Origin of the sequence: Flavobacterium sp., from assembly GCF_029945805.1 — a bacterium.
GTDB lineage: Bacteria > Bacteroidota > Bacteroidia > Flavobacteriales > Flavobacteriaceae > Flavobacterium.
Window position 1 is genome coordinate 1 of the sequence record NZ_JAQSDH010000035.1, and the last position, 115,343, is coordinate 115,343.

The window sequence follows — 115,343 nt, forward strand, 5'->3', positions numbered from 1 at the left end:
GTCCAGGGAAAAACTATAATGTTTCTGTAGCTATTAAATTGAACGGTGTGTTTGGAGATTATGATACACCTTGTGATTTGTTCACCGCTGCAGCGCCAAGAACAATTAAACCGGAGTTCAAAGCTACCGCTTATCCAAATCCATTTGCAAATAACTTTATGGTTGATGTTAAAACGTCAAGCGAATCAGTTGTTACAATGAAGGTTTACGATATGGTTGGAAGATTGATTGAACAAAGAGAGGTTCGTGTATTAGACTTAGAAACAACAACCATTGGAGATCGTTATCCGAGTGGTGTTTACAACGTAGTTGTATCACAAGAAGATAGCGTTGAGACGGTTCGAGTGGTTAAGAGATAAGACACTGATTTTTAATAAAAGAAAGAGCCCTCGAGAAATCGAGGGCTTTTTGTTTTTATTCCGAATCTGTATTTAATTCAAGATCGTCCAAATCTCTTCTGTCTTTTTTTGTAGGTCGACCTGTTCCTGTCTTTCTGTAATGTTCTTTAGATAATTTGAGTAATTCTAAATGTGCAAAAGTCTCTGGCGGCGTATCATCTTTTCTATAGATGTCAACTAATTTAGCACCTACTCGATTTTGCGGAATATCTAAAACGGTAATTTGATAAATAATCTGATCTTTTCTAAAAGTAACTTTATCCGTTGCAAAAACCTCTTTGGATGGCTTCGCAACCTGACCGTTAACGGTAATATGATTTTTTTTGCAAGCTTCAGTTACCATGTTTCTAGTTTTGTAATATCGAACACACCATAAAAATTTATCTACTCTCATTTTTTTTCCAAAATCAACGTTAAATTGTTTACAAAAATAAATCAATATTGTATCTTGCGCGCTTAAAATTCAAACAAAAATGAATAACTTTTTGAAAATTGTACTACTTTTTATTTTAGGAATTTCAATCACTTCTTGCACAAAAGACAAAAGCACCGTAGAACCCTTACGCGAATATGCTGCACAATATGCCACAGATTTAGCGAATATTGAAACTTTTATGCAAACACATTATATGACTGTTGCCAATAGCCCGGGGAATACTGAAGATATGGATGTTACCTACACTTTAATTACCGATCCAGGAACACAAACTTCAATTTGGAATCAAACAACATATCCTATTCAAACACGATTAGTTACAGTTAAACAAGATAATGCTGATATTACTTATAAATTATACTATTTGAAACTAAGAGAAGGTTCAGGTACTACAAGTAAATCGCCGTGTAATGTTGATCGTGTGTTAACTTCATATAGAGGAGAATATATTTTCCCTAGTGTAGAAACGGTTGCAAGCGCAGATGTTACTACAATAAAAGGATTTGAATTTGAAGAATCCATTAATCCGGAAACTTTTTTCACTTTGACTTCAGTAATTAGAGGTTGGAGTGAGATATTCCCGCAATTTAAAACAGGAACTTACACAGGAAATCTTGATGGAACAGTTTCTTATGATAATTTTGGAGCAGGAGTAATGTTTATTCCTTCTGGTTTAGCCTATTTTGGACTTGCAAGAAGCGGTATTCCAGCTTATTCGCCACTTATATTTAACTTCAAATTATATGAAATCCAAAGAGTAGATAATGATGGAGATGGTATTGATTCTTATTTGGAAGATATTGGAAGCATTGATAATCCTAGTACTCCTGATGGATATGTAGTAACGTTGCCTACAGGAGTTTTAAACCCTGATGATACAGATGGTGATGGTATTCCAAATTTTCTTGATGTAGATGACGATAACGATTTCTTTACAACAGCAAGTGAAATTAAGGATCCTATAACTGGCATTGCTTATCCTTTTGCTACCATTCCAACTTGTGGAGGAACAGGAAATGGAAAGAAGAAGCATTTAGATCCATCATGCCATTAAGCTGTAAGCAACAAAATAATAAAATCCCGTTCAATCTAGACTGAACGGGATTTTTTTTTGATACTAAATTGAGTATTATTTTCTCTTAATTACTCTTTCTACAGCTTCAACAATCGCTTGGTTATTTAATTTGTATTTTTCCATCAATTGTTCTGGAGTGCCACTTTCGCCAAAACTATCGTTGACAGCAACAAATTCTTGTGGTTTCGGATTGTTTAATGCCAATACTCGTGAGACGCTTTCTCCTAATCCGCCAAGGAAATTATGCTCTTCTGCCGTAACTACGCAACCTGTTTTTGCAACCGATTTCAAAATAGCTTCGTCATCCAAAGGTTTAATCGTGTGAATATTGATAACTTCTGCCGAAATTCCTTTTGCTTCTAATGCTTCTGCAGCAATCAGCGCTTCCCAAACTAAATGTCCGGTAGCAATGATAGTAACATCAGTTCCTTCGCTTAACATAATTGCTTTTCCAATTACGAAAGGCTCGTCAGCTGGAGTAAAATTTGGTACAACCGGGCGCCCAAAACGCAAGTAAGCTGGACCATGATGATCCGCTAAAGCCAAAGTTGCCGCTTTAGTTTGATTGTAATCGCAAGTGTTGATCACAGTCATTCCAGGCAACATTTTCATCAAACCGATATCTTCCAGAATTTGGTGTGTTGCTCCATCTTCACCTAAAGTTAATCCAGCATGAGAAGCACAAATCTTCACATTTTTATCTGAATAAGCCACCGATTGACGAATTTGATCATAAACTCTTCCCGTAGAAAAGTTAGCAAATGTTCCTGTAAACGGAATTTTACCGCCAATAGTTAATCCCGCAGCAATTCCGATCATATTTGCTTCGGCAATTCCAATCTGGAAAAAACGTTCTGGATGATTTTTCTTGAAATCATCAAACTTTAACGAACCAATTAAATCAGCACAAAGCGCCACGACATTTTCATTTTTTTGTCCCAATTCGGTCATTCCTCCACCAAAACCTGAACGGGTATCTTTACTTCCTGTATTTGTATATTTTTTCATATTTTGTATACTATTTGTTCCGCACTAATTATAAGTGAGGTATTTATTTTTAATTTTTTCTTTAATTTAATTATATCAATAATTCCGTTGTTATAATCGAAAGTAACTTTTGTCGGTAATTTGTTTTCAATAAATGAAAGTTCTCTATGATCCAAGAAATGGTGTCCAAAATAGACTAATAATTTTGCGGGAAATAAACCTCCATCATTATCATACTCTAATTCAATTTTTCCTCTAAACTTCTTTTTTCCTTTCTTATTTACTTGATTTTTTGTTACAATAGCTTTGGTTTTAATTGAATCAATATCTTCTGTAATAGCATCATATTGCATGTTTTTTTCAAAGTAGGAATAATCAGAAAGCTTAATTTTGTTTGAAGATAAATAGTTAAACTGTAATGAGTTTTCAAAATTTAGCACTTCAAAATTATGTCTTACCATTCTTTTATTGTCATACAAATAACCCCAAATAGCTTCGTTATCTCTTCTGCATGTAAAATAATAATTATCATCATTTGAATTTATCATAACGGCAACAGTATTATTGTTGTCAAATTCATAATAGTAATCAAAAGTATATTCTTGACAGAATAGATTTTGACAAATAAAAAGAACTACTATTGATAAAATCTTTTTCAATGATTAATAATCTCCCAAAGTTGCAGGATTCTGCTCCAATGCATTGGTCAATTGTTCATCATTTGGAGCTTTGCCATGCCACGCATGAGTGTGCATCATAAAATCAACACCGTTCCCCATTTCGGTATGTAGTAAAACACAAACGGGTTTTCCTTTTCCCGTTCTGGATTTAGCCTCGTTCATTCCAGCAATTATGGCCTCAACATCATTTCCTTTTTGGATTTCTAAAACATCCCAATCGAAAGCTTCAAATTTGGCGCGAATGCTTCCCATTGGTAAAACTTCATCAGTAGAACCATCAATCTGTTTTCCGTTCAGGTCGATGGTCGAAATTAAATTGTCCACTTTTTTGGCAGACGCGTACATTATCGCTTCCCAATTTTGACCTTCTTGTAATTCGCCATCACCATGCAACGAGTAAATTAAATGGGTGTCACCATTCAGCTTTTTAGCCTGAGCAGCTCCAATGGCAACTGACATTCCTTGCCCTAATGAACCCGAAGCAATTCGTACTCCTGGCAAACCTTCATGCGTTGTTGGATGTCCTTGCAAACGCGTGTTTAATTTTCTAAATGTAGCTAATTCTGCTACCGGAAAATAACCACTTCTAGCCAAAACGCTGTAGAAAACAGGTGAAATGTGACCGTTAGAAAGGAAGAAAAGATCTTCGCCAATTCCATCCATGTCAAATCCAGGCTTTCTGTCCATCAGCTGTTGGTAAAGCACGGTTAAAAATTCGGTACAACCCAATGAACCGCCAGGATGCCCTGAGTTCACAGCATGCACCATTCGAAGAATATCTCTTCGAACTTGTGTAGAAAAATCTTGTAATTGTTGTGTGTTAGACATTTTTTGTAGTTAAAATTAAATGTGTTCAAAAGTAATTCTATTTTTTGCACGCCGCAAAAGTTTTTATAAATTAGTTATAAAGGTATTAGTAATATAAAATTCCAAGTTAATTTTAGTTTATAAAATTGAAGGTTTGTTTGGTAAATGAATTGAAATTATATAATTAAGGTAGGAAATCTTGTAATTCATTCAGCTTCTACATTAGTTAAATTGCAGATCTAAATCTACTACTATGAAAAAGGCTAAAACAATTTATTATTTGGACGATGACCATGACGACTTAGATTTTTTTAAAGAAATAGCTGAAGAGTTAGGACATTTCGTAAAAGTGTTTACTGATGGAAGAAAAATGTTATTGGTTCTGGATATTCAACCGGAAAAGCCTGATGTTATCTTTTTAGATATTCACATGCCTGTGCTAAACGGTGAAGAAATTTTGGAAATAATTAAAAAGTCAGATGATATGAAAGATATTCCTGTTGTAATGGTATCTGGCGCGTATCCCAAAAAATTACTTCAGTATTGTGCAGCTATGGGAGTATCCTGCTTAGTAAAAAGACATAATTTTCAAGAATTTAAGCAGAATATTGACAAAGTGATGAGCGCAATCCATCCTAAGCAAAAAGCCACTGGGTAATACAATTTGAAGGCTTATAAATTCATCTTATTTACGATAATTCTTTATGTTAAATAAATTCATATTTACCAATTCACATTTGACAATTCTTTTATCTTTGCCATCCCAAAGTATTGGGAACTAAAAGAAGAAAATGAAATTTGAATTAATACAAAAAGATCCAAATTCAAAAGCGCGTGCCGGAAGTATCACAACCGACCATGGCGTGATTGAAACTCCCATATTTATGCCTGTTGGTACTGTTGCATCGGTTAAAGGGGTGCACCAACGCGAATTGAAAGAAGAGATTAATCCCGATATTATACTTGGGAATACCTATCACCTATACCTCAGACCACAAACTGAAATCCTTGAAAAAGCGGGTGGTTTACATAAATTTATGAATTGGGACAGAAATATATTGACCGATTCTGGAGGGTATCAAGTGTATTCACTTTCGGCAAATAGAAAAATTAAGGAAGAAGGTGTAAAATTTAAATCACACATCGACGGTTCAATGCATTTTTTTACACCCGAAAATGTGATGGAAATCCAGCGTACTATTGGTGCCGATATCATCATGGCGTTTGACGAATGCACGCCATATCCTTGCGATTACCGTTATGCACAACGCTCTATGAAAATGACACACCGTTGGTTAGACCGATGCATCAATCATTTAGAAACCTTGCCTTTTAAATACGGTTACGAACAAACATTTTTTCCGATAGTTCAAGGAAGTACTTATAAAGATTTACGTCAGCAATCTGCCGAATATATTGCAAATTCAGGACAACAAGGAAATGCCATAGGTGGACTTTCCGTAGGTGAACCAGCCGAGGAAATGTATGCTATGACAGAAATTGTCTGCGAAATTCTTCCAGAAGACAAACCCCGTTATTTGATGGGTGTTGGAACTCCAATTAACATTTTAGAAAATATTGCATTAGGAATTGATATGTTCGATTGTGTAATGCCAACCCGAAACGCTCGTAACGGAATGCTATTTACTGCAAACGGAACCATAAACATCAAAAACAAAAAATGGGAAGACGATTTTTCTCCTGTTGATGAAATGGGCTACACTTTTGTCGATACCGAATATACGAAAGCTTATTTACGTCACTTGTTTGCAGCTAATGAATATTTGGGAAAACAAATTGCCACAATTCACAATTTAGGTTTCTATATGTGGTTGGTTCGTGAGGCAAGAAAACATATCTTAGCCGGAGATTTCAGAACATGGAAAGACATGATGGTGAAGAATATGAGCCAACGATTATAGGTTATTCGCGGATTTTCTAATCAAATGGCCGCAGTAACAACCAAACACTACAAGATGCTAAAAATAATTGACAAATACATACTCAAACGCTATTTAGGAACATTTTCGGTAATGTTACTAATGTTTATTCCCATAGGAATAGTGATTGACGTATCGGAGAAAGTCAATAAAATGATTGAAAATCAAGTGCCTTTTCTCGCTATTGCTAGGTACTATCTTGATTTCACCATCTATTTTGCCAATTTATTGTTTCCTATATTTTTATTCCTTTCTGTAATCTGGTTTACTTCTAAGTTGGCTAACAATACCGAAATTATTGCTTTACTAAGTTCAGGGATTTCCTTCTCAAGATTTTTACGACCTTATATTATTGGAGCTTCAATTGTATCCCTTTTTGCTTTGATAATGACTGTTTTTTTAGTCCCAAATGCTAGTGCAGGATTTAAAAGTTTTAGATATACTTATTTAACAACTGATGGTCTTCAAGGCTTGCGCGATGATTCCAATGTTTTTAGACAAGTGAGCAATGACGAATATATTTTTGTAAGTAACTATCAGGAAGTTTCCAAAATGGCATTCCATTTTTCGATGGAGAAATTCGAAGGCGATAAACTGAAATATAAGTTGATTGCAAGCAGAATTAAATGGAATCCAAAAGAAAAGAATTATACGTTATTCAATTATACTAAAAGAAAAGTTGGTGCTTTTAGCGATATCATCGAAACGGGTGAAAAAAAAGATACCATTTTCAAATTTGATATAGAAGATTTAACGCCGGTAGTTTACATTGCCGAAACTTTGCCATTAAATGAATTGACGAAGTTTATTGAAAAAGAAAAGGCCCGAGGATCTTCCAATATAAATGTGTACTTGGTAGTTCTTTATAAAAAATACAGTATTCCAGCTTCGGCCTTTATTCTCACTATTATTGCAGTAGCGGTCTCGTCAATGAAACGACGTGGCGGAATGGGAAGCAATCTCGCTATCGGAATTATACTCGCGTTTGCCTTTGTTTTTCTCGATAAGGTTTTTGGAGTTATGGCCGAAAAGTCCTCAGCTCCACCTTTATTAGCAGTATGGACTCCAAATATTGTCTTCGGAATTTTAGCGGTTTATCTCCTTCGAAATGCCAAACGATAGAATCAAAAGTTATTTGCATCTCCATTTTATTGTATTTATTTGGGGATTTACAGCCATTTTAGGAGCGCTGATTTCACTTGATGCCTTGCCATTAGTTTGGTTCCGAATGCTTTTCGCAGTAGGTTTTATTGGAATTTATATTTATTTCAAAAAAATTCCGATAAGAATCAGTAAAAAAGCGCTATTACAATTTACTTTTGCCGGACTTATAATCGCTTTGCATTGGTTTACTTTCTTCAGAGCTATAAAAATATCTAATGTTTCTATAACGCTGGCCTGTCTCTCTACAGGTGCATTTTTTGCTTCGGTACTAGAACCCATTCTGTATGGAAAAAAGATAGTCTATTATGAAGTTTTCTTCGGATTGATTGTTGTCGCGGGACTTTATATTATTTTTAATGTGGAAGTTAATTATTTTTGGGGAATGGTGACGGCGCTCACCTCTGCCTTTCTTTCAGCATTGTTTGCGGTTATCAATAGTAAATATGTTCAAACCCATGATGCAACCGTGATTTCATTTTACGAACTAAGTGGTGGAGTAGTATTCTTTACTATTTTTTTGTTAGCTACTCATAGTTTTTCTGCAGAGTTTTTCATGCTTTCTTCAAAAGATTTTATGTATCTAATGATTTTAAGTTCATTTTGTACCGCGTACGCCTTTATTGCTTCAACAGCCGTTATGAAATTCTTGAGTCCTTATACTGTGATGCTTACGATCAACCTCGAACCTATTTATGGGATTATTTTAGCCGTTTTAATTTTTGAAGAAAAAGAAAAAATGAGCTTTGAGTTTTATGTTGGAGCCTTGATTATTTTAATGACTGTTTTGCTAAATGCCATAATAAAATCTCGTAAAAAATTGAGCTAAAGATGTTTACAACTAATCCGTAAAAAGTGCTTTTTTTCACCATTTAAAATTTTATCTTTGCTATTCGTTTATTAAAAAAACTACCTTATGGAATATTTAGATTTTGAACTTCCCATTAAAGAATTAGAAGATCAACTCGATAAATGCCAAATAATTGGTACCGAATCTAATGTAGATGTTACGGATACCTGCAAACAAATCGAAAAGAAATTAGAAGAAACTAAAAAACAAATCTATAAGAATCTTACAGCATGGCAGCGTGTGCAATTGTCAAGACATCCAAACAGACCTTATACTTTAGAACATATTGCCAACTTAACTAAAGGAACTTTTTTAGAGCTTTTTGGAGACAGAAATTTCAAAGATGACAAAGCGATGGTCGGTGGTTTGGGTCAAATAAATGGTCAGTCGTTCATGCTGATTGGACAGCAAAAAGGAATTAATACCAAAATGCGACAGTTGCGAAATTTTGGTATGGCAAGTCCAGAAGGCTACCGCAAAGCTTTACGTTTGATGAAAATGGCGGAGAAATTCAACATTCCCGTAATCACTTTAATTGACACTCCAGGAGCTTTTCCAGGATTAGAAGCTGAAGAGCGCGGACAAGGCGAAGCAATAGCAAGAAATATTATCGAAATGGTTCGCCTAAAAGTGCCAATCATCACTGTTATCATTGGTGAAGGTGCATCTGGTGGCGCTTTAGGAATTGGAGTGGGTGACCGAGTTTTAATGATGGAAAACACGTGGTATTCGGTAATTTCACCAGAATCGTGTTCGTCAATTTTATGGAAAAGTTGGGAGTACAAGGAACAAGCGGCTGAAGCTCTAAAACTGACTTCAACCGACATGAAAAAAATGAAATTGGTTGATGAAATTATCCCAGAACCTCTTGGTGGAGCACATTACGACAAAGAAACTGCATTCAAAACGGTTGAACAATATATTTTGAAAGCTTATAAAGAACTAAAAGATTTATCAACAGAGAAACTTATCGCTCAAAGGATGGACAAATACAGTAAAATGGGCGAATATAAAGAGTAATTTCGTATAAAAACACTTTAAATCCGAAGCCCTATGGTTTCGGATTTTTTTTTGGTTATTAACAAAAAAAAGAAACTTATAAACAATAGTTTTGCATAACTCAGCGCTAATATTCATATCAAAATAGTTACTTTCGCTTCATGGAAAATCTCAAAAATATTAACCCTATACGAGTTGATAAAACTACGATCATAAATCTAGAAAAGGGCAAGCTACCGCCGCAAGTACTCGAGCTTGAGGAAGCAGTGCTTGGTGCCATGATGATTGATAAAAAAGGAGTTGACGAGGTAATCGATATTTTACAGCCCGATGCTTTTTATAAAGAAGGACACAAGCATATTTTTGAAGCTATTTTTCAGTTATTCACCGATTCTCAACCTATTGACTTATTAACAGTTTCAGCCCAGTTAAAAAAGAGCGGAAAATTGGAATTAGCTGGAGGTGATTTTTACCTTATTCAGCTCACACAAAAGATTTCTTCCTCGGCTCACATCGAGTTTCATTCTAGAATTATACTTCAGAAATACATTCAGAGAAGTTTAATTAAAATCTCTTCCGAAATCATTGAAGAATCTTACGATGAAAGTACCGATGTATTTGATTTATTGGACAAAGCCGAATCAAAATTATATGAAGTAACTCAGGGAAATATCAAACGTAGCTCTGAAACAGCTCAAAGTTTAGTGATCCAAGCTAAAAAACGAATTGAGGAAATTGCGAACAAAGAAGGTTTGAGCGGAATCGCTACTGGATTTGCAAAACTAGACAAAGTAACTTCAGGATGGCAACCTTCTGATTTGATTATTATTGCGGCTCGTCCAGGTATGGGAAAAACGGCCTTTGTTCTTTCGATGGCACGAAATATTGCTATTGATTTTGGACATCCAGTGGCTCTTTTCTCTCTTGAGATGTCATCAGTTCAGTTGATTACACGTTTGATCTCTTCGGAAACTGGTCTTTCTTCTGAAAAACTTCGAACAGGAAAATTAGAAAAACACGAATGGGAACAGCTTTCTACCAAAGTTAAAGATTTGGAAAAAGCACCTTTATATATTGACGATACGCCATCACTTTCGATTTTTGACTTAAGAGCCAAAGCCCGCCGATTGTCTTCACAACACGGCATCAAAATGATTATTGTAGATTACCTTCAATTAATGACGGCTGGTGGAAGCAATGGAAAAGGTGTGGGAAATCGTGAACAAGAAATCTCAACAATTTCACGAAATCTAAAGGCATTAGCCAAAGAATTGGAAGTACCAGTAATAGCACTTTCTCAATTATCACGTGCTGTTGAAACGCGAGGCTCCAGCAAAAGACCTTTGCTTTCTGACCTTCGTGAATCGGGAGCGATTGAGCAAGATGCCGATATTGTGTCGTTTATTTACCGTCCGGAATATTATAAAATTGATGAATGGGATGATGAAGAGCAATCGCCCACAGCCGGTCAAGCCGAATTTATCATTGCAAAACACAGAAATGGTTCTCTTGAAAGTGTGCGTTTGAAATTTATCGGAAATCTGGGTAAGTTTGATAATCTCGAAGAATACGGGAGTAGTTTCGACGATTTGCCTTCCAAAATGAATCACGATGACAATCCGTTTATGACTAAAAATCTACCATCTGCTAATGATGCTTTTGGAAGCAATATCAATTCCAATGACGATGATAGCGACGTTCCTTTCTAAAAACACAATCCCGAGCATTCGGGATTTTTTTATGATTATCTTCACAGTAAATCTAGTATCTTTGGGATAAATAATTTTCAAAAATGCTTTTCAAAAAGTCTCTCTATATTTTTATTTTATTGATTTCCTTCTCGGTTAAGGCAAATTTTATATTGCTGCCGATGGATGAAACTACGCAAAAAAATCATCTTAAAGCTTACGGAATTACCTATTGGGCATTAGACAAACAATACAAAGCGAGTTGGTTGTTAAATTATCGCGGTGGTTCTTTCCTGCTTCCTGATATTCCTGAAATTCGAAAAGAATGCCAAATTAGAGGCGTAAGTTTTGAAGTTCTGTCGGATGCTGAAACGCAATCTATTTTGAATGACATTTCGAGTCCGTCCCAAAATATGGAAACCGTAGTTTTAGAAAAAGCTCCAAAAATTGCCGTCTATTCGCCACCAGGAAAACAACCTTGGGATGATGCCGTAACTATGGTTTTGACTTATGCTGAAATTCCGTTTAAGGTTGTGTATGATGAAGAAGTTTTGAGCGATCAATTGCTTTTATACGATTGGTTGCATTTGCATCATGAAGATTTTACAGGCCAATACGGAAAGTTTTACGGAGCTTATAGAAATGCGCCTTGGTATATCGATCAGAAGAAAGATGCGGAAGCTTTGGCGGCCAAATTAGGATATGCTAAAGTTTCACAGGATAAATTGGCTGTAGCCAAAAAGATAAAAGATTTCGTAATTGGCGGTGGATTTATGTTTGCCATGTGCTCAGCGACGGATAGTTTTGATATAGCATTGTCTGCGGAAGGCATTGATATTTGCGAACCCATGTTTGATGGCGATGATAGCGAAGCAAATTATCAATCCAAAGTTGATTACACCAGAACTTTTGCTTTCAAAAATTTTATTTTGGATAGAAAGCCTGAACATTATGAATTTTCAGATATTGATATGACTGAAAAACGACGTATTCCGTTTGAAAAAGATTACTTCACTTTAATGGAATTCTCAGCAAAATGGGATGTGATTCCAACGATGTTGTGTCAAAATCATACGCAATTAGTAAAAGGGTTTATGGGACAAACCACCGCTTTTGATAGTGAACTTATAAAATCCAATGTGTTGATTTTAGGAAAAAATGAACTCAACGACGAAGCGCGGTACATTCATGGTCAAAAAGGAAAAGGCTTCTTTACTTTTTATGGCGGACACGATCCAGAAGATTATCAACATAGAGTAGGTGATGAGCCAACGGTTTTAGATTTGCATCCAAACTCTCCAGGATTCCGATTGATTTTGAATAATGTATTGTTTCCGGCTGCGAGAAAGAAACCTCAGAAAACGTAATCAAGAAATTCTTAAAATATCTTCGATAATCTTGAGATGGTGTTTGGTGTGTAATTCTAAAAAATCAACGGTAGTTTTTAGATTTAAATAGCCCATAAACGGATGTACAAAGTAGTTTTTTGCTTCAAGGGTTTCTAGCTCTGCTATATTATTTCGTGTAATTTCCAATTGTCTTCTTAAATATTCCAATGTGATTTCTTCGAAAGATTGAACACCTTTAGGCGCTCTGACTTTTCCTCTCGGAATTTTTCTAAGAAGTGTTTGTACCAGAAAACGATTTTTATTAAACTTCCATTTGTATTCTTTTGGATTGGATTTTTTAATATGAATTACCACTTCATTGATAACCAAAAACGAATGATCAATTTGCCAACCAATTGTAGCAGTAGAAACTATTGGATTTGTTTCCTCAAAATCTTCTAAGTGAGATTCTAATTGGTCTAAGAGTAAGTTGAGTTTTTGGATCATTTATTTTGAAATTAAAAGTCCCAAAACTTAGTAGTATTGGGACTTTTTAGTATTTATAATTTATTAAGATTCTTCACTTTCTTTGTCCAAATACTCCTGAACAATATTGATGGCATTGGTGACTACATCGCTTAAAGCTGTGATAAAACTTCCTTCTTGCGCATTGTTTATCGCGTGTTTAATGGCTTCCACTTCCTTAGGTATAATTTCGTGAGTAACATCTCTGCCACTGTCCGCAATACCTTCCATAATCAAGCCGATGATTTCTTCTTCTGTTCTTCCACGTAAGTATTTCTCCTGGCGGATTATAATATGATCGAACATTCGGGCGGCAATTGTTGCACATTCTTTAATATCTTCATCACGTCGATCTCCAACACCGGCAATGATTCCGATTTTTTTCGTGGCATCTACGGAACTTAAATATTCTTCAACACCGCGATATCCTGAGGCATTATGTGCAAAATCTATAAGCACTTTGAATTTTTTAAACTCAAAAATATTCATACGCCCAGGAGTTTGAGCTGCACTAGGAATAAAAGTTTGCAATGATAAACTGATGTCGTCGGTTTTGAAACCTTGTAAATATGCAGCCAAAGTTGCCGCAAGTACATTGGAAATCATGAATCGTGCTTTTCCACCCATTGTTAACGGAACATGAGTAGCACGTTCCACTCTCATTTTCCATTCTCCTTTTTTAATGGTAATGAATCCATTTTCATAAACCGCCACAATTTTTCCTTCTTTAGAAAATTGTTTTACCGTTGGATTATTTTCGTCTAATGAAAAGTAGGCTACATTACAACTTAAATCTTTTCCTATTTTCAGACATTGTTCATCTTCAGCATTCAAAATTGCCCAGCCATCTTTTTTGATACTTTTAACAACCGTACTTTTTACTCGAGCCAAATCATCTAAGGTATGAATGTCACTCAATCCTAAATGGTCTTCCTGAATATTCGTAATTATTCCGATATCACAACGACTGAAACCTAAACCAGAACGAAGAATTCCGCCACGAGCGGTTTCTAATACTGCGAATTCCACTGTTGGATCTTTTAAAATATATTCGGCAGAAATAGGTCCAGTAGTATCGCCTTTTTCCATCATGTGGTTTTGAACATAAATTCCGTCTGATGTGGTGAAACCTACTTTATAGCCGTTGTTTTTTACAATGTGAGCCATTAATCGGGTAGTAGTTGTTTTTCCATTGGTTCCAGTAATTGCAATAATCGGAATACGACTTGGTTTTCCCGGAGGATAAAGCATATCAATAACGGGAGCAGCAACGTTTCTAGGCAATCCTTCAGAAGGTGCTAAGTGCATACGGAAACCTGGTGCAGCATTCACTTCCAAAATACAACCGCCATTTTCTTTTAGAGGTTGTGTTAGATTTTCTGCCATAATATCAACACCACAAATATCAAGTCCTATTACGCGAGAAATTCTTTCGCAAAGAAAAATATTTTCAGGGTGCATCATATCCGTTACATCAATAGAAGTTCCTCCAGTGCTAAGGTTCGCTGTTGATTTTAAATACACCACTTCGCCTTTGTTTGGTACGGTTTCTAAAGTGTAATTTAATTTTTCTAATAAATCGGTCGTGTCTCTGTCTACATCAATTTGAGTTAACACATTTTCGTGCCCGTAACCACGAAGCGGATCTCTGTTGGTTTCTTCAATTAACTGTTGTATTGTTTGGATTCCGTCCCCTTTTACGTGTGCCGGTTCGCGTTTCGCAGCAGCAACCAATTTGTTGTCGATTATTAGAACTCTGAAATCATATCCTGTAATGAATTTTTCAACTATAATTCTATGGCTGTATTGTTTCGCATACGCTAAGCCTTGAACGGCTTCTTCTCTTGTTTTTACATTAATTGACGCGCCTTTTCCATGATTTCCGTCTAATGGTTTTAGTACAATTGGATACCCAATTTTCTGGATTACTTCGTCCAAATCTTCTTCATTAACGCATATTCCACCATTCGCAACTGGAATGGAAGCGGCATCGAGCATTTTCTTTGTTTGCTCTTTGTTGCAGGCGATATCAACAGCAATGCTACTCGTTTTACAAGTAATTGTAGCCTGAAAGCGCATTTGATTAATACCGTAACCTAATTGTACTAATGAATTTGTTCCCAAACGAATCCAGGGAATATCTCTCGCTACAGCTTCTTCCACAATGCTTCCTGTTGATGGTCCAAGGCGAACGCGTTCTCTAATTTCACGCATTTTTTGAATGTCGGCTTCCAAATCATAAGTTGTTCCTGCAATCAATGCTTCGGCAATGGCAACTGAACTTTCGGCAGCAAACATTCCTACATTTTCTTCAGTGTAACTAAAAACTACATTATAAACACCTGGAGTTTTGGTTTCGCGGGTTCTACCAAAACCAGTTTCCATTCCGGCCAAGGTTTGTATTTCTAAAGCGATGTGTTCAATTACGTGTCCCATCCAAGTTCCGCGTTCAATGCGGTGAAAGAAACCACCACGAGTACCTTCAGAACAACGGTGTTCAATCATTGTGGGAAACATAGCTTCTATTCTTTCACGAAACCCATCAATTTTATTAGTGGGAAATTGTTCCATTTCTTCCAAATCCAAACGCATTTGGATTAATTTCTTACGTTGAACACTCCAAATATTTGGACCGCGAAGTGCTTGAATCTTATCTATTTTCATGATTAGGAATAATTAGTAAAAGTAATTAGTAATGATTTTGTTAAAAATAGGAAATTTTTGTTGTTGCTATGTATTTTTTTTGAAGAAATGGGAAAAAAATATAAGGAACGCTACATTGGTTTATTCTGATTATTGATTTTCAGAAATTTAACTTTTATGAATGAAAAATGTGTCTTTAAAAAAACACTAACATCCTGATAACTATAAACGTTCTCGCTAGCCCCGATGGGAGCAAGCTACCGTGTAGCGCGGACAGCGGGAAAATGGGTACTGAATAATGGGAATTTCCGCTACTTCAATTGAATAAAAGTTGCAATTTTTTGATATAAATTGGCGTCGTGCATGCTGTGTCCCAAGCCAATTGTTTCGATATAAATGGCATTTTTCCAAGTTTTGGAATACTTTCTGCCTTCGTCTATTAGCACGACTTTATCTTCAGTATCATGAGCGATGAAAGCTTTTTGAGTAAAGTTTTCAGCAAATTTATGGCCCGAAAAGGCATCAATGTGAATGTTAAATTTTTGAAGATAATAATCCTCTAATTGTCTTTTTATTTTTTTGTTTAAACTTAAAAGCGTTACAAAATTATCACTCAAAATTTTAAAATCCGAAGGTGCGCCAAGTAGAATTACTTTATCGATGCTAGTATTTTTGTATTTGTTCAGATAAAAAGCAATAGCAGCGCCACCTATAGAATGACCAATGACAGTTTTGGGTTGGTATTTTTGAATTAATACATTGAGGTATTCGGCGTATTTTGGGGCATTGAATTCTTTGCCGTCGCTCAATCCGTGCGCTGGTCCATCGATTGCAATAATGGTTTTACCTAAAGGTTTTATATACTGCAATAATTTTTTCCATCGCGAAGCATTACTTTCCCAGCCGTGAACTAACAGGATTATATCGTCATTACCAGGCCAAATGTAGGTTTGGAACTTTTCAGTTTGGTATTCAAAGGTTTCATAGGTTAGGTTCTCCAATGTTTTTGGCAATGCTTCTTTTTTGATTCTACCTTTTCTGGGTTGGCTGAAAAGTTGGTAAGCCTTGCTTTTTGCCTTTTCCAAATCGACATAGCTCAATGCATTGAGATAAAGCCCAAGTAATTTTGTGATGATAAGGAATTGAATTTTTCTCATAAAAAAATCCCGAGCGTGTCGGGATTAGTTCTGTTATAGGTGCGCAAATAATTTTTGCATTTTCTCTCTTTCTTCTTCTGCTAAAGAAGCATCGACTAAGATTCTTCCTGAGTGTTCATCAGTGATGATTTTTTTTCTGGCAGCGATTTCCACTTGTGTTTGTGGTGGAATTGTAAAGAAGGAACCGGCAGAAGCGCCACGCTCAATAGATACAACGGCTAAACCATTACGAACGCTTGAACGGATTCTTTTATAAGCGGCTAGTAATCGTTCTTCAATTTGTGCTTCGTATTCTGCTGATTTTTCCGTTAAGAAGCTTTCTTCTTTTTGAGTTTCAGACATAATATCGCTTAGTTCTGCTTTTTTATGTTTTAAGTGAGTAGATTTCTGATCTAACTTTTCTTTAGAGTTAGAAATCACTTCTTTTTTGTGATCGATAGAAGCTTTAAGTTCTTTGATTTGTTTTTCAGCCAATTGGATTTCCAATTCTTGGAATTCTACTTCTTTAGTTAAAGAGTTAAATTCTCTATTGTTACGAACATCTTTTTGTTGAACAGTATATTTTTTAATTGCTGTTTGATGCTCATCAATATTGTTTTTCTTGGTCTTGATTTGCTCTTCAATAGAAACTAAATCCGCTTTTAATTTATCTAAACGAGTGCTCAAACCAGTAACTTCATCTTCTAAATCTTCTACTTCCAAAGGCAATTCACCTCTTACATTTCTGATTTCATCAATTCGTGTATCTATGATTTGTAGGTCGTAGATCGCTCTTAATTTGTCCTCAACACTTAGTTCTTTTGTAGTCGCCATATTTTATAAGTACTTAACTGGATTTGTATTTTCTTCCGAAAAATTGACTGCAAAATTAGGCATTTTTTTCTTAAGAAAATCAACAATATAATTTTTTGTAAATCTTTCACTTTCAAAGTGACCAATATCGGCTAAAAGAACCTGATTTTCAGCTTCGTAAAAGTTGTGGTACTTTAAATCTGCGGTCAGAAAAACATCGGCTTTTACGCGAATGGCATTGCTAATTGCGAAGCTGCCTGAACCGCCAAGAACAGCAACCTTAGTAACAGTTTTTCCGGTTAAAGTACTGTGACGAATGCCACCGCATTGCATTTTGCCTTTCACGAAAGTTAAAAATTCGGTTTCAGACATTGGATTTTCGAGTTCACCAATCATTCCGAGTCCAATATTCTGATGAGAATTCTGCAAATCGTAAATTTCATAAGCTACTTCTTCATAAACATGATTGGTAAACAACGCTTTTAGGATTTTGGATTGTAAATGTTTTTCAAAAGTCACTTCAATTTTAATTTCTTCGTTTTCTACAAATTCGAAACGATTCCCAATTTCGGGATTACTATTTTCATTTCCCATGTACGTTCCAATTCCTTTAGAATTAAAACTGCAATCCTCATAATTGCCTATTTTTCCAGCACCAGCATCAAACAGAGCATTGCGAAGCTGTTCGCTATTTTCAGGAATAGTATAGGTTACTAGTTTCTGAATGAAATTTTGTTTTGGAACTAAAATTTTAGTGTTAATTAAGCCCAAAGCATCGCTGAAGATTTTGTTCACGCCGTCTTTATGATTGTCTAAAGCGGTGTGAACGGCATAAATGGCAATGTCATTTTTAATCGCTTTTATTACCGAACGCTCCACATAATTTTTACCGGTGAGTTTCTTCAAGCCCGAAAAGATAATGGGATGGAAGCACACCACGAGATTACACTTTTTGGTAATGGCTTCGTCAATCACACGCTCTAACGCATCGTGGCATACTAGAATTCCAGTAGCTTCGTCTTCCTGATTTCCGACGAGAAGTCCAACATTATCAAAGTCTTCAGCGTAAGCCAAAGGCGCCATTTCTTCAAGTATAGAGAGTATATCTTTTATTTTCATATGTTATTAAATTTCAGCCCACTTTTTTCTGATTACTTAATTCTGCCATTTGCCAACTGATACTGAAAATCGCTTACAAATTAAGTAGCCCATTCATTCAAGTATTGAATAATGGTCCACTGATCGTTTACTTTTTGCAGAAGTAAATAACTGCCGCTATTGTGTTCGATGTTTCTGTAGAATGCGACTTTAACCAAAGCATAATTATTTTTTGCAAAATAAATCGGTTTGCTTACAATCATCAAACGCTGGTTGTTTTGGTTTAGTCTGTCGGAAGCCACTTTATAGTCTTCAAACGACATACAGGCATTTACTTTACTTTTGAGATACTGATTTTGATTGTAGAATAAGATATCGTAGGCAGCGGACCAATTTTCGTTGACTGTAATATCAATTTGTTTTTTGACTTCAGCTGCATTTTTCTTAAGTAATTCACTTTTTGAGATTACTTCAAGCACTTCTTCATTGTTGGGGGCTTTTTGGCAATAAAAACTTAATAACTGCAATCTTCCTTTAGCGATCACTTTTTCGTTTTTATAATATTTGCTAAAAATTATTTTCAGAATAGCCGCATTATCCGCTTCTTGAGCGAAAGCTATTGGCGAAATCAGTAGAAACGCAATAAGTATTTTTAAATAATAATGTTTCATTTGCTTGCGATGACTAGATTATTTCATTCAAAGATAAAAAATCGTTACTTTCGTGCTATGATTTTGTTGCGAAAATTACTCTTTCCTTTTGCCATATTGTATGGTTTTATCACTTCGTTAAGAAATTATCTTTATGATAAAGGTATACTAAAATCCTATTCGTTCGATATTCCCGTTATTGCTGTCGGTAATTTGACTGTTGGCGGAACGGGAAAAACACCCCAAATTGAATATTTAATCCGATTGCTTTCGCCTAAATATAAGGTTGCTACATTAAGTCGCGGTTATAAAAGAAAGTCGGAAGGTTTTGTTTTGGCTACTGCCGATGCTACTGCGGAAATTCTTGGCGATGAACCTTTTCAGTATTATAAAAAGTTTCCGAATGTTCAAGTTTCCGTTGACGCCGATCGAAAAAACGGAATTGAACACTTATTGAATCAGAACGTTCAGCCTGAAATTATATTGTTGGATGATGCTTACCAACACCGAAAAGTAAAAGCCGGATTTTATATTTTGTTGACATCGTATGGCGATTTGTTTTCAGATGATTTTATGCTTCCAACCGGAAATCTTCGTGAAAGCAGCAATGGCGCCAAAAGAGCGAATGTTATTATAGTTACAAAATGTCATTCTGATATCAGTAAAGAGGAACAAGATTATATTAAGAAGAAAATCGGACTTGATTTACCCCTCTTTTTTAGCACCGTTGCTTACGATGATAAAGTGTACAACGATTCGGAAAATCTGAGTGTAATCGAAGTGAAATCGACTCCAAAACTCCTGTTGGCTGGAATTGCAAAACCAAAACCGTTTTTTGATTATTTACAATCGGATTCCGATGAAATTCTAAGCTTTCCAGATCATCATCATTTCAGCGAAAGTGAAATCAGTAGCATTAAAAATAAAGCAAACGATAAAATCATTGTTACAACTGAAAAAGATTTTGTACGTTTGAATGCCAAAATTTTGACAGAGCAATTATTCTATTTACCAATAAAAAGCGAATTTGTTGACAATAAAGAAGCTTTTGACCAAACAATTATAAACTATGTGGGAACTTGTACAAGAAACCGTTAATTATATAAAGAATAAAACCAATTTCACTCCGGAATACGGAATTATTTTAGGTTCAGGATTAGGAAGTTTTACGGATGATATTAACATCGAATTCACTTTGCCTTACACTGAGATTCCGAATTTCCCAGTCTCAACGGTTCAAGGGCATAAAGGCGCTTTGGTTTTCGGAACTATTGGCGATAAAAAAGTGATGGCGATGCAAGGACGCTTTCATTTTTATGAAGGCTATGACATGAAACAAGTTACTTTTCCGGTTCGCGTGATGAAATACCTTGGTATAAATAAATTAGTAGTTTCTAATGCATCTGGTGGTGTAAATTCAAATTATCAAGTAGGATCAGTCGTAATTATCAAAGATCATGTCAACATGTTTCCTGAACATCCATTGCATGGAAAAAATGACGAGCGTTTTGGCCCCCGATTTTTGAATATGAATGAAGCATATAATAAAGCTATGATTGCAAAAGCTAAAACAATCGCGACTGAAAATGATATAGTTGTTCACGACGGCGTTTACCTTGGTTTGCAAGGCCCAACGTTCGAAACGTTTGCTGAATACAAGATGGTAAAAATATTAGGTGCCGACTGCGTTGGAATGTCAACCGTTCCAGAAGTTATTGTGGCGCGACACATGGGCATGGAATGCTTCGGATTATCTGTAATTACGGATATGGGCGATTTTGAATCGAGCATGGAAGATGTAAGTCACGAAGAGGTATTGAAAGCTGCTTCCAAAGCAGAACCACATGTTAGAAAATTGATCAAGGAGTTGATTCTCCAGTTCTAAATTAAGTTCGAAGCAATTACTCTATAAAAGTTTTCTGGTTCAAAGGGTTTGGTAATTACGTCGGTCATTCCAAACGACAAAAGCATATCTCGATTCTCGTTTAATGATATGGCAGTTAATGCTATAATTGCTTTTTTAGTATCAAATTCACGAACTTTTTGGGTAGCGATTGTTCCGTTTATTCCGGGTAAATGTACATCCATTAATACTAAATCATAGTGATTTTCTTTGCTGAGTATTTCAACCGCTTCTTCACCATTGTCGATAATAAAACAGTGGATTTCTTTTTTCTCGAGCATTTTTTTGGTGATCATTTGGTTGATTTTGTTATCTTCAACCACAAGAATGTTTTTTCCTTTCAAGACATCATCAGAATATAATTTTGGTTTCTCGACGATAATTTCTTGAGTTCCATTGAAGAGATTTAGTTCAAAATCAAAAGTAGTCCCAACCCCAACTTCACTTTTTAAATTGATTTCGCCACCGAGTAAATCCACAATTTTCTTAACAATCGTTAAGCCCAGTCCGGTTCCTCCATATTTACGATTAATTTCGATAGAACCTTGCGAAAAGCTTTCGAAGATGGTTTCCTGCTTGTTTTCGGGGATTCCGATTCCATTGTCTTTGATGGCAAAATTAATTCTGGAATAATCAGCACCACTTTCGATTAATCGCGCAACAACGGTTACTTCACCATTTTTTGTAAACTTCAAGGCATTATTAATAAGATTAATAAATATCTGCGATAATTTGGTTGGATCACCAAGCAGTATATCAGGGATCGTATCATCAATCTCTAATTCAAATTTATTTTTGTTATTGGATGCAATCTCGGCCATCGAATTCTTGATGTCTAGTAATAACTGTTTGATGTTAAAATTGATGTATTCAATTTCGATGGTGTTAGAGTCAATACGGTTTATCTCAAGTATTTCATTGATGAAAGTCAGTAAGTAGTTTCCTGAAAACTTTAAGGAGTTTAGATAATTTATTTGATTCTCTTTTGGATTGTCTTCAATTAATAAATGCGTAATTCCATTGATAGCATTCAGTGGTGTTCGGAGTTCGTGGCTAACGGTTGACAAGAATTCAGCCCGTGCTTTTGAAGCTTTTTCAGCATTATCTTTTGCAATTTGTAGCTCAAAGTTTTTCTCTTTTAACGTGTTGTTTGATTGCGTTCTGATGATGTTGTTCTTGTATAATGATAAACTTAGTAGTGATAAAATCGTAATCAACGCAATTGCTAAAATACTGATAAGCTTTGCAAATTTATTCGTTTTTTGTTGTGCTATATTTTCTTTTGCCATTTGGTCAATCGCTTTCATTCGCTCGCCTTCTTTAAAATTAACATAGTCGTTCACATCTAGTTTTTTATTGTTAAGATGCCGAATACTGTCTTTTAAATCTAGATGTGCTTTGAGATAGTTATATGATTTTTTGGTATCAAGAAGATGTTCGTAGGTTCTGCTTAAATCCAATAAAATTTTAGCTTTTTGGTCTAAATTTTCATCATCCACGCTTAATTTCAATGCTCTAGTCAAATAATTTGCCGCTAAATTATGGTGCTTTAATTCTTCTTCAATAGACCCCAGTTGATACAAGGCTTCTGCTTTGGTTTTAAAAAGATCGTTCGAATTGTCCTTTGAAATAATTTCACTAAATAATTTAGAAGCTAATTCTGTTTTACCTTTATTCTTGTATAAGATCCCTTTTTGTAAATTCAAAAATTGTGAACTATCAATTTTTAGTAAATCATAGATAGATTGCGCCTTATCAAAATTATCCTCTGCTTTTTCGAAATTTTCCAAATTCATATAACAAAGTCCCATATTATAATAACACAAAGCGTAATCGGTAGAAGGAGGAAGTAAGCTGTAAGAATCTGCACTTTTAGAAAAACTTTCTAGCGCATCATTCGTCATTTTCAAATCAAAATAAATTTTACCTAATGAAAATAGTGCGTTTCCTTTTCCGTTATTGTCATTTTTGGTTTTAGCATAATTATAAGCTTTTTGAGAATTAGCTAATGATGCTTTGTAGTTGTTTGTTTTTTTATTGAATTCAGCCAGTTGAATATAATAAGCAGTGCTATCAACTTTTTGCGCTGATTTTTTTTGTCCGAATAAGACAAATGGCAATAAGATGAAAATCCAAATCCATTTCATTTTAACATATCAAATAAAAAATTACGGATGCTAAAAGTAGTTAAATTATTTTTTAAGCAATACAATTAGGTCAATTATTCGGGAGGAATATCCAATTTCGTTGTCATACCAGCCAACAACTTTTACCATTTTCCCAATGACAGAAGTCAGTTGCGCATCAAAAAGGCACGAATTTCTATTTCCCAGAATATCAACAGAAACGATTGGATCTTCCGTATAATCCAAAATTCCTTTCAAATTGGTTTGAGAAGCTTTTTTGAAAGCCGTATTGATTTCTTCAATCGTAACTTCTTTTTTTACGTAGCAGGTAATATCAGTCAAAGAACCATCTGGAACAGGAACTCGGATACCGCTTCCACCAATTTTACCTTCCATTTCAGGAAAGATTTTAGTCAATGCTTTTGCGGCTCCAGTTGTTGTTGGAACGATCGATTGGCTAGCACCACGAGCTCTGCGTAAGTCTTTGTGAGGTTGATCGTGTAGGCTTTGGTCTGTTGTATAAGAGTGAACGGTGGTAATGTAAGCTTGTTCAATACCGCAAAGCTCGTTGATGACTTTAATCATTGGCGCGGCATTATTTGTGGTGCAACTTGCGTTAGAAACTATGGTTTCTGTTCCGTCTAAAATACCTTCATTTACACCAAGAACCACCGTTTTAATTTCGGCAACTTCAGAAGGAGCAGAAAGAATTACTTTTTTAGCTCCAGCCAAAATGTGTTGGTTGATTTCTTCAAAGGTTTTGTATTTGCCCGTGCTTTCCACTACAAAATCAATAGATGAAGCATCCCATTTAAGATTTAAAATTTCTTTTTCGTGAAAAAATAAATAGGATTTTCCGTCAACGATTAGTGATGTATCATTAAAGGAGACATCGTAAGGCAAAATTCCGTGTATGCTATCATATTTTGTCAAATGTGCCATCGTTTTGGTATCAGCAATATCGTTGATAGCAACGACTTCAATGGACGGATGACTGAGCAGCAACCGGAAAAGATTTCTTCCTATGCGTCCAAAACCATTTATAGCAACACGTGTTTTTTTCATTTAAAATTTAAAATTCATAATTTAAAATAATTAAAGAATATGCTTTTCAGCATGATAAGAAGAACGAACCAATGCGCCGCTTTCTACATGGCGAAAGCCCATTTCTTTACCTAACTTTCCGTATTTCTCAAACTGCTCAGGCGTGATGTATTCTTTAACGGGTAAGTGTTTTTTGCTGGGTTGAAGGTATTGTCCAATAGTTACAATATCTACGTTTTGATCGCGCAAGTCTTTCATCGTCTGAATAACTTCTTCTTCGGTTTCGCCAAGACCTAGCATAATGCCCGATTTCGTTCTGCGGATTCCTTGATCTTTTAGGTATTTCAAAACGGCTAAACTTCGATCGTATTTTGCTTGAATACGAACTTCACGTGTCAAACGACGAACGGTTTCCACATTGTGTGACACTACTTCTGGATTCGCTTCAACAATTCTATCTATGATTTTTTCTACACCTTGAAAGTCTGGAATAAGCGTTTCTAAAGTCGTTGTTGGATTCATACGACGGATGGCTTGAACGGTTTCTAACCAAATGATAGAACCCATATCTTTTAAATCGTCACGATCCACGCTGGTTACAACGGCGTGCTTGATTTTCATTAATTTGATTGAACGCGCCACTTTTTCAGGTTCGTCCCAATCTACCGTTTCTGGACGACCCGTTTTTACACCACAAAAGCCGCACGAACGGGTACAAATATTACCTAGAATCATAAAGGTTGCAGTTCCTTCGCCCCAGCATTCGCCCATATTCGGACAACTCCCTGAGGTACAAATCGTATTAAGCTTATATTTGTCAACAAGGCTACGAAGTTCAGTGTATTTTTGACCAATGGGTAATTTTACTTTCAACCATTTTGGTTTTCCAACAGGTAAATTAGTATCTAATAGGGTTTCCATAATTGCAATTTTCGAAAAGCAAAGATACAAAGGTTACGGATAGAATTTAGCTATTGGAATTTAGTTTTTTTATCTAATAATAGAATTTGAAGATGATAAAAATTCATTTAGTTACTCCTTATAATTCTGTCTTTTCTCTTGTTCTGCAATTATTTTAGAAAGTAAAGGTGTAACTTCTTTTTCAATATCGGCTACAGATATATCTAATGCTTTCGGATTTGAGACTAATTGCAACCAAGGTTTTGGTGCACCAAAGTCATAACTTCCAAAAACTACTATTGGCGTTCCTTTGATTTTTACCGTATTTTCATCTGCAAGAACCCATTGGCTAGCCCACTCATAAAGATATTTGGCGTCTCTTTCTTGTAGGCGCAAACACGAGTGTGAAGCTGGATAACCAGGCAACTCATATTGATGCCATCCCACGCCAAGTTTGTTGGCAATATTAAAATTCCACTTCAAATCCCATTCATCATTAACCGTACTTGTTGACTTTTCGGCTTTCCAGTTGGAGAAAAATAATCCAGTTGGTGTTTTAGCATTTCTGCGTCCCATATTGGTTGGGCCTGTTCGCACCAATTCACCATATTCATAAGCCGCAAAGGTTTGCGAAGCATAGGAGAAAAATATAATTTTATCAATATCATTCAAAATTGGAACTTCCAATGGAAAAGGCATGTAATACGCCATATCGCCACTAACATCTTTAGGAATTACGATAGAATCCATTTTGACGATGTTGTTTTTATCGGTTCTGTTGACTGCAAGAACAGGCCAGATTTTAGAACTATCTGCATCTTTTACCGTTTCGAGCCAAGCTTTTGTTTTCTGGAAAGTATAGCCTACTTCTTTTGGCTGAACTCTAGTTGGCGCTGCTTTTTTCGGTTTATTGCTAGTCTTTTGAGATTCCTGCTTGCACGAAGCTAGAATCATAAAGGCGCTGAGGATAAGGATATACTTTTTCATATGGACAAAATTGCTTAATCTGAGGAATAATGCTGTTACATGATTTCGTTGATTTGTTATACTTTTTGATAAAATGATAGAGAGTAAAACAAATAAAAAATCGATTTCAGTATAATGATTTACTATTTCTTTTAGTAGTTAAGTTTAAAAAATGCTTTATTTTTACGCTAAAATAAAGGGATTTATTTTTTTAGATTTTAATTACACAAATTATAGAGTTACATGAATTCAATTAATTGGAAGACAGTTAAAGAGTTTGAAGATATTACATATAAAAAATGCAATGGTGTTGCGAGAATAGCTTTCAATCGTCCTGATATTCGCAATGCCTTTCGTCCCAAAACCACTTCAGAGTTATTACAAGCATTTCACGATGCGCAAGAAGACACGTCAATTGGCGTCGTTTTACTTTCCGCTGAAGGTCCAAGTTCTAAAGATGGAATTTGGTCTTTTTGTTCAGGTGGCGACCAAAAAGCCCGTGGAAGTCAAGGTTATGTAGGTGAAGATGGGTATCATCGTTTGAATATTTTAGATGTGCAACGGATGATTCGCTTTATGCCAAAAGCCGTTATTTGCGTGGTTCCGGGATGGGCTGTTGGTGGCGGACACAGTTTGCATGTGGTTTGCGATCTAACATTAGCAAGTAAAGAACACGCTATATTTAAGCAGACCGATGCGGATGTTACGAGTTTTGATGGAGGCTATGGTTCTGCCTATTTGGCTAAGATGGTGGGTCAGAAAAAAGCACGTGAAATTTTCTTTTTAGGCCGCAATTATTCAGCTCAAGAAGCCATGGATATGGGAATGGTTAATGCAGTTATTCCACATGATGAGCTTGAAAATACAGCTTACGAATGGGCTCAAGAAATTTTAGCAAAATCACCAACATCCATAAAAATGTTAAAATTCGCCATGAACTTAACGGATGACGGTATGGTTGGACAACAGGTTTTTGCAGGAGAAGCTACGCGATTAGCCTACATGACCGAAGAAGCCAAAGAAGGAAGAGATGCTTTTTTAGAGAAAAGAAAACCCAACTTTGATAAAAAGTGGTTGCCGTAGGAATAAGTATTCAGTAGTAGTAGGCAGTTGTTCTAAATAATCTCAGAAGTCTAAATAATCTAAATAATCTAAGCAGTCTAAAATATGAAACACTGGATTGAAGCCGCAAGAGTGCGTACCTTACCACTATCGGTATCTGGAATAATTGTCGGTAGTTTTTATGCCATGTCGCAAGCAATGTTCAATTGGAATATTGTAATTTTTGCTTTATTAACCACTTTAGGATTGCAGATACTTTCCAATTTTGCTAACGATTATGGTGACGGAATTAAAGGAACCGATAATGAGGATCGAGTTGGTCCAAAACGTGCCATTCAGAAAGGTATAATAACACCTGCCCAAATGAAGAGCGCAATGATTGTTACTTCTTTTATTACACTTTGTTTCGCGGTATTACTGATCTATTATGCGTTCAAGGATAGTTATTTACTGTATTCTTTTATCTTTTTGTTTTTGGGAATTTTGGCTATTGCTTCGGCGATTCGATATACGGTTGGGAAAAGCGCTTATGGTTATCGAGGCTATGGTGATATATTTGTGTTCATTTTCTTTGGATTGGTAAGTACTTTTGGAGTTTATTTTATGTTTTCTAAAGAGATTGATCTGTTACTTTTATTACCGGCTACTGCCATTGGTTTTCTAAGTGTTGGCGTTTTGAATTTGAACAATATGCGAGATGAAGAAAGTGACAGAAAAGCAGGTAAGAATACTATTGTAGTTAAGAATGGCGGCGCTTGGGCAAAGAAATATCATTATTTTTTGATCATTTCAGCACTGGTTTTAGTAGTTGCTTTCGCCATACTATTTGACTTTAGCGACAGAGATCCAGCAAATCCTGATAAGTTCAATTTTGATCTTTATCTATTTTTAATCGCCTTTTTTCCAATTATTGCGCATTTGAAACGAGTGGCGAAAAACAAAAATCCTAAACTATTGGATCCCGAACTAAAGAAGTTGGCGTTAAGTACTTTTTTGCTTTCTATATTACTTTCTTTGAGCGTTTTATACTTTTTATCCGATATCATTGTAAATACTTTTTTGGGCGGAAGATAAAAGGATAAGATAATTACGAGTTAATTTTAATCGAATTTAAATTTCTTAAAAATATAAAATATGAAAGTCACTTTTTACGGACACGCTTGTATTGGAATTGAAGTTAGTGGAAAACACATCTTAGTGGATCCGTTTATTTCAGGAAATGAAAAGGCATCACATATTGATATCACTACCTTAAAAGCAGATTATATTCTGATAACTCATGCTCATTTTGATCATATTGCTGATGTTGAGGTTGTAGCGAAAAACAACGATTCGGTTATTGTGTCTAATTGGGAAATAGCGAATTTTTTTGGAAACAAAGGCTTTAAATTTCACCCAATGAATCACGGCGGAAGTTGGACCTTTGATTTTGGTAAAGTAAAATACGTAGCAGCCATACATTCTAGTTCATTCCCGGATGGAACTTATGCCGGAAATCCTGGCGGTTTTGTAATCGAAGGAGAACATAAAAACATCTACATTGCGGGCGATACTGCACTCACAATGGACATGAAGCTTATTCCAATGCGAACAAAGCTCGACTTGGCCATTTTACCGATTGGAAACTGCTTTACTATGGATGTTGAAGATGCCATTATGGCTGCGGATTTTGTGGATTGTGATAAGATTCTAGGTTGTCACTTTGATACGTTTGGTTTTATTGTGGTAGATCACGATGTCGCCAAAAAGAAGTTCTTCGATGCGGGTAAAGATTTGATGCTGTTAGACATTGGAAGTAGCATTTCGCTGTAATAAAATGTAATAAACGAAAACTAAGAGTGTCATTTTTTGGCACTCTTCTTGTTTTAGAAACGAAAAAATAAAATGAAATATCTAGTATTAACTTTATTATTGTCTTACATTTCAGTCTCTTTTGCGCAAGATAAACAAGGGTTTTGGGATAATTCTAGAAGTACAAATGAAATTATTGCTCTGAATGCGGGGAAGCGAAAAGTGGTCAAAACGTATGATTTTCCGGTTGGAACCTCCGAAGTAGTTTACCGAATCTCACTATTGGATGACAATCAAAAAATGACTTCAAGTCTGGTTTCTCTTTTAAAAGCCATTCCAGATCCTACTGGAATTAGTCAAGGCACAGCAGGCGCTGTGTTTTTAGCTTCAACTATTACGGGTGATGACAAATGTAAGTTTGTGGTTTTTACCACTGAAAAAGATGCTTTGAACTATGAAAAAACAGGTGTAGTAAAGAATGCCTGTATAGTTCAAGATGAACCCGTGAACAAAGCGACTAATCTGCTTTCTGAAAAATCAAAGTGCATGCTGCAGACTTCGGGTTCGCTTTGGTTTGGGTTTCAAAGTGACAATTGGGTTATGAAGCAAAAGATCGTTTTAGAAGTAGTTCCTTGGATTAATAATACCCTGCAAAGCGGCTGGACAACTGATAAGAAGAAGGAAATTCTAGCGCTAGGCGAAAAGTCTGAAATTGCTCAAAAAGTAGCTAATAAAGATTTGTTTTTGGGTAATTTCATCAACGTATTCGTTACAAAATATTCCTATGATGCGTATAAAAAATTGCTAACAGTAGAGAAGACTACGGCTGTTGCTGACTTAGCTGAAGAAAGTCTAATTAAATCGGGTCAATTGGGCAGTTATCTTGCTACTGTGCGAAATGAAGCAACTCAATTCGATTTAAGCAATAAATCTACCGAAGGCATCACTTTAATTCAAAAAGAAATTATTGATAAAAACAGGGCTGTTGCAGACGACTATTTTCTTCTTGGATGCTTCTATTTGTCATCAAAACAGTTCGTAAAAGCGGAAGAAGCGCTATTGAAAGCGATTGAAATGAATAAATCGGACGTGGAATATCAGCTTAAATTGGCGCATGTTTATTTATTTACAGACCAACTATCCAAAGCAAAAGCAATTCACAAACAATACAAAAGTAATAGTTTATCCAACTCCAAAACATGGACAGAACAGACCAAAATTGATTTTGAAAAGTTCCAAAAAAACGGATTTAACACCGAAAATTTTAAAAAGATTTTACGCATTTTAGACTAAAAAATGAAAGCAACTTATCACAAATACATCCTCAATTTTAAGCAAGCTTCTGGAACTTCTCGAGGCATTTTAACCGACAAAGAAACCTGGTTTATTATCTTGGAAAAAGACGGAAAAAAGGGAATTGGCGAGTGCGGAATTCTACGTGGATTATCGGCAGATGACCGTCCAGATTATGAAGAAAAATTAAAATGGACTTGTGAAAATATTCATCTTGGAGAACAAAAACTCTATGAAGAATTAATAGAATTTCCATCCATTCAGTTCGGAATTGAGATGGCTTTTTTGTCTTTTCAAAGTAAAAATTCATTTGTTTTATTTCCTTCAGATTTTACAAAATCAGTAAAAAGTATTCCGATAAATGGACTCGTTTGGATGGGGGACGAAGCCTTTATGAAAAGCCAAATTCAGACCAAAATTGATGAAGGATTTAGCTGCGTAAAATTGAAAATTGGTGCCATAGATTTTGATACAGAAATTGCTTTATTACGCTTTATTCGAGCAAATTTTGATGAAAATCAAATCGAAATTCGAGTTGATGCTAACGGTGCTTTTAGTGTAAATGAAGCTTTAAATAAAATAAATCAAATTACTGGTTTTAAGATTCATAGTATAGAACAACCAATAAAAATAAATAACACTGACACGATGTCAGTACTGTGTAAAAATAGCCAAATTCCTATAGCTTTAGATGAAGAGTTAATCGGTGTTTTTTTGAAACAAAAAAAGGAAGAATTACTCTTGAAAATCAGGCCGCAATTCATTGTTTTGAAGCCTAGTTTTGTCGGTGGAATTCGGGGAACTTTGGAGTGGATTTCGTTAGCCGAAAAATTAAATATTGGTTGGTGGATTACCTCAGCTTTGGAAAGTAATATTGGTTTAAATGCGATTGCGCAATTTACTTTTCTACAAAATAATTTACTGCCTCAAGGTTTAGGAACAGGTAGTTTGTATACCAATAATTTTGATTCGCCGTTGACGGTTTCTGAAGGACAACTTTGGTACGATACAAACAAAGAATGGGAAATTAATTTCGATGATTTTAAATAAAAAAACCCGTTCAGATTGAACAGGTTTTAGTAGCGCAAATTCATTTATGTTTTCACATCTAAGTCGTTTATTTGGTTTTTATATTCCGATGGTAATAAGATGTTTTTTAGGTATTTTTCCATCTTGAGAAATCGACTGATTTTATACATCGGAAGCAATATTACGAGTAAAGAAAAATTACTAAAATGTAGCAACTTTTTCACTTGTTCAGGAACTACTAATTTTTGACTTTCAATTAGAATTGTAAATCTTGCTGTCCCAAGATGTTTTTTATATTGCTTATAAAGATCAGCAGTAAAATTACTTTTTTGCAGATTTTCAATCAAATGGGATGCGCGAACAGGAAGCCATTCGATATACGTTTCCGGCAATGCTATCAATCCCATTCTTTTACCAAGACGATAAAAAACATCATAGACTTCTTCTTTTTCAGCAACAGTTAATTTTCGTTCCAATAGTTCATAAGATGCTATTGAGTAGTGTATCAGCATGAACAGCACATCGCGATATGCCCAATCGGGAATTACAGTGGCGCGATTTTGTTCGACAGCACCGTGTATTTTTGGTAGACTATCAATCGAATTATTGGCTTCGTCTAGTGGTGAAAAAACTATAAGTTTAGCATAAGCAACGGTTGAAAACAATCTGCCTAAAGGATCTGAAGGTAACTTTCCCGTAAAGTAAATCCAATCTACCGCTTTATTTAGCGCAAATTCAGCCGATGCGCCTGCGAAGATGAAAAGTACAGTATCGCTGGTTCCCCAGATTTTTCTAACTACCGATTCTTCTTGAACAAATAACTCCATAACTGCTAAATTATAGTTGCAATTTTACTTACTCCAATCAATTTTTCGAGAGAAATACATTACTGCGCCAAGAATCAGGAACAATCCAATGCTTCCGACAAGTAATGCATAATCTTCCATTTGGATAATTACATAAATAAAGGAATAAAGGACAGTCAATGAAATTCCGATAAACATAGGGAATTTTTTATTCTTCAGTATTGAAATCGAATACAGTGTAATCATCGCAATAACTGCAATTCCAGCCAGGGTGTAAGCAAAACTAAACGTACTGTGTTCCGTTATTGAGATCAAAAGCGTATAGAACATAATGAGCGCAATTCCGATCATCGAATATTGAAAAATATGAATGTTCACTTTGCTGATGGATTGTATAAGGAAAAAAATCAGGAATGTAAGGCCTATGACCAGGAATCCGTATTTTGAAGCGCGTTCATTTTGTTGGTACTCGTCCACCGTTTTAATTAATTTTACACCAAATGAATATTCATCTAAATCGGGAGCTTCTTGGGCGTATTGCTGTGTGAACGTTCTGTTAATGTCTAATATTTTCCAATCGGCATGAAACCCATTTTTGCTGATGGTTTTTGTAGTATCGCTTGCCGCAAATGAACCTTCGAAACTCGGTGATTCCCAATCAGAATCAACGCTTACTGTTGTTACTTTTCCAACTGGAATAAATTTTACGCTGTTACTTCCGTTGTAAGTGATTCCGAAATTGAAATTTAATTTTTCATTGGAAATCAATGCTTTATAGTCGAAATTTTCTGTTGCTAAAGTGCTGTAATTACTTTTATCACTGTTTTGAGGTTCGAAAGAAAATTTTTCAGTATTGAGCTGTATTTTTAGTTCGCTTTTGATGCTTTTTAGATTGGTAGTTTTTACGATTAGCGCTGCTTTATTCCATTGGATATTTTCATCGGGGATTCCGAGTTTAGTAAAGTTTGGATTGGAAAAATTCCCAGTGAAATTCATGTCTGCGGTGAAGACTACCGTATTAAAAATGCCGCGTTTCAACGATTCGTTTTTCTTAATGGTAGAAGTGTTTTTCAGTTCATTTGGAAAAAAATAGGCATAATTCGTTACCAATTCCTTTTCTACAGTCACTACACCTGTTTTTGAATTGGTTATATTGGATTCTTCGTATGTTGTGTATGGAATGCGAAGCATTGGACCATAAAATAAAACATCTTTTCCCCATAATTTAGTGACTTTGTCAACGACTTGGTTTTTTCGCTGTGAACGTTCTCGAATCAAATCCTGAACGAAGAATAGTGGAATTAATAAAACTAAGGTTAGAAACCCGACCATTAGCATTTTGGCGGTTGTAGATTGAAAGAATGTTTTTTCTTCTTCAATGTGCTCATTTTCTTGATTTTCCATGATTTAATTGTTTTTATTTTGAATTAATTGTTATGAATTACGATGTTTAAATAGAGTAGTGCTATTGGAATATTTGCCAGCAGAATCAAGATCTTGATGGCTACAGTTTCGCGATGGAACCGATACAGAGCAAATAGGTATATGAGATATAAAAGCGTGCAGCAATTAATTAGGATTGCCAATAAAACATAGATGTATCCCGCAATGATGATTTGAACAACTTTTGGGAACAGTAAATGAAGGAATAAGAAAATAGTGCCAGTTGCAAAAGAAACGAGCGCTAAAAGGCTTGAAAAGCGTCCGGGCGCGAATTGAGAAGTAGTTACCATGATTTAAGGATTATTTTTTTATTTAAAATGCCATAGATGAAACCGTAGATAAGCAGAATTAAAGTGCCCATTACAATCGTAAAGACATACGCTTCGAAACGGAGCAAGCTTTTGAAAATGTTATCAAGAAGGTTAACTGGATTGCTAAGAATATCCCAACTATTAAATCGTAAAATTCGACCCAAATAGATCCCAAAACTGATGAGATAACAAAGAATAATGATCAGATAGCTACATTTTTTTCGGCTAAATTTCATTTCACCAAGCGTGTGAATCTGTAATAGTGAAGCAATTCCAGCATAAAATCCGGCAACGGTAAAACAAGTTAAAATCACAGCGTCAAAAAGAAATTGCAGGCTATTGCTGTGGTGTAAATGAACAAAATCGGTTATTAGATAAAAGGAATTGGGTATAAATAACAACCATCCAAATAGGAAAAAATAAAAAGTAAATGTACCAGGCATCGTACTTTTAATTTTGGAAGAAAGCATATACGGAAGGTATGCCAGAATCAAATTCCAAAGCAAGAAAAGTAAATAGATGTCATGAGTGATTTTTACTCGCAAGAGAATAAGGAGTAACGAAAGAAAAGCAAGAAGAATTAAATTTGAATTTTGCTTTTTGTTGAAGAAGTAAATGGTCAGGATTTGGTTCATAATAAGTATTTAAAAGTACTTTGAATTTCAAAGTAAATGAATAAAAAAAAGGTTTAGGTTTTCGATAGTAATTTTTCGAGTGCTTCGATATGATCTCTGAACGCTTTTTTTCCAATTGCTGTTGCGATGTAGCGTGTGTTTGGTTTTTTCCCAATAAATTGTTTTTCAATCATAATATAATTTTCAGACTCTAAGGCTTTGGTATGACTGGCCAAATTGCCATCCGTAACGCCTAGAAGTTCTTTCAACATATTGAAATCGGCACTTTCGTTGACCATCAATACCGACATGATCCCAAGACGAATCCTGTGATCAAAAGCTTTGTTGATATTTTGGATGAGGCTTTTCAAAATTAGTTTCTATCGTATTTAAAATACATCAAACTTCCGTATATGATATGACAAACACCAAATCCAAGCGCCCAAAACACTAATCCAAAACCCAAAAACCAAGTGGAAAGTAATCCTAAAATGATCATTGAAATCCCTAAATAACGCACGTCGCCAAGGGTATATTTACTAGCATTTACACAAGCTAATCCGTAAAATAACAAACTTAACGGAGCAACCAATCCCAGCATTTCTTTTTCTATTAAAAATAGTATAAAAAAACCGCCAGAAACCAACGGAATCATAAAATTAATGACCAATCGTTTTGAAGCAGCATTCCAAATAGTATCGTTACTTTTTCGTGCTTTTCGAATGCTTAAAAGGATACCGGTTAGAATAGAGAACACTAAAACTGCCGTCGCTATGATCAATAATCGTACTACTGCATCCCAAGAAATTACCAAATTTTTATAACTTCCAAGACTAGAATTGTCAAAATAAATCGTTCTGTACGCAAACCACGCACCAATCAGTGCGTATATTCCGGCCAGTATTCCAGACAGTCCACTCAAGGATATAAATCGAGAGGATTTGTCCATGATGTTTCTAATTTCTGAAATGTCTTTAAGGTATTTTTCGTTTTCCATTTTAAAGTACTTTGAACGGCAAAGTAAAATAATAATAATGTTGTAACCAAATGTTTTTTGATTTATTTTTGAAAAAAAATCCAAATGAAAAAAGTCGCTTTAATTTGTTTCCTTTTCACTTCCTATGTTTATTCGCAAGGCAACGACCAGCAAATGCTGAAGGATATTTATACGTATTCATTGACCAATTCCAAATGTTATTCTTGGCTGGACGATTTGTCTAATAAAATTGGATCGCGATTATCGGGTTCGGCTGGAGCAGAAAAAGCTGTGATTTATACCAAACAACAATTGGAAACACTTGGTTTGGATAAAGTCTATCTTCAGGAAGTTATGGTTCCGAAGTGGGTGCGAGGCGAAAAAGAAACAGCCTATATTTTGGACCAAAAAACTAAAGTAACAGTACCAATTTGTGCGCTTGGTGGTTCGGTTGCTACTGCTAAAAGTGGATTGACTGCAGAAGTTGTTGAAGTAAACGGAATCAAAGAATTACAAGCGCTTGGAGCCGAAAAAATAAAAGGGAAAATTGTTTTTTATAATCGTCCAATGGAGCCTTTCAATATTGAAACCTTTACCTCTTATGGGCATTGCGTTGATCAACGGTATACTGGCGCAAAAGAAGCGGCTAAGTTAGGAGCTGTTGCTACTATTGTCCGTTCTATGAATTTGCGTTTAGACGATTTTCCACACACTGGCGCACAAAGTTATGGTGATTTACCAAAATCAGAATACATTCCGACCGCAGCTATTAGCACAAATGGCGCCGAATTGTTAAGTCAAAAACTAAAAGAAAACAGCAAGTTAAAATTCTACTTAAAACTTTCGTGTCAATCTTTTGACGATGTATTGTCGTATAATGTAATAGGCGAAATTACAGGTTCTGAACATCCTGAAAAAATTATGATTGTTGGCGGACACCTTGATTCTTGGGATTTGGCAGATGGTTCTCAAGATGATGGCGCCGGCGTAGTACAAAGTATGGAAGTTTTAGAATTATTCAAAAAGCTAAACTACAAACCCAAAAACACCATTAGAGCAGTCTTGTTTATGAACGAAGAAAATGGAGGAAAAGGCGGAAAAAAGTACGAAGAGGTAGCCAAATTAAATAAAGAAAATCACATTTTTGCTCTTGAAAGTGATTCAGGAGGATTTTCTCCAAGAGGATTTTCGTTCGAATGCGATGACTATAATTTTGAAAAAGTACGAAGTTGGAATTATTTATTTGAGCCTTATTTGCTACACAGTTTTGTAAAAGATCATACCGGTTCTGATATCAGTCCGTTAACGTCATCTAAATTAGTGAAGGCTGGATTAAAACCCGACTCACAGCGTTATTTCGATTATCACCATGCTGCCAATGATACTTTTGATGCAGTTAATAAGCGTGAACTTGAACTTGGCGCAGCGGCAATGGCGTCGTTGGTTTATTTGTTTGATAAGTACGGAATTGACTAGAATATTGAATTCATAAAAAAAGTCCCAATTCAAAGAATTGGGACTTTTTTTATTTCTAATAGTATTAAATCCTAAAAATTCCTCCAAAAGCAACTATTCGTTGTAAAAATAAAAAGTGCTGTGAAGCTCTATCCGATGGACTATCTGTGGTTCTAATATCATTCATATTGATGTAACCTCCTTTTAATTCCGTCTGAACGAAGAAGTATTTTAAGAATGTAATGTTCAACCCCACTTTAGCAGAAACTCCAAATCCAGAAACATGGAAATCATCGTGTCTGTCTTTTCCAAGAAGTTTAGCATTCGTTTTTGGATATAAAAATCCAGCACCAACACCTTCTAAAATATTAATTTGAATTTTATCGGTATTGCCAATTTTAAAAAGCTTAGAAATATCATCTACGCGACCAATTTCAGTATTGATATAATTTAATCCATCCGTATGTTCGAAGGTTAAGAAACTTCCATCGCTCAAATCTACGGTGTTGTTTCCTGAAGGTAAATAAACTCCGGCATGATCTGGATAAGAATCTCCCACTACGCCACCAATTGTAGCTATTTGATTCTGATTCATAACATATTTCATGTGATCAAGACCAAGAGAAACCGTATAGTGGTCGTTAATAAAATAACCAATTCTAAAGTTAGTCTGAGGAATTGTCATTCGTGACGGATTGACGTAATCAATATTCCAACCTTTTGGTTTATCACTTGCTTGAACATCATACAAAGTAAAATCGTAATCTGGACCTTGGAAATGAATGTCTGATTTTGAAAAGCTTTCGCGATTTCCACCCCAATAAATAAACATTTTCCCTTTATTATGTGCCGTATATTTTTCTGGTGAAGCGGTTTCCTGAGCTGAAATAGTTTGTGTTAAAGTACAAACGGTAAGGAACGAGAATAAAAATAGTTGTTTCAACGTCTTAAATTAAAATTGATTAATTGTTTTTCTGATAGCTACCAAACGCGTCATTAAACCTTCAAAATAGTCTAAGTGTAACATGTTCGCACCGTCACTTTTCGCATTAGCAGGATCAAAATGAGTTTCGATAAAAATACCATCAACGCCCACCACAATTCCGGCTTTCGCAATCGTTTCTATCATATCAGGTCTTCCTCCGGTTACGCCTGCCGTTTGGTTGGGTTGTTGTAACGAATGCGTAACATCCAAAACAGTAGTTGCATATTGTTGCATGGTTGGAATTCCGCGGAAATCAACAATCATATCTTGATAACCAAACATGGTTCCTCTGTCGGTAACCATGACATTTTTATTATTGCAATCCAAAACTTTTTGTACGGCGTGTTTCATGCTTTCCGGACTCATAAATTGTCCTTTTTTCAAATTAACCACTTTTCCAGTATTGGCTGCAGCCACAACTAGATCGGTTTGACGTACTAAAAATGCTGGAATCTGCAAAACATCAACATATTCTGCTGCCATTGCCGCATCTTCATTCGTATGAATGTCGGTAACAGTTGGAATATGAAACGTTTCAGAAACTTTACGAAGAATCTTTAATGCTTTTTCATCTCCAATTCCAGAAAAACTATCGATTCTAGAACGATTGGCTTTTTTGAAAGAACCTTTAAAAACGTATGGGATTTGTAATTTGTCGGTAACAGTAACTAATTTTTCAGCAATTCTCATTGCCATTTCTTCACTTTCAATAGCGCAAGGCCCAGCAAGTAAGAAGAAATTTCCACTATCAGTGTTCTTGATTTGTGGAATAGAATGAATATTCATAAGTGTGTTTTTTTATGGGTGCAAAGATAGTATTAAATTAACTGTTTTTTTTAAAGAAAACGTTAACTTATTTTTTTATTGAAAGTCCAACAGGAACAAGTAAATAGCCTCGTTCATAAATATTTAGATAGATTTTTAGGGGTTTGGATTGCCCGTTCCAGGTAAGTTCGTAAATGTCTAAAAATCCGGCACCGATGGCTACTCTTTTGGTTGGAAACGGACAACAGCTTTCAATTTTGGTATACGTGATTTTTTCTCCATTGGGTCCTGCCAAAGCATTTAAAAATCGTTTGGCATTTAGATTTTCATCATTAGCATCTTTAAAAAAGACATTTACAGGATAATCAGGATCAAAACCAAATTTTTTATCTTTACTATATTCTGTAATCACAAAAGTAGATTCATTCAGAAGCATTGGGACTGGAGCAGAATCATCTACATTCTTTAAAGTAGATTTGGTACTAACGCAAGAGGCAAAAAGAGAAATCAGTAAAATAAATGAGCAGAATTTGATACTATTTTTCATGATTAAATAAGTTTTTTTCTTTTTAGCAATAATCGTGCTATTATTCTTTTTTGTTTCTAATAAATACGGAAACAAGTGCTCCTGTAACAAAACCGTAAGACAAATTGCTTAGCGTTGTTTGTATAATATACGATTTTAGATTAAAAACTTCTTGTACTGTTTTTAAGGACATCCCGTGTTTTACTTTATAGGCTATTATAGTATCAAAAAAAGTAGGTGAAATACTTTTATAAATAACGAGTTGCGTAATAGGGTTCAGCACAGCAATTATTAGCGAAATGACGGCGCCACAAATGAAACCTTGCTGCCAAGTAATTGAATTATGGTAGAAGTATTTTTTCTTTTCAGCTAGTGCCAAATAAAAAAACAAAAAGGCCGGAAAAACAAAAAGAAGACTGCACAAACCATAATTCTCAATGTGAACGTCATGCAATCCGATTGCTTTTTCACCGATAGACCAAGCTAAAGTTAATAATGTAAAGCGCAACGCCCATTTAATTTCTATAGAATACTTTTTCATTTTGAATTTGAATTTGAGTCCAAAAATACTTCATTTAGATAAATATTATATTGCTATTTTTGCAAAAAATAATAATTAATGGAATTTATAACACACACTTGGCATTGGTCAGTTTCTGGTTTTCTTATTGCGTTAGTAATGCTTATTCTAAATTATTTTGGTAAAGTTTTTGGGATGTCTTCCAATTTACGAGCTTTATGTTCCATGACTGGAGTTGGTAAGAAAGTTTCCTTTTTTGATTGGGATTGGAAAGCACAACGCTGGAATTTAGCAGTAGTTTTTGGAGCAATGCTTGGCGGATATGTAGCCGTACATTTTTTGAGCGATGCTTCGAATGTGGCTATTAATCCGAAGACTATTGAGCAATTAGCTACTATGGGAATTGATGCTCCAAACGGAAAGCTTGTACCCGATGCATTGTTTGGAAACCAAATATTTGAATCTCCCAAAATGATTGCGATACTTCTTATTGGTGGATTGCTAATTGGTTTTGGTTCCCGATATGCTGGCGGATGTACTTCTGGGCACGCGATTGCGGGAATGAGTAATCTGCAGTTACCTTCATTAAAAGCGGTTATTGGCTTTTTTGTGGGCGGCTTGATCATGGCGCATTTAATTTTACCTTTGTTATTCTAAACTATGAATTATTTAAAATATATACTTGTAGGTTTCTTTTTCGGAATTGTATTGACCAAAGCAGAAGCAGTTTCGTGGTATCGAATTTATGAAATGTTCCAATTTCAGTCGTTTCACATGTACGGAATCATAATGACTGCAATTTTTGTAGGCGTTGTTGGGATCCAAATTATAAAAAGAAATACCTTAAAAGACAGTGAAGGCAATCTGCTGACGATTCAAGATAAGGAAAAAGGAAGTGCTCGTTATTGGATTGGCGGTGTTCTTTTTGGATTAGGTTGGGCGATGGTTGGTGCTTGTCCTGGACCCATATTTATTCTGCTTGGTGCCGGATTTATGAGTGTTGGAATTATATTAATCGGCGCTTTAATCGGAACTTTTCTTTATGGAGTTTTGAAAGATAAGTTGCCGCATTAGGAGGGAGAAGTTAGAAATTAGATTTCAGAAATTAGAAATTAGAAATTAGGTTTCAGAAGTTCTTGGTGAAAGGGAAACGTTCTCTTTAGCCCCGATGGGAGCGAGCTACCTTGTAGCGTGGACAGCGGGACGACTGGTTCTTAGTATTGATGTAGTTGTGCTTCTGAAAATAAATCTATTCTTTTTGATTTAAATCTAAGATGCCTTTGGTGATGCAAAACTGCGCAATTAAATAGGTAATCATAATCGAATAGGAGGCGGATTCAATGGGTGAATAAAACTTGTCAAGTGCCAAAATACTATCAGAAATTACAAAAAATAGTGCTCCAATAAATACTAAATACTTCGCATTGTTTTTCCAATTGACAGCGCCTTTTAAAGCGATAATCAGCATAATCGAAATGGTAAAGGCATAAATGCTAACGGGGATTTTCAAGTCGCCTAGTGTTGGAAGTAACAACGAAAGCATGCTAACCAAATACCCAATTACTGCCATAAAACCAAGCCAGAATGCCCCATTTTTAAAGTGTTTGTTTTCTGATTTTTGTTTGGTGAATAGTATAATAAACAATAGATGAGCGATGAGGAATGACACCAATCCAAAGATGAAATACAATTCGCCTTTATCGGCAAATAATAAAATGCAGTCGCCAATCCAAGAGAAGAATAAGGCCGAAAGCAGCCATTTTTTGGTTTCATATGATTCGCTTTTTACAACAGCATAAAATAAAAACGGAAGTAGCAATGGTTTTAAATACCAAGTTAGCGTAGTGTTTTCGGTCAGTAATAGTATTGCATAAAGTAGTCCAAAAGCAATGAAAACTTGAAGTGATTTTTGGCTAATTGTCATACGTAAGTATATTTTTTTCAATTTTGAATTCGACAAAAACAAAGTACGAACTCATCACTAGCGATAAACTAAAATAGGCAATAAGAATCAAATTAGAATAGGGTATAAGCGCTGACATTCCGAACCAATCGCCATAGAAATAGAGGATTCCGAGCGCGAAAAGAAACCGCAATCCTTCCCAAAAAACAGAGAATTTGCTTGTGTCCATGAGTTCGGTGTAACTGTAAACGGTAAGAAAAATAAATAATCCGACGACAAAAATATTCGGTAAACCAATGGTTCCAATATTTCCGAAAAGATAACTAATCAGCCCGAGTGTACTAAATAATTGGAATACCGACCAATATTTCAAAAGTTCGGAATGTTGATTTCCGTATTTTTCGAAGCTATAAACATTGCGAATTTTGTTTACTGGATGTTTTTCATCAAAACCTTCCGGACGCCAGCCTGTTGGTTTGAACCAAATAGTAAGTTTATCTTTCCAGTTTTCTGCGTGGTAGGCATCTTTGGTTAAAAGTCCTAAATGTTGGAAATTAATTCGGATTGGATTCCAAGTCTGAGCCGGACGCGTGATTCCGAAAACGGGCGGAACCGAATCTAATTCTTCCTGAAAAGTGCCGAACCATTTGTCCCAAAGAATAAAAATTTGTCCGTGATTCTTGTCCATATATTCTGGATTGATGGCATGGTGTACTCTGTGATGCGAAGGCGTAACCATAAATTTTTCAAGAAAACCTAGTTTGCCAATGTATCGGGTATGATACCAAAATTGTAAAAATAAATGTATCGGAAGCAAAATAGCAATCACGGTTGATGGAATTCCCAATAGCGCCGCGGGTAATAATAGAAAAGTAAACAAACTCACAAAACTTGAAATCGGTTGGCGCAAAGCACAGGCCAAATTAAACTCTTCACTACTGTGATGAATGGCGTGTTTGTTCCAAAAGAAATTGATTTGGTGAGCCCATCGGTGTCCCCAATACCCATAAAAATCGATTGCGATAAATGCGATTACGAAGGTCAAAACGGTGGCTTTAATATGAAAAAGTGCTACGTGATTGACCATATATTCATAAGTAAGAATGCTTATGCTCAAACCTAGTGCATCTTTCACGGCATTGGTCATTCCGGAACTGATGCTTGAAACACTATCCATAATTGGCGAATGATCGATCCCTTTGAAATAGCCATACGTTCTTTCGATAAAAATCAGCAAAAGGAAAAAGGGCATCGCAATGAGTAATATCTTTCCGTATTGGTCCATAACGTTGAATTTGTCTTTCAAATATAAGAAATTTTAGAGCTTTGTAAGGTTTTAGATTGAAATTGATGTCAAATTTTTCTTGTTCCTGTAGCTCTATTTTGAAGCAAATAGTTTCCCTTATTTGTATCATCATGTAAAGTTTTGTACTAAGATTAGAAACATGCGAATGTTGCAAGCAACCTTTTTTATTGTATAACGGTAAGGTACAGTTTAGAGTCACCTTTACCAAGTAATAACGACAACGTTATTATTTAAAAAATAAGAAAGATGAAAACAAACCTACTTTATCAAATGTTCAGTATTATTCTAGTACTATCAGGAATGCAATCAAATGCTCAGGCACCGGTTTTAGGAACGGCAACAGATTTTGTGATTTTCTCTAGAGATGGAGCGGTGACTTCTAACGTTACGAACAGTTTAATGACGCACCTTACGGGGAATGTGGGAACGAACACTTCTGGTGCTACGTCAACTGGATTTGGGAATGTTAATGGTGTTATGCATGATGATGATAGCGCCAGTCACATAGCTGCTGTTGATGTATTATTTTTATACAATCAATTACATGCTTTAATTCCAAATTATTTTCCGTCCTCATTATTAGGAAATGGAGCAACATTAACTGCAGGAACCTATTTTATCAATAGTAACACAAGTTTAAATGGAGCGCTAGTACTTGACGCACAAAATAATCCAAATGCACTTTTTGTTTTTCAAATCCAAGGTGCTTTTTCTACAAGCGCATTGTCTCAGGTTACTTTGACTAACGGCGCCAAAGCCTGCAATGTTTTCTGGAAAGTAGAAGGTTTGGTGGATATGTCCAGCGGAACCAAAATGAAAGGTACGGTCGTTGCCAATAATGCGGCTATCCTTATGGGAATTAATTCTACACTTGACGGAAGACTACTTTCAACTACAGGTGCCATTACTGTAAATGGTATTGTTGCCAAATTACCCCTAGGTTGCGCAAGACCAGCATTAACCGGACCGATTGCACCTAATTTAGGTTCAACAATTTGTTACGCGCTATTTTCGAGTAACCAAAATGTTATCAATGATGGTGTTACTTTTGTTACTGGCGATGTAGGGACCAATGTGGGCTTGACTACCGGATTTAATGCACTAAATGTTACGGGAACTATTCATTCAAATCCCGATACTTCTACGGATCAATGTGCTACAGATTTACAAGCAGTTTACAGTTATTTAAATACACTCCCAACAGATATTGAATTATTGTATCCTGCCCAATTTGGGAATGACTTACTGTTGACACCACATGCTTATCTATTAAATACCGCTACGGTATTAACCAATAATTTATATCTTGATGCTGAAGGAAATGCTAATGCTGTATTTACAATCAATATTTATGGTGCGTTTTCAACAAGTACTTATGCTAAAGTTATCCTTTTAAATGGTGCTCAAGCTCAAAACGTATACTGGAAAGTTGACGGAGCTGTAGCTATCAATGATTTTTCTGAATTTACTGGAACATTAGTGGCCAATAATGCAGCTATAAATGTAGCGACGGGTTCTACTATTACAGGAAGAATGCTTACTACCAATGGCGCATTAACTACCTTTGACACCACGGTTACTATGCCGGTAGGCTGCACTTCATTAGCTATTGGCGAAAATCAAACTGCTACTACTGTTGCGGTACTATATCCAAATCCATTTAAGGATAGCTTTGAAATCAAGCTTACAGAATTTAATACTTCAGGTGAATTCTATTTGTTTACTACTTTAGGTGAATTGGTTTACAAACAGACTATTAATGAAACAGCAACTAATATTAAAACAAATCTAGCTTCCGGAATGTATTTTTATAAATTGGTTAGCAGTACCGGATTAATACAAACAGGAAAGCTTTTGTCCAAATAACATAAAAGAGTTTAAAAAAATCCCGATTAGTTTTGCTAGTCGGGATTTTTACTTTTTTCCTATTATCATTTTCCATTATTCTAATTTCTACTCGAGCTGTTGTCTTGACGGACCATATCTGAACTGATGCTCAAAACACTATTGTAATTGGCGATGAAAATCAGCAAAAGGAAAAAGGGCATCGCAATGAGTACTAACTTTCCGTATTGGTCTATAACGTTGAATTTGTCTTTCAAATATAACAAATTCTACAGTATTCAATTGTAGCATTGATTATTATTGAAGATTAATTTGATGCGTTTTTATTTTGAGTTTTTTTAAAAAAATACAGTTGAACGGATTTTAGTAGCACTTTACATAATTACTATTCTCATTTTATTATTATTTGGAATTAATTTTTAGTTTTATACGCGACAAATAAACTATTAGCCTTTTTCAAAATAATATAAGCCAATTTTCTCTCAAGATGAATCTCAAAAAATACCTGCTTTTAATAACAATAGTTTTCGGAACTCAGCTATACAGTCAAAGTTCTTGTCCAAATTCCGATTTCGAATCAGGAACACTTAGCGGATGGCAAGGTCAAACTGGATATTGTTGTCCAATTGTTACTACTCCTTCTGGAATAGTTAATGGACGACATACAATAATGAGTGGAACGGGAACCGATCCCAATACTTGCGATGTTGTAACTGTGGTTGCTCCTGGGGGGCTTTATTCTGCTAGAGTGGGTAACAGTCAGTCAGGATCTGAATCGGAAACACTATCGTACACGATAACCGTAACACCTTCATCATCATTGTTTATTTACAAATATGCTGTAGTACTAGAGGATCCGGGACATGATGCAAGTGACCAACCTAGATTTCAGGTCAGAGTTTTGAATGCCTCAGGACAATTAATTGATCCAACATGCGGACAATATGTGGTTGTAGCGGCAGATGGTTTAGCAGGATTTCAAAGTTGTCAGCCACCAAGTGGAGGAGATGTAGTACGATATAGAGATTGGACAACTGTTGGATTGAATCTAAGTTCTTTTGTTGGACAAACTCTTTCCATCGAATTTGAAACAGGCGACTGTGGTCCTGGGGCTCATTTTGGATATGCTTATGTTGATGCTTATTGTTCTCCGTTGAGTATTGGTGCGACGTACTGTTCAGGTTCATTTGCGGCCGAACTTACAGCACCAATCGGTTTTACTTATTTATGGAATACGGGGGCTACAACCCAAACAATCTTGATCAATAGCCCAACTGCTGGTTTGAACTATTCTTGTACTTTGACTTCCGTTACCGGATGCACCGTAGTTATTTCAACCATTTTGCAACTAGAAGATCCTACCGCCGATTTTATAATGACTAATACTTGTTTTAACAACGCTATTTTTGAGGACACCACTGTTTTAAGCAATGCCTCTTTATTAGATAGTTACCTATGGGATTTTGGAGACGGAACAACTTCAACAGATCAAAATCCAAGTCATTCTTTTCCTGGTACCGGAACTTATACTGTTAAGTTTACCACTTTTAATGCTTTTGGATGTACGACCACCGCTACAAAAACTATAACAGTATTTAGCGCTCCAACAGCTCAAATTACTTACGGTCAAACCAATTTTTGTACTTCAGATACTATGTTGGCAAGTATCCAATTAACAGGAACCGATGCCTACACAGGCGGAACCTATAGTGTAGATGTTCCTGGATTAAGTTTTACTACTTCTACAGGGGAATTTACACCAAGTACAAGTACACCAGGAACATATATAGTCACATATACAATTCCAACAACAGTTAATGGTTGTACGGTGCCTCCCGTTTTTACAACTATAACACTATTTCAAGCGCCAATAGCAACACTAAATTATAGTGCAACTTCTTATTGTAATTTAATCAATTGGTCGCAAAGTCCGAACTTATCTGGAATCGGAATCATAACTGGCGGAACTTATGCTGCTTCCCCTAGTGGTTTATCTATTGATCCAACTTCTGGAGCGATTACTCCAAGTACGAGTTCAGGTGGAAATTATACTGTTACGTATACTATTCCAGCAAGTGGCTGTAGTTCTGCAGCTGCTACCACTACTGTCAGTATTATAATAGCGCCCACAGCAGTAGTGCGTTATGCCACACCTTTTTGTAATTCGGTTACAACGGTGCAAGCAGTTTCTTTGACAGGAACCGGAATTTTTAATGTGGGTTCATACAGTGCATTTCCATCAGGCTTACAGCTTAATTCAGTAACTGGTGAAATTACGCCATCCTTATCCACTCCGGGAAATTATACTGTTGAATATTTTATTCCAGCAGCTGGCGGTTGTACAGCAGTTACGGTAAACACACTTGTTGCAATAACACTATTGCCTACAGCAGCCATCAGTTATTCTGGACCGTATTGTTTGTCTATTACAACTCCTGAACCCGTTATCCTTACTGGAACTGCGGCTTACACTGGTGGAATTTTTACTGCGCCTTCAGGTGTCACCATTAACAGTACTTCAGGTGGAATCACACCAAGTACTAGTGCTGCGGGAACCCATCAAATTGTTTATGCCATTCCGGCTACTTTAGGTTGTACGCCAGCATCAGTAAACACAACTGTTACGTTACTTCCGTTACCGGAACCTGTTTTGTCTAACTTTTCTATTTGTGAAGATCCAAGAGGAAATGTTTTCAGGCCGGCGCTATTGAATACAGGTTTGAGTAACTTACTTTATAGTTGCCAATGGTTTTTTAACGGCGTGCCAATTCCGGTGGTAACCTCTAATCAATATACGGCTTCGACTGCAGGGAATTATTCTGTTTTGGTTACTAATCTGGCAACAGCTTGTGTTTCTCCTGCAGCAACTTCAACTGTAAGTACAGCAATAACTGTAGAAGATTTTATAACCTATGTAACCAATACTTTTACAGATAATAATACGCTAACCGTTTTGGTTAATGGCGGAACTGGACCTTATCTTTTTAGTATTGATGGCTCGGCTTTTCAGGTGTCTAATGTTTTCACACAGCTAGAACCAGGTATTCATATTGTGAAAATAACGGATGTAAATCAATGTACGGATGTAACTAAACGCGTTATGGTTTTGGGTTTTCCTAATTATTTTACGCCAAATGGTGATGGGAATAATGATTTCTGGAATATCTATTATTTTGATGCACAGCCTAATGCCCGAATTTATATTTACGACCGATACGGAAAGATGTTAAAACAACTAAGTCCGCAAAGTCCAGGTTGGGACGGAACGTATAACGGTAAAGTTATGCCGTCAACCGATTACTGGTTTTTAGTAGAGTTTAAAGATTATAATGAAGAAGGAGTATTGGAATGGATGACATTCAAGTCGCATTTCGCTATGTTACGCTAAATTTTGTAATAGCTTTCCATTCGTTTAATTTCTCCTCAAAACTTTTCCCCGCATTTGCAGGACTCGTTGATGGAAGTATAATCAGTTCATAATCCTGAGTAAGTCGAACGTGCTTCTTGAAGTAAGCAGCAGCTTTCTGTCCATTAAAAGCAATAAGTTTAATATTCGGATGTTCGTTTAGAAAATGCGTAAAATCATTTGGAATTTCTTTCATGATGGCGCTGTCCAAACTTCCTTGTCGCTCACATGCTTGTAAAACATCCCAAACAGCAATATTGTTTTGCATAAGAAGTTCTTTTTTCTGACGGTATTCTTCTGGAATTTCTTGATCAAATACTAAAGCTAGCAATTTCCAAAAATTATTCTGCGGATGTCCATAATACTCATTTAGCTCTAATGATTTTATTCCAGGCATTGTGCCAAGAAGTAAAATAGTCGCATCTGGATTTGATATTGAGGGAAAGGAATAGATTTTCATACAGTAAAAATAATTACAGTTCAAAATTCGGAATTTTAATCTTCATTTTTCGACTTAGAGTTGAATTTTAAGGTCACTACTTTTATGATGCAACTTCTTTTTAACAGAAAATACGCTGTTAAAGGTACTGTTACTTGAGAATTGCAGCAGTTTTTCAGCAGTTACTGAGGTTGTGTCTTTTTTTTGGACGTCTATTTCACACACTTACTTGGGCATTTACTTTTTCACCACTGCAGAGTTAATCATGTGTTTCACCTTAGTTGTTATAGTTCCACAATAAAAAAACACCTACATTGTTTTACTAGTATCTAGGAAGATCCATTTTTGAATTAGTACTAGTAAAGTAATCTTGTAGAACAAAGTTGCTGTTAGGCCATATATTTTTTTTAAACGTTTTACCAATAGTTTTATACAATTCAGTGCATTCGATAGTAGAATTTTATAAATACAAATCATATTCTTATAACAAACTTTTAAGTAATCTATCGCAAATTTGCATTAGTATTAAATGACCCTACCTTATGGAACTTCACAAACCCTTAACTATTATTATTGCTGACGATGACCAAGATGACATAGAACTGCTTCACTTTTCATTTAATCAAAATGATAAGTTCGAAATCGTTGGATGCTTTGATTCGGGAACTGAAGTCCTAGAGGAGATTATCACAAAAGGAAAGATTCCTGACATCTTAATTATTGATATGTATATGCCAATTTTGACAGGAACTGAAATAGTAAATAAATTGGTCGAAAGTGGCGTCGCACCAAATATGAATTCCTTTATTATATCTACTATAATTAATACTACAGAACAACAAAATTATATTGAAAACGCTTCAATTCACTTTGTAAAAAAGCCAGTAACATTAGTAGAAATTAATGATTTTCCAGGAATAGTTCTCGAATGTCTTAATCATGTTAATAACACCAAGGTATAAACACAAATCTCTAATGTAGACTAGTAACTCATCAAACTTCGAGTTGTTTTAGTTAGGAGAAATCACTAAATTAGTGAAGTTAAAAAAATATAAAAAATGAAGAAAATAGTAGTGATTGGTGGCGGCTTTGCAGGTTTAAATCTTGCCAAAAAACTAACCAATAATAAACATTATGATGTTACTGTTGTCGATATAAATAATTATCATTTCTTTCCGCCCTTGCTTTATCAGGTTTCTACAGCCTTTATTGAAGCTTCTAATATTAGTTATCCTTATCGGAAATTATTCCAAAAGCGAAAAAATATTCGGTTTTATATGGGTTCTTTACTAAAAGTAAACCCTGATTTGAAGACTATTGAATTGGATACAGGCGAATTAAATTATGATTATTTGGTCTTAGCAATGGGTACTGAAACTAATTTCTTCGGGAACCAAAATATAATTGATAATGCTCTGCCAATGAAAACCATTGACGATGCTTTAAAAATAAGAAACCACATTTTACTTTGTATGGAAAGGGCTGTTCGTGCCAAATCACTTTCAGAAAAAGTGCGATTAGCAAATATTGTAATTGCGGGCGGCGGACCAACTGGTGTAGAAATGGGTGGCATGTTGGCTGAAATGGCGCGTAATATTGGTAAAAAAGATTATCCGGAATCGGCTTCAAATGTTGGAAATATTTATCTAATCGATAATGGGGATACTTTGCTGGGTCCGATGAGTACAAAGGCGCAAACAGAAGCTTACAATGTACTGAATAAACTGGGGGTTAAAATTCAACTGAACACCATGGTTAAAGATTATGTCGATGGCGAAGTGTTGCTTTCTAGCGGCAAAAAAATCACTACCGCAACGGTTATTTGGGCAACAGGTGTTATTGGAAAAGAAGTTGTGGGTTTACCTGCTGAAACGATAACAAGAGGACGCCGTATTCTTGTTGATGAAATCAATCGAGTAACGGGTTTTGATGCTATTTTTTCTATTGGTGACCAATGTTTCCAGACTTCCGATAAAAATTATCCCACAGGTCATCCGCAATTGGCACAAGTTGCTTTGCAACAAGGCACATTATTAGCCGCAAACTTCAATAGAATCGCAGAAAATAATGCTACCGTTCCTTTCTCGTATTCCGACAAAGGAAGTATGGCAATAATCTCAAAATATAGAGCGGTTGTCGATTTGCCCAAAGTTTTCTTCAGCGGATTTTTCGCTTGGCTCGTTTGGTTGTTCATTCATATTCTTCCGCTTGTCGGTTTTGGAAACAAACTGAAATTGGCATTTAATTGGACGTGGAGTTTCTTTACCAATGACCCAACACTTCGTCTTATTATCAGAAGAGGAAAAAATGATTGATTCATCTGAAATTCAATATGCAACACAATGAATTCGAATTATAAAAAAAAGTGCCTGATTACTCAAGCACTTTTTTTATGAAATCAATTAAATTTTATTCGTCTTCTTTATTTTTTAATTTCATCAAAAGTGTATAAGCGCCTTTCGTTACAAATTGACTCTTTTTTAAAGTTTCATCGACTATAATTTCCACAAATCCGTTTTCGGCAGTCCCGATTTTTACTTCAGTCATTTGAAATTTATTTTTTTCATCCGCTACAAAAACATAGGTGTTTCCTTCAAAATTTACGACAGCATCTTCAGGCAACGTTAAAGCATCGTTACTTTTTACTTCTATAGTTGCATTCATATACATTCCGGGTAATAATGTTTTGTCATATGATTCAAAATGACAATGCACTTCTGCGGTATGTTCGTCTGCTGACAAATCTTTACTGATTAAAATGATTTCACATTCATGCTTATTCTCCGGTTGGTTGTTGGTGAACGCTATTACTTTTTGACCGATAGTCAGTTTGGTAACGTCTTTTTCAAATACTTTCAAATTCAGATGAATATCTGAAGGGTTGATTAATTCAAATAAGACATCTGCCGGATTCACATATTTCCCAATATTCACATCCACTTTAGATACAAAACCATTTATTGGCGAATAAATATTCACACTTTTAGAGATATTTTTTTCAGAAAGTGCATTGGGGTTGATATTAATTAATTTTAATTTTTCGCCCAATCCACTCAAAGTTATTCGCAACGTTTTATACTCTGATTCTGCAAGTTGGTAAACTTTATCACTGCTGGCTTGACTTTGATTCAACTCTTTTTGGCGTTCGTATTCTTTTTCAGCAAAAAACAGTTTTGATTTGGTAGTTAAATAATCTTGCTGCAACTGAATGTATTGTTGGTCTTCCATAGTCGCAATAACTTCGCCTTTGGAGATGTGCATTCCAGGTAAGAGTTTTGTCGACTTTAAATAACCGCCTAACGGCATGCTTACCGATACCATATTTTGTGGTGGAACATCAATCTGGCCATTAACTTGAAGTGTTGACGAAATACTTCGTTTTTCTAATGTGCCAATTTCGATTTTACTGTTGTTTAATTGTGCTGCGGTCAAAGTCACTAAAGTGTCAACTGTGGTTTCGGTTACTGGCTCCTCTTTTTTGCTGTTGCAATTTGTCAGCAAGAATAGCATTCCAAATAGTAGGATTATATTTTTCATAGTACGTTTATAATTTTGAAGTAAGATAATTGAGCTGAATAACAGCATCGTTTTGATTCATGATGGCATCGAGGTAATTACTTTTAATAGCAATACTTTGATTGATTAGCATTACCCAATCCAGATAGTTGATGTCGCCATTTAAAAACTGTCTGTTGGCTGTTGTGGTTATTATTTCTGAATTCGGAACGGCCGTTTTTTCAAAATAAGTCATTTTTTCAACGCTGTTTTTGTAATGTAAAAGTTCAGATTGATACTGCTTTTGAAGCATCATTTTTTCTTTCTGATACTCATTTTCCGCTAGTGATTCACCCGTTTTTGAAGCTTCAATTTTAGCTTTTTGCGAACCTCCAAATAGTGGTATTCCCAAACCAACTTGCCCCGACTGAAAACGAGTTGATTTGTCATAAAGTACATTATCTGCGCCCGTTCCCGTGATTGTCGTAGTATTGTATCCGAGCGTTATAATGGGCAATACTTTAGATTTTTCAAGTTTGGTAGCGGCTTTACTGACCATTTTTTGTTGTTCTAAAAACTTCAAATTTGGATGTTGCAGTATTAAAGTACTATCGATCGATTGATCTAAAACTAATTTTAAAATATCGTTTTTGGGTTCAATATCTGTTTCAGAATTTAATAATAATTGAAACTGACTTTTTACCAATTCTTTCTCTTGTACTAGTTGAATCAATTGCATTTTGATGTTGCCTCGTTGGGTTTCAGCTGTAGTCTTTTCCAAAATATTGCTTTCCCCTTTTTTGAATCGCAAGTCTGATTTTCTAACAAATTCACCAAAAATAGTATCACTCTTTAATAGTAATGTTTCTTTTTCTAGAAGATAAAGATAGGAGTAGAAGGTTTGCGTTACTTCTTTTTTCAACTCGCTTTCTTTCATAGTAACTGCGATATTGGCTTTTTTAGATTCTTCTGTATACAATTTCCGTTGTCTGCTGTACACGGTTGGAAAATCAAAAGCTTGTAAAATTCCCAATCGATTGTCATTGTAATAACTATTGATTTGACCAAAGTCGCCCACCAAGTTTGTAGTCGGAAGATTGGTTGCGGATTTAATTAACTTTTGTTGATACTCAGCTTTTAATCGTTCACTTTTTACTGAAGCATTATTTTTTATAGCTGTTTTCAAAGCTTCCTCCAAACCTATTTTTGTTTGCGCATTGGCTGAGCCAACCGATAACATAAACAAAATAATAATAGTATTTACGGTCTTTTGTGGAGCATTGAATCGTATCCCTTTGTCGAAAGTTATATATAAAATCGGCAACACAAATAGCGTTAAAAAAGTAGCAATCAGTAATCCGCCGATAACTACGGTAGCTAAAGGGCGTTGTACTTCAGCTCCTGCGCCATTGCTCAATGCCATTGGTAAAAAACCTAATGAAGCTACAAAAGCAGTCATCAAAACGGGACGTAAACGCACTTTGGTTCCCATTAAAACAATTCGGTTTAAATCGGTCATTCCTTCAGATTTTAATTGGTTAAATTCAGATATTAATACAATTCCGTTCAAAACGGCAACCCCAAATAAGGCAATAAATCCGATGCCCGCGCTGATACTAAAAGGCATTCCTCGCATAGCCAAAAAGAAGATACCTCCTATGGCAGATAATGGAATTGCCGAATAAATTAGCAAACTGTGTTTAACGGAGTTGAATGCGAAAAACAGTAATAGAAAAATCAGCAACAAGGAAACGGGAACCGCAATCATCAATCGATCTTTTGCTTTTTTCAAATTTTCAAATGCACCTCCGTAAGTTGTATAGTATCCTGTTGGTAGTTTAATTTGCTTATCTACTTTTTCTTGTAATTCGGTCACGATGCTTTGAACATCTCGGCCTTTAACATTAAATCCAACTACAATTCGTCTTTTAGCATCTTCCCGCTGAATCTGATTTGGGCCATTTTTGATACTAACGTTCGCTAATTGTGAAAGTGGAATTTGCGTGCCTTTTGGTGTCGGAACCAACAAGTTTTGAATATCATCGAGGTTTTTTCTTTGATTGTTATTTAGCCGAACAACTAACTCAAAACGTTTTTCCCCTTCAAAAACTTGACCCGTACTTTGACCTGCGAAGGCTGTATTTACTACTTTATTAATGTCGTCAATAGAGAGATTGTATTGTGCTATTATAGGCCGGTTGTATTCGATCACCACTTGCGGCATCCCAGTTACGGGTTCGACAAATAAATTTTGCGCGCCTTCTACTGTAGTGACAATTTTTCCCAGTTTAGCAGCGTAAACCGCTAATGTATCGAGGTTTTCTCCAAATATTTTACATACTACATCTTGACGCGCACCAGTCATTAATTCGTTAAAGCGCATCTGTACCGGATATTGAAAACCAGCGGTAATTCCGGGAACGTCTTCAAGCGCTTTACCCATTTTGTCTGCTAATTCGTTGAATGTTTTTGCTGAGGTCCATTCGGATTTGTTTTTTAGAATGACCATCATGTCACTGGCTTCCATTGGCATAGGATCGGTTGGAACTTCACCGCTACCAATTTTAGTCACGATTTTTTCAACTTCGGGAAATTGTGTTTTAAGAATATGTGCTGCTTTTTGAGTGCTTTCGATAGTAGTATTCAAATTACTTCCCGTTAAAACTCGAGTATCTACAGCAAAATCGCCTTCTTCAAGTGCTGGAATAAATTCACCTCCTAAAAACGAAAGTGTGATTATTGCAGTAATAAATAATGCAATGACACTGGCAATTACAACCTTTGGAAAGTTTAAAATAGATTCCAACCAATGTTGGTATTTCCGTTCTATTTTTTGCATAATCCTATCGGAAAGATTAGGCTTGTGCTTGATTTTTTTACTTAAAAATAAGGCACTCATCATTGGAATATAAGTCAATGATAAAATAAAAGCACCTAATAAAGCGAACGCTACCGTTTGTGCCATAGGCTTAAACATTTTACCTTCAATACCTTCCAATGTGAAAATCGGTAAATAGACAATAAGAATAATTATCTGTCCGAAGACCGCGCTGTTCATCATTTTGCTGGCCGAAGTTTGCACTTCGGAATCCATGTTTTTTTGAGACAGCTGCTGTACGTTTTTGAATTTTTTACTATGACTCAGTTGGTGCATGACGGCTTCCACTATGATCACCGCTCCGTCCACAATCAATCCAAAATCTAATGCACCTAAACTCATTAAGTTACCGCTAACACCAAAAGTATTCATCAAAATAATGGCAAAAAGCATCGCAAGCGGAATGACAGAAGCAACCAACAAACCCGCTCTTAAATTCCCTAGAAATAGCACCAAGACAAAAATTACAATTAGTGCGCCTTCTAGTAAATTCTTTTCTACAGTTCCGATGGCGTTGTTGACCATTTTAGTTCGGTCTAAGAAGGGTTCAATTATGACGCCTTTGGGTAATGTTTTTTGAATTTGAGCCACGCGTTCTTTGACGTTTTTAATCACATCACTACTGTTGGCTCCTTTTAACATCATGACTACCGCACCAGAAACTTCGCCCTGATCGTTATAGGTCATAGCGCCATAGCGTGTAGCATAACCAATTTTTACTTCGGCAACATCTCTAATGAATAATGGCGCTCCCGAAGTTTTAGTATTAATCGAGATGTTTTGAATGTCTTCAACAGAACCAATTAAACCTTCGCTTCTAATGAATAGGGAAGTAGCTCCTTTTTCGATATAAGAGCCTCCTGTATTTTGGTTATTTTTCTCTACGGAAGTAAAAACGTCTGCGATCGTTAACCCATAGGATTGTAATTTGTTGGGATTAACGGCGATTTCATATTGCTTGAGTTTTCCGCCAAAACTACTTACTTCGGCGACGCCTTTTACGCCCAAAAGTTGACGCCGTACAATCCAATCTTGAATCGTTCGCAATTCGGTTTCGTTGTATTTTTTTTCGTAGCCTTTCTCAGGACGAACTACATATTGGTAAATTTCGCCCAAACCTGTTGATACTGGTCCAAGTTCTGGAGTTCCGATGCCTTTAGGGATTTCGGTTTGTACTTTTTGCAGTCGTTCCGCTACTTGTTGTCGCGCCCAATAAATATCGGTTGCATCGTCGAAAACTATGGTTACGAGTGATAATCCGAAGCGGGAAAAACTTCGAATTTCTTTCATTCCAGAGATGTTACTATTGGCTTGCTCAATGGGGAAAGTAACTAACCGTTCGATATCGGTCGCACCAAAAGAAGGAGCAATTGTGATAACTTGAACCTGATTGTCTGTAATATCAGGGACAGCATCGATGGGTAGTTTGGTCGTCTCGTAAATTCCGTACGAAACTAATGCTACCATAAATAACCCAATAATGAGTTTATTATTTATAGAAAATGCAATGATTTTATTCAGCATAATTTAATTAAAATTAATAGTTATAAATACGTTTTAGCCTTCAATAAAAATCTATTGCGGCTTAACTTTAAACAAAAAAATAGTAACTAAATTGTGGTGGTTGCCAAATAGTGGAAAGGTAATTAGAGTACGAGGAAAACGAGTAGGTAAAACTTTGTGGTTTATACTCTTTAGGGAAAAAAGTAGCTGTAAAGTTATAATGTTGAACCGATGGATAGAATACAATATTGCATTGGCAATCAGTTCCGTGTGATTTAAAAGGCAATTTCATATCCTTACTAAAATCATCATCGTGTCGTTCCCCGTGCATATAATGAATACAAATAAATTTCCAAAAACCAATAGTTGGTTCGCTTTCTTGGTGTTCAGTATAGTGAGCTACCATAGTAGGTATTTTAAACAGTTCATTTACCTGTACTACAGTGAACAGATAAATGGACAGGAACATTATGGAAAAGTATTTCACCATGCACAACAAAGATATACGTTTTGATTTGTTTTTTAATAGTACTACCGTTGTTTAGAATTTAATTAGATAAGAAAATAAATTTCCTAATTTCTACTTTACGATCAAATAAGATGTAAACACTATTGTACCAACACTTTTCTAGATACATAAAATTTATTATCGAAAATAAATGTGACGATAACGGTTTGATTTGAAACGTTATCTATTTCGAAATTCATGCTATTAGGTCCTTGCTGAGTACTATTAATTTCGCCGTCGTCAATGATTTTTCCATCTGTTGAGGAGATAAAATAATCGATTGTGGTGGCGTACGGCAAATCGAATTCAATTCTTACTTTTCCATTATTTGTTGGATTTGGTGAAACTGTAAATGAAAATGGATTTTTACCATTAATTTCTTGAACGCCAAGCGGAATAGTTCTAGTCAGTTTTACTTCATAAATGACATTATCTGCCGAAGTTGTCGTTGTTTGATTGTTTGTAAATGGGTTTAAGGTTGCACTTTGAATTCCACCATAAATGTGCCCGATGACAAATTCATTTGCTATAATGTCATTTAATTTTATCACTTCGTTTGCATAATGCGGCAAGTTTGGGTTTGGAATAAATTCGGCTCCAGCTCCTTTCAAATTTGGCATTTCAATAGGTAATTGATACTCGGTTAACGAACCATCAGCAAAACGAGTAACCCGGCTTATTGTTTTTACAAAAGGGACGTTATTGTCTTGTACTAAGGTGGTTCCGTTGTAGTAATATTGACTAATACCTCCAAAAAATAGCGAGTGCATTCTATTTAATGTGCCGTCATATAAACCAACCATACCCGAATGATAATTACTTAAGTATTGATTAAAACCCGTTTGCGGAAAATAGCCATCTGCTTTAATATCAACTGGATATAAGAAAGGTAAATTTACATTTATTTGAAAGACTCCAGATGAAATAGTATATCCTTCTAAACCATCAGGAAATACCTGCGGTACTAAATTATAATCTCGTCGGTGTAAATGAACGGCATCAGTAATTGACTCATAACTACTAATACTCAATTGCGTCCCAGAATTATCAATTGTAAATTTTTTGATGCTATTTGTATAGGTTTGTACAAAAGTTGGGTTGTTCATTGGATTGTATCTTCCGTCAAAACGTTGTCCGCCTACCAAATAAAATGCAGCTCCAATCTTTCCTAAATGTCCACCAGTAACAGCTAAATCCTCATTGCGTATTTGTTTAAAATAAGATGAAATCGGGTTTCCAGCGATTATAGCATTAATTAAATTGGGAACATCAACTGAAGTTAATTTATTAAATGTGATATGATCATTGGCTGTTGCCGAAAAAGCATAACCACCTATTATATATAGGGTTTCACCATCTTGATGAAAATTCATATTGGTCGATTGCAGTTGTTCTTTTAAGCCAGTAGGTAATGAATTTACAGGTGCTGACCAAAATTGTTGTGTGTTTACGTCCACCACATAAATAGTGGTATTATTGTTGGCGTTCGGAAATGCATTAAAAGGTTGGCGTGCATGAACACCGTCTAAACGTCCTCCAATAATCAACCATTTGCCATTACTTTGCCCAAAAGCATAAGAATGAATGCCGGGGAGGTTTGGAATTGTTATCGGATTTAATTGTACTTGATAATCAAAAGTAGATTGGGAAAATATAAAGTTTGTTATAAATAGAACTACAACGTTTAAAATTAGTTTCATTTTATGTTTTTTAGATTAGAAGTATAATGTTGTGGTGTCTATTGTATCGCAGACACCACAACTAAATTATTTAATAATATTTTTTATTTTTTAGACGAACAACATCCGCCCTTCTTTTCAGATTTTAATTTGGAGTCACACGATTTTTTTTCTGCTGATTTAGTATCGGCACAACAACCGCCTTTTTTTTCGGCAGTGGAACAGGTTTTTTCTGTTTTGGCTTTCTTTTTCTTTTGAACTGGTTCTTGCTGTTGCGCATTTAAGCTTAAAGAGAATAGTATTGCTAGTGCAGTAATTGTAAGTGATTTTTTCATTTTTCTATTTTTAAAAAGTTACGTTATTATTTTCTAGTTCCTCCATGTCCGAACGCCACAACACTCAATATTTTTACATTCAAATACAAAAACATAAAGAATTGCAGAAACGGATTGTGCATTACAAATTTTTGGAAGCGGGTTATTTTTTTAGTCATGATGTTTGTTTTTTATTCTGGGATAATCCACCAGAAAGGTTTCATTTTTGCTTTGTATAAAAAGGCGAGTGTAAGGATAATTTTACCCAATGGCCTGCCAAACCGAGTGCTCCAATTGTTTTCCCTAAATCTCTTCCTCCAGAATTAGGATATTTAATATAATCTGGCACTATTGGAAAGGTAGTGATACTAATTCCTCTTCCTTTTAACATTCCATAACCTGATGAGGCAATACAAGCAGCTCCCATATTTCCCATCGAACCTTTGTGATGCATTGATGATTTACCCAAATTAATACTATCGATAATGTTATCGGCAACTAATTTAGCGGTGATTCCAGAAGGCATTCCTGTTCGTGGTGGTGACGGAGATATGTCTGTTCCGTTTATACTTTTTCTAGGTTTTGAAATGGCATGAGGTGGAGCAAAAGCAATTCCGGGAGCAAATATGTTGGGATAACTCGGATTTTGATAGGTTTCGGGCCAATCTTGCACCGTCCATTCCTCGTAGGGTCTGGGAGTATAATCAGCATCTACGATCATAAATCCTTTGAATAGCTTATCGGTAATATCATTGTTTTGTTGGTCAAAAGCTTTGAATCCGTGACCTGAAAAGGCAGGTATTAACATGGCAAAATCAAAGGATTCTGTTTTATATTCTCCTTCTAAATTTTCGTAATGCGCTAGACCATCTTCTACTTTTGAAACTCCTGCGCCTAAGATCCATTTAATACCCCGGTCGGCAAAAACCATTTCAACTAATTCATCTGAAGGCATTGGGGTTCCGCCAACACTCATTAACATACCATCCATACCAAAATCTCCTAATTTGTATTCGTTAGAAATCCAAGTGATTTCAACTTTATCTCTAACTTTATGTCTACTTAATTCTTGTTCTACATTTAGAATATATTCAAATGCAGCGCCTTGACAAGTAGCTTTTGGATGGCCTGTTCCGATTAATATTTTCGCTTTATTTGTACTATCTTTTGATGCTTTTAGTTTCTCAATTAGTGCACTCAATCCTTGCCAGGCATGTTCTGCATGATCGTAAGTACAGACTGAAAAAGCTTTGTTAGTTCCAGGATTTAAACCTTCTGTCAAATCAAATGCTAATTTTGGTCCAGTGGCATTTATCAAATAATCATAAGTGACTTTTTCTTGTGTTCCTTTAGTGGTTCCATAAACTCCTTCAACCAATACAAAAGGTTTATTATCCGAACCTTCACCTTCTGGATGAAACGAAACTACTTTGGATTGTATGTAGCCAATTCCTTTTTTCTTGTACAAAGGTTCCAGTGGAAAAATAATATTCTTCGGTTTCATTCTTCCAATTCCTACCCAAATATTAGAAGGCACCCATTGGTAATTTCGATTTGGAGAGACTACTACTACTTCATGTTCCTTCGATAACTTGCGTCTTAAATGAGCCGCCGCAGTGTGTCCTGCAATTCCAGCTCCTAATAGTACAACTTTTGCCATCCTGTTTATTTTTAATAAAGGTAGTACATGAATTTGAGCTCGTAAGTGACATTTATTACATAAAAAAGAAGATTTCAGTAGTAGAAATCTTCTTTTTATATTTTTAAACTAAAGGATATTTTATCACAACTTTTTTGTAGAATTCTTAAGTTGTTTTTCTACTAATTCTATTAGTAATAAGCATTGTTTTTTTATGATGTGAGTATGTTATTCTTTGGGATTATCGACATCTGCACTGTTGTCATCTTTAGGTTTTCCTTTTTGAATTTCGAGTTTGTATATCAACCATCCAAAACCAATAATCAGATGTAGCAGTATAATTCCGAAAATAATATAATTTATCATTTATCTAGATTTAAATATCTAAGTTATTTTGTTTGACCAGGCAATTCGGGCCATGTACTTTTCTCCATGATTATTTCGATGATTTCGATTTTAGAAAGTACGCCAGATTGTCTCCAAAGTTGAATTCCATTTTGAAACAGCATCATTGTAGGAACTCCTTTCACGCGGTAATGAGCTGCCGCAGCTTGGTTTTTATCGACATCTATTTTGATGATTGCAATCCGATCTTTGAAGTTATCTTTTACTTCTTTCAGAATCGGGCTTAACATTTTACAAGGACCGCACCAAGTAGCATAAAAATCTACCAATATCGGTTTGTCTGAGTTAATTAGTGCGTCAAACGGAGTGCTGTTATTTTCCATAATGCTACTTAGTTTACTTTACTTATTTTATAGTTTTCATCGTACGAAATAAGCTCTTGTAATTTCTTTATTTTTATTTGTTTTTTAGTTACAATCAGTACTTCCGAAAAATCGGTATTCATACTCACCGTAATTGCGTCATCGATAGTAAGAAACTTTTCAGTTACTGTTTTCTTGCATCCACTGCACGTAATTCCTTCAAAATGGTATAAGTTCACTTGAGTGAAATTGTTTTTGCGGAATTCAATAAACAATTCGTTTCCTGCTCTTGCCGCAACCGAATTCGTCGCTGTGCTGAGGGTATTAAATAAAAAAGCATGCTGAAATAGCTGCTGGTATTCGTCCAAACTACCCCCAAATGGCGGGCTTATTTCAAAATCTCTATTGAACAGCAATCCGGCAAGTACTCCGTGTTCAGACAAAAGCTGATGCATTTTCCAAACGTATTTTTGACGCATTCTGGGAGGCAATGCACAAAAGAAGGTCTGCTCGATAACAACGTCATAGACTCCCTTGTGTTCAAAGAAATCACCCAGAACTATCGTGATGTTTTTGTTATCTCCAAATTTTGTTTTAAGGGAATAAACCAAGGTTGGTGCGATGTCGATCACGGTGATGTTGGTAAAACCTTGTTGTAAAAGATAATCAGCTTCATGAGAATTCCCGCAACCCGGAATGAGTATTGCGATGCTTTTATCTTGTAATGTGTCTATGTACGATTTAATAGGTGGCGCCACTTGTCCCAAATCCCAACCTGTGGTATTAGCTTGGTATTGATTGTCCCAATAGGTTTTGTCTAAGGGCAAATCACAAGTGACAATGCAACATTTTTCTTCGCTCATTTTTTAGAGTGTTATTTAGTATTTGGGTTTTTGCAGGTATTGATGCCTAAAAGCACATACAAAGGACAAAAACTAATAAAGCTTGTAAGCACAAAAATCACTGCAAATGCACCAAGAACTATCGCCAGTGTTCCAGAAATTACGTTGGTAAAATATAATGCACCCACAATAATGGCTAAAAGAATACGAATGATTTTATCTGTTGAACCCATATTTTTTTTCATACGATACTGTTTTAATGGTTATGATTAAGGTTGTTTTTTTAAGTGTTTATTTTTGCACTATAGCATTTATATTTTGCCAAGTTCCGCCATTACTCACATTTTTAAAACCATTTTGTTCCAATATGCTTTTTGCCTGACTACTGCGCATACCACTTCTACAAAAAACGATGATGTGCTCTTTTCCTTTAAATTTGGAAAGTTGACTTGGTATTTGATCTAACGGAATGTTGACTGAGCCTTTTACATGTCCTCCAGAAAACTCAACTCCCGAGCGCACATCTACTAAAAATGCACCTTCTTTTACTAGGTTTGTAATAGTTTCTTTGTTGGTACCAATACCAAATATAGCGTTTAAAAATCCCATATACTATGTATTAAAAGTTAATTGTTATGCGTTTAAGAGTTTACTTTGACAAACAAAGTCAGTTTTAGGAAGCGATGTGTTTAGCAGTGCATTGAAACCGCCATCTACTTCACTAAAGTTTCGATATCCTCGAGCCTGCAATATCGATGCTGCCATCATAGAACGATATCCTCCAGCGCAATGCATATAAAAATGCTCTTCTGGGTTGATGTCTTTCACCCATTCATTTATATAGGCTAACGGACGACTATAAGCCTCTTCGACATGTTCGGCTTGGTACTCACTTTCTCTGCGAATATCAATGACCTTACTTTCGCCCAGTTTAAATTCAGTGGCGAATTGCTCAGCTGAAATTCGGTTAACAGTATCTATTTCAAAACCAGCTTCTTTCCACGCATTAAAACCATATTTTAAATGCCCAATTAGATTATCAAAACCAACACGAGATAAACGCGTTACCGTTTCTTCTTCCATTCCTATTTCGGTAACCAAAATTATAGGTTGGTTTACGTCAGCTATTAATGCGCCTACCCACGGAGCAAAATCACCCGCAATTCCGATATTTATTGATTGTGGAATAAATCCTTTAGCAAAATCACTTTGGTTTCGAGTGTCTAAAATTAGGGCTCCAGTTTCTTCGGCAACAACTTCAAATTCGGAAGCAAGAATGGGTTTCATCCCGTTATTAAATACGGTATCAAAACTTTCAATACCACTTTTGTTCATCGCTACATTCATCCCAAAATAAGCGGGTGGTGGCAACAAACCATCGGTAACTTCTTTAACAAATTCTGATTCGGTCATGTTCGCACGCAAAGCATAGTTGGTGGCTTTTTGTTCTCCAATAGTGGAAACGGTTTCTTTACTCATGTTTTTTCCGCAAGCAGAACCTGCTCCGTGTGCTGGATACACAATTACATCATCGGCCAAAGTCATTATTTTAGTTCGCAACGAGTGGAATAAAATTGCCGCTAATTCGTCTTGTGTCATCGATGCGGCTTTTTGGGCCAAATCAGGGCGACCTACATCGCCAATAAATAAAGTATCCCCAGAGAATAGGGCATAGTCTTTTCCGTTTTCATCTATCAATAAATAACTGGCGCTTTCCATCGTATGTCCCGGAGTATGTACTACTTTTATCTTGATTTTTCCAATAGAAAACTCTTGATTGTCACTGGCAGTTATAACCTCAAATTCAGGCTTAGCCGTTGGTCCATAAACAATTTTGGCTCCAGTTTTTTTACTTAGATCTAAATGACCCGAAACAAAATCGGCATGGAAGTGCGTTTCGAAAATGTATTTTAATTGCACTCCATCTCTTTCTAATCGGTCCATGTAGGGTTGCGTTTCACGCAGCGGATCTATGATGGCAGCCTCGCCTTCTGAAGTAATATAGTAGGCACCTTGCGCTAGACATCCGGTGTAGATTTGTTCTATTTTCATTTCACTTAAATTTTAAAATATTGAATTACTATGCAAAAGTAGTGCAAGAGCGATGTTTGTATAGTGACAAAAGTTACATAGCTATTTTTTATGCAAAATCAGAATCACTGCGATGTCTATCAACAGTCAAATGTAAATTTATTTATCTTATCTTTTAATTGTGTTTAATATAAAAACTTTAAAGTTGCCTTTTCGGAACTATAATTTTTCGAAAAAGTAATCTTCAAGCTTTATTTAGTATTTTTGGGGAAATATAATAGTGAAAGATGCGCCTGTACCATTTATTTATCACATTTTTTATAGTTTCTTCGCTATCCGTATATGCTCAGGAAAGTAATCTGCAAAAGAAAAAAGCTCATGAAAGTGATGTATTCATTGCAGATTGCGTAAATTCAAACGGTGATGAACACTGTAATCCTGCCAATCTTAAAAAGCATATTTCTTTTTTAGCTTCCGATGATTTGAAAGGAAGGTTAACGGGATCAAAACAAGAAAAAGTGGCAGCAAAATACTTAATTTCTGAGTTTAAAAAAAGGGGCATAAAACCGTATGATAAAAATTATATTCAAAGTTTTAGTTACACGATCCGCTTAAATCCTCACGATACCATTTCGCAGAGTAAATCAAATACAGGGAACAATGTAATCGGATATTTAGATAATGGAGCCGATAGAACGATAATTATTGGTGCTCATTATGACCATTTGGGATTAAACGAACACCATCATTCCACCAAAATGAATTCTGATGGAGAAATTCATAATGGTGCTGATGATAATGCTTCTGGTGTTTCGGGAGTTTTAGAATTAGCTAGAATGTTTTCTCAAAACAGAACTAAAGAAAAAGCAAATTTTATTTTTGCACTATTTTCGGGTGAAGAAGATGGTTTACTAGGTTCAAAACATATGGCATCAAATCTTAAAACGATATATCCAAATGTGGAAACAATGATTAATATGGATATGATAGGAAGATTGGATGATAAAAAGTCGATTATAGTCGGCGGAGCGGGAACATGTCCTTCTTTTCCTGAAATTATAGAAAATAACAAACCTGCCGGATATAAGATTACGCAAGAACTATCAGGAATTGGACCATCGGATCACACTTCATTTTACTTAAAAGATATTCCAGTTTTATTCTTTTTTACAGGCACTCATGTAGATTATCATAAACCGAGTGATGATGAAGATAAAATTAATTATCACGGATTAGAAAATATTGTAAATTATGTATACAAATCTGCCAATGCGGTTGCTCAATTAGATAAGATTGAGTTCACCAAAACCAAAATTATTGCTGAAAAAAATATTCCAAAATACAAAGTAACTTTAGGGATAATGCCTGATTATGCGGAATATGGTGATGGACTTCATGTTGATGGAGTAACCGAAAATAGACCTGCGCAACTAGCCGGAATTCAAACGGGTGATATAATTACTAAAATTGGTGATTGTATAATCAAAGAAGTCTATAGTTATATGGAATGTTTAGCGAAAATCAATTCGGGAGATGAAAAAGACGTAAGCCTAATTAGGAATGGGCAAATCATGATCTTTAAAGTAAAGTTCTAAAAGATCAGATTGGATCCTTTTAGTATAGTATTTTTAACTATAAAAACAGGCCAAATCATAATTTAAAAACGAACGTTATGATTTGGAATAAGCTGCAATAACCTAACCATCTGCTTAATCCAAAAAGGACTTCTTATTTTTTGCGGTAGATAAAAGAAATTTCAGGAATAGATAAACGCTTTATTATTTACTGTAGTTATTTTAAGAATAGTTCTTTGATTATAATATAGATTCCCATAACCAGAACGAACCAACCAAAAGCCGGTTTTAATTTGGTGCCGTCAATTTTTTTAGAAAGCATAGTTCCAATAAAAATCCCAACTGAAGCAAATAGGGAAATCGTAAAAAGAAAAGTATAATCGATACTTACGCCGTTGATCACATCGCCTAAAAAACCAAATAAGGAGTTAATGGCTATAATCAATAATGAAGTGCCTACGGCTTCTTTCATGTTGATACCCGTAAAAAAAAGTAAGGCTGGTATTATTAAAAAACCACCTCCAGCTCCTAAAAATCCGGTTATAATACCCACCAAAGCTCCAATTAGCATTACTTTCGAGGAATTAATAGCAACCGGAACCGATGCTTGGTTGTTTTTTTTAATCATGGAGTACGAAGCCGCAATCATGAGCACGGCAAAAAAGGCCATAATAAAAATATCCTTGGTAAGGATAAAACCATTGATGGTAAAAAATGTTTCGGGCAATTGTGGCAACACCATTTTTCGTACCAAGATGATGGTTACTAAAGAGGGTACTGCAAATAAAGCTGCTGATTTGAGCTTAATGTTCCCCATTCGATAATGACGGATCGCTCCTATACCCGCCGTGAAACCTACAATAAATAAGGAATAGGTGGTTGCTAATTTGGGATTAACGTGAAATAAATAGACGACTATTGGGACAGTTAATATGCTACCGCCGCCCCCAATTAGTCCCAAACTGATTCCGATGAGTATCGATGCTAAATAACCAATATACTCCATAAGTGCATAAATTTATGGTACAAATATGAACCCTTCAACTTTTGAAATGGGTAACTTTTATCACACAGCGTGATTTACTTTAAAAATTCGATATGATTGCGGTGTAATTTTAAATCGCCACGCTGTTCGAGTTTTTTTAATAAGCGGGAAATTACTTCTCGTGAGGTATTTAATTCTCCAGCAATTTCCTGATGCGAAAGTTTTAAATCGTTGCAACCGCAAGCCTCTTTGTGTCGTTTTAAGTTAAACTCCAGTCGTTCGTCCATCGCTCTAAACGCAATATTATCTATTACTTCGAGTACTTCTTCAAAACGACTTCGGTAGGTACTAATCACAAATTCATACCACGAGCGGTGCTGCATCATCCATTTGTCCATTAGTGCTAACGGTATCATAACTAGTTCTACATCTTCATCGACTTTTGCCATAATCTGGCTTTTTTCACTTTTGGTAGCACAAATCATGGAAATGGCACAGGCTTGTCCGGGCTGAAGGTAATACATAAAAAATTCGCCTCCATCTTCTCCTTCCCGGTACACTTTTATACTCCCGCTCAGGACCAAAATAGTATTGCGTATGTATTGCCCTGTTCTCATGATGATATCACCTGAGGCATAAGACTGTTCAACGGCGTTGGCTTTGATATCTTCTAACAAGGCATTGGAAAAGGACGGATATAATGTTTTTAGATTTTGGACCATAGTAGTACTGTTTTGGCTAAAAATGAATTGATAGCGTAAAGTTACACTTTTAAAATTAGGGAAGTATTTTCAAAGGGTTTTGTAAATGTAAAAAGTTATTTCTAATGATGGAAGAAGAGAGATGAAAGGTATATTACTACTTAAAAGGAAACCATGCCGTCTCCCCAAAAAAAAGGCGAGCCATACCAAATTTTTAAGGCCGTTGCCCGAAGGGCGGGGTTGGTTTACTCCCCTAAACCTTTAAGTGCTTTATCCTGCCACTTGCTAAAAAGTACCACCATACAAACCGCACCAATGGTGGCAAACAGCATGTCCGATTGAGTGTCCCACACATCGCCTTGTGTACCTAAAAACGCATCGCCGCCGTCACCAGTAGCTAAAGAAACTCCCCACTCAAGCCATTCGTAAGCGGCACTTATTGCGAGGCAAGTTGCCACAATAATAAAATTGAAATAACTTCGATTTGCAACAACATTTTTACGAATAAATAGCTCTCGTACAATCATTGCAGGTACAAAGCCTTGCATAAAATGCCCTACTTTATCATAATTATTTCGGGATTGGTGCAGCACTTCTTTAATCCAGTCAAACAAGGGTACTTCGGCATAGGTGTAATGACCACCGATAAAGAGGATATAGCAGTGCACTAAAATAAAGCCATACGTAAAGGTGGTAAATGCAAAGCGCTTGTAGGTAAATGCTAATACGATTAAGCCCAACACAGCGGGGATGACCTCAAGAAACCAAGTGAAAATTTCTTTTGGATATACTGCAGAAAAGAGAAGTCCTAGGAAGAATAGCGCGAGGTAGAGGCGGAGTGTTTTGGACATATTGCTTTTTATTTTTTTTCCTTGCAGAGTTGTAAAATCTTCAAAGGGTACTACTCTAAATTTATCTATTTTAAATTAAAAAAACCTCGCAGAAGTGAGGTTTTTTTGATATATAATACTATAGCAAAGATACATTTTTGACAAACGAATATTACTGCATTCTAGTATTTTCTTTTTCTTGATCTTGTATGCGTCCTAATATTGTAGTTAACGAAGCTTTCAATTTAGTAGTAGCGCCCGTTAGTGCCACTATTTCAGAATCTGCCTTGCATGAAACCGCTATTGGCTTTCTCCCTTCTAAACGTGCTTCTAGTAAACAAACGGTATCGTTTATTCCGTCTTTTTTTCCATTTTCGTCAGACAAGTGAACCTCTATTCGAGTGATGTGGTTTTCAAAGCGTTTTAGGCTTTCTTCTATTACGCTCGTAAAGTGGTTTTGATTTCGTTCCTCGCCGCTAATTGTTTTGTCGGTGTTAAATTGAATTTTCATAAAAGGGTGTTTTGTTTTTTATTGTAGTTCCATACCTCGCTAGGTACTTAACAAATCTAATCTGCTTTATTTTTTTTTAAAAATTGTTGCAGTAAATACGAAGATAGAAGAAACCATTGCGTAGTTCTGCACTGTTTAACAAATTTTTATACTGCACTTCCCGGACCGCTTGGATCGGTGCTGTCGGGAAAAGGACTGTTGCCTTCCGCCGGATCTACATGACCCCAGTCGCCCGATTCTACGGTATTAGCATCTTGTGAGTCGTCATCATCATCATCTTTTTCAACTGGATCAGGATCGTCACTGCTTGCCATAGCATAGATGCTTAGTTCTTCTGCATCATCACCAATATAGTGGCTGTGATCAGTAGTATAGGATTCGTTAGTTTCTGGATGTTGCCAATTGTGTTGTGGGGCAGCTACTGCAGCTGTATCCCTATTCGTATTTTCCATAATTATAAGTTTTAAATTATAAAGTTAGGTTGATCACAGCTGGTTAGTGTTATGGAATTTTGCAAAATTGTTATTGTATTCTGCTCAGGAAGGGCTAAGCTAAAAGTTACTACGGAATAATGAATTGTATTTTTCTTAAAAGAAGGCTTATCTCATGTAAATAAAACCAATTAAACCGACGATGTCCTCCTGAGCCTGTCGAAGGACTTTCTCAATTGCCATTTAGTACTTGCAGCTGGCACTTTAAAAGATTCAGTGTGACGAATGAATTATTACCTAAAAGCGAACGTAAAAGCTTTTAGCTATTACCGTGTTTTTAACTGAATCGTATTCGACCATACGGTTATAACCTTAGCTGCTGTGGTATCGAATTCAGTCAATTGTATGGTTTCTGGAATTTCTATAAATCGAAAGCCTACTTTAAAGTGCTCCTGTTTAGAATTTTTTGCTAATTCGAGTTGAAGGGTTCCCGTGCGGAATTTGTTTCGTAGGATGGTGACCTTAGTTGGAAAATTTTTGTCACACGGTTTTGGAACTACCGTAACATTTTCGTTGGTGGTTGAATAAAAGCCACTATCAGAGCAATACATACTTAAAAAACTAATTTTTTGTTTGGAATCGTTATGGAGTTCTACTCCGATATCGTATTTGCCTTCTCCGACCCATTGTATTTTTACAATTTTAAGCGTAAGCTCGGGTGCTGTTTTGGTACTGAAGCCAAAGAAAATATAGACTACCAGAAGGATTAGTACATTTTTCATAGTGTTTTGTTTTTAAAAAATTCACACTTAGTATGATACTGGTATAAAGATACTTAAAAATCTAACTATCTAACATTCTAAGAAGTCTAACTAGTCTAAGAAGTCTAAAAAATCACTCTTTCGTCAGTACAAAACTCTTTCCGTTTTGTAAAAAGGTAAACGATGTTTTAGGTTCATTGAATTGAAACTCGATACCGCGTCGGTTTGACTTAAAGTTGTTTGCTCCCGAAGGCTCTAAACTAAATCTAGTATTATCCGTTAAGGTCGCGCGTAACAAGTCGTTTACTTCAGTCAACACGACTTTAAAACCCAATTGTTTGTTAGAAAAAGTTCCGATATACTCTGCAATAATAACATCTTTTTCCAACACGCCATTGGCTGCGGTCCAACTATTATTAGCTTCATTATAATCGGGGAAAACATGATCGGGATCGAGTGTAATGCTTTCAATTTCTTCATTGGTATCCGATTTGAAAGTCCAGCTTTTTTCCCGCATCCATATTTCTACTGGAAGTTGTATTCGTTTTACGTTGCCACTTTTGGTTTTGATTTCCACAATCACGGGCAGTACCATTTTATCTAAATTGTCGATGGTTATTTCTGCGCCCAAAGAAGGATTGTTTTTTTTGTACAGTACCGAACGAATGCCTTGGTCTAGTCGCCAATTGTTAGTAAACCAGCCTCTCCAAAACCAGTTGAGGTCTTCACCGGCGGCATTTTCCATTGTTCTGAAGAAGTCATCGGGTTGAGGATGTTTGTATGCCCAACGGTCAATGTAGGTTTTAAAAGCATAATCAAAGCGCTCTTTCCCTATCACCTGTTCCCGTAAAATTTCAAGTGCAACACTCGGTTTAGAATAGCCTAACGTTCCGCTGTTAATTTCCTTACTATTCGCAGCCGAACTCATTACGATTTCTAAGTCGGGTGAGGTCAATCTATTCGCAGATCGGTGTCTGTCCCTTTCAGTCTGTTTGTATTCGCCATTATTAAATTCGGCAGTGCTAATAGCGTTGATAAAGGTATTAAAGCCTTCATCCATCCAAGCAAACAAGCGTTCGTTAGAGCCTACAATCATAGGGAACCAGTTGTGGCCAAACTCATGATCAGTAACGCCCCATAAACTTTCGTTTTTGTCTCCATAATCACAAAATACAATGCCGGGATATTCCATACCACCAACATTAGAAGCCACATTTATAGCGGCAGGATAAGGGTATTCAAACCATCGTTTAGAGTAATTTTCGATACTCGCTTTAGTATATTCTGTAGCACGTCCCCAAGCATTATTTCCATTACTTTCGATAGGATAAGCAGCTACGGCTAGTGATTTTTTACCACTTGGCAAATTGATTTTTGCCGCATCAATGATAAAGGCAGCAGAAGAAGCCCAAGCCACATCGCGACTGTTTTTCATTTTAAAATGCCAGTTCAGAGTGGATTTGCCCACAGGTCTTGACGCAGGATTTGTTACTTCATCTGCAGCACGGATGGTTACGGTTTTATCACTTGTGACAGCGGCTGCCCAACGTTGTTGTTGCTCGGTAGTGTACACTTCGGCAGGATTGACCAATTCACCTGAACATACTACAATGTGGTTAACGGGTGCCGTAATGGTTACATCAAAATCGCCATATTCTAAATAAAACTCTCCAGGACCCGTGTAAGGTGTGGTGTTCCATCCGCTAATATCATCATAAACACACATTCTTGGGTACCATTGTGCGATGCTGAATATTTTACCATTTTTGGTTTCCTGCACACCCATTCGGTCAGAACCGTATAGTGGCGCAGTAAACGAAAAGTCTATTTTAAATTTGATACTACTTCCGTTGGCATTCAGAGCTTCAGGGAGAAGGATTTGCATTCTAGTATCTGTAATAACATATTTGGCAGCCAGTTCAGTGGTTTTTCCATTTTTAGATGTAATCAGGCTTACCGATTTGATTTTAAATCCACCATCAAAGACTTGACCTCTCGCGGCATTTCGGCTACCTGATAGTGGAACTATAGCATTCCCTCTCGAATCTAATTGGAATAGGTTTTGGTCCAAGCCCAACCATAAAAATTCCATTTTATCTGGACTGTTGTTAGTGTAGGTTAGGATTTCTGTTCCTGTAATCTCGCTACTGTTTTCATTGAGGCTAGCTTTTAATTCATAATTGGCTTTGTTTTGCCAATATTTTGGGCCTGGTTGTCCGCTTGCCGATCGAGTTTCTGTGCCGTTATTGGTATAAAAATTGTTAGCGAATGCGGCTTGGTAATCGTAAGTAGAACTAACTGGAGTTTGTGCCGAGAGATTAGCGATCGAAAGCAGTGCTAGTGCTATCAGTGCAATTTGGGAGTAGGATTTGCTCATAGTTTGTATTCCATCTTTTATGGAATTTAAAAGTAGGCGATTTTACAATTCTTTTGTTGCTTTTTTAACAAAGATTTAAAAATCGTTTAAAGGGATAGCGTTGCAAAGTTATGTATCGATTTAGTTGTAATCAGAGAATTCAAGAACCTAACGCAACATTGATAAAATTTATCTTTGTTGAATATGGAAAGAAAATAGAAGAGATTAGCTTACAATGAACGTGTTGTTATTGAGACTTTACTCAAGGAAAACAAATCACTGAATTACATAGCAATACAGCTTAATAGAAACAGATCCACAATTACAAAAGAAGTCAAACTTTGGGTAATCAAGTCAACTGATATTTATAATGCAGAATTAGCACATTGGTGCGCATTGGTTATCAATAGGGTACAACCATCATTACATTCCTGATGGTGTTCTTAATTCAGAAAGCACAAAACAAGGATTCTTTGGCCATTCAATTAAAACTTAATGAATTGGTGGCGTCGAGTGAATATGCTAGCAATCGGTTGGTGGATATTGAGGATATGACTGAATCTGAAATGGAAGTGGTTAAGAAATATTACCAAAAATTAAGTGATTTGTCTGAAAAAGAAAATTCGCTACATATTACCCATTCCGTTGATGAAGCGGAGACTAATCAAAAAATGAAGAATACCAAAACAGGAGTGAAGACCACTAAAAAAGAATCGGTTAGCGACAAAAAATCTACTGCTAAGCATGTAAAAAAATAAAAGCCATCTAGCGATTTGAGTTTAGTTATTGGAGCTTCGTTTCAAATGCTTCGAAGGTTTTGTCTTTATTACAAAAACTACTTAATTCAGCGATAGGATTTTATAATTAAATTCAATAATCGTGTAATTCAAATTCGCATATATTATTAGAAATTTGTGTTGATTTAAACACTAACCAACATGAAAATTTTAAAGACCCAAGTGCTTCGCGGACCTAATGTTTGGAGCAACTACAGAAACCGACTTATTCAGGTGAGATTGGACCTAGAGGAAATGGAAAAGTTCCCCACGGATAAAATAGAGGGCTTTTTGGAACGTTTTACAACGGCCTTCCCTGAAATGATAGCGCACGAATGTTCTGAAGGCAGAGAAGGCGGTTTTTTTGAAAGATTACGACGTGGCACTTGGTTGGGGCACGTGATGGAACATGTGGCTTTAGAAATTCAGTCGATGGCAGGAATGGAATGTGGATACGGACGCACAAGAGAAACTATTAAAAGAGGCGTTTACAATATGGTATTCACCTACACTAATGAAGAAGCCGGGCTCTATGCAGCACAAGCTGCTTTTAGAATAGTGGATGCGATTGCCAAAAATGAACCTTACGCTATCGAAAATGATATTTTACAACTTAAAGAATTAGCACTAAAGCACGGATTGGGGCCAAGTACCAAAAGTATAGTTGACGAAGCGCAACGTCGCGGAATTCCGTGGATGCGAATGGGTACAAATTCTAGAATTCAATTGGGTTATGGCTCGGCACAAAAACAGTTTCAAGCCACAATTACCGCAAAAACCTCTGAACTAGCGGTTAGAACTGCCGGAAATAAAGATGCTACAAAGAAACTTTTGGCGCAGCATTATATTCCAGTTGCTGCTGGAGATTGCTGTGCTACTGAAGAAGGGTTAAAAGAAATCATTGATGCCATAGGTTTTCCGATTGTCATAAAACCATTAAACGGAAATCAAGGAAAAGGAGCCACTATTAATATACCCGATTTGGATTCGGCATTATATGCCTTCGAATTAGCCAAAACATTTAGCAACTATTGTATTGTGGAACGCTTTATTACTGGTTCCGATTATCGTTTGTTGGTGATTGACGGTAAATTTGTCGCTGCTGCAAAACGCATTCCGGCATTGATTAAAGGGAATGGAGTAGATTCCATTGATACATTAATTCACATGGTGAACGATGAACCGCGACGTGGAAACGGACACGAATCGTCTTTAACAAAAATTATTTTCAACCAAGATACCTTTACCCAACTCGACAAATATGGTTATACCAGTGCAACCGTACCATCGGAAGGAGAAATTATCTATCTTAAATCAACTGCAAATTTAAGCACAGGTGGAACGGCAATAGATACCAGTGAAGAAATCCATTCAGAAAATAAGTTTCTTGCAGAACGTATTGCAAAAATAATTGGTCTCGATGTCTGTGGAATTGATATTATGGCACCGTCAATCAGTGAACCATTGTCTAAAAATGGTGGCGTAGTATTGGAAGTCAATGCAGCGCCGGGTTTCAGAATGCATTTGGATCCTTCCTTTGGTAAACCAAGAAATGTTGCTTCAGCGGTGATTGATATGTTATTTCCAAAAGGAAGTAAACCAACTATTCCGCTGTTTGCAGTAACAGGAACTAACGGAAAAACTACAACTACGCGTTTGCTAGCTCATATTGCTAAAACGGCAGGATATACGGCAGGATATACGACTACAGATGGTATTTATATCAACGGGTATAAGGTTAAAGGCGGCGATTGTTCTGGTCCGGCAAGTGGAACCACAGTCTTAAAAGATCCGACAGTTGATTTTGCAATTCTTGAGACGGCTCGTGGTGGACTGATACGAAGTGGCTTGTGCTTTGATTCTTGTGATGTAGGTATTATTACCAATATTGAAGAAGATCATTTGGGACTTGATGATGTACATACGTTGGAGGATTTAACCAATGTTAAAGCCGTGGTGGCCAGAAGCGTTACCAAAAATGGTTGGGCTGTGCTAAATGCAGAAGATGATAATTGTTTGAAAATTGCTCAGGAACTTCAGTGCAATATAGCCTATTTCTCTCTAGATTCCGAAAACGATATGATACGCGAATGTATCAATAACGATGCGCTTGTAGCTGTTTTAGAAGGCGATACGATTGTACTTATTTACGAAGGAGAGAAATACCGAATTGAAAATGTTTCCAAAATTCCGCTAACGGATGGTGGCAATGCCAAATTTATGATTGCTAACATTCTCGCAGCCTCAGTTGCGGCTTTCGCCTGGGGATTTACTATGGATCAGATTAAAAATGCGTTGCTGACGTTTATTCCAGGATACGAAATGACGCCGGGCAGAATGAATCTATTCGAATTTAAAAACTATAAAGTACTCGTAGATTACGCTCATAATCCACACGGATTCATCGCATTGAAAGACTATTTAAAAAGTATTAAAGCAAAAAGAAGAATCGGAATTATAGCAGGAATCGGAGATCGACGGGATGAGGATACTATCTCATTAGCGAAAATAGCTGCGTCTATGTTTGACCATATTATAGTAAGGCAAGAGCACAGTTTAAGAGGTAAAACGGTAGATCAAATAAACGCTTTGGTTGTAAAAGGAATTAAAGCGTCCAAAAGAAATGTTACTTACGAACTTATTGCTGAAGAGTCAGAAGCAATAGTTCGCGCATTTGAGATTGTAAAAAAAGGAGATTTGATTGTGGCATTAAGCGATAATTATGATAAGGTAATAAAAGTGATAAACGAACATTTAACTAAGGAATCTGAAATGCTAGTTTCTATTCCTGATACTGCAGAAACACTGGCAATTTAAAATTAGAATGCAACTATAAAACTAGAGCAGGCTTTTTTAGGCCTGCTTTGTAAATTAAATTTTAATATTAACGAATCAGAATTTTTAAAACGACAACGGTACTAATTTAATATTTAAAAATAGAAATCATGAAAAAAAGTAGAGCTTATACTTTAGTGTTATTATCATAATGAAGGTGATCCAATATTATCCCTGGCAAATCATTAATTTCTTTTAAGGAAACTGGTTTTTTGATAAATTTGACTTTATTGTTTTCGATGTATTTGCTTTCTGCGGCACTATTTATCGTAGAGGAAACCACAAATTTATACATATTCACTCCAATTTTGCTTTCTTCTAATTTCTTTATAATTTCTGCTCCGGTAAGCATTGGCATATACATATCAATAAGAAGTATATCCGGAAGATTATTTTCAACCATGATCTCTTTTATAACATCAATTCCTGATTCAAAACAATTTATAAGTTCAAATCTATCGTTTTTAGTAAATAAAAATCGAAGTACTTCGCGATCATCGGCATCGTCGTCAGCAATCATAATGGTTAAGGGTTTGTTAGGTGTCATTAGAATTAGATTTTATTGTTTGATTAATTGTTATTAGCGGCCAGGAGTTTTATTTTCATTGTTCGCTGCTTTATTGATATCCCTTTTAGGTTCTATTTTGTTAAAATCTTCTAGGGTTTTCCCGTCAGTTCCTGTTTTATGATGGTGCGTGTCTTTTCTGTATCGGTTGGCGGAACTACTTGTTATGTTATTGTCGTCATTTACATCGTGATAATTAGGATTGCGAACGGGTCCAAAATCGGCCAAACGTGCATCTTTTTCTTCATCACTAAGTTCCGTATACGGTGTTACTTCGTCGCTATGATTTCCTTTTTGTTGCTCTGAAGTATGTCCAGGATAGGCTTTGTTGTTTTGCTGGAAATCAGTGTGTTTGGGGTCGTGATTCGTTTTGCTATTTTCTTCCATGGCGATAGTATTTAGTTTGTATAAATTTACAACATACTATCTAAATTTCCATTATATAATTACTAATTGCTATTATATAATTAGGCTAGAAATCGCGTTACTTTTAAACTTGTCTGAAGGTGAGGTTGATTCGAGGTAATACATTCCGTGACGTTTTTGGAACTTGATGTTCCCAATAGCTATTCGTTGCTCCCGACATTAATAGGAACGTACCGTGGTTTAATGGAATTTCAAGTGGAGGAATGTGTTTCATAAATTTATGTCGTAATCGAAACATTCGGGTTTCCCCAAAAGTAACAGAGGCAATATTCATATCTTTATTAGAACTAGTTGTTTTGTCACAATGCCATCCGACACCATCGTTTCCATTTCGATAAAGATTAAGAAGAACCGAATTGAATTTTATCTTGGTTTCATGCTCTACATGCTTTCGAATAGTAAGTAACTCGTTTGGCCACTTTTGTTTCGGATTTAATTCCGTGCGTTCGGAATCTCCGTACCATGAAACCATTCGTGGTGCAGTAACCATCTTGTCATACATCGGCATTTCATATTCGTGCCATAGTGTTTGATGGTGCAAAATGTTATAGTAGAAATCGGATTCGTCTTTTGGGATGAAATTGTCAATTAACAGAAGGTCACAATCGGGCAAATCAAAAACTTTTCTACCCCGAAGCCCCAATGTAAATAATTCTGTATCCTCAAATAGTGTCATCATTTCTCTGTCGTCTATTTTCTAAATTCTAAATTCTAAATTCTAATTTCTATCTTCCGCTCACTTCCTCACTTTTCCTGGAAACTTCTCGGCATACCCATAAATCAATTGCATGATATAGTGATTGCTTTTATACGGCGTAACATAGTCTTTTATCTCTGAAACTTCCACAAGAGCAATATCGGAAGTAAGGTAACCCATACCATAAAAATGTCCGTTCTCTACCCAGATGCAACTGCGTTCTTCGGCATCTCTGCCTTTATCCATAATGGCAAAGCTTGGTCGGTTCTTTAGAAAGAAATCAAGAGCATTGTCTACCTGTTCGTTGTGTTCTGTAACTTCAGGTAAAGTGCTGTCATCAGGTTGACGAAACAGTTCTCCTTCATTAGTGCTTCCATAATTACAAAAGCGGTAATCTATTTTAAATTGTTCGGACAAACTGCGTAACAATTGGATGCCGTCATAGGAACTGCTGAACGCTTCAATATACGATTGGTTTTTACCTAGCTTTCCTATCGATAGGTATTTATAGCCATTACGTGCCTCATATTCAAATAGTCCATATTTGGGTTCAAAGCGCTTCAAAGCTTTATTATACATTGGCCATAATTTTTTAATTTCGTTGTATTCCAACAGTAATGCCATCAGTTCGGTAGCGCAAATTTCAAAGGAAATACTGTAGATGTCTCGTAGAAAATTTTGACGTTGCGAATTGATATTGTGCCCGGTAAAGTGCGAAGCAATACGTTTTTTTATGTTAATTGCTTTCCCAACATAAATCACTTTTTTTTCCTGATTATAGAAATAATAGACGCCTGGTTTTTCGGGTAGTTGCTCAAAATCTTTCGGAGGTAGGTTAGGCGGTAAGCGTTGGTCAGGTGAAGTTTTCTTTATCATTTTCAATAGTTCACCGTCGCTATCCCATTCTAGTAACATGGAAAACAATACAACAGTAGCATCTGCATCGCCTCCGGCACGGTGGCGGTTTTCGATATTGATATCTAATGAGTGACACAGATTGCCCAAACTATACGAACCCAATCCGGGTTTGATTTTTCTGGTGGCGCGCACGGTACAGAGTTTTTTTGCGGTCCATTTGAAACCCGATTTTTCGAGTTCGTGACGCACAAAGGAATAATCAAAGTTCACATTATGCGCTACAAATATTCGGTCTGTAAGCATCTCCAATACTTTTTCAGAAATGGCATCAAATATAGGCGCATCTTTTACCGTATCGTTATTGATGCCAGTCAAGGCAAAAATGGCAAGGGGAATATCCTTTTGCGGATTGACAAGCGATTCCCAACGGTCAATAATTTTGGTTCCATCATGAATGATAATCGCAATTTCAGTGATACGACTGCCGTTGGCATTACCACCGGTCGTCTCAATATCTACTATGGCGTATTCCTGGTTCTTCATTGGGTATTGGACTTAATTTTATATAGGTAATGTAATTATTTTAAATTATAATATGTACACCACTTTTGTTAAAAGTAGTATCGGATTCTTTGTTTACGATTGGCCCATCTTAAATCGAGGTAAATTTATTTCGTGTTCCTGCGGATAGGGCGCCCGTTGCGTCATGCTTATATCTTCCCGTATTTGTTGTTGGGTTTGGAATCTTTTTTCATCCGTATCTGCATACCGCGGATCTGCAATAAACGGCATTTTGGCCATTTTAGTAATCGTAATAGTAGGGAAGTGGTAATCGACTTCAACTTGTCCCTGCAGTAAATAACAACCGCCACCTTTAAAAGGATATTTTTGAAGGCAGTCTGCAAAGTGCGCTGTGTCAAAAAATTCTCCTTCGACATCAATCCACGTGCCAAAATACATATCCCCTTTTTTTGTTGGAACGTGTTTTCTTGAAATAAGATACGCGAGCATTTTGACCGTTTTCTTAGGGTGTTTTACCAAGTCTTTTGCCATAACATCGCCGCGATAGGAAGTCTGCAACAAATTAAAGGGCGTAACCGAAACTGGAAAAGTTAACAGCTCAATTTCATCAAAAGCATCTTCAAAAGCGGAACGGTTCAATACAGGCAATTGGTATTCTTTCAACGGTTCTTCAAGCAACAGCCATCCTCTATTTTCGGGTTTGAAATTGAGCATCAACATTCGGGCAATGACTAGAAGTTCACTTTTGCTCTTTCCTGTAAACCGGAACGCGCCAATGAAAATTAATATTTGTATGCCTTCGATGCCAATAGCGATGCGGTTAATAAAATCTTCGATAGAGGTATAGTTACCATAAAGCTCTCGGTTCTCCTGTATTAATAGTGCAATTTTTGATTCCAGACTTTTTAAATGCTGAAATCCTAAATAAATATTCCGACCATATAAAGTAGTTTCCCAATCACTTTTGTTGACACATGGATTATGAATTTTAGCTCCCGACATTTTTGCTTCATGTATGTAAACTTCGGTTCGGTAAAAACCACCAAAATTATTGATTACTGCAGTCATAAATTCTATCGGATAATGTACTTTCAAATACAGACTCTGATAGCTTTCCACAGCATATGAAGCCGAGTGTGCTTTACAAAAGGAATATCCGGCAAATGATTCGATTTGTCGGTATATTTCTTGACTAAGTGGTAACGGATGGCCTTTTTCGGCGCAGCACGTAAAAAAATTATCTTTTACTTTCTGCAATGCTTCTTTAGATCTGCCTTTACCACTCATCGCACGACGTAAGATATCACCATCCGAAGCGGGAACTCCTGCATAATGCAATGCAATTTTGATGACATCTTCCTGATATACCATGATTCCATAGGTTTCTCCCAATTGTTCTTTGAAAACATCATGAAAGTAGTCAAATTTATCAGGATGATTGTGCCGGAAAATGTATTCTTTCATCATACCACTTTGCGCCACTCCGGGACGAATAATAGACGAAGCTGCCACGAGTACTTTGTAATTTTCACATTTAAGTCGGCGTAACAAACCTCTCATTGCTGGACTTTCAATATAAAAGCATCCAATTGTTTTTCCACGTCCTAAATAAGCATTGCATTGTGCTTCATCTTTTGAAATGCGCGTGTCTCGAATAGTAACTTCTATATTCTGGTTCTTTTTGACCAATTTTACGGTGTCGTCAATGTGACCGATGCCGCGTTGGCTTAAAATATCAAACTTTTCAAAGCCAATATTTTCAGCCACATGCATATCGAATTGAACAATAGGATAGCCTTTTGGAGGCATTTCCAAGGCCGTAAAATTGGTTATTGGTTCTTCTGAAATAATGATGCCACACGAATGCATACTGCGTTGGTTTGGATATTTTTCGAGCATCATTCCGTATTCTTGTACTTGTTGCACTACCTTATTTTGATGGTGCTTGATCATTGGGTTTTTGGCGAGTAAGTCTAATTCTTCTTTTGGTAAGCCAAATACTTTTCCGACTTCCCGAAAGATGGAACGGTATTTAAATTCGACATTCGTTCCGCAAAAAGCTACATGATCCGCGCCGTATTTACTGAAGATATAATCCAGAATGGTATTGCGTTCTTTCCACGACCAGTCAATATCAAAATCGGGTGGCGTTTTGCGGTTGAGGTTTAGAAAACGCTCAAAATATAAATCCAGTTCAATAGGACAAATATCGGTTATGCCTAAGCAATATGCTATAATACTATTGGCTCCGCTGCCGCGTCCGATGTGTAAAAATCCTTGAGAAATACTGTACCTAACAATGTCCCAAGTAATTAGAAAGTAACCGCTAAATCCTAGTTGATGTATGACTTTCAGTTCTTTTTCAATCCGTGCTTTTGCGTCGTTATTATCTTTAGTATACCGCCAAGTTAATCCCTCATAAGCTAGTTTTGTTAGCAATTCAATATCGGTAGTGCTATTTTGGGTAAAGTGTTTTTTATTGCGAGGTGTTCCAAATTCATATTCAAAATTACATTGTTCGATTATCTTTTTCGTATTTTCAAGTATCTGTGGATAATCAACAAACTTTGAAATCAATTCCTCTAACGGAATCATTATTTCCGATACTTTACAATAATCCGTTTCGGTAAGTTTGGAACCTAGAATATTCAAATCTATCGCACGAAGAATTTTGTGAAGGCTGTATTCTTTTTTGGTCCGATAAGTGACGGGTTGTAAGACCACCATTTTATCCAAAAAGCAGTTCCATTTTGGATTGTATAGCTTTGGAAGTTGCTCTGGACGAATACCCACAAATTCATTTTCCTTCAAAACGTGCGGTTTATTTTCAAACGGATAAATAACCACTACATTTTTGAAATTTGGCGCTTGGATGGGCAAAGGCGTGTTTTCAAAATTATGCTTTGTGATTAGCCTATTCATTTCGCTAATTCCTTCGCGATTTTTTGCCAGACCTATAAAATGCAAGGTATTAGTGTGTCTGAATTCAATTCCAACAATGGGTTTAATAGTTGCTGCTTCGCATAATTTTATAAAATCGTAGATTCCGGTAATGGTATTATTATCCGTCAAGGCCATTTCTTTTACACCGTGCAAAGCAGCTTCCTGCACTAAATCCGTTAATGGAATTGTACCGTAGCGCAACGAATGATAGGAATGACAATTAAGATACATTTGTTTTATTATTTAAATCAATTACTATAAATCGTTAATTAATTTGGCTCCAGCACATCGGCTAACGGCATCGGCTCCAAAGCGATTTCTGATTTTATCCATGGTCTGATATAAGGACATCATTTCTACCGTGTCTTCAAACATATTAATCTGATAAGTTCCGCGGGCAAGACCACTGAAACGCACTCCGATTAATCGTATTCGCATCCGACGGTTATAGAGCGCATCAAATAATTCCAACACATATTTAATCAAGATATGATCGCAAGAAGTATAGGCTATTTTTAATTGTTTGGTTTCTGTATCAAAATTGGCATAGCGTAATTTTACTACTAGTATGGAAGGCAGCCATTGTTCCTGACGGGACTGATAAGCAAGCTTTTCGACCATACTAATTAGATGTGATTTTACTTTTTTAATGTCAATAGTATCCTGCGTATAAGTATGCTCGGTGGAGATTGATTTTCTTTCTACATAAGGTTGAACGGGAGTATTATCTATTCCGTTTGCTTTTCGCCACAATTCGAGTCCCATTTTTCCGAACATTCCTTGCATATAGCGTTGTGGCATTTCAGAAAGTTTCTCAATGTTACGTATTCCCAATTGCGATAACGATTTGAAATTTTGTTCACCAATGCCAGGAATTTTTCTAATAGAAAGTGGATTTAGGAAAGATTGCACCATCGTTTCTGAAATCTCTAAATTTCCTTTTGGTTTTCCTTCACCTGTGGCTATTTTGGAAACGGTTTTATTTATGGATAGTGCAAAACTTATTGGTAAACCTGTTTCTTTTGTGATAGTGTTTGAAAGTTCATTTGTCCATTTGTAACAGCCGTAAAATTTATCCATGCCGGTAATGTCGAGATAAAATTCGTCAATGCTAGACTTCTCCACTATGGGTGCTCGCTCTTCAATAATCTGTGTTACTTCTTGTGATTTATTGGTAAACAATTCCATATCGCCTTTAATGACTTTTGCTTCTGGACAAAGTTGTAAAGCCATACGGATAGGCATAGCGGAACGCACTCCAAAACGGCGGGCTTCATACGAGCAGGAAGCCACAACGCCTCGTTCTCCACCGCCAACAATTATCGGGATACCATTTAATTGCGAGTTTTGGAGCCTTACACAAGACACGAAAAAAGTGTCCAAATCCATGTGTACGATTGAGCGTTGCATATTCTAAAATTGTGGGGTTAAATTATTATACAAAAATATGCGGAATACGCACTTTAATTTATATATTTGAAGTGATAAATCCTCACATTAACATATCATGTCGTTATTTTCCGATAATATAAAGATTCTTAGAAACAAGAAAAGTGTCACTCAGCAAGTAGTTGCGGAAGGTTGTAGGGTGCCGAGAGACCGTTACGTAAAATATGAAGGCGGCATTAATCTTCCGCCACCGGATTTTTTGTTGGCGGTATCGCGGTATTTTCACATCAGTATCGATATCTTATTGTCGGTGGATTTAAGAAAAATTCCGGTGGATGATTTACTCCAATTAGGAGACAATAGAATTTTATTACCTATAGTAGTAGATCAAAACGGTAATAATTTTATAGAAATAATTCCGCATAAAGCGCGAGCAGGATATTTGACGGGTTATTCAGATCCGGAGTTTATAGAAAATCTTCAACAAGTTGCCTTGCCTTTTTTAGGTGCTGGAAAAATGAGAGCTTTCCCAATAGGAGGAGACTCTATGCCGCCCCATACCGATAAAAGTTTTGTGGTTGGACGCTATGTTGAAAATCTTGGAGAAATTAAGAAAGATAAAACTTATATCATAATTACCCTTAGTGAAGGCATCACATACAAAAGATTGAACAGCAAAAATGTGGATTCTATAACGGTCGAACCCGATAATATTATTTACAGTCCGTATGATATTAGGCTATCCGATATATTGGAAATTTGGGAATATGTGGCGCACATTGGACAAGACGACACTAAAATATCAGCAGAAAATGCGTCAATGGATACTTTGATTTTGGAAATGAGTAGAGACATTAAGCAGTTGAAAAACCGACTTGTCTAGCCTATAATGGAAGTTCTATTTACTCTTGACGATTGTCATTAAAAAACTAATGGCAATCAATATAATTCCGATAATAGCCATGGCAAAAAACACTCCTATACCGGGTCCGCAGTTTACTATTTCAGTCATTACATTTATATTTTATAATTACCTCAAAATTAGATAGAAACAGCGCTTCGGAATTTATACGATTTGATATATAAATTCAATAATTTCCACTAGACCAATATGCATTTAGTATAGCCGTTCTCTCTAAAAAAAAGGCATTCAGTAAATAAATTATATTCAATGACTTGAGCTTTTTATGTTAAGAATGTAGTATATGATAATTATCATTTTTCTTTTTTGGATAGAGCTTTACTTTTGGGACATAATTATATCTCATGAAAACCTCATTAGTTCAGAAATACAATGTTCCCGGTCCGCGCTATACCAGTTATCCGACGGTACCGTATTGGAATGAAGCTGATTTTACTTACGAGGGTTGGATAACAACACTTAAAAAATCGTTCGCCGAGAGTAATGATTCAGAAGGAATTAGCCTTTATATTCATTTACCTTTTTGTGAAAGTTTGTGTACGTTTTGTGGTTGCCATAAAAGAATTACCAAGAATCATGGCTTGGAAGACCCTTATATTACTGGTGTGCTGAAAGAATGGAGTTTGTACTGTAAATTATTGGGTGAAAAACCTAGAATAAAGGAAATTCATCTTGGTGGCGGAACCCCAACATTTTTCTCGGTAAACAATTTGGAAGATTTGATTAATGGAATTTTTTCGTATGCTCAAAAGGCGGAAAATTGCGAAATGAGTTTTGAAGGTCATCCCAATAATACAACCCGCGAGCATTTGCAAAAACTGTATGATTTAGGATTTAGAAGAGTCAGTTTTGGTGTTCAGGATTATTCTGAGAAAGTACAGAAAGCCATTCATAGAGAACAGCCTTTTCACAATGTGGCAAAAGTTACGTTTTGGGCACGTGAAATTGGCTATACTTCTATTGGACACGATATTATCTTCGGACTTCCTTTTCAAACACGAGAAGATGTAATCGATACTATTGAGAAGACGAAATCACTGCATCCGGACCGACTCGCTTTTTACAGCTATGCTCATGTGCCTTGGATTAAAGGAAACGGACAACGCGGATTTAAAGATGAAGATATCCCGAAAGATGATGAGAAACGAATGTTGTATGAAGTAGGGAAAAATTTATTGGAGAAAAATGGGTATCACGAAATAGGAATGGATCATTTTGCTCTTGATACGGATGCTATGTATGAGGCGTTCCAAAATAAAAAACTGCACCGTAATTTTATGGGCTACAGTGCTTCCAAAACGCAATTGATGATTGGACTTGGCGTTTCTTCCATCAGCGATAGTTGGTATAGTTTTGCACAAAATGTCAAAAATCTTGAAGATTATTATCAAATATTGGAATGGGATAAATTACCCGTTGTTAAAGGACATTTGCTAACTGATGAAGATTTGATTATCCGCAAACATATCTTGAATTTAATTTGTGGATTTGAAACTTCTTGGGAAAAGAAAGTGAATTACTTTACTGAAATTCCCGAAATTTTGAAGCAGTTGAAAGAAATGGTGAATGATAAATTAGTGGTAATCAAAAATGACTCCATCACTATAACCGAAGAAGGGAAAGCTTTCGTACGGAATATTTGCATGGCTTTTGATTTGCGAATGCGAAGAAAAGCGCCTGAAAATCAATTATTTTCGTCAACGATATAAAACAAAAATAAACGCCATCCTTTTAGAGATGGCGTTTGCTTTAATTACTATTTAAAAGTGCGAAAATTTCATCTTTGATATGTAGCAATTTTGTCTTCAGAGCATGGGCATATTCATCAGTAACCGTTTCGCTATCAGTATTGATTCTATGAATTTCATGTTCGAGTTCATGGTATTCATCAAATAGTTTTCTGAAGTGGTTATTGCTGATTTTCAGTTCGTGAATCTTCTCTTGAAAATCGGGGAATTCGTGCAGTAAATCGTGTCTTTCCATGGTATAAATTTTTAGTTATTAATTATGACAATTAGGCGTAGCCTGAACAAAAAGCGCAAGTGATGAAGGCGATATATAGGGGATACCTAAACCTAATCCTCTCAGAATAAATAAGGTTCCAATGAGTACAACCATATACGGAATTGCCTTTTGTACTTTGTTTCGGATGGGTAGTGTCATAAGCTCTTTAAAATAGATAAGGATGCTCATTAGCGGCACAGTTCCGAGTCCGAATAAAACCATATAAAGCATTCCAAGCGTTACATCTTGCATGGCAATAGCACCGAATAATGCGGCGTATACTAATCCGCAAGGCAGAAAACCATTTAATACTCCAATGGTGAATAATGATTTATAACTTTTAGTTCTAAACTGTTTTCCCAAAGCGGTTTTAACTGAGGAAATAATTCTGAAAATGGGTTTAGAAAAATTGTATTGGGCAAAAATACGTTCTGGAATCAGGATAATTGCAATCATTACTACTCCGGCAAAAATGGACAACTGCTGCTGTATTCCAGCGAGAAAAAATCCTTTACCAATAAAACCAAAAAGTAAACCGATGCTCGCGTAAGCACTGATTCTACCGAGGTGATAGGTCAAAAGTTGCGTCACTTTCTTAGCCGGATTGTTACGATCAACAGGCAACATAATGGCTATTGGACCACACATTCCTACGCAGTGAAGACTGCTTATTAAACCTAATAAAAGTGCAGAATAAATCATTTCTAATTGATATAAACTATTTTTTTGCTAATATAATCAATGTTGTTATAATTCCATGACATGGTAATGTCCCAACGACCGCCTGCGAAATCACGTTTAGGTATGAGCAGTGAAGTTTGATTCAACTGGAGCGGTATTTCAAAGTCCAGTTTTTTAGCAGACGGTCTGTAGAAGGACACTTTTCCTTTTATTTGTTGTGGAATGAAGCGTTCAGGGAAAACAATTTTAATGCCTTCTGTATCTACTTCTATTGTGGGTTTTTCAGGTAAATTAGCTGCGTTTTGTATTTTCTGCATTTCGTCACCAAACTTAGCATCGTGCTTGTAGTATTCCTCTACAACCAATTCGTTATCGTATTTAGAATTGCTCTGTACCCTAAATACAAAAAACAATATGAAGCTGATGAATAATGCGAAAGCTATTACTATTCCCGTTCCCCAATTTATTTTCATTAGTACTAATTTTTTAAGTTAATCGAAATTTCTCGGTCCGAGAAAATTGGTGTCTGTGGTTCCTAATAATTTGGTACCCTTATAAACGCCTATTTTCAGTTTAGTTTTATCGCTTTCGAGCAAATACTGACTGATTTCAATGAAAAGTGTTCCTTGAGCGATTTTTTGTTTAGGAACATTAAAATTTGCGTTTCCTACTTTAGTTATAGTGCCTTTATGTGAAACAATTTCAAAATGAATATCTTTAAAATCTTCTGATGTTTTATTGATAATTTTATAGGTATAGACATTACTAATGTTTTCACCTTTATGTTGAAAAAGCTGTCCAGGTAATCTTAAAACAGAGACTTCAACATCATTTCTTAATAAAAGCAATCCCATTAAAACGCCAATCAGAATAATAAGAACAGCGCTATATCCCTTCATTCTTGCTGTAAAACGGAACGGTGCTTTCTTTTCAATTTCATCTTCCGAAGCGTAGCGAATAAGCCCTTTTGGCAAGTTAACGCTTTCCATTATCGAGTCACATTCGTCTATACAAGCCGTACAATTTATACATTCTAATTGTGTTCCGTTTCGGATATCAATTCCTGTTGGACAAACATGCACACATTGTTTACAATCGATACAATCTCCTTTTCCGGATGCCGCTCGATCTTCTTGTTTATTGAACTTGGCACGTCCGACTTCTTTTTCGCCACGAACAAAATCATAGGCCACGTTAATCGATTTATTATCTAAAAGAACGCCTTGCAATCTTCCGTAAGGACACGCAATAATACATACTTGCTCTCTGAACCAGACAAAAATAAAATAGAAAACTCCGGTAAAAATGAGCAGTGCAATAAAATTACTGGATTGTGCAATTGGACCTTCTTCAATCATTAAATACAGTGCATCACTACCAATTACATACGCCAGAAATATATTGGCAATTAGAAAGGAAATAATAAAAAAGATCGTCCATTTTAAAACTCGCTTTCGTATTTTCTCGGCATCCCATTTTTGTTTTTGCAGACGTATTTGTCCGCCACGGTCGCCATCAATCCAGTATTCAATTCTTCTGAAAACCATTTCTAGAAATATAGTCTGTGGACAAATCCATCCACAAAATATCCGTCCAAAAACGACAGTAAACAAAATTACAAATACCACTCCGATTATCATCGAAAGCACAAAAAGATAGAAATCCTGAGGCCAAAATGGAAAACTAAAGATATTGAAGCGACGTTCTAGCACATTGAACATCATGAACTGGTTGCCGTTTATTTTTATAAATGGATTGGCAATTAAAACCAGTAGTAAAAAATAGCTGACCCATTTGCGGTATTCGTAAAACTTTCCTTTAGGCTTTTTAGGGAAAACAAACTTGCGTTTACCTTCTTCATCTATAGTCCCAATGGAGTCTCTAAAAGCTTCGTCTTCAATTAAATCAGACATAATTTTTTTATTTGACTTTAGTACTGTCTATTTTTGTAACAGCAGCTGTTGCATTTTCATCGATCCATATTTCACCATCTGCCGCTTTTGGGTCTTTTGGATTACTTCCTTTTAAAGAAAGAACATAACTTGCTACGAGTTGCATTTCTTTAGGTTTTAAGGTTCCTTTCCAGGATACCATTCCTTTTCCGTCACGTCCGCCGTTCACTAAAGTATGGAAAACATTTTTTATTCCGCCACCTAAAATCCAGTGGTCGTCCGTTAGGTTAGGGCCAATTTGACCACCACCATCCGCACGGTGACAAGCTGCGCAATTGGTTTCAAAAATAGTTTTACCTTTTGCAAGTTCAGCGGGCTCTGTTAAGAGTGTAACTGTTTTCTCATCCATTAAATCGGGAGCCGTTTTTTTGTATTCGGCAATATCAATTTCAGCTTGTGCCATTTCTTTCTTGAATTCCGTTTCCTGATTATCGCCATCCAAAATTTCAAATCGGACAAGGTATACAACAGCAAATACGATACATCCGTAGAAAAGATAGACCCACCAAGGTGGAAGATTATTGTCTAATTCTTTGATGCCATCATAATCGTGATCAAGTAAAAGTGTACCTTCATTTTCAAGTGGTTTTGATTTGGTCAATTTCTTCACCAAATTTTTATACCATTCTTTTTCTGTAAAGCTAATAGACGAAGCTTCTTCCTGCTGTTTTTTTTGTTCATCAGTCATCATGTGATACATGACATTGTCCACTGCTGCCATGGTAATTTCTATTGCAATTAATAAAAAAAGAAAGGCAAGAAGAAATATACCTACCATTGGATATTTTATGAAAGCAGGTTGATCGCCTGAATCAATAAAGAATTCCATAGCTCCAAAAATGATAAAGAAAATAAGTGGAAGCCTAACGTATACTGGGATTAATTTTTTCATGGTAAAGAATTTAAACTTTATTATTATCGTCTTGAAGAGGCATGTTGCTCAATTCAGTAATTTTTTCTTTCGTATAGGAGAATACCCAGAAACCGAGTCCAACAAAGAATAGAAAGAATATCAACAACGAAATTATTGGGTAGATTTGTACACCCGAAATCGTTTCCATATTGTGTTTAATTTGCTCAAACATCGTTTTATTTTTTAGAATTATCTTTTACTTTAATATCAGCTCCCAATCTTTGGATATACGCAATTAGGGATACAATTTCTCTTTCATTCATTGGAACAAATTGTTCTCCTTTCGCTATCGCTTTCTTTTTACTGTTTTCGTAACTTTTTACAAAATCAGGATCAGAATGTAAGCTAAGTTCAATGGCAAGTGCTTGTTTACGCAGCGTTTCTTTTCCGTTGGCAATTTCAGCATCCGTGTAAGGAACGCCTAAGGTCTGCATCACTTTCATTTTCGTTTCCAGATCAGATATGTCCATCGCTTTGTTGTCAAATAGCCATTTATAACCTGGCATTATTGAACCAGCAGAAATACTTTGTGGATCCCAAAAGTGATTGAAATGCCAGTTGTCATTGTATTTTTGCCCAACGCGTAACAAATCAGGACCGGTTCGTTTTGAACCCCATAAGAACGGGTGATCGTAAACAAATTCTCCAGCTTTTGATTGTGGACCGTAGCGTTCAACTTCACTTCGGAAAGGGCGAACCATTTGCGAGTGGCATCCGACACAACCTTCACGGATGTATAAATCTCGTCCTTCCAATTCTAATGGCGTATATGGTTTTACCGCTGCAATAGTTGGAATGTTGGATTTTACCATAATGGTTGGTACAATCTGAATTACACCTCCAATTAAAATCGCAACTGTTGCCAAAATGGTAAGTTGTATCGGTTTTCTTTCTAACCATGGGTGGAATTTTTCACCTTTGATTCTTCCTTTGCTGATTTGTTGTAATTCTGGTGCTTCCGCTAATTCATCTTCAACTGGCGCATTGGCTCTGACCGTTTGAATGATATTATATACTAGAATAAACATTCCAATGATATACATAGTTCCACCAATCATACGCATCCAATACATTGGCATAATTTGCTGAACGGTTTCTAGGAAGTTACCATACGTTAAAGTTCCGTCTGGATTAAATTGTTTCCACATAGAAGCTTGTAAGAAGCCTGCAACGTACATCGGTAGCGTATACATGATGATTCCCAAAGTACCAATCCAGAAATGGAGATTTGCTAATTTTATAGAGTATAATTTTCCTTTGGTCATTCTAGGAACTAACCAGTAAATCATACCAAATGCTAAGAATCCATTCCAACCTAAAGCACCAACGTGAACGTGGGCAATAATCCAGTCCGTAAAGTGGGCTATAGCATTTACATTTTTTAGGGATAACATCGGACCTTCAAAAGTAGCCATACCGTAAGCGGTAATTGCTACAACATAGAATTTAAGAACCGGGTCAACTCGTACTTTATCCCAAACCCCTCTTAAAGTTAATAATCCGTTGATCATTCCACCCCAAGACGGAGCGATAAGCATAATGGAGAATACAACACCTAAATTTTGTGCCCATGTTGGTAAAGCAGAATACAATAAATGGTGTGGTCCAGCCCAGATGTAGATGAAAATTAGAGACCAAAAGTGAACAATAGATAATCGATAGGAATATACTGGTCGATTAGCCGCTTTTGGAACATAATAATACATCAATCCTAAGAACGGCGTTGTTAAGAAAAATGCAACTGCATTATGTCCGTACCACCATTGTACCAAGGCATCTTGAACTCCGGCATACACCGAATAACTTTTGAATGCAGAAACTGGAATTTCAATACTATTGAAGATATGCAATACTGCTACAGTAACAAAAGTGGCTAGATAAAACCATATTGCCACATATAAATGACGTTCTCTACGACGTAAAATGGTTCCAATCATGTTGATTCCGAATACGACCCAAATTAGTGCTATGGCAATATCTATTGGCCATTCTAGTTCGGCGTATTCTTTAGAAGAAGAATGACCCAAAGGCAATGTAACTGCTGCGGCAACAATGATTAATTGCCAGCCCCAAAAGTGTAGACCGCTTAAAAAATCACTGAACATTCTGGCTTTAAGCAAACGCTGTAAAGAATAGTAAATTCCGGCAAACATCGCATTTCCCACAAATGCAAAAATCACAGCATTGGTGTGCAGCGGACGAAGCCTTCCGAAACTCAACCACGAAATACCGTCGGTGATGTTTGGGAATAAAAACATGATTGCCAGCAATAAGCCGACTGTCATCCCCACAACTCCAAAGACAATGGTTGCGTAAATGAATTTCTTTACAATTTTGTTGTCATAATAAAACTGTTGCATTTCCATTTTTAAATTATTTTGGTTTTTATTTTAGTTTCGATAGTCTCTGGTGTTTTTTTATCTGCTCCATTTTTTTTAGAATCTTTGACCAATTCGTCATCAAAAAGCATTCTGACGGATGGTGTATAATCGTCGTCATACTGACCACTTTTAACCGCTTTGATAAAAGCTGAAAAGAAGACAATCGCAACAATGATGCTGATGGAGATTAATAAATAAATGACACTCATACCTCTATTTTGTGTACGCAAAGTTAATTTCAACGTTTTGTTTAAAATATGATATATATCATACTTGCTCTTTTTTATCGTCTAGTTTAAGTTTTCTAGCGAATAAATTGCTCATAATCGTGACAAAACTTATAATGGTTATCGTACTTAACGGCATTATAATAGCAGCGACCAACGGCAACAAATTTCCGGTTACGGCAAAAGATAATCCGACGACATTGTAGAGTAAGGATAATACAAAACTCAATTTGATAGTCAGCATTGCTTTTTTTGACATTTTTAAAAAACGACTGATTTTGTAAAATTCGCCAGCATCCAGAATCGCATCGCAAGCAGGGGAAAAAACATTTACATTCTCAGAAACGGATATCCCAACATTACTTTGTGCCAAAGCTCCTGCATCATTGAGTCCGTCACCAACCATCATCACATTTTTGCCTTGAAGTTGTAATTGTTTTATGAAGTCTAATTTCTGTTCCGGTTTTTGATTGAATACCAATTCGGTTCCTTTAGGCAATAATGCTTCTAATATTGCACTTTCGCCTTCGTTATCGCCTGATAAAACTTTGATTTCGTAGTCTTTACTTAACTCAGAAAACAGTTCGGAAAGGCCTTCACGGTATTCATTATTAAAGATAAATTTACCGATATAGCTTTCGTCGATTTCGATATGAACGGAAGTCTGCAAAGCAGTATCCTCTTTGTCGTTTTGTACAAAAGCTGACGATCCAATTTTGATTCGGTGTCCTTTAATTTTAGCAACAATACCCTTATTTGGAATTTCTTCAAACGAATCGGTTTCTATTCGCTGATTTTCTTCTAACGTATCGTAAAGTATTCTGCTCAATGGATGATTGGAAGCGCGCAAAGTATTTTTGATCCAAAGTTTCTGATCGGAATCCATGGCTTTCCCTTCATAAGATATCTTCGCCTTTTTACTGGTTGTAATAGTTCCAGTTTTGTCAAAAACAATTGTATTTACTTTGGCTAATTGTTCGATAACGATAGCATTTTTGAGATAGAATTTCTTCTTGCCCAAAATCCGCAAAACATTCCCCAAAGTGAAAGGCGCAGTCAACGCCAAGGCGCACGGACAAGCAACAATTAAAACTGCGGTGAATACGTTAAAAGCAATAGTGGTACTTATAAAAATCCAATACCCAAATCCCAGAAAGGAAATTAGTAAAAGGGCAGGAGTGAAGTAGTGACTGATCGTATTGGTAATGGTTTTATGCTTTTGGTCTACTTTTTTCTGAAAAACAGCATTGCTCCACAATTGCGTTAAATAACTTTGGGAAACCGAATTCAAGACTTCCATCTCAATTACACTTCCCGATTGTCGTCCGCCTGCAAATAATTTATCCCCTGATTTTTTCGTTACCGGAATCGATTCGCCCGTTACAAAACTATAATCAATCGAACCGTTTTCAGAAATTAGAATTCCGTCTGTAGGAATAAGTTCTTGATTGCGTATTAATAACCGGTCGCCTTTGTTGATTTCATGTATCGGAACAGCATCTTCCCCACCATCATTTGTAAGTCGGGTAACCGCAACGGGGAAATAGGATTTATAATCGCGTTCAAAACTCAGGAAACTGTAGGTTTTGATTTGGAACATTTTACCAAGAAGCATAAAAAATATCAATCCGGTAAGGCTGTCAAAAAAACCTTGTCCGTGACCGGATACAATATCAAACGTACTTCTAACAAACATGACTACGATTCCCAACGCAATAGGAATCTCAATATTCATCGTTTTCGACTTAATACTTTTATAGGCAATCACATAATAATCGGTGGCCGAATAAAAAAAACTGGGTAGCGATAAGGCAAAAATCAACCATCTGAAAAAGTTTTTATAATGGTCAAGCCAAAACTCATTCACATCAAAATATTCTGGAAAAGAAAGTAACATGATGTTTCCGAAACAAAAGAATGCAACGCCTAATTTATAGGTCAGACTTCGATCCGTAGTGATTTTTTTAGTTTCATAATTGTCGAGACTGATGTACGGTTCGTAACCAATAGACTGCAGTAAAGTGACAATTGCTTTCAATGAAATCGCTTCCGAATTGTAAGTAATCCGAACTTTCTTTTCATGGAAATTAACCTGTGAAGCGGTAATGTTTTTTTGGAGACGATGCAAGTTTTCCAATATCCAAATACACGAACTGCAATGGATATGGGGGATCTGAAGGGAAACTATTTGCGTTGTTCCTTCCTTAAAATCCAATAATTTTTCCACGATTTTTTCATTGTCAAGAAAACCATATTTTTGGTTTCCTTCCAATGGTCTTGCTCCCGGTGATTTCTCAAAATCATAATACGACATCATATTATTAGTGCTGAAAATCTCGTAAACCGTTTTACAACCGTTACAACAAAAAAGCTTTTCATCAAAAATAATCTCGTCTTGTTTTACAACATCCAAACCACAGTGGAAACATTTTTCAGTATCCATAATCTGCTCATTTACCTGCAGCAAAGGTTCAAAACTTTTACCCATTAAAAAATGATAAATGTCATATAAACGGTTAACTTTGTCTTAATTAATAATCTTTCAATATGAGTAAATGCGAACAATGTATTGTCAGGGAATTCAGTTCCCTTAAGGCACTCAATAAAGAAGAGTTGGTAAAAATGGCCAATTGTAAGGTTTCTAAAATTGTTAAAAAAGGAGAACTTATTTTTGAGGAAGGTGAAAAAGTAAATGGAGTTTTTTGTGTAAAGGAAGGGGTTTGTAAAATGACCAAACTTAGCGCCAACGGGAAAGATCAAATTGTGAAACTGGCTAAAAGAGGCGATTTGTTAGGTCAGCGCTCGATGATTAGTGATGAAGTTGCAAATCTTAGCGCTGTTGCCCTTGAAGACATGCATATTTGCTTTATCCCAAAAGCGGAAATTCTTAGTTTTTTTGATCAAAACAATGCTTTTTCAATGAATGTTATGAAAACCATTTGCGGCGACTTAAAGGAAGCGGATGAATTTATGGTTAGCATGGCTCAGAAAACGGTTAAAGAAAGGTTGGCCTACGCATTAGTATATTTGGCAGAAAATTTTGGAATTAATGAAGATAAAAGTTTGAAATTGCAATTATCACGTGAAGAAATTGCTAGTATGATTGGTACAGCGACAGAAAGTTGCATTCGGTTGTTATCCGAATTTAATAAGCTTGGTATCATAACCATCCTCGGAAAGAAAATTATCATTCCAGAATTAAATGAGTTGAAGAAACTGAAATAGTTTATTGTTGATGTATTTTTTTTGTTACTTCCGATTTACTTTCTCACACTTTTTTCAAATAGAAATCTACAGTATAATTAGCACCTTGAAAATTTTATCAGTACAAAATGTAATCCACGCTATGCATGTTCACACATCAGGGGAATAAAAGAACTTCAAGCCATAATTTACAGATTGCTTCTTTACTATCATTTGTAGCAGGAATTGTGAATGTTGCTGGTTTTTTAGCCATACAAAGACTTACCACAAACGTAACGGGTCACTTTGCTTTTTTTGTAGATGAAGTGTTTAAACTTAATTTTTGGGAGGCTTTTGTCTATTTTCTGTATATCTTTTTCTTCTTTCTCGGGTCCTTTTCTTCGAGTTTATTAGTAGAATACATCACGCGAAAAAATAGTAATTATACGTATAGTGTGCCAACCGCCATAGAAGCTTTTATTTTATTAAGTATCGCCATTTTTGGAAAACAATTGATTACAGATAACCCTAATATAATTGCTTTTGTACTTCTTTATGCTATGGGCCTTCAGAATTCTCTAGTAACCCGGATTTCAAATGCTGTTGTTCGAACGACACATCTTACAGGTTTATTTACCGACCTCGGAATTGAACTTTCACAATTGTTTTTTTATCACGAAATTTCGTCTAGAGCGAAACTTTTTATTTCTATCAAATTAAGGCTGACCATTATTAGCTTCTTCTTTTTAGGCGGCATAGTTGGAGGTGTTTTTTATATGGAAATGGGACTTCACGTATTGTTATTTGCCGTACTGACCTTATTTGGGGGACTAATTTTCGATAGCATGAAGTTAAGAGTATTGCGGTTAAAAAGAAAGTTTAGACATTGAGTAGTACTAAATAATGTAACATTTAGGTCTTTCAGAAAGCATCATAAATTACATATCCGTTCCATAAGGTTTCAAGCCATCAATCAACTACCTATTTTTTTAACACAGTACAGCTACACATTTAACATTAGGTTGCTTTCGCATGGCCTATATTTACAATCCCAAACTGTAATAAAATAACCTATGGCTGTAGCTGCTGTTTTTGAGTATTGTCAAAGTATTAATTCTTCTTTATTGCTAGAATATTATTTTAATGGAGAACTACTAGATGATCCTGCATTATTTTGTGATCTGAATCCAGGACTTTTTAAACAGGCATTTCCCTCACATGAAGCAACACTAGATATGATTAACAAAAACCTACTCTATAGTACTACCCACAAACTTGTTATTTCGGAGTACGGATTTAACTTGGTGTTCTTATAGTTAGGTAGGATTTTTTGAAGACTAAAGGGTCAATTACGCTGATTTGATAATGGTTTTCTTTATGAGGTCATAATGACTATCTTGTAATTAAGCTTATTTGTTTTGCCCGCGAAGTGCAGCCATCAAAATTACTATTGGCACTGATTATACCCCTGCGAAGCGAACTAAAAAAATAAATCGGTGGCATTGGGTTAGTTACTTTGAATTTAATACTCTTTCGCTAAATCTCACAATACTAGGGTTCTTTCAGAAAATCAACTAGTGCTTGGTATTTAATCTTGTTTTTATTTTAACTAATTCGTACCAAATAACAGAGGCAAATCCGATTACAATTGCAGTACCTAACTCCGAAAATTTTAGAGTTTCAAATTCAAAGAATCTTGTCAATGGTGGCACAAACAGCAATAATCCTGTGATTGAAATAGTGAGGGCAATAATGAATATCACCATATTATTTTTATACTTCAATGTGGTAAAAATGGAATAATAAAAGGAACGATTCACGAGTGTTAGAAAGATATTGGCCGTTATTAAAACCGTGAAAACCATCGTTCTGGTATGTGCCTCATCAAATGCGTAGTAAACGCAATATTGATAAGCAAATAAAGTTCCAGCTGTAATGGCTAGTCCTTGAATTATACTTGTGGTGAGTTCTTTCCAATTGAAAAAAGTAGTGGTGAAAGGCCTTGGTTTTTGCAGCATGGTATTTTTTTCCATCGGTTCATTTTCAAAAATGATGGAGCAGGTTGGTCCCATAATCAATTCTAGAAAAATAATGTGTACGGGTGAAAATATGTTGGGATAAATCCAACCCAAAGCCAACGGAATAAAAACGGTAAGTATAATTGGAATGTGAATGGATATGATGTATTGAATTGCTTTTTTAAGATTAGTATATATTCTTCTTCCCATCGCCACAGCATCCACCATTTTTGATAAATCATCTTCTAGTAAAATCAGTGAGGCTGCTTGTTTCGCTATTTCTGTTCCCTTGATTCCCATTGCGATACCAATATGAGCAGCTTTTAATGCTGGACCATCATTTACACCATCACCTGTCATCGCTACAATTTGTCTGTTTGCTTTTAAGGCTGTAATAATTCTCAGCTTTGCCTCTGGGAACATTCTGGTGAAAATATTGGTTCGCGTTACGTTCTCCTGCAACTCAGCATCGGATAAGAGCATCAAATCATCTCCGGTCAAACTATGCTCAATCCCTCTAAAACCTACTTGCTTCGCTATAGCGGTGGTAGTTTCAGCATTATCACCCGTAATTATTTTAACCGCTATGCCTGCGTTATAAAAGTGGTTTAAAACCGTTTCGATATTCTTTTTTGGAGGGTCGTAAAAAGCAACAATTCCCTTAAACTTGAATTGAAACTCTTGTTGTGTTTCTGGAAAAGTCGTTCCTGAAAAATCACTTTCAGCAACACCAAGAACCCGGTATCCTTCACTAGTTATCGTTTTTATTGCAGCTTCAATTTGGAGGATTTCGTCTTTTGATAAATTGGAAATTTTCATTAATGCTTCTGGCGCCCCTTTTGCGGCAATAATTCGGTTCCCTGATGTATTGGAAAAAACATGCGTCATCATGGGTGGTTTCCCGCCTAATGGATATTCGTGAATTAACTTAAAATCAGGCCGGTCATCTTTAGTATGTAAGTCGCTATATGCATTATGTAATGCTAGTTCCATTGGGTCAAACGGAATTGGTTCACTGGCCCACATGGCACTTTTTATCAACGATTTCTCGGCATCAGTAGCTTGTTCAGGAGTAGTTATTTTTTGTGAATTCAATAAAAATAGCTTTGCCAAACTCATTTTATTTTCGGTGATTGTTCCTGTCTTATCGGTACAAATTACCGTTGCAGAACCTAGGGTTTCTACTGTTTTCATTTGTTTCACTATAATTCCCATTTTCATTAACCTCCAAGCGCCAATTGCCATAAAGGTGGCAAATGCCATCGGAATTTCTTCGGGTAAAATACTCATCGCTAAGGTCAGCGCCTTGAGTAAACTGTCTAATATGTTGAACGACTTGAAATAATTGATAGCCCATACTATAACAAAAACCAAGGCGCCAGCTATAACTAGTTTTTTTACGAAATTCTGTATTTGAAGCTCTAGCGGAGTTTTCTCCTCTTTAATACTTTCGAGGCTTTTGCCAATCTTACCCAATTTAGTTTCATTCCCAATGTGTGTAATGGTAACAATAGCTAAGCCGCTCGCTACGGTAGTTCCTTTGAAAATTAAATTGTCCTCTTTTGATTTATCTTTAAAAATAGCGAAGGATTCTCCGGTGAGTATGGATTTGTTTACCGAAAAATCATTAGAATGAACAATAACACCATCCGCAGTAATGGAAGTCCCTTCTTCGACAATCAAACTATCTCCAACAACTAAGTCGTCACTTTTTATTTCTTGAGTTGTACCATTTCGAATTACTTTACAATTGGGTTGCGTAAGATTTTTTAATTTTTGCAACGCATTTCGACTCCTTGAATCCTGAAACAATGAAATGGAAGAGACGATTAATATTGAAGAAGAAAGAAATAGAGCATCACCCATTTTCCCACTCAGGAAATAAATTACCGCTGCAATTAACAATAAAATAATCATGGGTTCTTTTGCCAGACTTTTTATCGCATCAAGAATGGTATTTTCTTTTTTGTAATGTAAGGTGTTTTGTCCAAATTTTTTCCTTGCAATAACCACTTGTTCGTCGGTTAAACCTTTTATGTCGAAATTGTTGGGAGCCATTTTTTATAGTATTCGATTGTTGTCTAGTTATCTTTTTTCGGAATTCAACTACTTTTAAAAGCTTTAAATTAATTAAAATTAGATAAACAGTTTTTGAAATAATGAAGCGAAATGAAGTTGTCATAAAATTAATGGTTTAAAATTAGATTTTACTTTTCTTTTTTAAATTTTTAAAAATAGAGTTGTACTAGTTATTTTAATAAGTGAATTACCCCAAAAAGCAGAAAACCATTAAACCGAAATTTGAAATACCCTTTTGATGTATTCCGAAATGGAAATTCGGGATACTAAAATGGTATCCTGCATAATTTTTGAGTCCTTGTTTTATACTGCAGCCTACTTTCAACATCGGATAAATCCGAATTAGTTTTGCCCAGCTTTTCATTTAGCTTAAATTTGTGCAACGAACTAAGTATAAAAGTGTACTAAAGTGTACCATAATGGTTTGAATCAGAACTCTTACCAATTAGAAATCACTGCTTTTTATGCTGAATGTAGTTCTTATAATTCCATTTTCTTTATAAAGAAAAGCAGTAGCATGATAAATAAAGAGCAGTGAAAAAGGATGAAAATGAAGCAACAAACTGGACGATATGTTTAGAATGTAAAGGTCGGGGCAAAAAAAGTAGAGCCGTCAGTAAGAAGGTAAAATTGCGCTATAAAACGGCACTAGATCAATTTGAAAAAACAAACAATCAAGGTACGGCTCCAGTGCCTCCTAAAGGACATTTATTTAGCTGCTTAAACTGTTTGGGGTCGGGTTTAATACCTTCCATTAACCCTCCTGTTGCTGATAAAGAAAACTACCCACACCTTGCCATAATTGGTGCAGGTATTGGAGGTGTGGCTCTTGCTGTAGCTTGTTTGCACCGCGGCATTCCTTTTACACTTTATGAACGCGATAACGACTACGAGGCGCGCTCTCAAGGCTACGGACTCACGTTGCAACAAGCAAGTAAAGTCATTGAAGGATTTGGTATTTCTTCCTTAAAAGCTGGAGTTATTTCTACAAAACATATAGTTCATACTACTGAAGGAAAAGTACTTGGTGAATGGGGAATCAGAAAATGGGTATCTTCAGTGGCAACAGCATCTCAAAAACGTTCTAATATACATATCTCACGGCAATCTTTGCGTTTAGCACTATTAGAGCAACTCGGAGGGCATAATTCTGTTCAGTGGGGACACCAATTAGTAGACTTTAACGACACTGAGGACGAAAGTGTAGCAGTAAGCTTTCAAGTTAACGGAAAAATAAAACAGGCTAAAGCAGACCTTGTTGTGGGGGCAGATGGCATTCGTAGTTCAGTGCGAAGATTGCTAATTGGTGAAGAGATTACCCCTTTACGGTATTTAGGTTGCATTGTACTATTGGGCATTTGTCCTTTAAGTGCGCTGGAAGATCTAGTAAGTCCTTTATTGGATTCCGCCACTGTATTTCAAAGTGCAAATGGGAAGGAGCGAATTTATATAATGCCTTACGATTTAGAATCCGTAATGTGGCAATTGAGTTTCCCTATGTTAGAAGAAGAGGCAATGGCACTAAGCGCAAAAGGGTCTCATGCCCTGAAAGAAGAAGCGTGCCGAAGAACACACTGGCACAAACCAATTCCTCAAATTCTAGCGTCCACTTTGGAAGCGCAAATATCGGGTTACCCTGTATATGATCGAGCCGTACTCCAATCCGAACTATTAGACAAGGGGAAGCGAGTGACGCTAATCGGAGATGCTGCCCATCCCATGAGTCCATTTAAAGGACAAGGAGCAAATCAAGCTTTGATTGATGCACTCGCGCTAGCACGTGGATTATTCAACGGATGTAACCCCGTATCCCAATGGAGAAAAGCGGGTTTGCAAGAACGTGTTTTAAAGCCATTTGAGTCAGAGATGTTACATCGAAGTGCTATCAAAGTAACGGATTCCGCTACTGCCGCCGAGTTCTTACATTCCGATAGGATACTCTATGAGGGTAATGAACCAAGAGGACGAGCTTTAAAAAAGAGAAATCTATAAATTTAGAGACTCGTAGCCATACAAAATTGGACTAAAAAAAATAAATCCATTGATTTTAGCAAAATAATCAATACTAGATTAAACGATTAATGATGCTCTACTTATTTTAGTACGACGCATTTCGTAGTATTGTTTCCAACGTTTCTCGGATGCTACAGCTGCTCCAATATTCGGAACCAATTAGTTGCTGTTAAAGATAAAACTTCTTGCGAAAGGAACACGTCCGGAGTGCACAAAATTCGCAATAGCGCAAAACGTGTGCTGGTGGCAGTTTTTATTTTTCGGCTATTCTTTTAATTGCATTTTCTGTTGAAGCGTCATTACTAAAATACTTGCTAATGATTACGTCTGTTTTTTTATCATTTTTCAAAGTGTTTTTTAGAGTTGATACCAAAAAATCATAGTTAGTAAATTCTGTTTTTGTTTCTAAAATATTTTTTAACCATTCCCACATTTTCTTTTTACCAATTTCTTTTTCGATTGCTATAAATAGTATTGGAGCGTAATCATAAACATAAGTTTGTCTGTCGCTAATATCTGTAATTGATTTTACCATTGAAAATGATTTTGGCTTAAAATCTTTTAAGTTTTCAACCTTTTTTGCTAGTACTTCATCATAGTTTTTTTCAGTTTGATTTTCTTCAGTTAATTTCAGTGCCATATATTCTGTAAAACCTTCAGACATCATATCGCCTAATTCAGAATTAAAAACCTTGATTGTTCCAAAGTAATAATCACCTAATTCGTGTGCAATTAGAGGTTTGTAAAATTTTTGAGATTTTTCCTCAAATATTCCAGCTAATCCATATTTTCCCCAACCAATACCCATAATCGTTGGATAAGAAACAAAAAGCCATCCATTTTTCTTTGAAGTAGGAGTGGTGTTTATGAAAGTTGGTGTTTGATTAAATTTGATGTTTAATTTTTGTTCGTAGTATTTTTTATAACTCGAAACTAGATTTGAAAATTGTTTGATTTTTTCTTCTGGAAATTTCGGATTTAAAAGAGTAATATTTCCGTCATCAATGACATCGTAATTTCCGCAAAATAAAGCTATTTCTTGTGGTTCGTTACTTATTAGATGTGCTGAATTTGAGCTTATTGGTTTATTACCATTAGCATAAATTGTATTACAATCTTTGCAAATTATTTCGATGTCATAAACTACTCTATCATAAGCAATATCTTTTTTCACGTCATAAATAATAGGATACCAAGCACTTTGACTTCCATCACTTCTAACAGACATTCCGTTAAACGCAATATTTCCTTTCCAATCTTGTCTTGAAAAATTTTCTATTGTATCATTTGCGACTGGAAACTTAGCAACATATCTAAATTGCAATTCTTCAGGTAAAAATTTACCTTTTCTATTATTATCAGGAAAATAATATGCTGATGATTCACCTGTAGAAGTTGAATCTTTGTCCGATTTGTCATAAACAATTACAAAATCTTTTGGTTTTTTACTTCTGATATGCAATAAATTCATTCCAGAATTTAAACGAATTACGTAATCTTGAATTCTTGGAATATTACTTAGTGTTAAGTCACAATCAAATGTTCCTTCTTTGATAGAAATTTTGACTTTACCTTTTAAATGTGGTGCATTTTCTTGAGAAAATATATTTAAAGAAATTGTCAATAATATGAAACACGTTACTATTCTAACATTCATTTTTTATTTTTTTAAGTTCAATATTCCAGTTTCAGCGGCAAAATTGCCACCAACGTTCTGGCGCTTCGTCTCGGTTGCAAAATTCAGAAGGAATTATTTTCTGTTAAAGATAAAAATTCTTGCGAAACGTAAACGTGAACTTATAACAAAATTCGCAATTAGCTTCCCTCTGTTCGGCTTTCAGCCGCGGGTGCGAGAAACGGCTTTTGGTGGTAGAGCTGGAAAAAACGGTCAAATTGACCACCTAATTCCGGAGCAAATTGGCCACCAGTTTCGGTTCAAACTGACCACCACCTTCCGGAGCAAACTGACCACCGGATTCCGATTGAAATTGACCACCTAAAAAGCGACTACTTTTTTCATGTTGTTAGACCATAAATTCGTTTAAAAAAAACGGATTATGGCAAACAAATTAACAGACATGAGTAAAATTAGAAAAGCAATTAAATTTCACTGTAAAGGCAAGAGTAAGCTGTTCATTAGCGATTATCTGTCTCTTTCCAGAAATACCGTAAAGAAATATATTTCCTTGTACCAAACTTTTGGTTTAAGCCTTGAGGATATTGAACAAAAAACTGATGCTGAATTAGAGAATCTGTTTTCACAGCCTACCGTAGAGTCTACAAATCCAAAATTGGAAAAACTCCATGCTTACTTTCCTCAAATGGAGAGAGAACTCAAAAAAGTTGGAGTGACCGTTCAGCATCTTTGGGAACAATACATTGTGGCAAACCCAGACGGAATAAAGAGTTCCCAATTTAGAGTTCACTTTAAAAAATGGAGCAATCGTGTGAATCCAGTGATGCACATGAACCACAAATCAGGAGATAAAATGTATGTGGATTATGCTGGAAAAACACTCTCTATAGTAGATGCAGCTACGGGAGAAATCAAAGAAGTACAGTTCTTTGTGGCTATTTTAGGAGCAAGCCAATACACTTTCGCAGAAGCTTCAATGAGCCAACAAAAAGAAGACTTTGTAGTATCTGTAGAAAATGCTATCTATTTTTTTGGAGGTACTCCAGCAGCAATTGTTCCAGACAATTTAAAATCTGCTGTTATAAAAAGTAGTCGTTTTGAACCTACAATCAATGAGACCTTAGCGGATTTTGCAGAGTATTATGAAACTACCATATTGCCTGCAAGAGCATACAAGCCAAGAGACAAATCATTAGTAGAAGGAGCTGTAAAGATATTGTACAGAAGGATTTATGTGCATTTAAAAGAACAGAAATTCTTTAGTATTGAAGAACTCAACCAGCAGATATGGGACCTGCTTGACCTACATAACAACAGAAAACTCACCGCTCGTCCATACTCGCGTTTTGAATTGTTTATGGAAGACGAGAAAGACAAGTTACGCCCATTACCACAAGAACGCTTCCAAATTAAATACCAATCCTTTGCCACAGTTATGCAAAATGGACACGTTTTATTGAGCCAAGACAAGAGTTATTACAGCGTTCCGTATCAGTATCTGCGAAAAAAAGTGAAACTGCTCTATACCCAATCTACTGTTGAAGTGTATTACAAATACAATCGAATTGCCACTCATCTCAGGAATTACAAGCCTTACGTTTATACAACTAGTCCAGAGCATATGGCAAGTACCCATCAGTTTGTATCAGATTGGAGTGCTTCCAGGTTTATTGATTGGGCAAATAGTATTGATAGTTGCGTAGGTGAATATATTATAAAAATCATTGATAGCAGAAACCATCCAGAACAAGCTTATAAAAGTTGTTTAGGAATACTGACTTATGAGAAAAAGGTTGGCAAACAACGATTAATTAACGCCTGCAAGAGAGCATTGGACTATAAAATTTACAGTTTTAAAGCCATACAAAACATTTTGGAAAACAACTTAGACAAGATAGAATATGGACAGGAATCAGAGCAAGAATTACCCATCCATGATAATATTCGTGGAAAAAATTACTTTAAATAAATTAAAATCAAATAACTATGAATGAATCAACAGTAACAAAAATGAAGCAAATGAAGCTCAATGGAATGTGTAATGCTTTTAAGACAGCCGTTGAAAGCGGTAAAACAGATCATTACACAATCGACCAATTTGTATCGATTATAATCGATGCAGAATGGGATGAACGGCATAACAGACGAATCGAAAGAAGTATTAAAAATGCCCGATTCCATTACAAATCAAATATTGAAACCCTCAATTTTGATGTCTCCAGAAATCTCGATAGAACTTTAATTCTACGATTGGCAGAATGTGAATTTGTAAAGAACAACCAAAATGTTTTAATCACAGGAAGCACCGGTGTTGGTAAGAGTTTTTTAGGTACAGCATTGGGTTATCAGGCCTGTATTGAGGGGTATAAAGTGAGTTATTTTAATACCTCAAAGCTGTTCGCCAAATTAAAAATAGCTAAAGCCGACGGTTCTTATTTGAGAGAACTCGCTAAATTGGAAAGACAGGATGTTATCATTTTGGATGATTTTGGACTCCAAGCATTAGACAGTCATAACCGAATTACGCTTCTGGAAATAATAGAAGATAGGCATAATAACGGCTCTATAATTGTCACATCACAAATCCCAGTTCAAGGATGGTATGACATCATTGGAGAAAAAGCTATTGCTGATGCTATTTTGGATAGACTCATACATCAATCTCATAGAATTGAGTTATTAGGTGAATCTATGAGAAAGAAAAGAAGCAATAACAACGTATAAATTTTTAACTATATTTGAGTAAATTATAACAGCAGAAAAAAGTAGTTTTTTAATGAAAATCGGGGTGGTCAATTTAAACTGGAATTGGGTGGTCACTTTCAATCGGAATTAGGTGCTCACTTTAAATCGGAATTGGGTGGTCAATATCATCGGAATTTGCACCCTATACGTGAATGATGCAATCTGCGTCAAATCGAAATTGAATATTGTTTTGAAACGGTGTGGGTGGAGATTTTTTTAAAAACCCGCAGGGCTTGAACTTGTTTTACTGAATACCTGCAACTTATATTTGCTTCTTTTTTTTTATTTTTTTTATTTTGATTTCAATTAAAAATCTTCATTATAAAATCTGGTGTTGTTTGATGGATAGGGTTTTGATTTGGAATGTGGTCGTCTTCGGAAAGGGTGTATAATTTTGAGTGACGGATGAAAAAACGAAAAAAAACAATAAAAATGCTTTTCATCCGGCACTGAAATTTTACACTCTTTCATCTACTATTTGATTTTTGAGGATGCTTAGTCGTCCAATGTATCCGCGAGTATCATTTTAATCGGAATGTTGTTGTGGAAATGGGGCGCCTCTTCAAAAAACAATGCATTAACATACCAAGTGCGATGGGGCAGTAGCGCAAGTAAGGGTATCATTTTTTTATTTGCTTCTTGGGATGTTTCTGATTGCTTTTATGGATAGCTGATGCCATTTCTAATATTCAATCAATTAACAACAGAAGCGCTATGGCATCGGCTATCGTGAAAGCAATAACTTCTTTGCGTGGTGGCAAATAAAAAATGATACTCTTACTGGGAATTTTGGTTTTGTGGGTTCTAAAAATGGCTTTAACCCTAGGCAAGCAACTGAAATTCTAAGCCATTTTTAGAACTTACAAAAGCAATGTCCTTCGGCAAGCTCAGGATAAATTCCATTACCGATTTAAACAGTTAGTTGCTAAAAACAGTGACCGTGAAAGTTTATGAATGTAATTACAACCGTAAATTTTCTTATGGAATAGTAAACGTTGTTAAAGACAGTGGCGAAGGACGGTGTTTTTTGTAGCTGGCAGGTGCGAAGGAAGCTGCAAAAAATGTTGTCCTGGAGCCACTGGCACGAGCGTTGGGTGCGCGGCTTTTTTACATAATGTTATTATAGTGCATCCGTATACTTGAATTGGAATATTGAGTTTCTTTATGCACTATAATGCAACATTATGTAAAGAAGCTTGGGAGAAAAAATTACTGGCACAAGTCACGAAGTGAACGTGTTATTGCACCAATAACTGTGACAGTAATTTTTTTAGGAGCGTTGGGCAGGAGTGGCAATTGAAAAATTAGAAATTAAACTAAAAAAATAACTTAAGAAATACTAACGTATTATAATTCTGATTCACAGTAGATTACATAATTCTCCCATTGACAATTAATCAGTACTTTGAATACTTATAGGTACAGAGTATAATACTCGAATTTTTTTACCATTCATTTCACCAGGACTCCATTTTGGAGAAATACTTAATACGCGTATAGCTTCCTTGCCAGTGCCATAACCAATATCTCTAAATACTTTGATATCTGAAAGTGACCCATCTTTTTCAATAATAAAAGTAACAAAAACTTTTCCTTTTAATCCTTCTTCTTTTGGAACTTTAAAATTTTGTCCAATAAATTTATAAAATTTTTCCATTCCCCCCGGAAATTCAGGCTTTACATCTATCCCTGCAGTATTATAAATATTACTGTCATTTTCAACTACTTCTATACCTGCTCCTTTTACTAAATCCTCGGTTTTTTGAACACGTGTGTAAATTAATTCAGGATCTTTTACAACTATGTTTATATCAAGAAAATTAAAGATTCTATTATATGTATCTAGGTTTTCATAAATTAAATTAAAAAAAAGTCCTATTGAATTTATACTACCGTCATTTATATTGAATAATGTGGCTAAATCTTTGGTTGCACCACTTTTCAAACTATAAGATGCTTTGATAAATTTCTTGGGGTTTAATCTAATCGAATCTAGGAGAAGTGTGTATTTAGATATTATTTTACCATCATCGATTTGACGATTTATTAATTTAGTCAAAATATTGTTAGAAAACTCTGCGATGAATTCCGAATTTCCATCTGTAACATTCCAATTTCCAGTAAATTTTCCGCTTTTATCAAATTGACCTTTTAATTTAGGAAATTCTATCTTTCCAGTAATGGTGTCATTTTCGTTAAAAACTAGAGTTGATAAATAGGTTTGATTATTATTATCGGATGCTTGAACAACTTTCCATGTACCAACTTTGGCATTTTTAGAATATGAACCATTAATTTTAATACTTTCTCCTCTTGAATTATAATAATATACCCATTCACCAACTTTTTGATTTTTATTATAATGCCCTAAGATTGTACTAAGTCCTAGTGAACTAGTGTACTTAAAATCGAAATCTCCGTTAAATATTCTTTCTAACTCATCATTTTCATAATATGTATATTTAGCATGACCATTTTTGTAATTGCCGTCATAAGTTTTCAACGTTTGGGAAAATATATTAATTGAATTTAATACAATTAATATTGCAATAGTTTTTTTCATAATATTGATATCTTTGATTCGACAATGTAATTATTTTAAATGAAAAATTATTATTATTTATTTTTACTTAGTTTGCTTTTTTCATTTTCCAGTAATGCCCAAAAGGTTTTTTCTGCTGACTATGAGAATCAAGCAGATGTAAAGGTTTATGTGGTTAAATATGAAAATCAAGCAGATCTTTTAGTTTATAAAGTTGAGTATGAAAATCAGGTAAGTGAAAATCAAGGTAAATGGTTTTTTACTAAATATGTCAATCAATCGAAAAAGAAAATATATTTTGTTAGTTATGAAAACCAAGCTGATTTGAAAATATATTTTGTAAAGTATGAAAATCAAGCTGGATGGAAAAATAAATCAAAAATGCAGTTGCTGTTTTGAATTTATAATCAATTTATATTAAATTCCATTTCGATTGGAATGTGGTCTGAAATTTTTCTTGCTTCTTGCAATGATGACCAAAATTTATAAAATGGAATGACTTGTGAATTTACAACTTTGATTTTATTCTTATTATACCAAATGTTGTCGAACTCAGAAGCTAAACAATCATCATTATAGCAGTCTTTTTTTAAAGATGTTTTCTGATTGAAAAATACTGATTCATACTCCATTTTTCTTAAAGGTATAAAAACAGTATGTGACTGTGGGCAGTTGAAATCGCCTAAAAAAATTAAATTTAGATCAGGATATTCAGTAGGTAAAAATTTGAAATATTTTATTTCAGTCTCAGGCTGTTTACTTTTAGTGATTGCATGGAAATTTGAAATAGTAAATTGTTTTTTATTGTATTCAAAAGTGGCAAAAAAAGGTTCTCTGTCTATTTCTAGGTTGTATTTTTGCTCTAACCATGCATCTCCAATTTTCTTAACTTTTGCAGTTTTCCATAGAAAGGCATAACGTTCCGTTTTGTATGCGCTGCTTGTTGTTGGGTCACTAATGGTGTAATCCCATTTCGAACCTTTTCGATTAAGTTCATCAGCAAGTCTCGCAACAGCTTGAGCACCACCATAACCTGCTACTACTTCTTGTATGGCAACTATATCGCCATCTTTAACCGTATTAGCAATAAAAACAATTGTAGAATCTGATTTGGATTTGCCAAAATTTTCAAGATTCCAGGAAATGACTTTTACTTGTGCATTCAAGATTAATGTAAAGAATAAAAAATAAAAGTATATTGCTTTTTTCATTTACATATTTGTTTTATCATCATCTTTTCGTCTTAAAAGTTCTGAAATCACAAAAACAGGGTCTTCACCAGTTTCGATTAAATTTGAAAAAGCCCAACAACAATCTCTAGTTACATTATAATGTACTCTTTGATCTGATTGAATTTCTCCTGGAAATAACATATAGGTTACTAAATCACCGGAATGTATAAGTTCAACACAATTGTATTTAGTACTTACGCTTACTTTACCAAAGTTTAATAATCCATTGAAATGAGATGCTAAAACTAAAATATCTGTCGTTCTGTCTTCATCGAAACTATTTAGAATTAGGGATTGGAATTCAAGTTTATCTCTACCCACTTGATATGTAAACTTAATTCGTAAATTATCTTCAATATTAAATATCGTTTGAATATATTTTTCTTTATCAAATTGACCATAATTCCATCCTTCTTCTTTGTGAAATTTTATGAGTTCATTCCATACTATCTCGGTACGTTTTTTAACATTTAATAAGCGATATATTTTACGTAAAGTTTCTGAAAAAACATAGTAATAATGTTTAATCCATATTCCAATTGCATTAAAAAAAACAAAAATAAAAGAAAGGATAATGATGGGTGCTAAAAATTTGAGAATATCCATATTTAATTTTTGAATGATAATTTTTATCTTGATGCATAGATGATACTAAAAATTATTTTTAATAAATATTGAGATTAAAAACGAAAGCGGTTATTCCCTTTCTTTAGTTACCATAATAAGCTGTAGTATCAACTGCTGCGGCTGCGGCAGTATCAACTGCTTCAACAGCTGTAGTATCAACAGCTGAATTGTCATAATTACTGGATGACTCCTCTGCTTTCTCTTGTATTTTATTTAAGTAACCCGATATATCAAAATCTTTATTAAGAATATGAATAAACACAGTACTTGAATCGTTACTTGATGTAACTACAATATTTTTGTTACTCTTGTATACACTTGTGTAATTATTATTTACATAACCTTTCTTCATTAGATTATACCCATTTAATTTTTTCTCAAACGCTTTTTGAACTGATTCTGCCTTTCCATTCGCTTTACCTGCTAACGATATAAAATAATAAAAACCTTGTGGTTTTATATTGGTTGTTATTTTATTATAATTATAATCATAATCTACAAATTTCCCCAAAATGGCAAAGCCATAACTAGCTTCGTTATTAATAGTTTTATTTTCAAAAATTGTAGTTGTATCTCTGAAAGCATTAAAATCAGAAACTGATTTTCCGGTTTTGTTTAAGATTGTTTGGAAATTATCTTCGAAACTTAAATTTTCAGGTTTATCAACATTTATCACTTTTAATATTTTGTCAGTATCTAGATAGTCTGAAGTTATTGCTCCTTTACTACTAGAATCATACATGTAATAGATTAAATCTTCACCAATTACATCAAACTGCGGATTTACTTTATATTTACCTTCTTTATCAATTAGTCCATATTTATCTCCAGATTTTACTATTGCCATTTTATTCATAAACGGAAATGCTTCATCAAATTGAGGGTTTATCATAATTTTACCTTCACCATCTACATAACCCCATTTATCCGAGCTCTTTATACAAGCTAATTTACTTTCACCAAAAAATAAAGCATCATCAAACTGTGGATTAATAATAAATTTTCCCTTTTCATCACACCATCCCCATTTGTCATCTTGATTTATTAAATATTTATCACTATCAGCATAAGCATCTTTAAATTGAGGGTTAACTATATATTTCCCGTCCTCATCTATAACCCCTGCTTTGTCATCCAATTTAACAATAGCTTTATCGTCTTTAAAACGAAATGCACTATCAAATTGATGGTTTATGATAATTTTACCTGATTTGTCAATATATCCCCATTTACCATCTTTATTTTTTACTGCACATTTCCCATCGTGAAATTCGCCAACTGCATCAAATTGAGGATTTATTACTTGTTTTCCTGATTTGTCAACAAAACCCCAAATTGTATTTGTAGAATCTACTTTTGAAAATGCTGCTAAGTCCTCAGAAAATAATCTAACTACTTCTGCATCTTTTAAAGTGAATTTTATTTCTCCTTTTTTATCAATAGCTGTAGGGGCTGAATTTTCAGAAACTACCCAAGCAATTCCTTCTTGAAAAACAGTGGCGTCTTTATAAGTAGCATTTATCGCAAATTTCCCATCTTTATCTATGTAACCCCATTTACCATTTTCTCCGGTTGTTTTTACAAGAGCTAAATCTTCTCTAAAAGCTGTTGCTATTGCGAACTGAGGATTTATAACAATTTTGCCTTCTAAATCGAAGTAACCATATTTGTCCTTTTGAGCATACGGAATTAATTCAATGTCTTTTGATGATTTAAAAAAACTGCATCCTACCAATAATAATGGCGCTATAATCATTAAAATTTTTCTCATAAGTTTGATTTGTTTGTTAGTTTTTAAAAGTTTCTAATAGCTCTTACATACATTGAAGTAGATTTAGTACTTGTACTGCTTAACGTTCCTGTGCTAAAATTTATACTCCAAGCTGTTGTTGTACCAACTTGAGAGGAGCACCAATATGGAACATTACCAAAACCACCTATTGTTGTTTTATTTAAATAAAGTTTATTTAATTCATCTCTGCTTGGTAAATACCAATCCGTGTAACCGCCTGATGATAAATTATTACACAAAGCTGCTGCAATTGTTGTTGTAGTACATCCATTTACTATTGCGCTTGTATTTGCTAATCCGGTTCCTAATGTTGTATTTGTTCCAGCTATTGAAGTTCCGGAACAACCCCATTGTACTCCCGTACTTTGATTTGAGGTTGTTGCAATTAAGCCATGTGTTTGTCCAGTAACATAACCTGTATCGCCTGACGTGAATATATAAGCTATTATACCTCCTTGATAAGCTTGTCCAACTGCTAAGTTTGGAAGTGTTGTAAAAGTTAGTGTATTACCGTAGGCGGTACCCAAACTATTTGTTGCATACGCTCTAACATAATAAGTTGTATTAGCAATTAAACCTGTCAAAGAACTAGAATATGAAGTACTACCAGTGCCGTTATTTGTTATGCTATTTGAGGTTGTAGGAGTTGATGTAGTGCTACTCCAACATACTCCTTTTGCGGTAATAGTTGCTCCTCCGTTACTTGTGATAGTTCCACCACTACTAGCTGTAGTTTGTGAAATTGAAGAGAGACTAGTTGTGGTAATTCCTGTTGGAATTGTACCAGAAGAAGTTACAAAGGTTCTAGAGGAACCATAAGCGGTACCTACGCTGTTTGTTGCATAAGCTCTAACGTAATAAGTAGTTCCTGGTAATAAACCTGTTATTGCGCTAGAAAATGTTCCAATTCCAGAACCATCGATAGTTTTGGTATTTGCTATTGTTGGACTTGATGAAGTGCTCCAACACACACCGCGAGATGTAACTGTAGCACCACCATCTGTTGCTATATTTCCTCCACTTGATGCGGTTGTTTGTGTAATTAATGATAAAGTAGTAGTTGTTATACCTGTGGGAATCGTAGCTGAAACAGTTGTAAAAGTAATAACATTACCATAAGCTGTTCCAACGCTATTAGTTGCATACGCTCTAACATAATAGGTTGTGCCCGGTGATAATGTTGTTAATGAGCTTAGAAATGCTCCAACACCTGAACCATTTATAGTTTTAGTATTTGCTATTGTTGGATTGGAGGATGTATTGCTCCAGCATACTCCACGAGATGTAATAGTAGCACCCCCATCATTATTAATGTTACCCCCACTTGAAGCCGTTGTTTGTGTCACAGCTGAAACTGAAGTAGTTGTAATACCGACTGGAATTGTTGCGGTAGTAGTTGAAAATGATTTTACATCACCATAGGCTGTTCCTATACCATTTGTTGCATATGCTCTTATATAATATGTGGTGTTAGCCGTTAAACCGGTTAATGAACTTATAAAAGTGCCTATTCCTGTACCGTCATTTGTTTTTGTATTTGCAATTGTTGGAATTGTAGCAGTACTGCTGTAGCAAACCCCACGACTTGTAACATTTGAAGCACCACTATTAGTTATAATACCTCCTGTTGATGCTGTTGTAGCAGTGACTAAGTTTGCAGCTGTAGTTGACGAAATAATAGGTACTGTTGCTTGTAATGTTGTAAATGTGACGGATAATCCATAAGCAGTGCCATAACTATTAGTTGCATAAGCTCTTGCGTAGTAAGTAGTACTTGGATCTAAATTATCTAAGGTACATGTGTAATTCCCTAGAGTTGCCGTGTTGAATACTTTTTTCAATCCAGAAATGGTAGGATTGTTACTGGTGCCATAACAAACACCTCTAGCAGACAAGCTAGCTCCATTGTCGGTTAATACATTTCCAGAAACATCGGCTGTTGTTTGCGTTACATTGTTAAACTCAACTGTCTTAACTGCATTTTGTAATTTCCCATAATCGAATTCATTGGTACAACTGATTATTAAGGTAAAAACACCTATTACAATTAATACTATTTTTGATTGGAATACATTTTTCATTTTATCCTATTGTTTTTTTAATATTTATATTTTCCCTTAAGATTAAAGGATATACCAAATGTTATTTCAGGTTTATATAAATCTTTATCAATATCCATTAATGCTGCTCCACCATTAATGTTTATCACTCTGGATACGCGAATCATTAACCCTGCGGTAGCGACTGAATATCCTGTTTTTTCTAAATTTACTTCACCCGAATAATCATTATTCATAATTCTATTATAATAACCATAACCGACTCCTATATTTAGATATATTCTTTTAAAAATTTTAAAGTTTGGACCTAATTCTATTTCGGTTTTATTTTCTGTTGCTTTACCGTTTAAAATATCTTCTTCAGATGTCAAACTTGTTCTTGCTGAAAAACGAAATCCAATTGTTTTTCTGCCACCACGTTCATAAATAAAACCATATTTTGCAATTTCTCCACTTTGAATACCTAAACTTGAGAATGAATTTAAGTGGCTCTTATTTTCACGATCTACTTTTTTACTATATGCTTCTGCTTCTTTTGCTCTTTTCTCTTCAGCTTTTTCTTCAGCTGCTCTATTTAATTCTCTTTCTTTAGCAGCAGCTTCATTTCTCACCCGTTCTTGTTCTAACCGTTCTTGTCTTTGTATTGCTTCTCTTTCCATCCTTGCTTTTGCCTCTACTTCCTCTTTTTCCTTTCGTAATTTGGCTTCAGCAGCTTCTTTTTCTTCCCTTTCTTTTTGCAATGCTTCTTCTCTAAGCTTTGCTTCTTTTTGAGCGTTGAAAGTTGCTAAGTCTTTTGGGTAGGTGTTTAGAATATTGTTCTCTTGTACTACTGCACTATAATTAAGATCTTTTTTTGAATTTGGATTTTTCAGATATTTATTAGTCAAATTTCTCGTACTAGTAATTAAAGCATAGTTATCTAAAGGATTGGTTTTAATTATTTCAGATTTTG

General features: G+C 35.6%; 106 protein-coding genes and 1 pseudogene (1 of these 107 running past the window's edge). 36 read left to right on the forward strand and 71 right to left on the reverse strand.

The features are described 5' to 3' along the window. A partial coding sequence (locus PSU83_RS08465; protein WP_300588839.1) for a T9SS type A sorting domain-containing protein occupies nt 1-359 on the forward strand: 359 nt, incomplete at its 5' end. A 55-nt stretch (nt 360-414) separates the two neighbouring features. Here PSU83_RS08465 and PSU83_RS08470 read toward each other — a convergent pair. Beyond that, nucleotides 415-792, reverse strand: coding sequence for a S4 domain-containing protein (locus tag PSU83_RS08470; protein ID WP_300588841.1), 378 nt, complete (start codon nt 790-792; stop codon nt 415-417). Between the two features lie 79 nt (nt 793-871). On the opposite strand from PSU83_RS08470, the gene PSU83_RS08475 reads away from it, so the two are divergent. Further along, entirely contained in the window at nt 872-1,888 is a 1,017-nt protein-coding gene (locus PSU83_RS08475) for an FKBP-type peptidylprolyl isomerase (RefSeq protein WP_300588843.1), read from the forward strand. Nucleotides 1,889-1,963: 75 nt separating this feature from the next. Here PSU83_RS08475 and PSU83_RS08480 read toward each other — a convergent pair whose 3' ends face one another. From PSU83_RS08480 to PSU83_RS08490, 3 genes are read right to left on the reverse strand one after another with little or no spacing between them, the layout of a single operon-like run. Further along, nucleotides 1,964-2,917, reverse strand: a complete 954-nt coding sequence (locus PSU83_RS08480) for a transketolase C-terminal domain-containing protein (protein ID WP_300588845.1) — start codon at nt 2,915-2,917, stop codon at nt 1,964-1,966. Beyond that, a complete protein-coding gene (locus PSU83_RS08485; protein WP_300588847.1) occupies nt 2,914-3,555 on the reverse strand; it encodes a hypothetical protein in 642 nt (213 codons plus the stop codon). The genes PSU83_RS08480 and PSU83_RS08485 overlap by 4 nt, the downstream gene beginning before the upstream one ends. Before the next feature lie 3 nt (nt 3,556-3,558). Further along, on the reverse strand, nt 3,559-4,404 hold the full coding sequence (locus PSU83_RS08490) for a transketolase (protein WP_300588849.1): 846 nt from the start codon (nt 4,402-4,404) through the stop codon (nt 3,559-3,561). Between the two features lie 232 nt (nt 4,405-4,636). Here PSU83_RS08490 and PSU83_RS08495 point away from each other — a divergent pair, with 232 nt between their 5' ends. From PSU83_RS08495 to PSU83_RS08525, 7 genes are all read left to right on the forward strand, one after another. Then, nucleotides 4,637-5,041 carry a response regulator gene (locus PSU83_RS08495; RefSeq protein WP_300588851.1) on the forward strand — a complete coding sequence of 135 codons (405 nt, stop codon included), beginning with the start codon at nt 4,637-4,639 and terminating at the stop codon, nt 5,039-5,041. 133 nt (nt 5,042-5,174) lie between these two features. Continuing rightward, nucleotides 5,175-6,305 (forward strand): tRNA guanosine(34) transglycosylase Tgt, encoded by a 1,131-nt coding sequence (gene tgt, locus PSU83_RS08500; protein WP_300588852.1) that lies wholly within the window; start codon nt 5,175-5,177, stop codon nt 6,303-6,305. Nucleotides 6,306-6,359: 54 nt separating this feature from the next. Beyond that, nucleotides 6,360-7,445 carry an LptF/LptG family permease gene (locus PSU83_RS08505; RefSeq protein WP_300588854.1) on the forward strand — a complete coding sequence of 362 codons (1,086 nt, stop codon included), beginning with the start codon at nt 6,360-6,362 and terminating at the stop codon, nt 7,443-7,445. Further along, entirely contained in the window at nt 7,432-8,313 is an 882-nt protein-coding gene (locus tag PSU83_RS08510) for a DMT family transporter (RefSeq protein WP_300588856.1), read from the forward strand. Before PSU83_RS08505 ends, PSU83_RS08510 begins: the two co-directional genes overlap by 14 nt. An 87-nt stretch (nt 8,314-8,400) precedes the next feature. Continuing rightward, nucleotides 8,401-9,354 carry an acetyl-CoA carboxylase carboxyltransferase subunit alpha gene (locus tag PSU83_RS08515; RefSeq protein WP_300588858.1) on the forward strand — a complete coding sequence of 318 codons (954 nt, stop codon included), beginning with the start codon at nt 8,401-8,403 and terminating at the stop codon, nt 9,352-9,354. A 140-nt stretch (nt 9,355-9,494) separates the two neighbouring features. Continuing rightward, nucleotides 9,495-11,042 carry a replicative DNA helicase gene (gene dnaB / locus PSU83_RS08520; protein WP_300588860.1) on the forward strand — a complete coding sequence of 516 codons (1,548 nt, stop codon included), beginning with the start codon at nt 9,495-9,497 and terminating at the stop codon, nt 11,040-11,042. 83 nt (nt 11,043-11,125) lie between these two features. Next, the gene (locus PSU83_RS08525) at nt 11,126-12,388 is read left to right on the forward strand and encodes an asparagine synthetase B (RefSeq protein ID WP_300588863.1); all 1,263 of its coding nucleotides are present in this window, start codon (nt 11,126-11,128) and stop codon (nt 12,386-12,388) included. Here the strand turns inward: PSU83_RS08525 and PSU83_RS08530 are convergent, their stop codons facing one another. The 6 genes from PSU83_RS08530 to PSU83_RS08555 all read right to left on the reverse strand — a co-directional run bounded on the left by PSU83_RS08530 (nt 12,389) and on the right by PSU83_RS08555 (nt 19,235). Beyond that, nucleotides 12,389-12,856, reverse strand: a complete 468-nt coding sequence (locus PSU83_RS08530; protein ID WP_300588865.1) for a DinB family protein — start codon at nt 12,854-12,856, stop codon at nt 12,389-12,391. Nucleotides 12,857-12,919: 63 nt separating this feature from the next. Further along, entirely contained in the window at nt 12,920-15,538 is a 2,619-nt protein-coding gene (gene cphA / locus PSU83_RS08535) for a cyanophycin synthetase (protein WP_300588868.1), read from the reverse strand. Between the two features lie 290 nt (nt 15,539-15,828). Beyond that, complete coding sequence (locus PSU83_RS08540; protein ID WP_300588870.1) at nt 15,829-16,674, reverse strand: alpha/beta hydrolase; 846 nt, start codon at nt 16,672-16,674, stop codon at nt 15,829-15,831. A gap of 33 nt (nt 16,675-16,707) precedes the next feature. Further along, nucleotides 16,708-17,487 (reverse strand): C4-type zinc ribbon domain-containing protein, encoded by a 780-nt coding sequence (locus PSU83_RS08545; RefSeq protein ID WP_300588872.1) that lies wholly within the window; start codon nt 17,485-17,487, stop codon nt 16,708-16,710. Between the two features lie 3 nt (nt 17,488-17,490). Then, on the reverse strand, nt 17,491-18,585 hold the full coding sequence (locus tag PSU83_RS08550; protein WP_300588874.1) for a Nif3-like dinuclear metal center hexameric protein: 1,095 nt from the start codon (nt 18,583-18,585) through the stop codon (nt 17,491-17,493). A gap of 80 nt (nt 18,586-18,665) precedes the next feature. Beyond that, nucleotides 18,666-19,235, reverse strand: coding sequence for a hypothetical protein (locus PSU83_RS08555; RefSeq protein ID WP_300588876.1), 570 nt, complete (start codon nt 19,233-19,235; stop codon nt 18,666-18,668). 57 nt (nt 19,236-19,292) lie between these two features. On the opposite strand from PSU83_RS08555, the gene lpxK reads away from it, so the two are divergent. Continuing rightward, nucleotides 19,293-20,312 (forward strand): tetraacyldisaccharide 4'-kinase, encoded by a 1,020-nt coding sequence (gene lpxK / locus PSU83_RS08560; RefSeq protein WP_300589138.1) that lies wholly within the window; start codon nt 19,293-19,295, stop codon nt 20,310-20,312. After that, complete coding sequence (locus PSU83_RS08565; protein WP_300588878.1) at nt 20,284-21,099, forward strand: purine-nucleoside phosphorylase; 816 nt, start codon at nt 20,284-20,286, stop codon at nt 21,097-21,099. Before lpxK ends, PSU83_RS08565 begins: the two co-directional genes overlap by 29 nt. Here the strand turns inward: PSU83_RS08565 and PSU83_RS08570 are convergent. The 4 genes from PSU83_RS08570 to PSU83_RS08585 form a co-directional block, all read right to left on the reverse strand. Continuing rightward, nucleotides 21,096-23,264 carry an ATP-binding protein gene (locus tag PSU83_RS08570; RefSeq protein WP_300588880.1) on the reverse strand — a complete coding sequence of 723 codons (2,169 nt, stop codon included), beginning with the start codon at nt 23,262-23,264 and terminating at the stop codon, nt 21,096-21,098. The two genes, PSU83_RS08565 and PSU83_RS08570, sit on opposite strands and share 4 nt — an antisense overlap. A gap of 45 nt (nt 23,265-23,309) precedes the next feature. Next, complete coding sequence (gene gap / locus PSU83_RS08575; protein ID WP_300588882.1) at nt 23,310-24,308, reverse strand: type I glyceraldehyde-3-phosphate dehydrogenase; 999 nt, start codon at nt 24,306-24,308, stop codon at nt 23,310-23,312. Nucleotides 24,309-24,338: 30 nt separating this feature from the next. Next, the gene (gene lipA / locus PSU83_RS08580) at nt 24,339-25,208 is read right to left on the reverse strand and encodes a lipoyl synthase (RefSeq protein ID WP_300588884.1); all 870 of its coding nucleotides are present in this window, start codon (nt 25,206-25,208) and stop codon (nt 24,339-24,341) included. A gap of 111 nt (nt 25,209-25,319) precedes the next feature. Then, nucleotides 25,320-26,174 (reverse strand): L,D-transpeptidase, encoded by an 855-nt coding sequence (locus PSU83_RS08585; protein ID WP_300588886.1) that lies wholly within the window; start codon nt 26,172-26,174, stop codon nt 25,320-25,322. A gap of 222 nt (nt 26,175-26,396) precedes the next feature. Between PSU83_RS08585 and PSU83_RS08590 the strand changes: the two genes are divergently transcribed. From PSU83_RS08590 to PSU83_RS08610, 5 genes are all read left to right on the forward strand, one after another. Beyond that, nucleotides 26,397-27,236: a 1,4-dihydroxy-2-naphthoyl-CoA synthase gene (locus PSU83_RS08590; protein ID WP_300588888.1), complete on the forward strand. Its 840-nt coding sequence runs from the start codon at nt 26,397-26,399 to the stop codon at nt 27,234-27,236. An 84-nt stretch (nt 27,237-27,320) separates the two neighbouring features. Continuing rightward, a complete protein-coding gene (gene menA / locus PSU83_RS08595) occupies nt 27,321-28,289 on the forward strand; it encodes a 1,4-dihydroxy-2-naphthoate octaprenyltransferase (RefSeq protein ID WP_300588890.1) in 969 nt (322 codons plus the stop codon). 60 nt (nt 28,290-28,349) lie between these two features. Next, nucleotides 28,350-29,027, forward strand: coding sequence for a metal-dependent hydrolase (locus tag PSU83_RS08600; protein ID WP_300588892.1), 678 nt, complete (start codon nt 28,350-28,352; stop codon nt 29,025-29,027). A gap of 72 nt (nt 29,028-29,099) precedes the next feature. Continuing rightward, entirely contained in the window at nt 29,100-30,299 is a 1,200-nt protein-coding gene (locus PSU83_RS08605) for a hypothetical protein (RefSeq protein WP_300588894.1), read from the forward strand. 3 nt (nt 30,300-30,302) lie between these two features. Continuing rightward, a complete protein-coding gene (locus PSU83_RS08610; protein ID WP_300588896.1) occupies nt 30,303-31,349 on the forward strand; it encodes an o-succinylbenzoate synthase in 1,047 nt (348 codons plus the stop codon). A gap of 44 nt (nt 31,350-31,393) precedes the next feature. On the opposite strand, the gene PSU83_RS08615 is transcribed toward PSU83_RS08610, so the two are convergent. From PSU83_RS08615 to PSU83_RS08640, 6 genes are read right to left on the reverse strand one after another with little or no spacing between them, the layout of a single operon-like run. Continuing rightward, nucleotides 31,394-32,155, reverse strand: a complete 762-nt coding sequence (locus PSU83_RS08615; protein WP_300588898.1) for an oxygenase MpaB family protein — start codon at nt 32,153-32,155, stop codon at nt 31,394-31,396. Between the two features lie 24 nt (nt 32,156-32,179). Then, nucleotides 32,180-33,538, reverse strand: a complete 1,359-nt coding sequence (creD, locus tag PSU83_RS08620; RefSeq protein WP_300588900.1) for a cell envelope integrity protein CreD — start codon at nt 33,536-33,538, stop codon at nt 32,180-32,182. A 23-nt stretch (nt 33,539-33,561) separates the two neighbouring features. Continuing rightward, nucleotides 33,562-33,867 carry a hypothetical protein gene (locus PSU83_RS08625; protein ID WP_300588901.1) on the reverse strand — a complete coding sequence of 102 codons (306 nt, stop codon included), beginning with the start codon at nt 33,865-33,867 and terminating at the stop codon, nt 33,562-33,564. Further along, nucleotides 33,861-34,523 carry a DUF1361 domain-containing protein gene (locus PSU83_RS08630; protein WP_300588903.1) on the reverse strand — a complete coding sequence of 221 codons (663 nt, stop codon included), beginning with the start codon at nt 34,521-34,523 and terminating at the stop codon, nt 33,861-33,863. Before PSU83_RS08630 ends, PSU83_RS08625 begins: the two co-directional genes overlap by 7 nt. Nucleotides 34,524-34,576: 53 nt before the next feature. Then, nucleotides 34,577-34,873, reverse strand: a complete 297-nt coding sequence (locus tag PSU83_RS08635) for a transcriptional regulator (RefSeq protein ID WP_300588905.1) — start codon at nt 34,871-34,873, stop codon at nt 34,577-34,579. Nucleotides 34,874-34,875: 2 nt separating this feature from the next. Next, nucleotides 34,876-35,499 carry a hypothetical protein gene (locus PSU83_RS08640; protein WP_300588907.1) on the reverse strand — a complete coding sequence of 208 codons (624 nt, stop codon included), beginning with the start codon at nt 35,497-35,499 and terminating at the stop codon, nt 34,876-34,878. 84 nt (nt 35,500-35,583) lie between these two features. On the opposite strand from PSU83_RS08640, the gene PSU83_RS08645 reads away from it, so the two are divergent. Next, nucleotides 35,584-36,954 carry a M20/M25/M40 family metallo-hydrolase gene (locus PSU83_RS08645; RefSeq protein WP_300588909.1) on the forward strand — a complete coding sequence of 457 codons (1,371 nt, stop codon included), beginning with the start codon at nt 35,584-35,586 and terminating at the stop codon, nt 36,952-36,954. Nucleotides 36,955-37,018: 64 nt separating this feature from the next. Here the strand turns inward: PSU83_RS08645 and PSU83_RS08650 are convergent, their stop codons facing one another. From PSU83_RS08650 to PSU83_RS08665, 4 genes are all read right to left on the reverse strand, one after another. Then, nucleotides 37,019-37,876 carry a hypothetical protein gene (locus PSU83_RS08650; RefSeq protein ID WP_300588911.1) on the reverse strand — a complete coding sequence of 286 codons (858 nt, stop codon included), beginning with the start codon at nt 37,874-37,876 and terminating at the stop codon, nt 37,019-37,021. Nucleotides 37,877-37,885: 9 nt separating this feature from the next. Further along, entirely contained in the window at nt 37,886-38,704 is an 819-nt protein-coding gene (gene kdsA / locus PSU83_RS08655; RefSeq protein WP_300588913.1) for a 3-deoxy-8-phosphooctulonate synthase, read from the reverse strand. 67 nt (nt 38,705-38,771) lie between these two features. Further along, nucleotides 38,772-39,230: a 2-dehydro-3-deoxyphosphooctonate aldolase gene (locus PSU83_RS08660; protein WP_300588915.1), complete on the reverse strand. Its 459-nt coding sequence runs from the start codon at nt 39,228-39,230 to the stop codon at nt 38,772-38,774. Nucleotides 39,231-39,270: 40 nt separating this feature from the next. Continuing rightward, on the reverse strand, nt 39,271-39,750 hold the full coding sequence (locus tag PSU83_RS08665) for a DUF4199 domain-containing protein (protein WP_300588917.1): 480 nt from the start codon (nt 39,748-39,750) through the stop codon (nt 39,271-39,273). A gap of 78 nt (nt 39,751-39,828) precedes the next feature. Here PSU83_RS08665 and PSU83_RS08670 point away from each other — a divergent pair, with 78 nt between their 5' ends. Together PSU83_RS08670 and PSU83_RS08675 are read left to right on the forward strand one after the other, a co-directional pair. Continuing rightward, entirely contained in the window at nt 39,829-40,386 is a 558-nt protein-coding gene (locus PSU83_RS08670) for a YeeE/YedE thiosulfate transporter family protein (RefSeq protein ID WP_300588918.1), read from the forward strand. 3 nt (nt 40,387-40,389) lie between these two features. Further along, nucleotides 40,390-40,803, forward strand: coding sequence for a DUF6691 family protein (locus PSU83_RS08675; protein ID WP_300588920.1), 414 nt, complete (start codon nt 40,390-40,392; stop codon nt 40,801-40,803). 175 nt (nt 40,804-40,978) lie between these two features. Here PSU83_RS08675 and PSU83_RS08680 read toward each other — a convergent pair whose 3' ends face one another. Both PSU83_RS08680 and PSU83_RS08685 read right to left on the reverse strand, forming a co-directional pair. Continuing rightward, on the reverse strand, nt 40,979-41,653 hold the full coding sequence (locus tag PSU83_RS08680; RefSeq protein WP_300588922.1) for a lysoplasmalogenase: 675 nt from the start codon (nt 41,651-41,653) through the stop codon (nt 40,979-40,981). Next, a complete protein-coding gene (locus PSU83_RS08685; protein WP_300589140.1) occupies nt 41,643-42,917 on the reverse strand; it encodes a sterol desaturase family protein in 1,275 nt (424 codons plus the stop codon). The genes PSU83_RS08680 and PSU83_RS08685 overlap by 11 nt, the downstream gene beginning before the upstream one ends. Nucleotides 42,918-43,184: 267 nt before the next feature. Between PSU83_RS08685 and PSU83_RS08690 the strand changes: the two genes are divergently transcribed. Together PSU83_RS08690 and PSU83_RS08695 are read left to right on the forward strand one after the other, a co-directional pair. After that, nucleotides 43,185-44,804 (forward strand): ice-binding family protein, encoded by a 1,620-nt coding sequence (locus PSU83_RS08690; RefSeq protein WP_300588925.1) that lies wholly within the window; start codon nt 43,185-43,187, stop codon nt 44,802-44,804. 466 nt (nt 44,805-45,270) lie between these two features. Further along, nucleotides 45,271-48,171: a T9SS type B sorting domain-containing protein gene (locus PSU83_RS08695; RefSeq protein ID WP_300588927.1), complete on the forward strand. Its 2,901-nt coding sequence runs from the start codon at nt 45,271-45,273 to the stop codon at nt 48,169-48,171. On the opposite strand, the gene PSU83_RS08700 is transcribed toward PSU83_RS08695, so the two are convergent. Then, nucleotides 48,158-48,649: a DNA-deoxyinosine glycosylase gene (locus tag PSU83_RS08700; RefSeq protein ID WP_300588929.1), complete on the reverse strand. Its 492-nt coding sequence runs from the start codon at nt 48,647-48,649 to the stop codon at nt 48,158-48,160. The two genes, PSU83_RS08695 and PSU83_RS08700, sit on opposite strands and share 14 nt — an antisense overlap. 521 nt (nt 48,650-49,170) lie before the next feature. On the opposite strand from PSU83_RS08700, the gene PSU83_RS08705 reads away from it, so the two are divergent. Both PSU83_RS08705 and PSU83_RS08710 read left to right on the forward strand, forming a co-directional pair. Beyond that, nucleotides 49,171-49,590 (forward strand): response regulator, encoded by a 420-nt coding sequence (locus PSU83_RS08705; protein ID WP_300588931.1) that lies wholly within the window; start codon nt 49,171-49,173, stop codon nt 49,588-49,590. A 96-nt stretch (nt 49,591-49,686) separates the two neighbouring features. Beyond that, nucleotides 49,687-50,943, forward strand: a complete 1,257-nt coding sequence (locus PSU83_RS08710) for an NAD(P)/FAD-dependent oxidoreductase (RefSeq protein WP_300588934.1) — start codon at nt 49,687-49,689, stop codon at nt 50,941-50,943. A gap of 94 nt (nt 50,944-51,037) precedes the next feature. Here PSU83_RS08710 and PSU83_RS08715 read toward each other — a convergent pair whose 3' ends face one another. The 13 genes from PSU83_RS08715 to PSU83_RS08775 form a co-directional block, all read right to left on the reverse strand. Continuing rightward, nucleotides 51,038-52,165: an efflux RND transporter periplasmic adaptor subunit gene (locus tag PSU83_RS08715; protein ID WP_300588936.1), complete on the reverse strand. Its 1,128-nt coding sequence runs from the start codon at nt 52,163-52,165 to the stop codon at nt 51,038-51,040. Between the two features lie 7 nt (nt 52,166-52,172). Beyond that, nucleotides 52,173-56,525: a CusA/CzcA family heavy metal efflux RND transporter gene (locus PSU83_RS08720; RefSeq protein ID WP_300588938.1), complete on the reverse strand. Its 4,353-nt coding sequence runs from the start codon at nt 56,523-56,525 to the stop codon at nt 52,173-52,175. 67 nt (nt 56,526-56,592) lie between these two features. Continuing rightward, nucleotides 56,593-56,910, reverse strand: a complete 318-nt coding sequence (locus PSU83_RS08725) for a hypothetical protein (RefSeq protein WP_300588940.1) — start codon at nt 56,908-56,910, stop codon at nt 56,593-56,595. A gap of 203 nt (nt 56,911-57,113) precedes the next feature. Next, a complete protein-coding gene (locus tag PSU83_RS08730) occupies nt 57,114-58,712 on the reverse strand; it encodes a hypothetical protein (RefSeq protein WP_300588942.1) in 1,599 nt (532 codons plus the stop codon). Nucleotides 58,713-58,795: 83 nt separating this feature from the next. Then, on the reverse strand, nt 58,796-59,026 hold the full coding sequence (locus tag PSU83_RS08735; RefSeq protein WP_300588944.1) for a hypothetical protein: 231 nt from the start codon (nt 59,024-59,026) through the stop codon (nt 58,796-58,798). 26 nt (nt 59,027-59,052) lie between these two features. Continuing rightward, nucleotides 59,053-59,184 carry a hypothetical protein gene (locus PSU83_RS08740; RefSeq protein WP_300588945.1) on the reverse strand — a complete coding sequence of 44 codons (132 nt, stop codon included), beginning with the start codon at nt 59,182-59,184 and terminating at the stop codon, nt 59,053-59,055. 41 nt (nt 59,185-59,225) lie between these two features. Then, nucleotides 59,226-60,665 carry an FAD/NAD(P)-binding oxidoreductase gene (locus PSU83_RS08745; protein WP_300588947.1) on the reverse strand — a complete coding sequence of 480 codons (1,440 nt, stop codon included), beginning with the start codon at nt 60,663-60,665 and terminating at the stop codon, nt 59,226-59,228. A gap of 207 nt (nt 60,666-60,872) precedes the next feature. Further along, nucleotides 60,873-61,010, reverse strand: a complete 138-nt coding sequence (locus PSU83_RS08750) for a hypothetical protein (RefSeq protein WP_300588948.1) — start codon at nt 61,008-61,010, stop codon at nt 60,873-60,875. 23 nt (nt 61,011-61,033) lie between these two features. Continuing rightward, nucleotides 61,034-61,372 carry a thioredoxin gene (trxA, locus tag PSU83_RS08755; RefSeq protein WP_300588950.1) on the reverse strand — a complete coding sequence of 113 codons (339 nt, stop codon included), beginning with the start codon at nt 61,370-61,372 and terminating at the stop codon, nt 61,034-61,036. Nucleotides 61,373-61,380: 8 nt separating this feature from the next. Then, complete coding sequence (locus PSU83_RS08760; RefSeq protein ID WP_300588952.1) at nt 61,381-62,214, reverse strand: methyltransferase domain-containing protein; 834 nt, start codon at nt 62,212-62,214, stop codon at nt 61,381-61,383. An 11-nt stretch (nt 62,215-62,225) separates the two neighbouring features. Further along, on the reverse strand, nt 62,226-62,438 hold the full coding sequence (locus tag PSU83_RS08765; protein ID WP_300588954.1) for a DUF2892 domain-containing protein: 213 nt from the start codon (nt 62,436-62,438) through the stop codon (nt 62,226-62,228). A 46-nt stretch (nt 62,439-62,484) separates the two neighbouring features. Then, a complete protein-coding gene (locus PSU83_RS08770; RefSeq protein ID WP_300588956.1) occupies nt 62,485-62,802 on the reverse strand; it encodes a rhodanese-like domain-containing protein in 318 nt (105 codons plus the stop codon). A gap of 24 nt (nt 62,803-62,826) precedes the next feature. Then, nucleotides 62,827-64,245: an MBL fold metallo-hydrolase gene (locus PSU83_RS08775; protein ID WP_300588958.1), complete on the reverse strand. Its 1,419-nt coding sequence runs from the start codon at nt 64,243-64,245 to the stop codon at nt 62,827-62,829. A gap of 266 nt (nt 64,246-64,511) precedes the next feature. Between PSU83_RS08775 and PSU83_RS08780 the strand changes: the two genes are divergently transcribed. Beyond that, entirely contained in the window at nt 64,512-65,819 is a 1,308-nt protein-coding gene (locus PSU83_RS08780; protein ID WP_300588960.1) for a M20/M25/M40 family metallo-hydrolase, read from the forward strand. Between the two features lie 196 nt (nt 65,820-66,015). Here PSU83_RS08780 and PSU83_RS08785 read toward each other — a convergent pair whose 3' ends face one another. The 7 genes from PSU83_RS08785 to PSU83_RS08815 all read right to left on the reverse strand — a co-directional run bounded on the left by PSU83_RS08785 (nt 66,016) and on the right by PSU83_RS08815 (nt 72,394). Then, nucleotides 66,016-66,804 (reverse strand): sulfite exporter TauE/SafE family protein, encoded by a 789-nt coding sequence (locus PSU83_RS08785; protein WP_300588962.1) that lies wholly within the window; start codon nt 66,802-66,804, stop codon nt 66,016-66,018. Nucleotides 66,805-66,878: 74 nt separating this feature from the next. Beyond that, nucleotides 66,879-67,505, reverse strand: coding sequence for a Crp/Fnr family transcriptional regulator (locus tag PSU83_RS08790; protein ID WP_300588964.1), 627 nt, complete (start codon nt 67,503-67,505; stop codon nt 66,879-66,881). Between the two features lie 224 nt (nt 67,506-67,729). Then, nucleotides 67,730-68,335: a DUF2238 domain-containing protein gene (locus PSU83_RS08795; RefSeq protein WP_300588966.1), complete on the reverse strand. Its 606-nt coding sequence runs from the start codon at nt 68,333-68,335 to the stop codon at nt 67,730-67,732. A gap of 151 nt (nt 68,336-68,486) precedes the next feature. Next, a complete protein-coding gene (locus PSU83_RS08800) occupies nt 68,487-68,825 on the reverse strand; it encodes an HPF/RaiA family ribosome-associated protein (RefSeq protein WP_300588968.1) in 339 nt (112 codons plus the stop codon). 146 nt (nt 68,826-68,971) lie between these two features. Beyond that, complete coding sequence (locus tag PSU83_RS08805; protein ID WP_300588970.1) at nt 68,972-69,139, reverse strand: hypothetical protein; 168 nt, start codon at nt 69,137-69,139, stop codon at nt 68,972-68,974. Between the two features lie 443 nt (nt 69,140-69,582). Next, nucleotides 69,583-70,038: a hypothetical protein gene (locus PSU83_RS08810; RefSeq protein ID WP_300588972.1), complete on the reverse strand. Its 456-nt coding sequence runs from the start codon at nt 70,036-70,038 to the stop codon at nt 69,583-69,585. Between the two features lie 112 nt (nt 70,039-70,150). Then, a complete protein-coding gene (locus tag PSU83_RS08815; RefSeq protein WP_300588973.1) occupies nt 70,151-72,394 on the reverse strand; it encodes a M1 family metallopeptidase in 2,244 nt (747 codons plus the stop codon). A gap of 210 nt (nt 72,395-72,604) precedes the next feature. Between PSU83_RS08815 and PSU83_RS14795 the strand changes: the two are divergent. From PSU83_RS14795 to cphA (PSU83_RS08825), 3 genes and pseudogenes are all read left to right on the forward strand, one after another. Then, nucleotides 72,605-72,808, forward strand: a pseudogene (locus PSU83_RS14795) (helix-turn-helix domain-containing protein); the annotation flags it as partial. Next, nucleotides 72,808-73,131 carry a low affinity iron permease family protein gene (locus tag PSU83_RS08820; protein ID WP_363319880.1) on the forward strand — a complete coding sequence of 108 codons (324 nt, stop codon included), beginning with the start codon at nt 72,808-72,810 and terminating at the stop codon, nt 73,129-73,131. The pseudogene PSU83_RS14795 and the gene PSU83_RS08820, both read left to right, overlap by 1 nt. Before the next feature lie 180 nt (nt 73,132-73,311). Next, on the forward strand, nt 73,312-75,966 hold the full coding sequence (gene cphA, locus PSU83_RS08825) for a cyanophycin synthetase (RefSeq protein WP_300588975.1): 2,655 nt from the start codon (nt 73,312-73,314) through the stop codon (nt 75,964-75,966). 145 nt (nt 75,967-76,111) lie between these two features. Here the strand turns inward: cphA (PSU83_RS08825) and PSU83_RS08830 are convergent, their stop codons facing one another. The 6 genes from PSU83_RS08830 to dinB form a co-directional block, all read right to left on the reverse strand. Continuing rightward, the gene (locus PSU83_RS08830) at nt 76,112-76,531 is read right to left on the reverse strand and encodes a response regulator (RefSeq protein WP_300588977.1); all 420 of its coding nucleotides are present in this window, start codon (nt 76,529-76,531) and stop codon (nt 76,112-76,114) included. Nucleotides 76,532-76,564: 33 nt separating this feature from the next. Next, a complete protein-coding gene (locus tag PSU83_RS08835; protein WP_300588979.1) occupies nt 76,565-76,936 on the reverse strand; it encodes a hypothetical protein in 372 nt (123 codons plus the stop codon). A gap of 103 nt (nt 76,937-77,039) precedes the next feature. Further along, entirely contained in the window at nt 77,040-77,654 is a 615-nt protein-coding gene (locus tag PSU83_RS08840; protein ID WP_363319881.1) for an alpha-ketoglutarate-dependent dioxygenase AlkB, read from the reverse strand. Between the two features lie 57 nt (nt 77,655-77,711). After that, nucleotides 77,712-79,073, reverse strand: a complete 1,362-nt coding sequence (locus PSU83_RS08845) for an exonuclease domain-containing protein (protein WP_300588981.1) — start codon at nt 79,071-79,073, stop codon at nt 77,712-77,714. Nucleotides 79,074-79,166: 93 nt separating this feature from the next. Continuing rightward, complete coding sequence (dnaE, locus tag PSU83_RS08850) at nt 79,167-82,226, reverse strand: DNA polymerase III subunit alpha (RefSeq protein ID WP_300588984.1); 3,060 nt, start codon at nt 82,224-82,226, stop codon at nt 79,167-79,169. Nucleotides 82,227-82,250: 24 nt separating this feature from the next. Continuing rightward, nucleotides 82,251-83,405, reverse strand: a complete 1,155-nt coding sequence (gene dinB / locus PSU83_RS08855) for a DNA polymerase IV (RefSeq protein ID WP_300588986.1) — start codon at nt 83,403-83,405, stop codon at nt 82,251-82,253. A gap of 97 nt (nt 83,406-83,502) precedes the next feature. Between dinB and PSU83_RS08860 the strand changes: the two genes are divergently transcribed. Both PSU83_RS08860 and hemN read left to right on the forward strand, forming a co-directional pair. Beyond that, the gene (locus PSU83_RS08860; RefSeq protein WP_300588988.1) at nt 83,503-84,267 is read left to right on the forward strand and encodes an XRE family transcriptional regulator; all 765 of its coding nucleotides are present in this window, start codon (nt 83,503-83,505) and stop codon (nt 84,265-84,267) included. A 383-nt stretch (nt 84,268-84,650) separates the two neighbouring features. Next, nucleotides 84,651-86,015 (forward strand): oxygen-independent coproporphyrinogen III oxidase, encoded by a 1,365-nt coding sequence (gene hemN / locus PSU83_RS08865; protein ID WP_300588990.1) that lies wholly within the window; start codon nt 84,651-84,653, stop codon nt 86,013-86,015. 40 nt (nt 86,016-86,055) lie between these two features. Here hemN and PSU83_RS08870 read toward each other — a convergent pair whose 3' ends face one another. Genes PSU83_RS08870 through PSU83_RS08910 form a run of 9 tightly spaced genes read right to left on the reverse strand, consistent with a single transcriptional unit; the run spans nt 86,056 to nt 94,907 of the window. After that, nucleotides 86,056-86,289 carry a DUF465 domain-containing protein gene (locus PSU83_RS08870; protein ID WP_300588992.1) on the reverse strand — a complete coding sequence of 78 codons (234 nt, stop codon included), beginning with the start codon at nt 86,287-86,289 and terminating at the stop codon, nt 86,056-86,058. A gap of 18 nt (nt 86,290-86,307) precedes the next feature. Continuing rightward, nucleotides 86,308-87,012: a sulfite exporter TauE/SafE family protein gene (locus PSU83_RS08875; protein ID WP_300588994.1), complete on the reverse strand. Its 705-nt coding sequence runs from the start codon at nt 87,010-87,012 to the stop codon at nt 86,308-86,310. Nucleotides 87,013-87,014: 2 nt separating this feature from the next. Further along, entirely contained in the window at nt 87,015-87,464 is a 450-nt protein-coding gene (locus PSU83_RS08880) for a FixH family protein (RefSeq protein WP_300588996.1), read from the reverse strand. An 18-nt stretch (nt 87,465-87,482) separates the two neighbouring features. Further along, entirely contained in the window at nt 87,483-88,904 is a 1,422-nt protein-coding gene (gene ccoG, locus PSU83_RS08885; RefSeq protein ID WP_300588998.1) for a cytochrome c oxidase accessory protein CcoG, read from the reverse strand. A gap of 7 nt (nt 88,905-88,911) precedes the next feature. After that, nucleotides 88,912-89,835: a cbb3-type cytochrome c oxidase N-terminal domain-containing protein gene (locus PSU83_RS08890; RefSeq protein WP_300589000.1), complete on the reverse strand. Its 924-nt coding sequence runs from the start codon at nt 89,833-89,835 to the stop codon at nt 88,912-88,914. Nucleotides 89,836-89,845: 10 nt separating this feature from the next. After that, nucleotides 89,846-90,028: a CcoQ/FixQ family Cbb3-type cytochrome c oxidase assembly chaperone gene (locus PSU83_RS08895; protein WP_300589003.1), complete on the reverse strand. Its 183-nt coding sequence runs from the start codon at nt 90,026-90,028 to the stop codon at nt 89,846-89,848. A 4-nt stretch (nt 90,029-90,032) separates the two neighbouring features. Further along, the gene (ccoN, locus tag PSU83_RS08900; RefSeq protein WP_300589005.1) at nt 90,033-92,222 is read right to left on the reverse strand and encodes a cytochrome-c oxidase, cbb3-type subunit I; all 2,190 of its coding nucleotides are present in this window, start codon (nt 92,220-92,222) and stop codon (nt 90,033-90,035) included. A 2-nt stretch (nt 92,223-92,224) separates the two neighbouring features. Beyond that, nucleotides 92,225-92,446: a cbb3-type cytochrome oxidase assembly protein CcoS gene (ccoS, locus tag PSU83_RS08905; RefSeq protein ID WP_300589007.1), complete on the reverse strand. Its 222-nt coding sequence runs from the start codon at nt 92,444-92,446 to the stop codon at nt 92,225-92,227. 58 nt (nt 92,447-92,504) lie between these two features. Beyond that, a complete protein-coding gene (locus tag PSU83_RS08910) occupies nt 92,505-94,907 on the reverse strand; it encodes a heavy metal translocating P-type ATPase metal-binding domain-containing protein (protein WP_300589009.1) in 2,403 nt (800 codons plus the stop codon). 104 nt (nt 94,908-95,011) lie between these two features. On the opposite strand from PSU83_RS08910, the gene PSU83_RS08915 reads away from it, so the two are divergent. Beyond that, nucleotides 95,012-95,689 (forward strand): Crp/Fnr family transcriptional regulator, encoded by a 678-nt coding sequence (locus PSU83_RS08915; protein WP_300589010.1) that lies wholly within the window; start codon nt 95,012-95,014, stop codon nt 95,687-95,689. 125 nt (nt 95,690-95,814) lie between these two features. Beyond that, nucleotides 95,815-96,537 carry a YoaK family protein gene (locus tag PSU83_RS08920; RefSeq protein ID WP_300589012.1) on the forward strand — a complete coding sequence of 241 codons (723 nt, stop codon included), beginning with the start codon at nt 95,815-95,817 and terminating at the stop codon, nt 96,535-96,537. 684 nt (nt 96,538-97,221) lie between these two features. On the opposite strand, the gene PSU83_RS08925 is transcribed toward PSU83_RS08920, so the two are convergent. Next, nucleotides 97,222-99,723, reverse strand: coding sequence for a cation-translocating P-type ATPase (locus tag PSU83_RS08925; RefSeq protein WP_300589014.1), 2,502 nt, complete (start codon nt 99,721-99,723; stop codon nt 97,222-97,224). A 555-nt stretch (nt 99,724-100,278) separates the two neighbouring features. Here PSU83_RS08925 and PSU83_RS08930 point away from each other — a divergent pair. Further along, nucleotides 100,279-101,736: an NAD(P)/FAD-dependent oxidoreductase gene (locus tag PSU83_RS08930; RefSeq protein WP_300589016.1), complete on the forward strand. Its 1,458-nt coding sequence runs from the start codon at nt 100,279-100,281 to the stop codon at nt 101,734-101,736. Between the two features lie 274 nt (nt 101,737-102,010). On the opposite strand, the gene PSU83_RS08935 is transcribed toward PSU83_RS08930, so the two are convergent. Continuing rightward, nucleotides 102,011-103,414, reverse strand: coding sequence for a hypothetical protein (locus tag PSU83_RS08935; protein WP_300589018.1), 1,404 nt, complete (start codon nt 103,412-103,414; stop codon nt 102,011-102,013). Here PSU83_RS08935 and PSU83_RS08940 point away from each other — a divergent pair. Genes PSU83_RS08940 through istB form a run of 3 tightly spaced genes read left to right on the forward strand, consistent with a single transcriptional unit; the run spans nt 103,386 to nt 106,117 of the window. After that, nucleotides 103,386-103,757, forward strand: a complete 372-nt coding sequence (locus PSU83_RS08940; RefSeq protein ID WP_300589020.1) for a hypothetical protein — start codon at nt 103,386-103,388, stop codon at nt 103,755-103,757. The genes PSU83_RS08935 and PSU83_RS08940 overlap by 29 nt on opposite strands. Nucleotides 103,758-103,814: 57 nt before the next feature. After that, the gene (gene istA / locus PSU83_RS08945; protein WP_300589022.1) at nt 103,815-105,362 is read left to right on the forward strand and encodes an IS21 family transposase; all 1,548 of its coding nucleotides are present in this window, start codon (nt 103,815-103,817) and stop codon (nt 105,360-105,362) included. A 17-nt stretch (nt 105,363-105,379) separates the two neighbouring features. After that, complete coding sequence (istB, locus tag PSU83_RS08950) at nt 105,380-106,117, forward strand: IS21-like element helper ATPase IstB (protein WP_300589024.1); 738 nt, start codon at nt 105,380-105,382, stop codon at nt 106,115-106,117. A 516-nt stretch (nt 106,118-106,633) separates the two neighbouring features. Here the strand turns inward: istB and PSU83_RS08955 are convergent. Further along, entirely contained in the window at nt 106,634-106,762 is a 129-nt protein-coding gene (locus PSU83_RS08955; protein WP_300589026.1) for a hypothetical protein, read from the reverse strand. A gap of 769 nt (nt 106,763-107,531) precedes the next feature. Beyond that, nucleotides 107,532-108,701 (reverse strand): energy transducer TonB, encoded by a 1,170-nt coding sequence (locus tag PSU83_RS08960; RefSeq protein WP_300589028.1) that lies wholly within the window; start codon nt 108,699-108,701, stop codon nt 107,532-107,534. A 39-nt stretch (nt 108,702-108,740) separates the two neighbouring features. On the opposite strand from PSU83_RS08960, the gene PSU83_RS08965 reads away from it, so the two are divergent. Further along, nucleotides 108,741-109,079, forward strand: a complete 339-nt coding sequence (locus PSU83_RS08965) for a DUF6150 family protein (RefSeq protein WP_300589031.1) — start codon at nt 108,741-108,743, stop codon at nt 109,077-109,079. An 8-nt stretch (nt 109,080-109,087) separates the two neighbouring features. Here PSU83_RS08965 and PSU83_RS08970 read toward each other — a convergent pair whose 3' ends face one another. The 5 genes from PSU83_RS08970 to PSU83_RS08990 form a co-directional block, all read right to left on the reverse strand. After that, the gene (locus PSU83_RS08970; protein WP_300589034.1) at nt 109,088-109,891 is read right to left on the reverse strand and encodes an endonuclease/exonuclease/phosphatase family protein; all 804 of its coding nucleotides are present in this window, start codon (nt 109,889-109,891) and stop codon (nt 109,088-109,090) included. After that, nucleotides 109,892-110,518: a hypothetical protein gene (locus PSU83_RS08975; RefSeq protein ID WP_300589036.1), complete on the reverse strand. Its 627-nt coding sequence runs from the start codon at nt 110,516-110,518 to the stop codon at nt 109,892-109,894. A gap of 103 nt (nt 110,519-110,621) precedes the next feature. Continuing rightward, nucleotides 110,622-112,310, reverse strand: a complete 1,689-nt coding sequence (locus tag PSU83_RS08980; protein ID WP_300589038.1) for a WG repeat-containing protein — start codon at nt 112,308-112,310, stop codon at nt 110,622-110,624. A 23-nt stretch (nt 112,311-112,333) separates the two neighbouring features. Beyond that, nucleotides 112,334-114,412, reverse strand: a complete 2,079-nt coding sequence (locus tag PSU83_RS08985) for a DUF1566 domain-containing protein (protein WP_300589041.1) — start codon at nt 114,410-114,412, stop codon at nt 112,334-112,336. 17 nt (nt 114,413-114,429) lie between these two features. Further along, nucleotides 114,430-115,343, reverse strand: partial view of a cell envelope integrity protein TolA gene (locus PSU83_RS08990; RefSeq protein WP_300589043.1) — the 3' portion only. It continues 211 nt past the right edge of the window; only the last 914 of its 1,125 coding nucleotides appear in the window; its start codon lies off the right edge, out of view; it ends in the stop codon at nt 114,430-114,432.

Coding starts and splice junctions, on each gene's coding strand:
- PSU83_RS08470 (WP_300588841.1), bottom strand. CDS start 792: ATGAGAGTAGATAAATTTTTATGGTGTGTTCGATATTACAAAACTAGA.
- PSU83_RS08475 (WP_300588843.1), top strand. CDS start 872: ATGAATAACTTTTTGAAAATTGTACTACTTTTTATTTTAGGAATTTCA.
- PSU83_RS08480 (WP_300588845.1), bottom strand. CDS start 2,917: ATGAAAAAATATACAAATACAGGAAGTAAAGATACCCGTTCAGGTTTT.
- PSU83_RS08490 (WP_300588849.1), bottom strand. CDS start 4,404: ATGTCTAACACACAACAATTACAAGATTTTTCTACACAAGTTCGAAGA.
- PSU83_RS08495 (WP_300588851.1), top strand. CDS start 4,637: ATGAAAAAGGCTAAAACAATTTATTATTTGGACGATGACCATGACGAC.
- tgt (WP_300588852.1), top strand. CDS start 5,175: ATGAAATTTGAATTAATACAAAAAGATCCAAATTCAAAAGCGCGTGCC.
- PSU83_RS08505 (WP_300588854.1), top strand. CDS start 6,360: ATGCTAAAAATAATTGACAAATACATACTCAAACGCTATTTAGGAACA.
- PSU83_RS08510 (WP_300588856.1), top strand. CDS start 7,432: ATGCCAAACGATAGAATCAAAAGTTATTTGCATCTCCATTTTATTGTA.
- PSU83_RS08515 (WP_300588858.1), top strand. CDS start 8,401: ATGGAATATTTAGATTTTGAACTTCCCATTAAAGAATTAGAAGATCAA.
- dnaB (WP_300588860.1), top strand. CDS start 9,495: ATGGAAAATCTCAAAAATATTAACCCTATACGAGTTGATAAAACTACG.
- PSU83_RS08525 (WP_300588863.1), top strand. CDS start 11,126: ATGCTTTTCAAAAAGTCTCTCTATATTTTTATTTTATTGATTTCCTTC.
- PSU83_RS08530 (WP_300588865.1), bottom strand. CDS start 12,856: ATGATCCAAAAACTCAACTTACTCTTAGACCAATTAGAATCTCACTTA.
- cphA (WP_300588868.1), bottom strand. CDS start 15,538: ATGAAAATAGATAAGATTCAAGCACTTCGCGGTCCAAATATTTGGAGT.
- PSU83_RS08540 (WP_300588870.1), bottom strand. CDS start 16,674: ATGAGAAAAATTCAATTCCTTATCATCACAAAATTACTTGGGCTTTAT.
- PSU83_RS08545 (WP_300588872.1), bottom strand. CDS start 17,487: ATGGCGACTACAAAAGAACTAAGTGTTGAGGACAAATTAAGAGCGATC.
- PSU83_RS08550 (WP_300588874.1), bottom strand. CDS start 18,585: ATGAAAATAAAAGATATACTCTCTATACTTGAAGAAATGGCGCCTTTG.
- PSU83_RS08555 (WP_300588876.1), bottom strand. CDS start 19,235: ATGAAACATTATTATTTAAAAATACTTATTGCGTTTCTACTGATTTCG.
- lpxK (WP_300589138.1), top strand. CDS start 19,293: ATGATTTTGTTGCGAAAATTACTCTTTCCTTTTGCCATATTGTATGGT.
- PSU83_RS08565 (WP_300588878.1), top strand. CDS start 20,284: ATGTGGGAACTTGTACAAGAAACCGTTAATTATATAAAGAATAAAACC.
- PSU83_RS08570 (WP_300588880.1), bottom strand. CDS start 23,264: ATGAAATGGATTTGGATTTTCATCTTATTGCCATTTGTCTTATTCGGA.
- gap (WP_300588882.1), bottom strand. CDS start 24,308: ATGAAAAAAACACGTGTTGCTATAAATGGTTTTGGACGCATAGGAAGA.
- lipA (WP_300588884.1), bottom strand. CDS start 25,208: ATGGAAACCCTATTAGATACTAATTTACCTGTTGGAAAACCAAAATGG.
- PSU83_RS08585 (WP_300588886.1), bottom strand. CDS start 26,174: ATGAAAAAGTATATCCTTATCCTCAGCGCCTTTATGATTCTAGCTTCG.
- PSU83_RS08590 (WP_300588888.1), top strand. CDS start 26,397: ATGAATTCAATTAATTGGAAGACAGTTAAAGAGTTTGAAGATATTACA.
- menA (WP_300588890.1), top strand. CDS start 27,321: ATGAAACACTGGATTGAAGCCGCAAGAGTGCGTACCTTACCACTATCG.
- PSU83_RS08600 (WP_300588892.1), top strand. CDS start 28,350: ATGAAAGTCACTTTTTACGGACACGCTTGTATTGGAATTGAAGTTAGT.
- PSU83_RS08605 (WP_300588894.1), top strand. CDS start 29,100: ATGAAATATCTAGTATTAACTTTATTATTGTCTTACATTTCAGTCTCT.
- PSU83_RS08610 (WP_300588896.1), top strand. CDS start 30,303: ATGAAAGCAACTTATCACAAATACATCCTCAATTTTAAGCAAGCTTCT.
- PSU83_RS08615 (WP_300588898.1), bottom strand. CDS start 32,155: ATGGAGTTATTTGTTCAAGAAGAATCGGTAGTTAGAAAAATCTGGGGA.
- creD (WP_300588900.1), bottom strand. CDS start 33,538: ATGGAAAATCAAGAAAATGAGCACATTGAAGAAGAAAAAACATTCTTT.
- PSU83_RS08625 (WP_300588901.1), bottom strand. CDS start 33,867: ATGGTAACTACTTCTCAATTCGCGCCCGGACGCTTTTCAAGCCTTTTA.
- PSU83_RS08630 (WP_300588903.1), bottom strand. CDS start 34,523: ATGAACCAAATCCTGACCATTTACTTCTTCAACAAAAAGCAAAATTCA.
- PSU83_RS08640 (WP_300588907.1), bottom strand. CDS start 35,499: ATGGAAAACGAAAAATACCTTAAAGACATTTCAGAAATTAGAAACATC.
- PSU83_RS08645 (WP_300588909.1), top strand. CDS start 35,584: ATGAAAAAAGTCGCTTTAATTTGTTTCCTTTTCACTTCCTATGTTTAT.
- kdsA (WP_300588913.1), bottom strand. CDS start 38,704: ATGAATATTCATTCTATTCCACAAATCAAGAACACTGATAGTGGAAAT.
- PSU83_RS08660 (WP_300588915.1), bottom strand. CDS start 39,230: ATGAAAAATAGTATCAAATTCTGCTCATTTATTTTACTGATTTCTCTT.
- PSU83_RS08665 (WP_300588917.1), bottom strand. CDS start 39,750: ATGAAAAAGTATTCTATAGAAATTAAATGGGCGTTGCGCTTTACATTA.
- PSU83_RS08670 (WP_300588918.1), top strand. CDS start 39,829: ATGGAATTTATAACACACACTTGGCATTGGTCAGTTTCTGGTTTTCTT.
- PSU83_RS08675 (WP_300588920.1), top strand. CDS start 40,390: ATGAATTATTTAAAATATATACTTGTAGGTTTCTTTTTCGGAATTGTA.
- PSU83_RS08680 (WP_300588922.1), bottom strand. CDS start 41,653: ATGACAATTAGCCAAAAATCACTTCAAGTTTTCATTGCTTTTGGACTA.
- PSU83_RS08685 (WP_300589140.1), bottom strand. CDS start 42,917: ATGGACCAATACGGAAAGATATTACTCATTGCGATGCCCTTTTTCCTT.
- PSU83_RS08690 (WP_300588925.1), top strand. CDS start 43,185: ATGAAAACAAACCTACTTTATCAAATGTTCAGTATTATTCTAGTACTA.
- PSU83_RS08695 (WP_300588927.1), top strand. CDS start 45,271: ATGAATCTCAAAAAATACCTGCTTTTAATAACAATAGTTTTCGGAACT.
- PSU83_RS08700 (WP_300588929.1), bottom strand. CDS start 48,649: ATGAAAATCTATTCCTTTCCCTCAATATCAAATCCAGATGCGACTATT.
- PSU83_RS08705 (WP_300588931.1), top strand. CDS start 49,171: ATGGAACTTCACAAACCCTTAACTATTATTATTGCTGACGATGACCAA.
- PSU83_RS08710 (WP_300588934.1), top strand. CDS start 49,687: ATGAAGAAAATAGTAGTGATTGGTGGCGGCTTTGCAGGTTTAAATCTT.
- PSU83_RS08715 (WP_300588936.1), bottom strand. CDS start 52,165: ATGAAAAATATAATCCTACTATTTGGAATGCTATTCTTGCTGACAAAT.
- PSU83_RS08720 (WP_300588938.1), bottom strand. CDS start 56,525: ATGCTGAATAAAATCATTGCATTTTCTATAAATAATAAACTCATTATT.
- PSU83_RS08725 (WP_300588940.1), bottom strand. CDS start 56,910: ATGGTAGCTCACTATACTGAACACCAAGAAAGCGAACCAACTATTGGT.
- PSU83_RS08730 (WP_300588942.1), bottom strand. CDS start 58,712: ATGAAACTAATTTTAAACGTTGTAGTTCTATTTATAACAAACTTTATA.
- PSU83_RS08735 (WP_300588944.1), bottom strand. CDS start 59,026: ATGAAAAAATCACTTACAATTACTGCACTAGCAATACTATTCTCTTTA.
- PSU83_RS08740 (WP_300588945.1), bottom strand. CDS start 59,184: ATGACTAAAAAAATAACCCGCTTCCAAAAATTTGTAATGCACAATCCG.
- PSU83_RS08745 (WP_300588947.1), bottom strand. CDS start 60,665: ATGGCAAAAGTTGTACTATTAGGAGCTGGAATTGCAGGACACACTGCG.
- PSU83_RS08750 (WP_300588948.1), bottom strand. CDS start 61,010: ATGATAAATTATATTATTTTCGGAATTATACTGCTACATCTGATTATT.
- trxA (WP_300588950.1), bottom strand. CDS start 61,372: ATGGAAAATAACAGCACTCCGTTTGACGCACTAATTAACTCAGACAAA.
- PSU83_RS08760 (WP_300588952.1), bottom strand. CDS start 62,214: ATGAGCGAAGAAAAATGTTGCATTGTCACTTGTGATTTGCCCTTAGAC.
- PSU83_RS08765 (WP_300588954.1), bottom strand. CDS start 62,438: ATGAAAAAAAATATGGGTTCAACAGATAAAATCATTCGTATTCTTTTA.
- PSU83_RS08770 (WP_300588956.1), bottom strand. CDS start 62,802: ATGGGATTTTTAAACGCTATATTTGGTATTGGTACCAACAAAGAAACT.
- PSU83_RS08775 (WP_300588958.1), bottom strand. CDS start 64,245: ATGAAAATAGAACAAATCTACACCGGATGTCTAGCGCAAGGTGCCTAC.
- PSU83_RS08780 (WP_300588960.1), top strand. CDS start 64,512: ATGCGCCTGTACCATTTATTTATCACATTTTTTATAGTTTCTTCGCTA.
- PSU83_RS08785 (WP_300588962.1), bottom strand. CDS start 66,804: ATGGAGTATATTGGTTATTTAGCATCGATACTCATCGGAATCAGTTTG.
- PSU83_RS08790 (WP_300588964.1), bottom strand. CDS start 67,505: ATGGTCCAAAATCTAAAAACATTATATCCGTCCTTTTCCAATGCCTTG.
- PSU83_RS08795 (WP_300588966.1), bottom strand. CDS start 68,335: ATGTCCAAAACACTCCGCCTCTACCTCGCGCTATTCTTCCTAGGACTT.
- PSU83_RS08800 (WP_300588968.1), bottom strand. CDS start 68,825: ATGAAAATTCAATTTAACACCGACAAAACAATTAGCGGCGAGGAACGA.
- PSU83_RS08805 (WP_300588970.1), bottom strand. CDS start 69,139: ATGGCAAGCAGTGACGATCCTGATCCAGTTGAAAAAGATGATGATGAT.
- PSU83_RS08810 (WP_300588972.1), bottom strand. CDS start 70,038: ATGAAAAATGTACTAATCCTTCTGGTAGTCTATATTTTCTTTGGCTTC.
- PSU83_RS08815 (WP_300588973.1), bottom strand. CDS start 72,394: ATGAGCAAATCCTACTCCCAAATTGCACTGATAGCACTAGCACTGCTT.
- PSU83_RS08820 (WP_363319880.1), top strand. CDS start 72,808: ATGGTGTTCTTAATTCAGAAAGCACAAAACAAGGATTCTTTGGCCATT.
- cphA (WP_300588975.1), top strand. CDS start 73,312: ATGAAAATTTTAAAGACCCAAGTGCTTCGCGGACCTAATGTTTGGAGC.
- PSU83_RS08830 (WP_300588977.1), bottom strand. CDS start 76,531: ATGACACCTAACAAACCCTTAACCATTATGATTGCTGACGACGATGCC.
- PSU83_RS08835 (WP_300588979.1), bottom strand. CDS start 76,936: ATGGAAGAAAATAGCAAAACGAATCACGACCCCAAACACACTGATTTC.
- PSU83_RS08840 (WP_363319881.1), bottom strand. CDS start 77,654: ATGATGACACTATTTGAGGATACAGAATTATTTACATTGGGGCTTCGG.
- PSU83_RS08845 (WP_300588981.1), bottom strand. CDS start 79,073: ATGAAGAACCAGGAATACGCCATAGTAGATATTGAGACGACCGGTGGT.
- dnaE (WP_300588984.1), bottom strand. CDS start 82,226: ATGTATCTTAATTGTCATTCCTATCATTCGTTGCGCTACGGTACAATT.
- dinB (WP_300588986.1), bottom strand. CDS start 83,405: ATGCAACGCTCAATCGTACACATGGATTTGGACACTTTTTTCGTGTCT.
- PSU83_RS08860 (WP_300588988.1), top strand. CDS start 83,503: ATGTCGTTATTTTCCGATAATATAAAGATTCTTAGAAACAAGAAAAGT.
- hemN (WP_300588990.1), top strand. CDS start 84,651: ATGAAAACCTCATTAGTTCAGAAATACAATGTTCCCGGTCCGCGCTAT.
- PSU83_RS08870 (WP_300588992.1), bottom strand. CDS start 86,289: ATGGAAAGACACGATTTACTGCACGAATTCCCCGATTTTCAAGAGAAG.
- PSU83_RS08875 (WP_300588994.1), bottom strand. CDS start 87,012: ATGATTTATTCTGCACTTTTATTAGGTTTAATAAGCAGTCTTCACTGC.
- PSU83_RS08880 (WP_300588996.1), bottom strand. CDS start 87,464: ATGAAAATAAATTGGGGAACGGGAATAGTAATAGCTTTCGCATTATTC.
- ccoG (WP_300588998.1), bottom strand. CDS start 88,904: ATGTCTGATTTAATTGAAGACGAAGCTTTTAGAGACTCCATTGGGACT.
- PSU83_RS08890 (WP_300589000.1), bottom strand. CDS start 89,835: ATGAAAAAATTAATCCCAGTATACGTTAGGCTTCCACTTATTTTCTTT.
- PSU83_RS08895 (WP_300589003.1), bottom strand. CDS start 90,028: ATGTTTGAGCAAATTAAACACAATATGGAAACGATTTCGGGTGTACAA.
- ccoN (WP_300589005.1), bottom strand. CDS start 92,222: ATGGAAATGCAACAGTTTTATTATGACAACAAAATTGTAAAGAAATTC.
- ccoS (WP_300589007.1), bottom strand. CDS start 92,446: ATGAGTGTCATTTATTTATTAATCTCCATCAGCATCATTGTTGCGATT.
- PSU83_RS08910 (WP_300589009.1), bottom strand. CDS start 94,907: ATGGATACTGAAAAATGTTTCCACTGTGGTTTGGATGTTGTAAAACAA.
- PSU83_RS08915 (WP_300589010.1), top strand. CDS start 95,012: ATGAGTAAATGCGAACAATGTATTGTCAGGGAATTCAGTTCCCTTAAG.
- PSU83_RS08920 (WP_300589012.1), top strand. CDS start 95,815: ATGTTCACACATCAGGGGAATAAAAGAACTTCAAGCCATAATTTACAG.
- PSU83_RS08925 (WP_300589014.1), bottom strand. CDS start 99,723: ATGGCTCCCAACAATTTCGACATAAAAGGTTTAACCGACGAACAAGTG.
- PSU83_RS08940 (WP_300589020.1), top strand. CDS start 103,386: ATGAAACACGTTACTATTCTAACATTCATTTTTTATTTTTTTAAGTTC.
- PSU83_RS08935 (WP_300589018.1), bottom strand. CDS start 103,414: ATGAATGTTAGAATAGTAACGTGTTTCATATTATTGACAATTTCTTTA.
- istA (WP_300589022.1), top strand. CDS start 103,815: ATGGCAAACAAATTAACAGACATGAGTAAAATTAGAAAAGCAATTAAA.
- istB (WP_300589024.1), top strand. CDS start 105,380: ATGAATGAATCAACAGTAACAAAAATGAAGCAAATGAAGCTCAATGGA.
- PSU83_RS08955 (WP_300589026.1), bottom strand. CDS start 106,762: ATGATACCCTTACTTGCGCTACTGCCCCATCGCACTTGGTATGTTAAT.
- PSU83_RS08960 (WP_300589028.1), bottom strand. CDS start 108,701: ATGAAAAAAACTATTGCAATATTAATTGTATTAAATTCAATTAATATA.
- PSU83_RS08965 (WP_300589031.1), top strand. CDS start 108,741: ATGAAAAATTATTATTATTTATTTTTACTTAGTTTGCTTTTTTCATTT.
- PSU83_RS08970 (WP_300589034.1), bottom strand. CDS start 109,891: ATGAAAAAAGCAATATACTTTTATTTTTTATTCTTTACATTAATCTTG.
- PSU83_RS08975 (WP_300589036.1), bottom strand. CDS start 110,518: ATGGATATTCTCAAATTTTTAGCACCCATCATTATCCTTTCTTTTATT.
- PSU83_RS08980 (WP_300589038.1), bottom strand. CDS start 112,310: ATGAGAAAAATTTTAATGATTATAGCGCCATTATTATTGGTAGGATGC.
- PSU83_RS08985 (WP_300589041.1), bottom strand. CDS start 114,412: ATGAAAAATGTATTCCAATCAAAAATAGTATTAATTGTAATAGGTGTT.